General features: G+C 60.2%; 71 protein-coding genes and 2 pseudogenes. 31 read left to right on the top strand and 42 right to left on the bottom strand.

What is annotated here, in order from left to right; all coding sequences use genetic code 11:
- Nucleotides 1–232: hypothetical protein (locus EDF56_RS26260; RefSeq protein ID WP_207905071.1), on the top strand; the 232-nt coding region annotated here is incomplete at its 5' end.
- A gap of 31 nt (nt 233–263) precedes the next feature.
- Entirely contained in the window at nt 264–854 is a 591-nt protein-coding gene (locus tag EDF56_RS26155; RefSeq protein WP_347813005.1) for an MFS transporter, read from the top strand.
- Between the two features lie 64 nt (nt 855–918).
- Here the strand turns inward: EDF56_RS26155 and EDF56_RS24685 are convergent, their stop codons facing one another.
- The 7 genes from EDF56_RS24685 to EDF56_RS24655 all read right to left on the bottom strand — a co-directional run bounded on the left by EDF56_RS24685 (nt 919) and on the right by EDF56_RS24655 (nt 9,520).
- Nucleotides 919–1,878 (bottom strand): fumarylacetoacetate hydrolase family protein, encoded by a 960-nt coding sequence (locus tag EDF56_RS24685; RefSeq protein ID WP_132392641.1) that lies wholly within the window; start codon nt 1,876–1,878, stop codon nt 919–921.
- 4 nt (nt 1,879–1,882) lie between these two features.
- The gene (locus EDF56_RS24680) at nt 1,883–2,674 is read right to left on the bottom strand and encodes a cyclase family protein (protein WP_132392639.1); all 792 of its coding nucleotides are present in this window, start codon (nt 2,672–2,674) and stop codon (nt 1,883–1,885) included.
- Nucleotides 2,671–3,828, bottom strand: a complete 1,158-nt coding sequence (locus EDF56_RS24675; protein ID WP_132392637.1) for an alpha/beta fold hydrolase — start codon at nt 3,826–3,828, stop codon at nt 2,671–2,673. Before EDF56_RS24675 ends, EDF56_RS24680 begins: the two co-directional genes overlap by 4 nt.
- Nucleotides 3,829–3,930: 102 nt before the next feature.
- Complete coding sequence (locus EDF56_RS24670) at nt 3,931–4,833, bottom strand: VOC family protein (RefSeq protein ID WP_132392635.1); 903 nt, start codon at nt 4,831–4,833, stop codon at nt 3,931–3,933.
- A 28-nt stretch (nt 4,834–4,861) separates the two neighbouring features.
- Nucleotides 4,862–5,977 carry an FAD-dependent oxidoreductase gene (locus EDF56_RS24665; RefSeq protein ID WP_132392633.1) on the bottom strand — a complete coding sequence of 372 codons (1,116 nt, stop codon included), beginning with the start codon at nt 5,975–5,977 and terminating at the stop codon, nt 4,862–4,864.
- A 25-nt stretch (nt 5,978–6,002) separates the two neighbouring features.
- Nucleotides 6,003–6,866: an MBL fold metallo-hydrolase gene (locus EDF56_RS24660; protein ID WP_243652841.1), complete on the bottom strand. Its 864-nt coding sequence runs from the start codon at nt 6,864–6,866 to the stop codon at nt 6,003–6,005.
- A gap of 134 nt (nt 6,867–7,000) precedes the next feature.
- The gene (locus EDF56_RS24655) at nt 7,001–9,520 is read right to left on the bottom strand and encodes a TonB-dependent receptor (RefSeq protein ID WP_243652840.1); all 2,520 of its coding nucleotides are present in this window, start codon (nt 9,518–9,520) and stop codon (nt 7,001–7,003) included.
- Here EDF56_RS24655 and EDF56_RS24650 point away from each other — a divergent pair, their 5' ends adjacent.
- Entirely contained in the window at nt 9,521–10,435 is a 915-nt protein-coding gene (locus EDF56_RS24650; RefSeq protein WP_132392629.1) for a LysR family transcriptional regulator, read from the top strand.
- Here the strand turns inward: EDF56_RS24650 and EDF56_RS24645 are convergent.
- The gene (locus EDF56_RS24645) at nt 10,432–11,076 is read right to left on the bottom strand and encodes a TetR/AcrR family transcriptional regulator (RefSeq protein WP_243652839.1); all 645 of its coding nucleotides are present in this window, start codon (nt 11,074–11,076) and stop codon (nt 10,432–10,434) included. The two genes, EDF56_RS24650 and EDF56_RS24645, sit on opposite strands and share 4 nt — an antisense overlap.
- A gap of 200 nt (nt 11,077–11,276) precedes the next feature.
- Between EDF56_RS24645 and EDF56_RS24640 the strand changes: the two genes are divergently transcribed.
- The gene (locus tag EDF56_RS24640; RefSeq protein WP_132392627.1) at nt 11,277–13,580 is read left to right on the top strand and encodes a TonB-dependent receptor; all 2,304 of its coding nucleotides are present in this window, start codon (nt 11,277–11,279) and stop codon (nt 13,578–13,580) included.
- 25 nt (nt 13,581–13,605) lie between these two features.
- Nucleotides 13,606–14,913, top strand: a complete 1,308-nt coding sequence (locus EDF56_RS24635; RefSeq protein WP_132392625.1) for a family 1 glycosylhydrolase — start codon at nt 13,606–13,608, stop codon at nt 14,911–14,913.
- Nucleotides 14,914–15,395: 482 nt separating this feature from the next.
- Here the strand turns inward: EDF56_RS24635 and EDF56_RS24630 are convergent, their stop codons facing one another.
- From EDF56_RS24630 to EDF56_RS24615, 4 genes are read right to left on the bottom strand one after another with little or no spacing between them, the layout of a single operon-like run.
- Nucleotides 15,396–15,899, bottom strand: a complete 504-nt coding sequence (locus EDF56_RS24630; protein ID WP_132392623.1) for a lytic transglycosylase domain-containing protein — start codon at nt 15,897–15,899, stop codon at nt 15,396–15,398.
- Nucleotides 15,889–18,843 (bottom strand): MobF family relaxase, encoded by a 2,955-nt coding sequence (gene mobF / locus EDF56_RS24625; RefSeq protein ID WP_132392621.1) that lies wholly within the window; start codon nt 18,841–18,843, stop codon nt 15,889–15,891. Before mobF ends, EDF56_RS24630 begins: the two co-directional genes overlap by 11 nt.
- On the bottom strand, nt 18,840–20,867 hold the full coding sequence (locus tag EDF56_RS24620; protein ID WP_132392619.1) for a type IV secretion system DNA-binding domain-containing protein: 2,028 nt from the start codon (nt 20,865–20,867) through the stop codon (nt 18,840–18,842). Before EDF56_RS24620 ends, mobF begins: the two co-directional genes overlap by 4 nt.
- A complete protein-coding gene (locus EDF56_RS24615; protein ID WP_132392617.1) occupies nt 20,864–21,166 on the bottom strand; it encodes a hypothetical protein in 303 nt (100 codons plus the stop codon). Before EDF56_RS24615 ends, EDF56_RS24620 begins: the two co-directional genes overlap by 4 nt.
- Nucleotides 21,167–21,536: 370 nt before the next feature.
- Between EDF56_RS24615 and EDF56_RS24610 the strand changes: the two genes are divergently transcribed.
- The 7 genes and pseudogenes from EDF56_RS24610 (at nt 21,537) to EDF56_RS24580 (ending at nt 26,665) form a co-directional block, all read left to right on the top strand.
- Nucleotides 21,537–21,965 carry a HEPN domain-containing protein gene (locus tag EDF56_RS24610; protein WP_243652838.1) on the top strand — a complete coding sequence of 143 codons (429 nt, stop codon included), beginning with the start codon at nt 21,537–21,539 and terminating at the stop codon, nt 21,963–21,965.
- A 45-nt stretch (nt 21,966–22,010) separates the two neighbouring features.
- Nucleotides 22,011–22,286 carry an HU family DNA-binding protein gene (locus tag EDF56_RS24605; RefSeq protein ID WP_132392613.1) on the top strand — a complete coding sequence of 92 codons (276 nt, stop codon included), beginning with the start codon at nt 22,011–22,013 and terminating at the stop codon, nt 22,284–22,286.
- 206 nt (nt 22,287–22,492) lie between these two features.
- On the top strand, nt 22,493–23,917 hold the full coding sequence (locus EDF56_RS24600; RefSeq protein WP_132392611.1) for an IS4 family transposase: 1,425 nt from the start codon (nt 22,493–22,495) through the stop codon (nt 23,915–23,917).
- Between the two features lie 78 nt (nt 23,918–23,995).
- A pseudogene (locus EDF56_RS26545) lies at nt 23,996–24,115 on the top strand (transposase); the annotation flags it as partial.
- Between the two features lie 32 nt (nt 24,116–24,147).
- A complete protein-coding gene (locus tag EDF56_RS24590; RefSeq protein WP_243652843.1) occupies nt 24,148–24,978 on the top strand; it encodes a hypothetical protein in 831 nt (276 codons plus the stop codon).
- Nucleotides 24,979–25,381: 403 nt separating this feature from the next.
- Nucleotides 25,382–26,185 carry an exodeoxyribonuclease III gene (gene xth / locus EDF56_RS24585; protein WP_132392605.1) on the top strand — a complete coding sequence of 268 codons (804 nt, stop codon included), beginning with the start codon at nt 25,382–25,384 and terminating at the stop codon, nt 26,183–26,185.
- A 9-nt stretch (nt 26,186–26,194) separates the two neighbouring features.
- Nucleotides 26,195–26,665 carry a cupin gene (locus EDF56_RS24580; RefSeq protein WP_132392603.1) on the top strand — a complete coding sequence of 157 codons (471 nt, stop codon included), beginning with the start codon at nt 26,195–26,197 and terminating at the stop codon, nt 26,663–26,665.
- 57 nt (nt 26,666–26,722) lie between these two features.
- Here the strand turns inward: EDF56_RS24580 and ligD are convergent, their stop codons facing one another.
- A complete protein-coding gene (gene ligD / locus EDF56_RS24575; RefSeq protein WP_132392601.1) occupies nt 26,723–29,233 on the bottom strand; it encodes a DNA ligase D in 2,511 nt (836 codons plus the stop codon).
- A 65-nt stretch (nt 29,234–29,298) separates the two neighbouring features.
- Nucleotides 29,299–30,228 (bottom strand): GNAT family N-acetyltransferase, encoded by a 930-nt coding sequence (locus EDF56_RS24570; RefSeq protein ID WP_132392599.1) that lies wholly within the window; start codon nt 30,226–30,228, stop codon nt 29,299–29,301.
- 168 nt (nt 30,229–30,396) lie between these two features.
- Between EDF56_RS24570 and EDF56_RS24565 the strand changes: the two genes are divergently transcribed.
- Nucleotides 30,397–30,609, top strand: a complete 213-nt coding sequence (locus EDF56_RS24565) for a KTSC domain-containing protein (RefSeq protein ID WP_132392597.1) — start codon at nt 30,397–30,399, stop codon at nt 30,607–30,609.
- A 268-nt stretch (nt 30,610–30,877) separates the two neighbouring features.
- Here the strand turns inward: EDF56_RS24565 and EDF56_RS24555 are convergent, their stop codons facing one another.
- Nucleotides 30,878–31,783, bottom strand: a complete 906-nt coding sequence (locus tag EDF56_RS24555; RefSeq protein ID WP_132392595.1) for a Ku protein — start codon at nt 31,781–31,783, stop codon at nt 30,878–30,880.
- A gap of 303 nt (nt 31,784–32,086) precedes the next feature.
- Between EDF56_RS24555 and EDF56_RS24550 the strand changes: the two genes are divergently transcribed.
- The 5 genes from EDF56_RS24550 (at nt 32,087) to EDF56_RS24520 (ending at nt 38,466) form a co-directional block, all read left to right on the top strand.
- A complete protein-coding gene (locus EDF56_RS24550; RefSeq protein WP_132392593.1) occupies nt 32,087–32,680 on the top strand; it encodes an SRPBCC family protein in 594 nt (197 codons plus the stop codon).
- Entirely contained in the window at nt 32,680–33,873 is a 1,194-nt protein-coding gene (locus tag EDF56_RS24545) for a zinc-dependent alcohol dehydrogenase (RefSeq protein ID WP_132392591.1), read from the top strand. The genes EDF56_RS24550 and EDF56_RS24545 overlap by 1 nt, the downstream gene beginning before the upstream one ends.
- A 118-nt stretch (nt 33,874–33,991) precedes the next feature.
- The gene (locus EDF56_RS24540) at nt 33,992–34,774 is read left to right on the top strand and encodes an SDR family NAD(P)-dependent oxidoreductase (protein ID WP_132392589.1); all 783 of its coding nucleotides are present in this window, start codon (nt 33,992–33,994) and stop codon (nt 34,772–34,774) included.
- Nucleotides 34,775–35,666: 892 nt separating this feature from the next.
- Nucleotides 35,667–37,277 (top strand): PAS domain S-box protein, encoded by a 1,611-nt coding sequence (locus tag EDF56_RS24530; RefSeq protein WP_207905068.1) that lies wholly within the window; start codon nt 35,667–35,669, stop codon nt 37,275–37,277.
- A gap of 703 nt (nt 37,278–37,980) precedes the next feature.
- The gene (locus EDF56_RS24520; protein ID WP_132392585.1) at nt 37,981–38,466 is read left to right on the top strand and encodes a hypothetical protein; all 486 of its coding nucleotides are present in this window, start codon (nt 37,981–37,983) and stop codon (nt 38,464–38,466) included.
- Here EDF56_RS24520 and EDF56_RS24515 read toward each other — a convergent pair.
- Nucleotides 38,425–41,700 carry an error-prone DNA polymerase gene (locus tag EDF56_RS24515; protein WP_132392583.1) on the bottom strand — a complete coding sequence of 1,092 codons (3,276 nt, stop codon included), beginning with the start codon at nt 41,698–41,700 and terminating at the stop codon, nt 38,425–38,427. The genes EDF56_RS24520 and EDF56_RS24515 overlap by 42 nt on opposite strands.
- Nucleotides 41,701–41,729: 29 nt before the next feature.
- Nucleotides 41,730–42,803, bottom strand: coding sequence for a DNA polymerase IV (dinB, locus tag EDF56_RS24510; RefSeq protein WP_132392581.1), 1,074 nt, complete (start codon nt 42,801–42,803; stop codon nt 41,730–41,732).
- Between the two features lie 301 nt (nt 42,804–43,104).
- Here dinB and pip point away from each other — a divergent pair, with 301 nt between their 5' ends.
- A complete protein-coding gene (gene pip / locus EDF56_RS24505; protein ID WP_132392579.1) occupies nt 43,105–44,061 on the top strand; it encodes a prolyl aminopeptidase in 957 nt (318 codons plus the stop codon).
- A gap of 306 nt (nt 44,062–44,367) precedes the next feature.
- On the top strand, nt 44,368–44,757 hold the full coding sequence (locus tag EDF56_RS24500; RefSeq protein ID WP_132392577.1) for a hypothetical protein: 390 nt from the start codon (nt 44,368–44,370) through the stop codon (nt 44,755–44,757).
- A gap of 207 nt (nt 44,758–44,964) precedes the next feature.
- Here EDF56_RS24500 and EDF56_RS24495 read toward each other — a convergent pair whose 3' ends face one another.
- On the bottom strand, nt 44,965–45,612 hold the full coding sequence (locus EDF56_RS24495) for a HEPN domain-containing protein (RefSeq protein WP_165912373.1): 648 nt from the start codon (nt 45,610–45,612) through the stop codon (nt 44,965–44,967).
- Nucleotides 45,606–45,890 carry a hypothetical protein gene (locus EDF56_RS24490; protein ID WP_132392573.1) on the bottom strand — a complete coding sequence of 95 codons (285 nt, stop codon included), beginning with the start codon at nt 45,888–45,890 and terminating at the stop codon, nt 45,606–45,608. The genes EDF56_RS24495 and EDF56_RS24490 overlap by 7 nt, the downstream gene beginning before the upstream one ends.
- 487 nt (nt 45,891–46,377) lie before the next feature.
- Between EDF56_RS24490 and EDF56_RS24485 the strand changes: the two genes are divergently transcribed.
- The 3 genes from EDF56_RS24485 to EDF56_RS24475 all read left to right on the top strand — a co-directional run bounded on the left by EDF56_RS24485 (nt 46,378) and on the right by EDF56_RS24475 (nt 50,382).
- Nucleotides 46,378–48,693: an arylsulfatase gene (locus EDF56_RS24485; protein ID WP_132392571.1), complete on the top strand. Its 2,316-nt coding sequence runs from the start codon at nt 46,378–46,380 to the stop codon at nt 48,691–48,693.
- Between the two features lie 245 nt (nt 48,694–48,938).
- Entirely contained in the window at nt 48,939–49,250 is a 312-nt protein-coding gene (locus tag EDF56_RS24480) for a hypothetical protein (protein ID WP_132392569.1), read from the top strand.
- A 568-nt stretch (nt 49,251–49,818) separates the two neighbouring features.
- Nucleotides 49,819–50,382, top strand: a complete 564-nt coding sequence (locus EDF56_RS24475; RefSeq protein WP_132392567.1) for a hypothetical protein — start codon at nt 49,819–49,821, stop codon at nt 50,380–50,382.
- A 16-nt stretch (nt 50,383–50,398) separates the two neighbouring features.
- Here the strand turns inward: EDF56_RS24475 and EDF56_RS24470 are convergent, their stop codons facing one another.
- Nucleotides 50,399–51,919 (bottom strand): DNA polymerase Y family protein, encoded by a 1,521-nt coding sequence (locus EDF56_RS24470; protein WP_132392565.1) that lies wholly within the window; start codon nt 51,917–51,919, stop codon nt 50,399–50,401.
- Entirely contained in the window at nt 51,834–52,595 is a 762-nt protein-coding gene (locus tag EDF56_RS24465; RefSeq protein ID WP_132392563.1) for an ImuA family protein, read from the bottom strand. The genes EDF56_RS24470 and EDF56_RS24465 overlap by 86 nt, the downstream gene beginning before the upstream one ends.
- 452 nt (nt 52,596–53,047) lie before the next feature.
- On the opposite strand from EDF56_RS24465, the gene EDF56_RS24460 reads away from it, so the two are divergent.
- A complete protein-coding gene (locus EDF56_RS24460; protein ID WP_347813004.1) occupies nt 53,048–53,728 on the top strand; it encodes an SOS response-associated peptidase family protein in 681 nt (226 codons plus the stop codon).
- 145 nt (nt 53,729–53,873) lie between these two features.
- On the opposite strand, the gene EDF56_RS26150 is transcribed toward EDF56_RS24460, so the two are convergent.
- Nucleotides 53,874–54,083, bottom strand: a complete 210-nt coding sequence (locus EDF56_RS26150; protein ID WP_165912372.1) for a hypothetical protein — start codon at nt 54,081–54,083, stop codon at nt 53,874–53,876.
- A 768-nt stretch (nt 54,084–54,851) separates the two neighbouring features.
- Between EDF56_RS26150 and EDF56_RS24455 the strand changes: the two genes are divergently transcribed.
- The 3 genes from EDF56_RS24455 (at nt 54,852) to EDF56_RS26540 (ending at nt 56,854) form a co-directional block, all read left to right on the top strand.
- Nucleotides 54,852–55,367, top strand: coding sequence for a MucR family transcriptional regulator (locus tag EDF56_RS24455; protein ID WP_132392561.1), 516 nt, complete (start codon nt 54,852–54,854; stop codon nt 55,365–55,367).
- Between the two features lie 297 nt (nt 55,368–55,664).
- Entirely contained in the window at nt 55,665–56,183 is a 519-nt protein-coding gene (locus EDF56_RS24450) for a hypothetical protein (RefSeq protein ID WP_132392559.1), read from the top strand.
- Nucleotides 56,184–56,497: 314 nt separating this feature from the next.
- Nucleotides 56,498–56,854: a hypothetical protein gene (locus EDF56_RS26540; RefSeq protein ID WP_243652837.1), complete on the top strand. Its 357-nt coding sequence runs from the start codon at nt 56,498–56,500 to the stop codon at nt 56,852–56,854.
- Between the two features lie 1,136 nt (nt 56,855–57,990).
- On the opposite strand, the gene EDF56_RS24440 is transcribed toward EDF56_RS26540, so the two are convergent.
- The 4 genes from EDF56_RS24440 to EDF56_RS24425 form a co-directional block, all read right to left on the bottom strand.
- The gene (locus tag EDF56_RS24440) at nt 57,991–58,206 is read right to left on the bottom strand and encodes a hypothetical protein (protein WP_132392555.1); all 216 of its coding nucleotides are present in this window, start codon (nt 58,204–58,206) and stop codon (nt 57,991–57,993) included.
- 1,383 nt (nt 58,207–59,589) lie between these two features.
- Nucleotides 59,590–59,901 (bottom strand): hypothetical protein, encoded by a 312-nt coding sequence (locus EDF56_RS24435; RefSeq protein WP_132392553.1) that lies wholly within the window; start codon nt 59,899–59,901, stop codon nt 59,590–59,592.
- 729 nt (nt 59,902–60,630) lie between these two features.
- Nucleotides 60,631–62,715: a TonB-dependent siderophore receptor gene (locus tag EDF56_RS24430; protein WP_243652836.1), complete on the bottom strand. Its 2,085-nt coding sequence runs from the start codon at nt 62,713–62,715 to the stop codon at nt 60,631–60,633.
- Between the two features lie 443 nt (nt 62,716–63,158).
- Nucleotides 63,159–64,655: an FAD-dependent oxidoreductase gene (locus tag EDF56_RS24425; protein WP_132392549.1), complete on the bottom strand. Its 1,497-nt coding sequence runs from the start codon at nt 64,653–64,655 to the stop codon at nt 63,159–63,161.
- A gap of 98 nt (nt 64,656–64,753) precedes the next feature.
- On the opposite strand from EDF56_RS24425, the gene EDF56_RS24420 reads away from it, so the two are divergent.
- Nucleotides 64,754–65,170: a MarR family transcriptional regulator gene (locus EDF56_RS24420; RefSeq protein ID WP_243652835.1), complete on the top strand. Its 417-nt coding sequence runs from the start codon at nt 64,754–64,756 to the stop codon at nt 65,168–65,170.
- A gap of 399 nt (nt 65,171–65,569) precedes the next feature.
- Here EDF56_RS24420 and EDF56_RS24415 read toward each other — a convergent pair whose 3' ends face one another.
- Both EDF56_RS24415 and EDF56_RS24410 read right to left on the bottom strand, forming a co-directional pair.
- Entirely contained in the window at nt 65,570–65,758 is a 189-nt protein-coding gene (locus EDF56_RS24415; protein WP_132392545.1) for a hypothetical protein, read from the bottom strand.
- A gap of 40 nt (nt 65,759–65,798) precedes the next feature.
- Nucleotides 65,799–66,407, bottom strand: a complete 609-nt coding sequence (locus EDF56_RS24410) for an NAD(P)H-dependent oxidoreductase (protein WP_132392543.1) — start codon at nt 66,405–66,407, stop codon at nt 65,799–65,801.
- Nucleotides 66,408–66,570: 163 nt separating this feature from the next.
- On the opposite strand from EDF56_RS24410, the gene EDF56_RS24405 reads away from it, so the two are divergent.
- Nucleotides 66,571–67,185 (top strand): methyltransferase, encoded by a 615-nt coding sequence (locus tag EDF56_RS24405; RefSeq protein WP_132392541.1) that lies wholly within the window; start codon nt 66,571–66,573, stop codon nt 67,183–67,185.
- Nucleotides 67,186–67,205: 20 nt separating this feature from the next.
- Here EDF56_RS24405 and EDF56_RS24400 read toward each other — a convergent pair whose 3' ends face one another.
- The 8 genes from EDF56_RS24400 to EDF56_RS24370 form a co-directional block, all read right to left on the bottom strand.
- Nucleotides 67,206–68,153: a TIGR03557 family F420-dependent LLM class oxidoreductase gene (locus tag EDF56_RS24400; RefSeq protein WP_132392538.1), complete on the bottom strand. Its 948-nt coding sequence runs from the start codon at nt 68,151–68,153 to the stop codon at nt 67,206–67,208.
- A 137-nt stretch (nt 68,154–68,290) separates the two neighbouring features.
- The gene (locus EDF56_RS26145; protein ID WP_165912369.1) at nt 68,291–68,467 is read right to left on the bottom strand and encodes a hypothetical protein; all 177 of its coding nucleotides are present in this window, start codon (nt 68,465–68,467) and stop codon (nt 68,291–68,293) included.
- Entirely contained in the window at nt 68,464–68,646 is a 183-nt protein-coding gene (locus tag EDF56_RS24395) for a hypothetical protein (RefSeq protein WP_132392536.1), read from the bottom strand. The genes EDF56_RS26145 and EDF56_RS24395 overlap by 4 nt, the downstream gene beginning before the upstream one ends.
- Nucleotides 68,647–68,657: 11 nt before the next feature.
- Nucleotides 68,658–69,161 (bottom strand): hemerythrin domain-containing protein, encoded by a 504-nt coding sequence (locus EDF56_RS24390; protein WP_132392534.1) that lies wholly within the window; start codon nt 69,159–69,161, stop codon nt 68,658–68,660.
- Nucleotides 69,162–69,314: 153 nt separating this feature from the next.
- Nucleotides 69,315–69,806 (bottom strand): cupin, encoded by a 492-nt coding sequence (locus tag EDF56_RS24385; protein WP_207905066.1) that lies wholly within the window; start codon nt 69,804–69,806, stop codon nt 69,315–69,317.
- 84 nt (nt 69,807–69,890) lie between these two features.
- Entirely contained in the window at nt 69,891–70,118 is a 228-nt protein-coding gene (locus EDF56_RS24380) for a hypothetical protein (protein WP_132392530.1), read from the bottom strand.
- A 138-nt stretch (nt 70,119–70,256) separates the two neighbouring features.
- The gene (locus EDF56_RS24375; protein WP_132392528.1) at nt 70,257–70,508 is read right to left on the bottom strand and encodes a hypothetical protein; all 252 of its coding nucleotides are present in this window, start codon (nt 70,506–70,508) and stop codon (nt 70,257–70,259) included.
- Between the two features lie 200 nt (nt 70,509–70,708).
- On the bottom strand, nt 70,709–72,973 hold the full coding sequence (locus EDF56_RS24370; protein WP_132392526.1) for an FdhF/YdeP family oxidoreductase: 2,265 nt from the start codon (nt 72,971–72,973) through the stop codon (nt 70,709–70,711).
- 1,736 nt (nt 72,974–74,709) lie between these two features.
- Here EDF56_RS24370 and EDF56_RS24365 point away from each other — a divergent pair.
- Nucleotides 74,710–75,360 carry a MarC family NAAT transporter gene (locus EDF56_RS24365; RefSeq protein ID WP_165912371.1) on the top strand — a complete coding sequence of 217 codons (651 nt, stop codon included), beginning with the start codon at nt 74,710–74,712 and terminating at the stop codon, nt 75,358–75,360.
- A 1,402-nt stretch (nt 75,361–76,762) separates the two neighbouring features.
- On the opposite strand, the gene EDF56_RS24360 is transcribed toward EDF56_RS24365, so the two are convergent.
- The 6 genes and pseudogenes from EDF56_RS24360 to EDF56_RS24340 form a co-directional block, all read right to left on the bottom strand.
- The gene (locus tag EDF56_RS24360; RefSeq protein WP_207905059.1) at nt 76,763–78,157 is read right to left on the bottom strand and encodes an amidohydrolase family protein; all 1,395 of its coding nucleotides are present in this window, start codon (nt 78,155–78,157) and stop codon (nt 76,763–76,765) included.
- A 60-nt stretch (nt 78,158–78,217) separates the two neighbouring features.
- Complete coding sequence (locus EDF56_RS24355; protein WP_243652834.1) at nt 78,218–78,721, bottom strand: hypothetical protein; 504 nt, start codon at nt 78,719–78,721, stop codon at nt 78,218–78,220.
- Nucleotides 78,722–79,651: 930 nt separating this feature from the next.
- Nucleotides 79,652–79,839: pseudogene (locus EDF56_RS26535) on the bottom strand (IS3 family transposase); the annotation flags it as partial.
- A 916-nt stretch (nt 79,840–80,755) separates the two neighbouring features.
- Nucleotides 80,756–81,124 (bottom strand): hypothetical protein, encoded by a 369-nt coding sequence (locus tag EDF56_RS24350; RefSeq protein WP_132392522.1) that lies wholly within the window; start codon nt 81,122–81,124, stop codon nt 80,756–80,758.
- Nucleotides 81,125–82,166: 1,042 nt separating this feature from the next.
- Entirely contained in the window at nt 82,167–82,622 is a 456-nt protein-coding gene (locus EDF56_RS24345) for an AraC family transcriptional regulator (protein ID WP_243652833.1), read from the bottom strand.
- A 204-nt stretch (nt 82,623–82,826) separates the two neighbouring features.
- Nucleotides 82,827–83,399 carry a sigma-70 family RNA polymerase sigma factor gene (locus tag EDF56_RS24340; RefSeq protein WP_132392520.1) on the bottom strand — a complete coding sequence of 191 codons (573 nt, stop codon included), beginning with the start codon at nt 83,397–83,399 and terminating at the stop codon, nt 82,827–82,829.
- Nucleotides 83,400–84,668: 1,269 nt separating this feature from the next.
- Here EDF56_RS24340 and EDF56_RS24335 point away from each other — a divergent pair.
- Nucleotides 84,669–88,065: MBG domain-containing protein (locus tag EDF56_RS24335; protein WP_165912370.1), on the top strand; the 3,397-nt coding region annotated here is incomplete at its 3' end.

Genomic DNA, 88,065 nt, shown 5'->3' with positions numbered 1-88,065 from the left:
GTTCCCAGCGCGCTTGAACTGTCGGTTGTTCCATACTTGCCTGAACATGCCCGCAGGCTGCGCCATCGACAACCATTTATGGGTTCACGGCCTAAATCACGATGTGGAGGGATACTGGATGAGACGCTGCGGCTGGCACCTTTGCGCCTTTACCGTCTGTTTGGCGCAGGGCGGCGTTTTGCGATGCGGTCGCCGCAACTCGGCAAACACAGTCACCGACGGCGCGGCATGATGCCCCCCTCGTCGCCGTTAGCTCGCTCGTCATTTTCATCTATGGCATGATGGCCTCAATGCTGGGCACGATCGTGCCTACGCTGGGCCTGAGCACATCAGAATTATCCTGGCTGGCGCAGGCCCATGGCGTCGGGCTTGCAACAACTTCGGTGTGGGCTGGCGCGTTCATGGATCGCGGCGGCAAGAAGACTGGCATCGCCTCAGGACTAATCGCAAGCGCGGCGGGGTTAATCCTACTTACCCACCCGGTAGGCCTTGTACCGGCCATGATCGCAATGGCGTTGCTAGGTGTGGGGGGAAGCCTCGTGATCGTGGGAGCCAATGCGCTCGTAAACTATATCAGCACCGACAATAAAGCCTCCGCGCTTAATGTCCTCAAACTGTTCATCGGTCTCGGCGGCATGGCGACACCACTGGTAGCGTGTAATGCGAGGCTTTGCCATCTCGCGCGGAAGCGCTACATTCCGTGTGCCGACTACCATTCAGCAATGACAAACGGGGCCAGCGGAATGACCAAGGGCATTTTATCGGACGGAGTTCATCCCAACCCGGCCGGCTACGCTATCATGGAGCCGAGCGCATGCGCGGCCATCCAGTCTGCCCTCGATCGACGCCGGTAGCAGTTGCCACTTTCCCGCCACCCGCGCCGCCAACTAAGTGTCGCGTCAGCCATGTCAGATCGACCTAACGCACGGCCACTCGCTGATCGATCGTCCCGAAAGGTGCCGCGCCTGTTGAATTTCGCGCCTCCATCCGAATCCTGTCGCCAAAAGCCATGAACGGAGTGCTGGGCTTGCCGTCGCGGATCATCTCGATGGCGCGTATTTCGGAAATGCAGCTCGACCCGACTTCGGCGTAGTTCGCATTGGAAACCGTGCCGGAGCCGATCACCGTGCCCGCCACCAGATCGCGGGTCAGCGCGGCATGGGCGACGAGTTCATGGAACCCGAAGTCCATCGAAGCGCCGCTTGCAGCACCGAAGCGCCGACCGTTCCAATCCACGACAAGGTCCATGCAGACCCGGCCATCGCGCCAACTTGCACCCAAGGCACCGGGCGTGACGGCGAAGGGTGCCATTGAACACGGCGGTTTGGCTTGCACCCATCCAAATCCGGTCTTCATTTCCACGGGCGCAATGGCGCGAAGCGACCAGTCGTTGATCTGGACGACGAGCTTGATGTGCCCCATTGCCTCCTCGGCACTGGTTCCCATTGGCACGTGGTCGACAATCACCCCGAATTCGCCTTCGAAGTCGATGCCGTGGGCAGGATCTGCAAAAGGCACGGGATCAAGCGGGCCGTAGAAACGATCCGAGATGCCCTGGTACATAAGCGGGCGATCCGTATCGATCGGCGGCAGACCGAAAGCGATCTGCATAAGTTCACCGTGGGTGCGGAAAGCCGAACCGTCCAGCCATTGCCACGTGCGCGGCAATGGCGCGCGCAGCCTTGCCGGATCGAGGCGCCCTCCGACCCCTGTCTCCAGCAAAGCCGCAATTCGGCGCAGATCAGCGTCTACGCTGTCCCACCGCTCGATCGCCGATAGGAGATTCCGTTCCGGGGCTGCGAGGTAACGCGATCCGTCTGCGGAAACGACAATCAGCTCTCCGTCGGGCGAACCATTCGCAATCGTGGCCAGGCGCACCCGATCAATCCTCGAAGATCGCAACGGCGCGGGTCCAACCGGCCGAGGCACCCTTGATCTTGTGCGGGAAGCACGAGACCGTGAAACCATGGCCAGGAAGCACTTCTAGGTTGTGCAGCTTTTCGAGGTGGCAATAGCCGATGTCCCGGCCCGCCTTGTGCCCTTCCCAGATCAGCGAGGTATCGCCGGTCTCTTTCACTTTCTGCGCTGTGTAGCTGAACGGCGCATCCCAGCTCCAGGCATCGGTGCCGGTCACGCGCACGCCGCGTTCGGTAAGGTACATTGTCGCCTCGTATCCCATCCCGCAGCCGCGGTTGACATAGTTCGGCTCGCCCAGCGCCTTGCCCGCAGCCGTGTTGACCAGGACGATGTCGAGCGGCTTCAGCTCGTGGCCAATACGCGCAAGTTCTTCCTCCACGTCCTTCGCCGTGACCACGTAGCCGTCCGGGAAATGGCGGAAGTCCAGCTTGACGCCGGGCTGGAAACACCATTCCAACGGCACTTCATCGATAGTGATCGCGCGCTTGGGTTCGCCGTCCTTCGCATCCATGGTGGGATGGTAGTGGTAAGGCGCATCGAGATGCGTGCCGTTGTGGGTCGTCAGTTTGACCCATTCCGCCGCGGCAAACCCCGCGCCGTCCGGCGTGTCCTCGGCCGTGACGCCGGGGAAGAACATGTCGAGTTCGGTGACCGTCTCGGCGTGGGTCTGGTAGGTGATTTCGGGTCTGAGGAACGGCGGGTCACTGACGACCTCGTTGCACAGCGTAATCGAAAGATCGACGAAACGGCGGGTCATGCGGTTTCTCCACCCAGGGTTTCTGCGAACCAATCGCACAGCAAGTCGCGTGCGTAGGCAATATTATCGGCGCCGACGTGTTCCACACCGCCCTCACGGTCGGTGAAGATGACTTTTTCGCGTCGCGGAGAATTGACCAGCTGGTCATAGAGATCGTCGGCATAGCCGACACTGATCTGCCGGTCCTTGGCGCCGTGGGTGACCAGGAACGGCACCTTGATCCTGTCCATATGGCCGTTGAGGTTCATTTCCTCGGACTTGGCAAGAAAATCGTCCTGGTCTTCCGCGCCGAATGCCCAGTGAACGTGTGCCCAGTAGTGCGGCACCGGGTTCTCGCCCTCGCGCGCCATGCGCTTGTCCTGCACTTCGCGCCAATTGTGGTTGGCACCCCAGACAGCGCCGCTGGCAAAACGCTGCTCGTACGCGACCGCGCGCGGGGCAAAATGACCACCAAGCGAGATGCCGGTCATGCCGATCCGCGCCGGATCGACGTCGTCTTGTTGCTCAAGCCAGTCCACGGCCTTCGAGGCCCAGTTTTCCGAATGTGGGTCGACGGGAAGGTTCTGAAGCCGCAGCGCCTCGCCCGAACCGGGCTGGTCGACACACAGGGTGGAAATGCCCCGCCGCGCCAGCTCATGGGGGAGCCGCGTCCAGTGCAGCAGTTCCTTGCAGCTATCGAGGCCATTGCAGAACACGACGACCGGCTTGCGACCCTCTCCGGGCGCGCGGGTGTAGAGTGCCGGCATGGTGCCCTTGTCCAGCGGGATTTCCACGCGTTCGCGATTGAGCGTGCCCAGCGCGGTAGAGCGGTCGAAGGCCTCGCGCGCCTTGTCATAAGTCTCCTGGCGACCCGGGTGACCGTGCCCTTGCATGCGCTCAGCCGTGATCAGGTAGAGCGAGGCGCGCTCGAGCTTGTTGGAGGCTGAGAAATTGCGGCCCTTGGCCTCGTCCTCTGCGGCGAGCCCCAGCAGCTTGTCGCCCATGGCAGCCCACGCCTTCATGAACTGCGGCGTTCCAGCATCGGCGCCGCCTGCTGCGGCATCCTTGATGGGCTGGCACATGTCGATGATCTCGCCAAGCTGCGCGCCGCTCTCCATCGCGATCGCGACCGAGAGGTTCCAGATATAGTTCGGGAAATATTCAAATAGGGCCAAGGGGGGATCCAGTCATCACAGATGAGAAAAGTGTTTCGATCCTGCGAGCCTGGGCCGGCCGAAGCCGGTCCAATCGCTCGACGGTCGGAACGAGGGCGGGCATCATGCTTCGGCGGGATTGAACAGCCGGGCATCGGGAGCGGGATGCGGCATCGTCTGCGGCCCGCCCACGCCAATGCCCCACTGGTCCATGACTTGCGGACCGGGGACGTGCACCTTGTAAACGTGGTTCTCGAAATCGACGTCTTCGAGTTCCGAGGTGTACTCGACCGCGAAACCTGCCGGCGTCGTGAAGTAGCTGAAGGTGTTGTTGCCCGCCGTATGGCGCCCCGGGCCCCAGCGCACATCCGTCCCTCGCAGCTTGAGGCGGTGGAGACCGCGCATCATATCGTCGAGCGACAGCATGTCGTAGGCGACGTGATTGAGGCAAGGCGGCCCCGGCAGGATGGCGACACGGTGATGCGCCTCGTTGCAGCGCAGGAAGCACATGAAGTCACCCAACCAGTCACTGATCTTGAAGCCGAGGACTTCGGTGAAGAATGCCACCAGCGCCTGATGATCGGGCGAGTGCATGACGATATGGCTGATCTTCACCGGCACACCTTCCCAGCGCTCCATCTCCCGCTTGTCCAGTTTGCCGACCTCGGCCGAGATTTCGAAGGGCAGACCATCAGGAGTGAAGAAGCGGAACCCGTAACCGCCGCCAGGCGCATCGAGATCCTTGGGCGCGAAGATCACCTTGCAGCCTGCTGCGATGACCTTTGCGTGCAGGCCGTCGACATCGTCGCGCGTGTCCGCGGCGAACGCGATCACCTCGACATGGTTGGCATCCGACTTGTGGAGACGAACCACGTGGTGTTCGTCGCTTCCCTGGGTCTTGAACCAGGCGAAGCCGTCCTTCTCCTCGACTTCGACGAGGCCCCAATCGTTGCTATAGAAGGCGCGTTCGGCGTCGAATTCCTCGACGCCATATCCGACGTAGCGGATTTCGGTCACTCGGGTCATGGCTGCTATTCCTTGAACGATTTGTATATCAGATCGGCTTGCTGACGACCGCGAACATCTCGGCGGTGGCCGTGTGATTATCGACTGCGGGTCCCTTGCCGATCTGGCCGTGACAGATCGCGAGCGAGGCATCGACGATGTAGCGGCAGCGCTCGTATCGACGGGCCCGGTAAGCCTCGAACGCTTCTTCAGGCGCCTCGCGAGCCGTAAGTTCCTCGGCGAGCACGATGGCATCCTCGATCGCCATGCCGGCGCCCTGCCCCAGATGCGGCGTTGTCGCGTGGACGGCATCACCCAGCAGGACCACGCGTCCCTTGTGCCAGGGGCCATGCACCATCATGGCCTCAAGGGGGCGATACACCACGCCCTCATCCTCGGTAATCTGATCGGCCAGCGCACGTATCTGGGGCGCGGCAGCAGCCAGCTTTTCACGCATGCGGGCCGCCAGGCCTTCGCTGGGATAGCGCGGATTGCCGGGCTCCGGCGTCGTCGCATACATGTACATCAGGTCCGCCGACATCGGCACCAGGCCGACGCCAGTCGGGCCGTTATAGACGTGCAGCGCGTCGAGGCCCTCCGGGCGCGGGAAATTGTAGCGCCAGACCGCTTGCCCGGTGAATTCGGGCTTTTCGGCATCGGGCAGGATCATCGCCCGCGTCTGCGAGTAGATACCGTCGGCGCCGACGACCACATCGTAATGTTCTTCGCCACGATCCGAGAAGCGGACGGTAACGCCCTCGCCATCCTGATCGAGAGTTACGGCGGTCAGCCCCAGGCGGATTTTTGCACCAAGATCGCGGGCGCTGTCGCCGAGAACTTTCTGTAGCGCGCGCCGTCCGATGCCGACGTTCGACGGCTTGCCCTCAACCAGCGCGGGCGTCGGGACACGCGCAACCCGGGTACCATCGGGAACGTAGATCTCTACAGCGTCGAAACCGCTCGCCGCACCGAGAAAAGTATCGATCACGCCAAGCTGATCCATTGCCCGGACGACGTTCGACTGCTGAATGATACCCACGCCGTAGACTGACCAGCTTGGGTCCTTTTCGATCACGGTTACCCCGTGGCCCGCCCGTCGCAGCGCAATCGCAGCCGACAGGCCGCCGATGCCGCCGCCAACGACAAGGATATTCAAGCTGTTCATCACGTCTTCCTCTCAAGCGTGCGGGTCAGAACTCGTCGAGGTCCTGTGCGATCACCGCGGGTCCGTTGTAAGCAGCGCCAATGCGCGCCAAATATCCAAGCTGGTCGCCAGCCGTGGCCATCGGCGCGACCAGATGGGTCACGACCAGTGACTTTACGCCCGCATGTGCGGCCAGTTGTCCCACTTGCTCGGGTGTCAGGTGGTGCCGGGCGAGATGGTCGCCAATTCCCGAAAGTGCATCGCCGGCCGCATTGGGCGTATTGCGCCGCACATTGTCGAGCGTGCGCTGCACATCGATCATTTCGGAGACCAGAAGGTCCGCGCCCTGGGCGAGCTGCTCAACTGCGGGGCTCGGACCAGTATCGCCGGTGTAGGCGATCGTCCGGCCGGGCGCTTCGAACCGAAAAGCCAGTGATTTGAAACGCCGATCGGCATCGCTGCCGACAGCAAAAGAGTAGTGCGTATTTTGCCGAGCGGTAACGGCAATATCGCCAAGTTTGAAACTTGCTCCATCGACCAGTTCGATAACCTCGACGGCATCGGTCGGGTTTGCGACAGGCGCTCCCGGGAGCCCGTATCCGGCCTCAACCGCAGGCCGCATCGAGGCAAGCAAGCCGCTTACCAGTTGTTTGGTACCGGGCGGTCCATAGATTGTGAGCTTGTCATCGACGTTGGTCTGCGAGCGCAGGCCGAGGACACCGGCGAGTCCGGCAGTATGATCGAAATGCAGGTGGCTGAGAAGTATCGCACGAACTTGCTGGAGACGAATGCGCGTACGGGCGAGCCGCTCGACCGTCCCGTCACCGCAATCGACAAGATAGGCATCCTGACCGCGTACCAGCAGATTGGCTGGCTGACTGCGATCGGGAGCGGCGATCGGTCCGCCCATAGTGCCCAGTGTTATCCAGCGTGCTGAAAATGGGGCCGGCGCGCCCCCCGACGCAGCCGGCCCCTGCCTTGCCGCTCCGACTGGAGCGGCAAGGGTTGTGCACGCGAGGGCAAAGGCGACAAGCCCGCTACGCATCAGAACTTTACGCCTGCACGAATGCCGTAAGTACGCGGCGGCGAGGTGACCACGGTGGCAGCCGATGCAGCGTTATAGGTAAGGCCAGCGGTGACAACGCGATTATTTTCGATATTGCGAACAAAGGCGCCAACCGACCACTTGTCGTTCTCTGGCGAGAAGGTGAGATTGGCATTGCTTGCCCAGGTATCGCCCACCTTCTGTTCGGGCAGGAACTGGAAGGCTACGTAGCGGCTGGTCTTGTACTGCGTGTCCACAGCCATCACGAGCTTGTAGTCACCAATGGCTATCGTCTGTTGGGCGCCGAAATTGAGCGTCCACCTAGGCGACTGATAGGCCTGCCGCCCCGAGCAATCGATATCGTATTGGCCTGCAGCCGTTGCGCTGACGGCATAGGGGCACCCGGTCAGCGGAGGGGTCGCACCGATAGGTTCGCGGTAAACGAAATCCTTGAACCTGGCGTCGAGGTACTGGACCTGCGTGCTCAGGAGTGTTGTCGGCGTGGCCAGAAACTGCGCTTCCGCCTCGACACCCTTGTTGGTTGAGCGGCCAGCGTTCTCCGTAAACTGGCCCTGGTTTCCGGCTAAATCAATGCCTGTATGATTGATCTGCTGGTCGCGGTACTGCCAGAGGAAAGCTTCGAGATTGAGTTGGAGGCGGTTGTCGAAGAACCGGTTCTTCATACCCACTGTGTAAGCCGTGATATATTCCGGATCGAATGTCTCATAGCCTACCGACAGCGAAAAGCCGCCCGAACGGTAGCCGGTCTCGACGCTCGCGTAGAGCAGTGAACGCGGTGCAACATCGAACTCCACGCCGGCACGCCAGGTCATTTTCGAAGTATTGAGCTGGGTGTTGACGGGCGTCACCGCACGGATCAGCAAGGCGCCGCTCGTACCTATCGGGGTTGCGCCATTGACCGGAGGCACGATGAAGGGCGGCTGAAGCTCCGTGTAGGAATCGCCAACCGGCAAAAGCGGCGTCGTCGGGCAGCTTGGCACGAAATTGACAATCTGTGTGCATTTGACGAGAAAAACGTCGGCGCGGCCATCAAACTGCTTCTCATCACGCGTCCAGCGCAGGCCGCCGATCAAACGAAGGCGCTCGGTGATGTTCGCGGTCAGACGTCCGAACAAGGCGTACGAACGTGTGTCGGACTTGAATTCCTGGTAGGCATTGAGCGCCTGCTGCGCAAAAGTGTAGTTCCCATCGACATTTTCGTCGAACAGATACGCGCCTAGAATATAGTCGAAAATTGAGATGCGATTGCCCGAGAAGCGAGCCTCGACGCTCGCCTGTGCATCCTTTTCCTGAATGTAGCCGATGAAACCGGGAGCGCCGAACTTGTTATCAAGCTTGGAGTAGCGCCAGGCAGGAAGCACTGTCAGAGTTCCCGCTTCTGTCTTCCAGGTCACTTCGGCATTAGTGCCGTAGAAGCTATTGTTCTGGTAGAAATCGGGGTCGAGAGGTGCGGCCGCACGTCCGGACAGGCCGAGGAAGAGCGTCTGGCGGTACGCCTGCGACGCTGGGTCAAGGAGGCCTATCGAGGCATCAAGGCCCGATGGCACAAACGTGTAGACCCCTTCTGCACGATTGTAGACGTATTGACCTTGGTAGGATGAACCCGCGCCCTTGCCGCCGGTGTGGGAGTAGTCACCACCGACGCGCACAGTCAGATTTGGTGTCAATTCTGCAAGGTATTGCAGGCGGAATGCATCGGTCCTGTCGTCCGAGGTGCCATCTGACAGATAGCCGTCGTGCCTCGTCAGGCTACCCGCGACGCGCAGGGCGCCGTCCTCGCCGATCGGCACATTGATGGCACCCTGGAGGTTCCAGGCATCGTAGTTGCCATAGCTTGCGTTGGCAAAGCCTGAAAATTCGCCAATCCTGGGTCTTGCCGGAATGACGTTGATGGCGCCTCCAGTCGCGTTGCGACCATAGAGGGTGCCTTGCGGTCCCTTCAGCACCTCGATCCGGTCCAGGTCGTAGAACATTCCGGAGGTGGAAGTCGGTCGGCCCAAATACACGCCGTCGTAGCTGAATGCGATAGCGGGATCGCTGTAACCGTTGACCGTAAAATTGCCGACGCCGCGCAGGAAGAACACAGCGTTCGCGCCGCCGTTCTGCTGTACGTTGAGGGCCGGGACAAGCTTGCCGAGGTCGGCGGATCCCGTGATACCGGTTTTCGTCAGTTCATCTCCGCCCACGACGTCGATCGCCAGCCCTGCCCGCTGTGCGCTCTCGACTTTGCGCTGCGCGGTGACGACGATTTCGCTAAGACCCGACTGACCACCCGCATCGGCTGCCTGTGTCGTTTGCGCCTCGGTTGCGTCCTGCGCATAGGCGCTGCCTGCAGACAGTACGATGCCGACAGCGGTTCCCGCGAGTAGACCAAAACGCATGCTTTTCTCTCCCCGTCGCTCTCTTTTGAGCTTGTCGTGGAGACCGAAATGCGAGACAGCGAGGAAGATATCAAATTTATTGTTTTTGTCCGTTATGACAAATGGAATTGATGCCAAATGCGTCTCGACAACTTCGACCTCAATCTTTTGATCGCCTTTGAGCTTCTGCTCGAGGAGCGCAACGTCACGAGAGCCGCGCAGCGCGCCAATCTCACACAATCAGCGATGAGCGCTGCGCTGGCCCGGTTACGGCAAGCCATGAATGATGAATTGCTCGTGGCGCACGGTCGGCGCATGATCGCAACGCCGCACGCTCTCGCGCTGGCCCCCATGGTTTCAGAAGCGGTCCGCAATCTGCGCGTATTAATCTCCGGCGCTACTGCGTTTGACCCTGCAACTTCTGACCGACGCTTTGAGATCGGTGCATCAGATTACATTTCGACTGTCTTGCTCGGGCCATTGCTACCAAAACTGAAACGCGAAGCGCCGGGAGTGGAGTTCAACATCCAACTGCCGACGCGTCACATCAGTGCCATTCTCGAGGATGGCAGGTTGGATTTCCAAATCACGCCTGAACAGTTCCTTAGCCCTGAGCATCCGAGTGAACTTCTGTTCGAGGAGCGTCATGTGGTGGTTGGATGGCGCGAAAACCCGGTTTTTGCGGGCGAAATGACGCCGGAGGCGTTCCATTCGTGCGGCCATGTCGCCGTTAGAATAACTGGCGTCGCGACTTTCGCTGACAAGCACTTTATGACGGTTGACGACCAGCGACGGATCGAGGTGACGGCTCCTTCGTTCTCAATTGTGCCCTGGTTGCTGCCCGGCACGAATCTCCTGGCGCTGATGCACGAACGGCTAGCGCGCGTCTTTGCACCTTTGTTGCCGCTGGAGATCCGCTCGGCTCCCATCGAAGTGCCGCTTATGCGGGAAATGATCCAATATCATGCAGCCCGCTCAACCGATGCCGGAATGCTATGGCTCAAGAACCGCTTGTTCGCAGAAGTGGCGCAAAATCAGATGTACGGGACCTAGGTTCGCGCAAGTGTCGCCGGCAGTTCCTCCATGCTGCCGTCAGGCGCTGCCAACTCGAGCAGGCGGGAAAGCATCTCGACTGCTGCGACATTCTCTTCGCGATAAGGCAGGTGTCTCTGAGCGATCGTCAATCCCCGAACAGACCACACCATCAAGCGCATCACGGTGCGGGCGAGCTTTATCTCTCCGCCAAAAGCGCGTTGCATGACTTCTAGCGCGCGCGCTTCTACTTCCTCCTGCATGGGAACGACGGAGGTCTCTAATTCGGCATCGCTGCGTGCCGCCTGCAGGATCTCCAGCACGGCCAAGCCGGACGGGCGCCCGAGGACTTCCCAGAGGACCTTGGGCCAGTCGCCCAAGCGATTGCCGAGACCGGTGGTTTGCCTGATCCTTTCGTATTCGACCATTTCGCTGTCGAACACATGGCGAACCACATCGGCCATCAAGGCCGCTCGGGTCCCGAAGTGATGGAGCATAGCCCCCCGCGAAACGCCGGCCCGCTCGGAGATCATCGATGTGTTGGCAGCCGCATATCCGACATCGTGAATGACTTCGATCGCCGCCTCAAGCAGAGCAAGCCGAGTTTGAGCGGTCCGCTCCTCCTGCGTCCGGCGAACCTTGAGTTTGCCGGTCATCGCCATTGGTACGTCCAGAACTGACCGATCTCATCGGTGTTCAAAGCAAGCCAAGTCACAAGTCCGTCTCCCGGGCCAAGCGGTAATCAACGACTGGAACGATCGCCAGTCACAAAAAACATTCATGCTTGACCGTTTGTATCTACGATCCGTATCTGCCCGGTCAAGCGCCAGCAATTGGCGCAGTACCATGGGAGGGTATTTCGATGCGAAAGACAGCATTCCTTATTGGCGTCAGCCTCATCGCCACAGCGGCGCCCGCTTTCGCGCAGGATACGGCTCCTGCTCAGGAGGATGGCGGTGTTGCAGAAATCATCGTTAGCGCCCAGCATCGCACCGAACGCCTGCAAGACGTGCCGCTCAGTGTCACGGCTCTGGGTTCGGCTGCCTTGGAGACGCGCCAGATCAATGACCTGAGCCAAGTTGCGATTGCTGCGCCGAGCCTTCAGGTCGGCAGTGACAATACGTTCGCAGTTCGCGGCGTGGGTACCCAGGCCTTTGCCACCACGATCGATTCCTCCGTAGCTACTGCCTTCGACGATGTGAATCTTGGCCGGCCGTTCCTGGCGCAAGGCCTGTTCAATGACGTCGAACGCGTCGAAGTGCTCAACGGCCCCCAAGGTCTGCTCTTCGGCAAGAACGCCTCGGCAGGCCTTCTGAACGTGGTTTCCACGAAGCCCAAGCTCAATCAGTTCGAGAGCATCACCAATCTCGAATTGGACAGCCGTGAAGCTCCTGACGAAAGCGGCTCTGCCTGGTCGATGATTGGTCGTCAGATCATTAATGTTCCAGTCGGCGACAGCGGCGCCCTGCGCATCAATGGCAGCTATTCGTGGGAAGAGCCCGGCACTACGTTTGTCGGACTGCGCAACGTACGTAACGACCTGAACCGCGAGCAGTACGGCGTACGCGCCAAGTATCTGCAGGAAATCTCGCCTTCGCTCGAACTCTACGTGATCGGCGACTACGCCGAATCCCACGGCATTGCGGGCATATATGACCGCACATATCGCTCCGTCGGCGCGGGCAGCGTCAATACCGATGCGCTTGCCATCACTGCCATCACTCCTGGAGATAACAACTTCACCTTTGGCGGAGATGGTGGCTACTGGCGCGACCTGAAGCTGGGCGGGGCGCAGGGAACGCTGACATGGACCGCTCCGAACGGCATCGTTGTCAGCAACATCGCAGCTTGGAAATTCTACAATTTCGACAGCCAACTCGATACGGACTTCACCAATCTCAACGGCGCCAGTCGTAACTGGTCGCACGCGAACTATGACCAGTTCTCCAACGAGCTTCGCGTAGCGCTGCCGGCCGGCAACCGGCTTTCTGGTCAGGCTGGCCTCTACTACTTCCATTCCACGATCGACCAGAAGGGCCAGATCGCGGGAAACAACTATTTGCCCGACTTCCTGTTGCCGGTCTTCCCATTCTGCGTCGGCGGTTCAGCGGCTACCGGCTGCCCATACACGAACAGTTACTTCCTTGGCCGTGACTACATCTACAGCATGAAGACGGACAGTTACGCCGCATTCGGTCAGCTCACCTATGACGTCACCGACGGCCTCAAGGTCTTTGCCGGCGGCCGTGTAACGCGCGACGAAATATCGATCGACCTCGACCAGGTACAGGACGCCTACTTTGTCCCGCTGGCGGTTCCCGGAAGCTTCAATCAGGACTACGGTCACACGAATTTCAGCTGGAAGGTCGGCGGACAGTACAATTTCACGCCGGATGTGATGCTCTACGGGTCATACGGCAGCGGTTACAAGGGCCCGGGCTTCAACGACACAGCCGCGACCACGGACGCAAACCTCATCGTGCGGCCAGAGAAATCCTATACAGGGGAAATTGGTTTCAAGACGAGCTGGTTCGACCGTCACTTGGTCTTCAACATCTCGGCCTTCCACACCAAATTCGACAACTACCAAGTCCAATCGCTCGACACTAATCTGCAGGCATTCGTTGTGCAGAACGCCGCGTCAGTCACGACCAAGGGCATTGAGGCCACCATCAACGCAACCCCAGTGCGCGGTCTGTCGATCAACGCTTCGGGAACGCTGCTCGATTCGAAGTTCGGCAACTTCCCGGGTGCCGAATGCTACCCGGGACAGGGCTGCTCGTCTTTCAACGCCAAGGGCTTGCGCACACCAACCTCGGCAAAGTTCACGTCGTCACTCGAAGCCATGTACGAGTTCCAGACTTCTGGCACTGTGCACCCGTTTATCGATGCGAACTGGTATCATCGCTCGTCGATCAACTACCTGATCAACCGTGCCCCGGGCGCGCAAGTACCGACGCTCGACATGATCGGCGCCAGCGCGGGCCTCAATCTCGACAACGGCATGCGAATCTCGATCTTCTGCAAGAACTGCACGAGCGCCTACAATCCGAATTTCATCGGCCTGGATTCGGGTGATGCGATTGCCGGCGTCGCCACCTATCAGCAGCAGTTCGGCTTTGATTCGGTACGCACCATCGGCGCTAGCCTCCAGTTCAAGTTCTGAAGAGGGAAACCGCGTGATAGATCGCATGACCCGCCGCAACATCCTCAAAACGGCGGGTACCGGTCTGGTACTCGCTGGCGCCTCACCCCTTCTTGGTGGACCGGTTCGAGTGCAGCGCACGCTGCCCCGCGATTTCCTGTGGGGTGCAGCTACCTCAGGTCATCAGGTCGAAGGCGGCAATATCAACAGCGACAGCTGGGTGTCGGAGCATCTGACGCCCAGTTCGTTCTCGGAACCGTCCGGCGACGCCTGCGACAGTTGGAATCGATGGCGCGAGGACATTGCGCTGGTCAAGCGAATGGGTCTGAATACCTATCGCTTCGGGATCGAGTGGTCGCGTATTGAACCTGCCCGGGGCGAATGGTCGCTCGCCAGCCTGGCACATTACCGTGCAATGGTGGATGCTTGCGTAGAGTTGGAGCTGGAGCCGGTCGTCACATTCTCGCACTTCACCGTACCGCGCTGGTTTGCAGGAAACGGTGGTTGGGAGAACGCTGAAAGCGTCGAGCTGTTTGGCCGTTTCTGCGAAAAAGCAGCCCAGGCGCTGGGCACCGGCTACCGCCATGCTTTGACTTTCAACGAACCGAATCTGGCCGCGCAACTCTCCTGGCAACCGGAATTCCGTCAGGCGATGGCTTATTTTGCGATGGGCAATCAGCAGGCTGCCAAGGCGATCGGCTCCGAACACTTTGCTTCCACCCTGACTTCAGACCCCGCCAAGACGCTAGCAAACACCATTGCCGCGCACCACCGCGGGCGCGAGGTCATCAAATCGGTCCATCCGCGCGTCCAACTCGGTCTCAGCCTCGCCGTAGCCGATGAACAGGCAGCACCTGGCGAAAACGCGCTCCAGCGTAAGATCGCCGAAGTGTACCGGCCGTGGTTTGACGCAGTGGACAAGGACGATTTCGTCGGCGTTCAGACGTACGGACGCGCTGTCGTTGGCCCCGATGCTGACCGGGCACCTGCTTCTGGCGCCGAAGTCACGCAGACTGGAATGGAATTCTATCCCGAAGCGCTCGAGGCAACCGTGAAATGGGTAGCCAAGGCGACCGGCCGCCCGATCATTGTGACCGAGAACGGCGTTGCGACCAACGACGACAGCCGCCGCATCGCCTATATTGATCGCGCCTTGGCAGGGCTTGGCCGGGCAATTGACGCGGGTACCGACGTTCGCGGCTACATCCACTGGTCCTTGCTCGATAATTTTGAATGGAACCGGGCCTATACCGCTCAGTTCGGGCTTGTCGCGGTCGACCGAAAGACGTTCGTACGCACGATCAAGCCCAGCGGACCGCATCTGGGCACTTACGCCAAATCAAACAGAATCTGATCACGGCTATTCGACTAGGTACTTTTCGGGGAAGGGTCGCGGCCGAGGAACAGTGCGGCGGTCAGCCTGTGCATCCAAAGCATTCCAGGATCGTCCCGTGCCGGTCGATGCCCGAATTGTTGGAGGCTGATCATCGGTGACGGCAAAGGCGGGGCAATCACCTTGAGCAGGGCCATCGTCGCAAAGATCCCGCCGACCGTAGCCGGGACGGTGCCGATCAGGTCAGATCCAGCTACAAGCAGCGGGACACTCACGAAATGGGGGAGCCGGCCCTTAACAACTGATGCCGGCTGACGAGGGGTAATGCATTGCGACTGCGCGGCTTTGCCACAATGCATCCGGCGTTCCGCCCAATCGCGCTCCTCGCTAGATCGAAAGAAGTGAAAAGGAAAAACGACCGCAATGGCGGCGGCAACGGAACGGCCGCTAATCTCAAGTCGGCACCCGCACGCGGTCAGGCAAAAAGCGGTCAGGACCGGTCATCATTTGCGTCCTTCGTCCCTGGCTTTCAGCTTATCTGCGACTGCTTCGGCATACTTTCGCGCTCTTATTGGAGTCGGACTATGGTACGCGCCAATTGCCGACCAGTAACCGCCGATTCGCGCCAGCTTCGAAAGGAATATCCAGCGCGCGACCTGCACATTGAAACAAGCATCGTGGATCAGCCAGAACCTCACCGTTTCCGGGCTTCGACCGGTCAACACCGAAAGCTTGGGAAGCCACCACGAGTTGATCTGCATCGGCCCCAGATCATGAGAACCATTGGTGTTCGGAACTTCGGCTCCGATCCAACCCGCTTCCTGATCACGAAGACCCCACAGCGTTCGCTCCAACCATTGCCGGCCGGAGGCAGCTTCACGGATGCACCGGCCAATAGTAGCTTCCTGCTCCAGGTTCGTTGCAGGACGAGCTTCAACACCCGACGCGAACAATGCCAAGGGGAGACCAAGCGCCCCGAAGGCGCACTTTCCGCGGTTACCGTTCATTGCTTGCTCCCCTGTCTTGGGTGGAATGCTGTGCCGTCGCCTGGGCTCCGGACTTGGTTCTGCCGGCGACCGCATCTGCGTGGTCGGCAGCCGAGAAAGACTGCAGCCACGCGTGAAGGTAAGCGGCCGCCGATCGCCCTCGCTCGGCCAGGCTTGCCGCCAGCCCTCCCCGTTCGCAGCCGCCAAGCGAGGCACGTTGCGCAGCAATTCGCTCATTTCGCTGCGCCCGCTCGATCCTCTGCTCCCCCCTCATACGATCCCACCGTGCGGAATGTCTCAGCGCCCTGCCCTTCACGCTATCCCGCTCTACGCGGCCCAATCCTTCGAGCGCGGAGGTCTTATCGCCCGATCTGCGTGCAAGCAGGTCGGCTAACTTGTCGCGATGCTGGGTCCAGAGTTTTACGCCGAACCGAGCCCGGGTAATCGCGGTATAGTAGTTTTTTCCATTCACCAGCGGCGAGCCAAGCGGCGCGAGCACATAGGCCCGATCGTAGGTTTTGGACTGCGCCGCGTAGATGGTCTCCGCGTAACCATGATCCCACGTCTTGTGCTCCGCGAGATCGATGGACTGGCACCGATTGTCCGTGTCCCAGCGGATCGTGGCCCGGCTTCCGTTGAGAGCCTCCACGGTTCCCCGCTCGGCGTTCTTGATGCCGAGGTCGTGGCTCACGAGCCGCCACTGAATGCGATCGCCGTGCGACAGCTCCCGGTCTTCCACATTGAACGCGTTGACCTGCTGGGGCTTGCCCAATCGCGGATTCCAGCGAATCGTACGGCCGTGTTCGTCGGCAAGTTCCAGCATTTGCCGGTCAGAATCGTCCGTAACCATTCGGATAACCCGATATTCACCGTCATGGGCGATCCCGAGGCGAGCATCGCTGCGAGAGAATGTGAGGATCTGACCCCGGTTGTAGAACCGGGCATAGCGCTTCTCGGCGTCGGAGAGCCCAGCGGGCGTCAGAACTGACAGCCTCACGTCCTCTGCTCCGATGGCACCTTCAGTCCGCAGCGCCTCGCGCACTTTCGAATTCACGATCAGGCGGGATGCGTTGTCCAGCACGAGTATGTTCGTTGTCGTCCGTGTCTCCGGCTTTAGCCGTGTCCATTCGCGAACCAGGCTCCCTGCAAGTTCCTCGGGCTTCTCCAGTTCCAGCACCTTGTCGAGGTTTGCCAGCGAACCGGCATAGTCACCGGCGCGAGCAAGCGCGACGGCGGCTTTCATCGCCCTGGTCTCCTGACGAACGGACTGCATCAGGTCGACGCGCGACAGCCCCAGCCGCTGCATCAGCCAGAAAGGCTTGCCCTGCTCGATGGCACCTGTCTGACGATTGTCGCCAAGCATGATGAGCCTTGCGCCCGACGGCCGACTGATTTCGAGGAGGCGAATGGCCTGCCGGTTGCCGAGTTGCCCCGCCTCATCGAGAATCAGGACCGAATTCTCATCGAGTCCTCGCCCGCCACGCGCAACAAGGCTGGCAACAGTGCGGCTTTCGATCCCGGCACGCTTGCCGAGTTCGGCGGCCGCCGAAGATGTCGGCGCCAGGGCAATCATCGTGAAGCGCTCGTCGCTGGCCTCGCGCAGTGCTCCCACCAGCATCGACTTGCCAGCTCCGGCAACGCCATGCACGCCAACCAACCGATCGGGGCTCATTCCAAGATGCAGGAGACCCGTCACCTGCGCGGGGGTCAGACCGTGGTTTACGCTCGCCTCACGCAGGCGTGCCTCGTCCGCTAGCGGGGAGGCATCACCAAGGGCCAGAGCCAGATGATCGGACAGAGCCAGCTCAAGGCGCGCCGTCCTGCGTGTCGTCCGCCCACGGGTCAGCACCAGATCGCCGGTGGGTTGGCGCACTTCGAGAAGTTTGCGCCGAGCCTCATGCTCCTCGGCAAGGGGGCGGATATCCGAGAGCCGGACATCTCCCAGATGCGAAGCCAGCCCAGCCCGCAGAAGTTGGCCCAGGTTGTTGACTGCCTCCCTGCCTTCAGAATGGCGAAGCCCAAACAGCATCGCGCGCGCCGAGAGCGCCGGGGCGGGTTGGATCGAGCAACCGCCCCTCAGAATGGCCGTTTCTTTAGCCTCTTCGAGCGGTTCCCGGTGCCGCCCCAGGCGAGCATCCCATTGGACGTGGAGATCCTGAACTGTCGCACGCTCCTTGGGACCTCGGGTTTCGTAGAAGGATTTGCGCCGCGCCGCCTGCCCTTCGAGCCCATGCTCCTTTGCATGGGCATCGATCTGCTCTGCGCGCTGGGACATTTCGCGCATCAGGTCAGTTGGAACCCCGCGGATCTCGAACAGCCCCCGGCGCGGATCGACGTCAACCTCGTAGCCGAGTTCACGAATGCGGTGCGCGAGTTGGTTGCGATAGACCTGCCCAGCGACCATCTGCTCGGCGTACATGGCCCGGGTTTCGAGGCTCACTATCTGCTCGCCATCCCCCCGGTTCGTCATGTTCATAATGACAACATGGGTATGGAGATGAGGGTCGAGCTCACGCGACGCATGCTCCGTGAAACGGGCATAGATCAGTCGTCCGGTAGTTTCGTGGACCACTTCGCGATCGGCCCGGCGGCGCAGTGTCGCGTGCTCCTCAAGATAGCCCAGGGCCTCGGTCACAGCCGCCTCGTGAGCAGCAGAAATCCGCTCGTCACCCATGACCAGTGCCATGATCGAAACCGACTTCGGCGCATTGACCGCGAAGTCCCAGCCGGGATGATGCTCGATCATTCCGTCGGCGCGCCGACGCCCTAGTTGGGTATGGCCTATCTTGCCCGCGAGGAGTTCGCGCAAGACAGACGGATCCACCTTGCCGGTGAGTCCCAGTTCATCTGCTACGAGGCCGCCCCACTGCGAATGCTCGCCCTCCCCCTTCGTGTAGTAGTCGCCGACGGCGTAGTACCGCGCAATGTTGGTCGGGGTGCCCTTGAGGCGCCGCGGATGGATCATGCCGGCCTCGCTGCATCACGTACGCCCGAGCGACGTCCATGTTGATGGAGACGAAAATCCGCAGGCTTGCCGAGAAGGGTAAGCGGCTCAGTAGAGCTTGCCGCCGCCGCGGGCACAACTTCATGGCTGCCCTCCGCCCCCACGCCGGAAGACACAGGTTCCGCTTCCGCATCGAGGGGCAACATTGGTGAGGCGTCCGCTGGCGGTGACGAGCGGCGTTTCGTTGGTCCGCGTTTCTGCGGCGTTTGCGCTTGCTTCGGCTCGGGATCCGATCTCGGGGGCTCCTCCTGAACCGCCAGCCGGACCGGCGGATCGAGTTTCTCCTCAAAAGCGAAGGCGAGGGACGGCACCTTGTGAAAGCTGTCCTCGAACCGCACGACGGGAAGGTCTCGTCCGAACCGCAGGTATCCGACGAGGTTCGGAAGGTTCGTCACTTCGGTATGCATGACCAGCGGTCGCGTGACCTGCATGCGCGAGAGGTTTACGCCATCGCGCATGTCGTTGACGCCGTAGGACATGCCTTCGTTGGCCTCGACCTGCTCGACCTGCCCGAGGTTCTCGCTGACATGCTTGGCGGTCGGAGTGTCGTTGGCCCTCAGCGCAACCCAGGTCGAGCAATATCCGGTGATCGCAGCGGCATCCTGAATGCCGTAAGTCGCCTCAAGCTGAGGGTAGCTCTGATAACCGAGAATACCGCAGCCACCGTACTTTCGCGCGCGGGCGAGGAAGTCCGAGAGCGAGGGGAGCTTGTGAAGCGAGGGCAACTCGTCGATCACGCAATAGAGCCGGCGATTGCGATCGGGAGCGAGGCTCATGATCGCGCTGATGGCGATGTCGAGCCACACCGTGATCAGGGGCCGTAGCGAAGGCAACTGGTCGGCCTTCACAGTGATGAACAGCCAGCTGTCGTCCTTCTCGTTGGCCACCCAATCGCGGATCGAGAGCCCGTCGGCGGTATCGTCGAGGTAGGAGAAGCTGCGCAGCACTGACGCCAGTTCGGCCTGGATACCGGCCGACGTGCGCTCCCCTTCCGTGGAGATGAAAGCTGCCGCGTCGGTGCCAGCGGCGAAGGCGGCAAGGTCCTTGAGCTTGGATCGCAGCAGGGTATCGAGGAGGATCGAAACGAGGGTGCGCTCTTGCCGCGCGAGCTTGCGCATGACCGCTACGAGGGTTCCGCGCGCTGCCTTGGCCCAGAAGGGATCGCCGGACTTATCCGGGATCGTGGACTCGGCGATCTGGTCGTAGTGATAGTCGCGGGGAACATCGACCCAGGGCGACCAACGATCGGATCTCACATCGAGAGGATTGAGCAACACGTCGATCCCCGGTCGGTAGAACTTCTCCACGAAGGTCCCGGCGGTGTCATAGACAATGGCGCGCCTCCCCGCCGTGCGGATCCCCGCCAGCATCTTGACGATGATGTTTGTTTTCCCGGTTCCAGGCGCTCCGCAGATGAGGATGTGCTCCGGCTCGAAGGCATCGGGCACCCTGACACCGCCGATCTCGAAGCTGCCGCGCGCCTGCGCCCAGAGCGCCCGGCGGACCTGCCTGACGGTGCCGAACCGAGCTCCGCGCAGGAACTGGTTGGAACCCAGCCCCCTCCCTGTCCGGGTGAAGTAGATCCACGCCCAAAGGAGCATGCAGAGGGCGAAGACACCTGAGATGGCTGCTCCATGGAGGAGATAGCCTTCGAATGCCCGTAATGTGGCCTTTGCGACCTCGGCATCCATGAGGCGTGCCGGTGTCGTCCAGTAGGAAGCCCCGCTCTCAGTATGGAACAGGATCGGTGTAGCGTTACCTGGGACTGTGTCTCCCATCAGGAGGGCTTGCCCGATCTTGGCGAGTACGAAACGCTCGTAGTCCGTGGATCGCTCGAGGGCATACCAGACAGTGCCACCAATCCAGAGGACGAGCCCAGCAAGGCAGGTCTGGTAGAAGACTTGTGTCGTCATTCGCACGTTGTGGACGGTGGCCTGCCCGCCCCGGGTCCAGGACCCGAGAGTATCGTGACGGAAGATGCTCACGAGCGGTCCTGCTCGGGATCGAGCAGCCCCCTTTCGCGCAGGAGCCGCCGCGCCTCGCCAAGTCCCTCTTCGAGCAGCCCGGGCGCGCGAGCGCCGACCGACTTGGCAAGGATCGCGAGAGTCTGGATCGCGGTCGCGTGAAGTTCGTCGAAGCGGGAATGATAGCCGGTGGGGTCGCTACCCTCGAAACGCTCGAGGACATCACGGATATAGCCCGAGGGCGTAGTGCCGAGAGTTGCGGCCTGATCGAGCACGCGCTCGAACAAATCGTCGGAGAGACGGATGGTAATCCTTGCCATGCGCAGATCCATGCTGCGCCGGCACGTGGTGAAGCCTCACATTGGTAGCAAGAAATCGCGCAATTCTCAAGGTTTTGACGTGTCCGACGGTGGTGACGTTCGGTGCCCAAGCGGATCAAGCACTTGCCGCACGATGGCTGACGCGTTGTCCGACACACCCGACATTGTGTGACCCGCCGGCGGACCAGACGAGACAGTTCAACTACCCGAAAATGCAGGCGATTCGCGCCGCAGCACCCGTGCGTACGGTGGTCTAGCACACGGCCGCTACTTCTTTCTCGATGTCGAGCAAGACGGTATTGCAATTTACCAAGCCGATGAAAGCGAACTGGCGACACCCAAACCGAAGACGCCTCAAGCAGCACTGAGAATGGCCGAAGAATACTTCGAGGAATTCTTCCCTGCCGCCATACGGCGGTTCAAAGGGGCAAAATTTCATATAGCAGAAGGCCATTTGAGAGAAGCCGCATTTGACCTTCATCAAACCGCCGAGGGACTCTACCAGTGTACTTTGCTCGTTTGTACACTTTATACGCCGCGCGCCCATAATTTGAATTTTCTCCGGAGATTGGCCGAGAAAATCTCACGATCTTTGGTCGATGCGTGGCCGCGCGAGACAAGGGCAGAACGCGCCCGCTTCGAGAAACTGAAGGATGCCTATGTCAAGGGGCGTTATTCCAAGCACTACAGCATCTCGATGGAAGACCTTGAATGGCTCGCCGCTCACATGGAGGATTTGGGTCAGGCTGTGCACAAAGTCTGCCAGGAGAAGATAGCGGAACTCCGCGCGAAGCTATAACGCCACTGGTACAGAACGCTTCTATAACCGCAGGAGATCTCCGCAATGAACAACGCCGACCTCGCCGATAAGCTCGCCACCGAAACGGGCATCACTAAGGCCGACGCCCGCAAGGTGCTCGATGCGGTCTTCGCCGCAATCGCCGATGCCGCCCACCATGGCGACGAAATCTCGCTCAACGGCTTCGGCAAGTTCAAGGTAAAGGACAGCCCTGCCCGCGAAGGCCGTAACCCGTCGACCGGCGAGACGATCCAGATCGCTGCCTCGAAGAAGCTCACCTTCGCTCCGGCCAAGGCAATCAAGGATAAGCTGAACGGCTAATCCAACGGCGGTGTTGCATCTGGTATGCAACACCGCCTTGCTGCCGAGGCAGGGATGCTTGAGGGCGATGTCTCCGGTATCCATCCGGCGTGCCTTTCAATTACCCACAAGTGGTCGCACGCGTGATTCCCGTGAGCGCATTACGGTTGAAGCCCCTGACTCGGCTGTGATTCCTGCTCAGGCACGGAACCTGCGGGGTGCGTGCCATGGCGAACGACGGAGATGAAGGTGAGACCTGGATCGACGGAGAAATAGACAACACCAGGTTCGGTGATGCTCGGCTTGGTAATCGGCTGCGCAAACTGATGTGCTGCTTGGACAGCGCAACAGGTCAGCCGCTGCCGTTGGCGTGCGAAGACTGGGCAAACACCAAAGCGGCGTACCGCTTCTTGTCGAACAGCTCGGTCACCGAAGAGCACGTTCTGGCTGGCCATTTCCAAGCGACAGCGCGTCGTGCAGCCATCTGCGATGGCACCCTGCTGGTGCTGCAGGACACCACAGAATTCGTCTACCAGCGATCAGCACCAGACAGCATCGGCTACACCAAGCATGTGAACAGCGGGCGCGACAAGGAAGGCCGCTGGCGCCAGCACATGCTGTGCGGCGTGATGATGCATGCCAGTCTGGCCATCACGCTTGAAGGGCTTCCCCTCGGCTTGACAGCTGCCCGCTTCTGGAGCCGTGCACAATTCAAAGGGCTGCTGGCGCTCAAACGCAAGGTCAACCAGACCCGCGTGCCGATCGAGACAAAAGAAAGCATTCGCTGGCTCGAGAATATGCGCGGCTCGACGGCATTGCTCGGAGGGGATCCCGCCCGCATCGTTCACGTCGGCGATCGCGAGAACGACATCTATGAATTCTACTGCGCGACGCAGGAGCTCGGGGCCCACTTTGTCGTCCGCACTTGCGTTGATCGTCTGGCCGGCGACGGCAAGCACACCGTGTCGGCCGAGATGGCCGAGGTCGCTGTCGAGGGACATCACCAGTTCGAGATCGCCGACGGTAGCCGCGTGAAACTGGCCCTGAAGTACAAGCGCATCGGCGTTCTGCCGCCCATTGGCAAAGCGCGGCGCTACCCACCACTCAGCTTGACCGTGATCCACGCCGTGGAAGTCGACCCTCCCGAAGGGCGCAAACCGATCGACTGGAAGCTGCTCACCGATCTTCCTGTCGGAACGGCCGCGGAGGCGATCGAGAAAATGGCCTGGTACTCGATGAGATGGAAGATCGAGCTGTTCTTCAAGATCCTCAAGTCAGGCTTCAACGCCGAGAAACTCAAGCTGCGCGCAGCCGAGCGACTGGTCAACCTGATAGCCATATTCTGCATTCTGGGCTGGCGAATCTTCTGGCTCACGATGCTGAACAGAGCGCACCCCAATGATGATCCCGGGTCCGCACTGACAGCCACCGAAATCGAGATCATTGACCGAATTGCCGCCCGCGCCGGGAGAATGACTGCAACCGCGCCGCCGATTTCATCGTACCTGACTGAGATCGCGCGCTTGGGCGGCTATCTCGGTCGACGACACGATCCGCCGCCCGGCAACATGATCATGTGGCGAGGTTGGACCAGACTCATGGCCATCCAACTTGGGGTCGAGCTCGCCGCCGAACCACTTGTGGGTAATTGAAAGCCGGCGTGCCCCGCCTTGCCTGGTCCTGAGAAAGGCTCTTAAGGACGCTCTTGAGAGTGCACTCAGGAGCGGTGGATGTGGCAGATTACAGTGATGTCAGGACCCGAGCGTCATCGGCGATGGACTGACGAGGAACGGCTGCGGATTTTGGCAGAGGCGGGGGCACCGGGCGCGTGCGTTGCCGATGTCGCGCGGCGGCATGATATTTCGACGGCACGGATCTACACTTGGCGCAACAAGCTTCTTCCTCAAATCACAGGGCCGGAGTTTGCGGAGGCGATAGTGAAACTGGCAGGTCCGAGAGTAACCCGAACCGCCTCATCAAATTTTTGCAGGCTGAGCGTGTTGGTATTTGGCGGGATCCCAGTCTAAACGTGGCGAGATTGAGAGGCAAAAGCGATATTCTCATGCCGGAACATGTTTGCAACAACCTCTTCGTCTTCCAGGCACTCGATCACATAACGCAAACCGTCTGCGTTGAATGGCGTGTCCAGATCGATGACCAAGACCAGCTCAGGTCGATCCTGGCCCCTAAAAGCGAAGACGATCCCGCTCTGGAATACCGCTACGATGGACTTTCGCGGACCGACATTTGCCGGATCGGAAATCTTTGTCTGCCTCCCATTGTGCCGGATTCCATCTTCACCGCGGTTTGCGGACCAATCCCTGCCTTCGATGAAATACCATATTTGATACACACAACCTTTGAGCTTCCGCTCATGCTGGAGGGACGCAAGCCCCTGGCCGTGTTTGGCGATGGCTATCCGTCCGAGTGGTTTGATGAATTCCTTGCCCCATTTGAGCCATTTGTTGCTTCGGGCATCTCGTTCGCCGGATCATTGACACCCCAATGCCCCACCTCAAGCGGCATCGACCGGACTTGGAAGGGATGCGAGACGTGTTCTTCGCAATTCCAAGTGAGGAATGGCGGATTGACGCATACATCGACAAAATCAAAAATCGGACATCCGATTGGGATGATGATCTTGAACGACTTCAAGGCTCGCTGCTTGGCTACGAAGATTGGCAAAATGATTGGTGGATCGAGCAGCGTGTAAAACGTCGAAACGCCGCGACCTGACAGCGGCCTTCACCTGATGGCTGCGCCGCTCCCGGTTTGGACACCGAAGGTATCGGCGGCGTTGGAGCCCGTCCGAGCGGCAACCATGGCGGCCGCGCAGCGAAGGATTTACCGCTCGACACCAGAACCGGTGTTCAGGCGGGAAGCACTCGCGGCGAGCCCAGCCCATAGGGAAACTTTGAACAAATCAGTGGGTGACTGGGGAGTCTTTGCACAGAAAGGACGGCAAGTGCGCCGATCGCTGCGCCTGCCAGCCGGGCGGAAATGAAAAAGATCAATCAAGCCCCGCCTTCTCGATCGCCGACGCTGCCGAACCTGGAACACGGACTGGCCTAACCACCTTTCAGATGTGCAGCCGCAGCCCAGGAGCGACCAGACCTATGAAAATCGCAACCTACAACGTCAACGGCGTCAACGGGCGGCTACCCGTGCTTTTACGTTGGCTAGAACTTGCCGAACCGGACATCGTTTGTCTGCAGGAACTGAAGGCGCCGCAGGACAGGTTCCCAGATGCTGCTCTTGCGGCAGCGGGCTATAGGGCCATCTGGCATGGACAGAGCCGCTGGAACGGCGTCGCGATCCTCAGCAAGATCGGTGATATACACGAGACCCGCCGCGGGCTTGCTGGCGATCCCGAAGATACGCAGAGCCGCTACATCGAAGCGGCTATCAACGGAGCGCTCATCGCCAGCCTTTATCTTCCTAATGGCAATCCGAAGCCGAGCGCCAAATTCGAATTCAAACTGAAATGGTTTGAGCGGTTGCACAGTCGTCTTGCCGAGCTTGTTGCGCTGGACGCTCCGGTGATTGTTGCGGGAGACTTCAATGTCATGCCGACGGATCTCGATGTTTACGCGCCTGAGCGTTGGCGCGACGATGCTCTCTTCGCACCGGAAGTGAGAGCGGCTTACGCCGTTTTGCTACAGCAGGGATGGACCGACGCGCTCCGGCATTTTCATCCGCAAGAGGCCATCTACACGTTCTGGAAATACTGGCGCGGCGCCTTCGAGCGCGACGCGGGCCTCAGGATCGATCACGTCTTGCTGAACCCGGCGGCAGCCAAGCTTCTCATAGCGGCGGAGGTGGACCGGCGAGCACGCGGCTGGGAAAAGACCAGTGATCATGCGCCGGTATGGATCGAGCTGAGCAATAAGCCGGTGCGCGAGGCCCGGCACAAAGCCTAAGCGCACCCCATGACTCCAGAGAAATTCCTCCTGGTTGTAAATGGCTGGATGCCCAACAATCAACGTCTATCGGTACTGATCTATCGAAGTGTGGAAAGCGGCAATCGAGCACAAATCGCCGAAGCCTTCGAGAAACGCTTCGCAGAGCATGGTTGGCCGCCGAAATGGCGGGAAACCATTTTTGACTATCATCACTATCACTCGACCGCCCATGAGGGGTTGGGCGCCGCGAGCGGCCGCGCCTCCGTGGTCTGGGACGGGCCAGGCCCAATGATCGTGAGCATAGTAGCGGGCGACGCATTCGTATTGCCGGTCGGCACCGGCCATTGCCTGATCGAGAGCAGCGAAGATTTCCTGGTAGTGGGCGCCTACCCGCAGGGACAGGATTGGGACATTTGCCAGGACCCGCCATCGAAGGAGGCGCTCGGAGGCATCCAGAAGATGCTCGCAGCTGAGCAAGATCCCGTTACTGGCGAATGATTCGCGAAGTGGCACGAACAGCAATCGTCCGGCTTCAGGTTTTGTAGGTCCCGATTTTTACAGGTCGGGTAAGACCTGGTCGGCGCGCCCCCAGTGGGCGAGATTTTTCGACCCGGCCCGTCTCACCATCTCGGCGCCGTCGCCGATATGCCAGCGCGAAGGACTGTCGATGTCGCGCAGTTCCTCCCAGGTCACCGGCACGGCGATCGGCGCAAATTCGCGGCTGCGGGCGCTATAGGGCATGACCGCTGTCGCGCCGCGCTGGTTACGCAAGTAATCGACAAAGATCCGCCCCGCACGCTTGGCTTTTGCAAGAGCGGCCGTGAAGCGTTGGGGCTCTGCTTGGGAAAGCGCCAGGGCAAAGCGGTGGGCAAAGTCTTTCACCTCTGGCCATTCGGCCGACGGAGTGAGGGGAGCGATGACATGGACGCCCTTTCCGCCCGTGACCATCGGAAAGGTGGTCAGCCCCATCTGGGCAAGCATGTCCCGGACATGGAATGCGGCTGAAACGACGTTCTTGAAATCCAGCCCCTCATCGGGATCGAGATCGAATACGAGTCTATCGGCTTTCTCGATATCCTCGATCCGCGCGCCCCAGCCGTGGAACTCGATCGTACCCATCTGAACACAGGTGAGAAGGCCGGCCGGCGTATCGACAAACAGGTATGCCTCTTCGTGCCCTTCCTTCTCGCGGATACCGATCTGCTTGACCTGGCTGCCGAAACTCCCGGTATCATGTTTCTGGAAAAAGCACTTCTTGGCTCGGCCTTGCGGACAGCGGACCAGGCTTATTGGCCGGCTCCCCGCCCAAGGCAGCATAATTGGCGCAACGGTCTCATAATAATCCGCGAGCTGGCCTTTGGTGAGCTTCCCCTCCGGGAAAATCACACGTTCGCGGTTGCTGATCCGCACGGCGTCTGCGACGGGAGCGATTGCGGCGGCCACCGGCGCCTCGGTCTCGAGCACGATCGCTTCGGGCTTCTTGTCTTCGCGCAGGCCGAGATAGCTCGGATGGCGAAGGACGCCTTCATCGGTAAACTCGATATAGGCGATTTCGGCAACCAGCTTCGGCTCGATCCAGTGAGCGGAACGAACGGCGGCGCGCGGCGCTTCGACCGTTGGCTCCTTGCGCTCGAGGGATGCCATGATCTCCATCAATCGGTCGATCTCATCTACGGTGAAGCCGGTACCGACCTTGCCAGCGTATCGCAATTTGCCATTTTCATTGACCCCGAGCAGAAGCGAGCGAAATCCGCGCTTCTTGTCGGACGGCGTCCAACCCACGATCACGAACTCCTGACGGCGAATGCACTTGGTCTTGACCCAGCTGCCGCTACGCGAGCCGCTGTAGCGCGCGTCGATGCGCTTCGAGATGACTCCTTCGAGCCCTGCGCTGCAGAAGCTGGCAAGAAGCTTCTCGCCCTTACCGACGATATGATCCGAATAACGAAGTCGGCCCCCGCCCTTGCCGATTAGCGCAGCAAGCCTCTCCTTGCGTTCAATGAGCGGGAGACCGGTCAGATCCTCCCCATCGAGTTCGAGAAGATCGAACGCGAAATAGTCGATGGCATCGGGATTTGCCTTGAGCGCCGTTTGCAGGGCCTGAAAGCTGGTACGGCCATCGGGAAGGGTGACGACCGCCTCGCCGTCTATGAGCGCGCTGCGGGCTCCAAGCTTCTGCGCCTCGGCAATGAGCGCTGCGAAACGGTCCGACCAGTCCAGGCCCGATCGGGTGTAGGCCCGCCCTTCACTTCCGCCGACGGCGAGAAGCGTGCGGTATCCGTCATACTTGAGTTCATGGAGCCAGCGATCGCCGGGTGGAACACAGTCGACCAAGGCGGCGAGTTGCACGGGTTGGAAGGGCGGGGGCGAGCTCGCTTTCCTGCCTCGGCCCGGCCCGGCACTATCCTGATTGGGAGCCGTAACGGGTTTCCCGTTTCTCGCCTTACGCTTCGGGACCGCTTTGCCCGCAGCTATCTCCTCCATGGTGCGGCCGGTATCGATGCTTGTGAGGTTGGCGCCGGTCAGCTCATCCGACCCGCCTGCAAATTCATCGTGCACCTTGCGCAATATCCAGTTTTCTCCCTTCTCCTTGCCGCGCGGCTTGAGGCGGAAGAGGATCCATTCGCCCTGCATGCGGCGACCATGGAGGACGAAATGGAGGTGGCCTTCGGTCAGGGTCTTGCGGGGATCCTTACCTGGAATCGTTTCCCACGTGCCATTGTCCCACAGCATCACCGTGCCGCCGCCGTACTCACCTTTGGGGATCGTGCCTTCGAAGCGCGCGTAATCGAGCGGATGGTCCTCGGTGCGGACTGCGAGACGCTTGTCGTCGGGATTGGTGCTTGGCCCCCGGGTAACGGCCCAACTTACCAGCACGCCATCCAGCTCGAGCCGGAAGTCAAAATGAAGGCGCGATGCCGCATGTTTTTGAACGACAAAACCGTTGCCGGGGGCGGAGCCAGTTGCACCGGAAGGCTCTGCGGTACGCGAAAAATCACGTTTCTCGCGATATTTTCCGAGACGCTCCTCTGCCTGCGTATGCTTTGTCTTGAGGGCTCGTGCCATGTCGCCTCCAATCGATATGCCACGTAATCGATGCGGAGACGAACTCGTTCCCTCGCCGCCCTTCTCTATTCGCCGAGGTCGCGGATGAAACGATAGCTTGTTTGTTCAAAGCCGAGAGAGCGGAAAAAATTGTGACTGTTATTGATCATGATATCGCTCAGCGCCTCGACCTGCATGCATCCAACCTCCGCCAACGCCTTCTCCGCTGCGGCCAGCATGGCCGTTGCGATGCCCCGCCGCCGATGCGCTTTATCGACGACAAGCACGATCAGACGCCCCAGGGCACCGCGATGGACAGAAGGAATGATCGACCACTCACAGCAACCGACCACCCTGCCAAGCTCGGCCACGATCAACCCCGCCTTTGCCTTTCGAACCTCGGCAAGATTTCTTGCAACCTCGCTCGGCTCAATGGCGATGCCGGAGAGCTGATCGAGCAGCGCCGCCAGTTCCATGCTGTCGTTGGGATTGGCTAGGCGGATACGCAGCACCGGATTGGGAGCAGCTTCGGGCTTTGTTCTCGATTCACGGGGGCGCCGGGATGCTAGCTTTTTCGCCCGTTCGGATTGGGGAACGAGCCTAAGAGCCGGTTTTGGGCGGGTTCCACCTGCTAAGTCCCTTTCGCCAAGCGAAGGATTATCAGCACCAGACGCCGTTCGGCGGCGCGGGCGCTGCCCAGAGTGCCGCCGAAAAGCCGTATCTTCATCGTCGGGCTCGGACGCTGATGGCTTTTTCGGCGGTCGTGGGCGCTGCGGCGCCGCGTCGGCGGATTGCTTCCATGTGCCAAGCTCGCTTGCACGCAGAAAGTCCTCAATATCCTGCGCGCAGGCAGTTAGCCCGTTTTCGCCGACACCAAGAAGGGCCTTTCCACTTTTATCAGTCAGCCCATACTTACCGTAGTCACCGACGCCGGGCTTGCGCCGCCGGGAGCGCAGCAGCTTGAGACCTCGATGCTGGGCCATCTGGCGCAGTTGATCGTCGGTTGCCAGCGTCATTTAGTGGAAATCCGGGGCGACTGACCCGAAGTCGGATTTTCGCCGGCTATCGAACTCAGCATTGGCCTCCTTCCCGAAGATGCAGTCAGATCGAGTCTGTGCCGGGAACGAGCCGCTGCCCCGTGCGCTCGGTAGGATATGCGCACGCACTGCTTCGCTCAGTCCTCGATGATCGATCACATCGCCTACGATGACGAGGCCCGGACCCTTAGGGTCTGGTTTTACCAGACCGGCGACTATCTCTACTATGACGTGCCCGCGTTCCTCTTTGAGGGGTTCTGCAGAGCGCCTTCGGCAGGGACGTTCTTCAACGCCCATATCAAGGACCATTTCCGACACCTGCGAAATCCCGGGCGCCGGCGCTTTGGGCCAAATGGCTGAGCGATCAGGCTTCACCGAGAGCACGATAAACCGACAACAGGTGCCGCGATGCCACCGCGCGGGCGCGCGGCGAGCGGATGGTCTCCTCATTTGTCTCGTGCAGCATGGCGAGCATGTCGAGCACCTCCTGTCTCGGCATGCCTGTCTCGCGAAGATGCGTTCCGATCAGTGCCAGAAGGTTGGCCCAAAGCGTTATCGCCCCTTCGGCGAAAGCGGCATCATCGTCCCCAGGCCCTGGGGCGGGATGGTCCAGGCTTTTCCTCACGGCTCAGGCCCGCTTGCGCGTCGATGGCTTCGCAGCCGATTTGGTGGCGGGCTGCTTGGCGGCGGCCTTTGCAGTTTTCTTGGCGGCGGGCTTCTTGGCAGTCGTTTTGGGCGCCGCCCTGCTGGCGCTGCCGAGCGAGTTCTTGAGCGCCGCCATCAGATCGACGACGTTCGAGCCCCGCGGATCCTTGCCGCTGTCGTCGGAATCGATGTTGAGGGTCTTGCCCTTCTTCTTTCGCTCGATGAGCTCCTTGAGGGCATCGGCATAGCGATCGTGAAATTCGGCCGCGTCGAATTTGCCGGTCTTCTTGTCGATCAGCGTGGTAGCCAGGTCGAGCAACTCCTCGTCGGGATCCGTATCGCCGATGTCGCGAAAATAGCTCGTCGCCTTGTTGACCTCGTCGGCGTAGCGCAGCGTCTCCATCACCATCCCGCGCCCGCAGGCCTTGATGCTGACGACGTACTCCCGGCCGCGCATGGCGAGTTGCCCCAGTCCTATCTTGCGCGTGCGTCGCAGCGCCTCGCGAAGGACGATGAAGGCCTCTTCCGCCAGATCGTCGGCGGGCACGACGTAATAAGGCTTCTCGAAATAGATCATGTCGACATCATGCGCATCGACGAACTGGGTCAGCTCGAGCGTCTTTTTGCTCTCGAGCTTGACGCCCTCGATCTCCTTCTCGTCGAGCAGGACATACTCTCCCTTGGCGTACTCGAAACCTTTGACGATGTCCTCGACGTCCACGGGACCGATGCCAGGCACGACCTTTTCATATTTGATACGCTGGCCCGAGGGCTCGTGGATTTGATTGAAGGCGATCGTAGCGCCGCTTCTGGTGGCGGAATATATCTCAACAGGGATCGAAACGAGCGCCAGGCGGATCTGGCCTTTCCAGTACGGACGTGCAGCCATCTGTCCTCTCCTTCGGGCAGACTCCTTTAATTCGTGGACAGCGGTGTCGTTCCGGAGCTTTCCAAAGCGGGATCACCGCATGTGCCTCCTTCCTCAGCGATCGACAGATATCCTTGATGCCTCAGCAAACGTGCACCCCGGCGCTTGCGTGGGCGGGCCTGGCGCATAACCTGAGTTGACCTCCGTTTATTCGGGCGACTCCCTGCCCCGCTTTATCGCAAAACGGGCAGGAGGCGGCGACTGCCGCGGCGTCAATGGCGTTCCCCTCTTGAAGCCGATTTCCAGACAAGTGGGAGTGATTGAATGGCTGACGTGCGCGATCGCACGGGGCACGATGATGCCCCATTGTCCACCGCCAAAGACGGCGAAAGGGCGCAGATAGTCGCCAGCGAGCTCGATGGGGCCAAGGGCGACACTCTTTCCGGCAAGACCGTTACGATCAATCGCCCGCGAGACGAACTGTTTGCCGTTTGGCGAGACTTCTCTAACCTCCCGAAATTTCTCGACAATGTGATTTCTGTCGAACAGCTAAGCGACGGCCGATCGCATTGGACGGTTCGGGGACCGGGCGAACGCACTGTCGAATGGACTTCCGTCGTTACCCAGGAGACGCCCGGCGAACTCATCGCATGGACGACAGAGGAAGGCGCTGACGTTCCCAACAGCGGACGTATCGAGTTCCGCGATGCGCCCGGAGGGCGAGGAACCTGGGTGACAGCAACAGTCCTTTACGATCCGCCTGCCAGCGTCGTCGGCAAAATTGTCGCAAAGATGTTCCAACGTGAGCCCGCCATCCAAGCGCGGCGCGACCTGCGGCGTTTCAAACAATTCATGGAAACCGGCGAGGTCGCAACTGCGGCGCGCACCCGCAAGCAGCTCGACGAGGAGAACGCCTGATGCGCGCATTGACCTGGCACGGGAAGCACGACGTTCGCGTCGACACCGTCGACGACCCCGATATTCTCAACCCACGCGATGCCATCCTAAAGATCACCTCCACGGCGATCTGCGGTTCGGACCTTCATCTCTACGATGGCTACATTCCTACGATGCAGGCGGGTGACATCCTCGGCCACGAATTCATGGGCGAGGTGGTTGAGATCGGCAGGGATTCCACGCTCCAGAAGGGGCAGCGCGTGGTCGTCCCCTTCACCATTGCCTGTGGGTCTTGCTTCCATTGCTCGAAGCATCAGTATTCCGCCTGTGACAATGGCCTGCCCGCCGACAACCAGGACATCGCCCAGACACTCTACGGACAGCCGATGTCCGGCCTGTTCGGCTATAGCCACATGACCGGAGGCTATGCCGGCGGCCAGGCCGAATATGTTCGCGTCCCGTTTTCCGACGTAGGGCCGATCGTGATCCCGGATGGGATCGAAGACGACAAAGTCCTCTTCCTTTCCGACATTTTGCCCACCGGATGGCAGGCAGCTGAGAACGCCGAGATCGAGCCGGGCGACACGGTGGCGGTCTGGGGATGCGGCCCGGTTGGGCTGTTTTCCGTCCAGTCGGCGTTTCTGATGGGTGCCGAACGGGTCATTGCCATCGATCACTTTCCGCACCGGCTCGAACTCGCCCGGAAGTTCGGAGCCGAAACCATCAACTTCGAAGAGACCAAGACCTACGAGGCTCTGATGGAGATGACCGGCGGCATCGGACCCGATGCCTGCATCGATGCGGTTGGGCTTGAGGCGCACGGTTTCTTCGCCGACAATGTCTGGGATCAGATCAAGGCATCCACGTTCCTGGGAACCGACCGCACGCATTCAATCCGGCAGGCCATCCTGGCGTGCCGCAAGGGAGGCCGGGTGTCGATGCCTGCGGTTTACGGCGGGTTCGTCGACAAGTTCCCGCTTGGTGCATTCATGGAGAAGGGCCTGACGCTCAAGACCGGCCAGACCCATGTCCAGCACTACCTGCCCGGACTGCTGAATGCGATCATGGAAGAGAAGATCGATACGACCTTCCTCATCAGCCACCGCCTGTCCCTCGAGCAGGCACCCGATGGCTACAAGATGTTTCATGACAAGCAGAACGAGGTGACCAAGGTTGTGCTGAAGCCGGGCCTCGACCTCGCCCGTGTGCCTTGAGGAACTGGAGGGCAACGGTCCTCACCTGAGGTTGCGGTACTAACTGCCGGTCCGAGTTGGCTTCCGGCTCACGCCGGCCATTCGGTGGCCTTTGCAATCTTCTCTGCAGGAGAAAGCCATGACGAATAAATTAGCTGTGATCACCGGCGCGTCGAGCGGCATCGGACTTGAACTTGCCAAGCTTGCGGCGAAGGATGGCTATGATTTGTTATTAGCCGCCGACACTCCGTTTGGCGATGTCAAGGCGGAGTTGGAGGCGCTCGGCGTCTCGGTCGAAACTCTGGAGGCCGATCTCTCAACTCTCGAAGGCGTCGACGGTCTGCTCGTGCGTGCCACCGGCCGGCGGATCGACTTGCTCTGCGCCAATGCCGGCCACGGCCTAGGGCATGCGTTCCTCGAACAGGATGTCTCCGAATGGCGGCATGTTCTCGACACTAACGTGACCGGTACGCTTTATCTCCTGCAAAGCGTTCTGAAGTCGATGGCTGCCAGAAACGACGGCAAGGTGCTTGCGACAGGGTCGATCGCGGGCTTCATTCCAGGCAGCTTCAACGCCGTTTACAACGGCACCAAGGCGTTCGTGGATAATTTCACCGAAGCACTTCGGAACGAACTGAAGGATTTCGACGGCGTGACCCTGACCACCCTCATGCCAGGCGTCACCGATACGAAATTCTTCGACCGCGCCGGGCTCGGCAAGGATACGGATGTCGGGGCGGACGACAGCAAGGCCGATCCTGCGAAAGTCGCCAAGGATGGCTGGGACGCACTGCAGGCTGGCAAGAGCACGGTAGTTTCGGGCTGGTACAACAAGCTGCAGGTAGCGGCAGCAGGCGTGGTCCCTCAGTCCATGCTCGCCGAACAGCACCGCAAGATGGCAGAGCCAGGCAGTGCGCATTAGTCTCGTTACAAAAGCGGTCATAGCCAACGAGCTCTAACGCCCTTTCTTCTTTCAAATCCCCGCGCGATCCCGCGAGCCAAGGGGCGCCGAATTCGGGAGTCCGCTTGGGACGCGCTTAACCAGCAGATAAAAAAGAGATATCCCATAACAGATACCTTCACCGATGCGTTGCCCTGCTAAGGGCCGACCACAGAAAAGTCGAAGCATCTTGAATCCTTCAACCTCGGTCGCCCAGCGGCTGAGAAATGCGATAAGCACTGGTGCAGTTTTGAGCGGATGCCGTAAACGTAAGAAGTTCCTAAATTTTTCCTGCCGCCGTCTCCAAGAAGCGAAACCTACCGAGCTTCAGAAACTGGGGGCGCCATCCCAAAACACCGGTCCGGACGCACATTTTCCGGCTTTGCCTCGCCGGTTGTGTTCAATCCACCCGCTACTCTGCTCTTGTTTTCGCGCCCTCTTCCGCAGCGTGTGCCACAGAGCGCTCGAACATCCTTTTTAAGGTCAACCCCACAGCGAAGGTTACGGCGGCTATCACGACCGCCTTTGCCGCGGCTTCATCAAGCGTACGGACGAACCGCTTTTCCTTCTCGCGACCGCGCGCAGTTCGGACAGCCTCTTCAGTCGATTGATCATGCTCCTGTGCTCCGTCTTCTACCCACCCGCACAAGTAAGCACGCGATCCGAACCTCGGTTCAAGAGCCGCACACGTCGTTCGATTTTCGCTGACAGCCCAGTCTCTCTTTTGCGGGTTCCTCACGCGTAAATGCGTCGGCACGCCCAATATACCGGAGGCCGCCGTGCCTGAAGGAATGGCCTAGCAGGGACGCTTGCTTGCTATCGTCACTTCGCTAAAGTCGGAACAATCGATGCGGCATTGCGATCGGGCCCGTTTGTGGAAAAAATTATTCGTCAGCATGAGCCGATGACACGAGGGTCGCCAAGTGATGATGACCAACACCCCGTGTCGGCCGAGGTCCAGCGCCTGAGGCTGTTCAGCCGCATCGCTCAGACGGTCGCAGGAGATTTTGATCTGGAGGATCTGGTCCAAAGCGTCACCGACGCAGCCACTCAGGCGTCCGGCGGCAAGTTCGGGGCGTTCTTCTACAATCAGATTGACGACCAGGGCGAGATATACAGCCTGTACACGCTTTCCGGCGTTTCACGGTCCCACTTTGCCGGCTTTCCAATGCCGCGCAATACGGCGGTCTTTGCCCCGACGTTTGGTGGCACAGAAGTGGTACGGTCGGAAGACATTCGTGCAGACCCGCGGTTTGGCCACAATAGCCCGTACTTCGGCATGCCAAAGGGGCATTTGCCCGTGGTCAGTTACCTCGCTGTCCCCGTGATTTCTAGGAAGGGCGCCGTCCACGGTGGTCTTTTTATAGCGCATGACCAGCCGGCCGTGTTTGACGAAGAAGCCGAAGAAGTCGTGCAGGCAATTGCCGCCCACGCCGCAATTGCCATCGACAACGCTGCACTCATTGCCGACGCAAGAAAAGAAGCTGAGCTTCGCGAGGTTGCCCAGCACGCCAGCGCAAAACTCGCCGCGATCGTGGAAAGTTCAGAAGACGCGATCGTGAGCAAATCGCTCGACGGCACGATAATGAGCTGGAACGAAAGTGCCCAGCGCCTCTTCGGGTACACCGCTGACGAGGTAATTGGGCGACCGATCACTTTGCTCATCCCCGAGGATCGACTTCACGAAGAGGACGAGATCCTCGCGCGTATTCGCGCCGGCGAACGAATCGAACATTTCGAGACCGTGCGCAGACGAAAGGATGGCTCGCCACTCGATGTTTCTCTTTCGGTTTCGCCGATCCGCGATGAAACAGGCAATGTAATTGGCGCGTCGAAGATAGCCAGGGACATCGGGGAACGCGTCGAAGCTCAGTCGCGACAGCGGCTGCTGATGCGGGAGATGGACCACCGCATCAAGAACCTGTTCGCGCTGGTCGGCGGCCTCGTTGCCATGAGTGCCCGTGGTGCAGAGTCTGTTGACCAATTGGCCCTTGCCCTGCGCGAGCGCCTCGCCGCCTTGGCACAGGCGCACAGCTTGACAATGCCTCTTGAGACGGATGAATCTAGCCCATCAAGGGCCAGCCTAGCCGATCTGCTGCGCGCCATTTTAGCCCCCTATCGTTCTTCGCAAGCCATTGATGTGGTGAAGACGGGCGAAGAAGTCATGGTTGAAGGCCAGATGCTGAATTCCTTGGCCCTTCTCTTCCATGAGTACGCAACCAACGCCGCAAAGTACGGCGCGCTGTCCACATCGTCGGGCATGCTCAAGATCGACGTTCAAAGGTACGGCAACGCTGTCCATGTGGCCTGGGTCGAACAAGGCGGTCCGCCTATCCGGGAGGCGCCTGCGCGATCCGGGTTCGGTAACAAACTCGAGGCAGCTAGCCTCATGAGCCTTGGCGCAACGGTTTCAAAATCGTGGTATGCGGATGGTCTCTCTCTGGTCCTGACGATTCCAGTGCCCCCGCCGGAATTGTCGGCGTAGCAGCCCATTAACGTGTGAGGCCGCTACGCCTTTCATCAGGCGATGCCGGTGCCGCCGGCAACGCAGTAGGCTTCGCCGGTAATGTTGCAGCCTTCCTGCGAGGCGAGGAGCACATAGACCGGCGCGATTTCAACGGGCTGTCCAGGGCGGCCGAACTAGCTTTGCTCGCCAAACTTGGCGACCTTTTCCTGAGGCTGGCCACCGCTCGCCTGAAGCACGGTCCGGATTGGCCCCGGGGCCACCACATTGGCACGGATGCCCTTCTCGATCAGTTGCGCCCAAGGCTTTGGTATAGGCAATGATGCCGGCCTTGGTCATAGCGTAATCCATCAGGATATCTGAAGGCTCGTAGGCCTGCACCTGGCGGCAGGTGCGTAACGGCGGCCTGCGCGATGCAGTGAAGCGCGTAAAGGTTGGTCTTGAGGGTCTTGTCGAAATCTTCAAAGCTGACCGCCCCGAGGTCCTTTCGAAAGCCAAGATCGAGAGCTCGATCGACGTAAGGTAGTGCATGGATCAAGATGGGTTAAGGTTCGTTATGCGACCGTAACTTAAGGAAAGGCCCCACTATTCTTTTACCGAGAGGCGCACCAGAATTTCTGCCCGCGATGACGCGGGTTTTCTCAACCTTCAAGATTACGGGGCACCCGGTGAAGGTTGAGAAAACCCGCGTTGAGCGGCGCCGACGGTTCGATCGACAGTTAGTATGTGCCAAACCTCGCTTCTCCCGCGCTATTCGATCGCCTTCTCGATCCGGAGGCAGGCGGCTTCTTCAGCACCACGCCCGAAAAAATTCACCGTCTCCAAGGTTTATCGGCCCGCGAGCAATATCCTGGGGACTGGGTTCGCGACCAACTCAGGCAAAGCCAGCTTTGTCGAATCCCTCAACAGCGGAACGGCAGGCCGTCTTCCCTGGTGGGAACTAGCGCGTCGCATTGAAGGTGAGGAAGGGGAAGTTCAATTCGAAATCGAGTTGCGGTTCCGGTCCCGGGCAGGACACGTCTTGCCTTACGTGCAGAAGATCGGTCGGCGCGGCGTCTTCCATGTCGGCGTCGTCCTCGGGCTCTTCCTACATAGCGACGGCATTCATATCGAGCGCTCGGATGGACCCAAGAGTCCATTGGGGACGGCCAGAATGCATCATGCCTGCTCACTTGAAATTTCGCCCCTTCCCGAACGTGTCGATGTGTAGATCAGGAACGAGGATATTGCGAGGCTCCGGATGCCTGGATGCCGGATCGCGCGGATCAGGCCCACCTCCATTCTTGGCTCCGTCGCCGCGTCCGAAGGGAAGTGGGAAAGCCTCGTAGGCAGCGTCGCGCTCGCGTCCCACGGCCGACAGCAGCGGCGTCAGATCGATGAGCTTCCTGGCGATCACATGTATGACCTCGCCTTCCCGCTGCACCACGCCCTCGACGCCCAGCATTCGTGCGCCCATGACGATCCGCCGATTTTCCTCGAACATGCGTGGCCAGACGATGAGATTGGCGATGCCTGTCTCGTCCTCGATAGTGATGAAGAGTACGCCCTTGGCAGAGCCTGGCCGCTGGCGCACCAGCACCAGGCCGGCGAGCGAGACGCGGCGACCGTCGCGAATGGCCTCTAGCGAACGGCAGGGTGCGATCTTCCTGGCTTCCAGCTGTTCTCGCAGAAACGCGACCGGATGGCGGCGCAGCGTCAGGCCGACGTGCCCGTAGTCCTCAACCACCTCCCTGCCCTCGGTCATGGCGCGCAGCAGAACGGGCTGTTCGACGATCTCGTGGATGAAGCCATCGGCACGCGCTTCCGTGGCCGCAAATAGCGGCAACTGCTCATCGCGCAGCGCCTTGATCGCCCATAGTGCCTCGCGGCGGGCTAGGCGAAGCGAGGGCCGAAACGCGTCGGCCTCCGCGAGCTTGCCGAGGGCGGCCACCTGAACATCGGCTCGGCGCCAGAGCTCCTCGACGCTCATGTAAGGCTGATCCGCTCGCGCCGCGACGATCCTTGCCGCATCGGCCTCCGCAAGCCCGCGCACCATGCGCATGCCAAGACGGACGGCGAAACGGTCATCCTCACCGCTACGCGCCGTAGGTTCGAGCGTGCAATCCCAGCGCGACGCATTGACGCAGACCGGCCGGACCTCAACGCCATGCGCCCGCGCATCCGCCACGATCTGGGCCGGCGCATAGAAGCCCATAGGCTGGGCATTGAGCAGGCTCGCGCAGAAGACATCGGGGTGCCAGCACTTGAGCCAACAGGATGCATAGGCAATCAGCGCGAAGCTGGCGGCATGGCTCTCCGGAAAGCCGTAGCTGCCGAAGCCCTCGAGCTGCCCGAAGGTCTTCTCGGCAAACTCGGCCGTGTATCCGCGCTCGGTCATGCCGGCGACCAGCTTTTCCTTGAACTTCGAGACGCCGCCGGTGAACTTGAACGTCGCCATGGCGCGGCGCAGCTGGTCCGCCTCGTTGGGCGTGAAGCCCGCGCACTCGATGGCAACCCGCATCGCCTGCTCCTGGAACAGCGGCACCCCGAGCGTCTTGCCGAGCACCTTTTCCAGCTCCGGCTTGGGATAGTGGATCGGCTCCTTGCCCGCGCGCCGCCGAAGATAGGGATGGACCATGTCGCCCTGGATTGGTCCCGGCCGGACGATGGCGACCTCGATGACCAGATCGTAGAACGTGCGCGGCTTGATATGCGGCAGCATCGCCATCTGCGCGCGGCTCTCGATCTGGAAGGCGCCCAGCGTATCGGCCGCGCGGATCATCGCATAAGTGCGCGGGTCTTCGGGCGGGACCGACGCCAGGTCCATCTCGATACCCTTGTGCTCGCGGAGGAAATTGAAGCCGCGCTTCATGGCGGTCAGCATGCCGAGGGCAAGGCAATCGACCTTCATGAACTTGAGGATGTCGATATCGTCCTTGTCCCACTCGATGACCTGGCGGTCCGCCATGGCGGCCGGCTCGATCGGCACGAGTTCGTCGAGCCGGTCGTGGGTGAGCACGAAGCCGCCCGGATGCTGCGACAGGTGCCGGGGCGTTCCGATAAGCTCACGCGCAAGGTCGATGGCGAGGCGCAGCCGCCGGTCCTCGAGATTGAGATTGAGCTCTTTGACATGGCGGTCCTCGACGCCGTCTTCGCTCCAGCCCCACATCTGGCCGGAGAGCGACTTGATGAGATCCTCGGAGAGCCCGAGCGCCTTGCCGACATCGCGGATGGCGCCCTTGGCACGGTAGCGGATGACCGTCGAACAGAGAGCGGCGTGATTGCGTCCGTAGGTCTCGAAGACCCATTGCATGACGATCTCGCGCCGTTCGTGCTCGAAGTCGACGTCGATATCGGGCGGTTCCTTGCGCTCCTGGCTGATGAAGCGCTCGAACAGCAGGTCCGAATACACGGGATCGATCGAGGTGATGCCGAGCACATAGCAGACCGCGCTGTTGGCCGCCGACCCTCTGCCCTGGCAGAGGATTTCGCGGCTACGCGCGAATCGAACGATCGAATTGACGGTCAGAAAGTACGGAGCATAGCCAAGCTCGCCTATCAGCGAGAGTTCGTGCCGCAGCAGCCTCGCCACCTCGTCCGGGAGGCCTTCGGGATAGCGTTGCTCGGCTGCTTCCCAGGTGAGTTTTTCGAGGACCTGCTGCGAGGTCAGCCCAAGGATTGAGGCTTCGTCGGGATACTGGTAGCGCAGTTCGTCGAGCGAGAAGCGGCAGCGCTCGGCGATCTCGATGGTCCGTTCGAGCGCCGTTTCGTAGCGGCCATGGAGCCGGTACATTTCGGCGGGCGGCATGAGGAAACGGTCGGCATTGGTTTCGCGGCGGGCACCGAGTTCGTCGATCGTGCAGCGATGGCGGATGCAAGTCATCACGTCCTGCAGCACGCGGCGGTGGGGATGATGATAAAGTACGTCGCCGGTGACGACGGTCTTCACCTGATGCTGCGCGGCCAGGTTGGACAGCGCATGCAGCCGCATCTGGTCGCCGGGCCGGCGGTGCAGCGTCAGTGCCAGATAGCAACGGCCTGAAAAGATCCGCTCGAAGCGGGTGATGACAGCCGAGGCGTCCTCGACTTCGCCGGGCAAGAGGACGGCGAGTAGGCCTTCCGCATAATCGGCCACATCGTCCCAACCGATGAGGCACTTGCCTTTCCCGCCGCGCTGTTTGCCGCGACTGAGGAGACGGCAGAGATGGGCATAGCCTGTCCGGTCCATCGGATAGACGAGCAGCGATTGTCCTTCGATAAGCTCGAGACGGCAGCCGACGATCAGGCGGACACCCGTCGATCGCGCCGCATCGTAGGCGCGAACAATTCCGGCAAGGCTGTTGCGGTCGGTGATCGCCAGCGCCTCGAGACCGTGCGCTTCGGCGGCGGCAAATAGCTCCTCGCAGCTCGATGCCCCGCGCAGGAACGAGAAATGCGAGGTGCACTGGAGTTCGGCATAGCGCATGGCGTCACCGGCCCGTTCGGGCCAAATTCTCAGGCAAACAGGGGCAGCGCGGTTTCGGCATCCTGCTGCTCGAACCCGGACACCGTCACGCCGACCAGGCGCACGCCCTTCTCGGTCGGCAGCACGAGACGAACGAGCGTAAGGGCTGCATCGCGAAGCTGCGCGTGGCTACGGACAACGCTGGGGTGCGTCCGGCTCCGCGTGATCTGCTGGAAATCGGCGTACTTGATCTTCACTGTCACGGTACGGCCGAACGACTGCGCCGTCTCGCACCAGGTCCACACATCGTCGGCCTGCCCCAGTACGCCTGCCTCGATCTCGGCGTCCGCCATAAGATCGCGATCGAAGGTGGTTTCCGATCCCGATGACTTGCGTTCGCGGTCGGGATTGACGGGGCGCTCATCGATGCCGCGCGCGATGTGGTAGTACCAGTCGGCCGAGCTGCCGAAATGCTCCTGCAGGAAGCCGAGCGTCTTGGCGCGCAGATCGGCGCCGGTCTCGATGCCAAGCGCCTCCATCTTGCGGGCGGTGACGGGGCCGACGCCGTAGAAGCGTTTGACCGGCAAGCTCTCGACCCAGGCTGCCCCCATGTCGGGAGTGACGGCGAACTGGCCGTTGGGCTTCTTCTGGTCGGAGGCGAGTTTCGCCAGGAACTTGTTGTAGGAAATGCCCGCCGAAGCCGTCAGGCCGGTTTCTTCGAGGATCCGGCTACGGATTTCCTTAGCGGTCAGCCAGGCGGTCGCGATGCCGCGCCGATTTGCAGTCACATCGAGATAGGCCTCATCGAGCGAGAGGGGCTGAATGAGATCGGTATAGTCCTCGAAGATCGCATGAATCTGCCGCGAGACCGCCTTGTAGACATCGAAACGCGGCGGCACGAAAATGAGGTGCGGACAGCGGCGAAGCGCCGTGACCGACGGCAGCGCCGAGCGTACGCCGAAGGTCCGGGCCTCGTAGCTTGCCGCCGCCACCACGCCTCGCGCCGCAGGATAGCCCACGGCAACCGGCTTACCTCTGAGCGCAGGATCATCGCGCTGTTCCACCGACGCGAAGAAGGCGTCCATGTCGACGTGGATGATCTTCCTGAGTGCGGAATCGGTCATGCGGGCAGCATAGCCGATACAGAACATAATGGGAACATATGTGCAGGGCGAGACTGCAAATGCAGCAGAGAGGGCGAATGGCAGCGCAACCGCCAGCTCTTCAGGTATGCCCGCCTGCCCCACAACCCCCACAACGGACATGGTTTGTGGGGGGCGGAAAACGACGCGGCGCCGCCGCCACGCGCTGGCCGGGTCCAAGATACCGCGAACCAGACCGTCTTCACCGGCCGGCGATGGTCCGAGGCCGTTCCCCCTGGAGTTGGCGCTTCCCTTACTCCACCAAATCACGCAGGAAGAGACCATGCTTCGCACTCCCTACCCGCCGATCGAACCCTATGAGACCGGCATGCTCGACACCGGCGACGGCCATTCCATCTATTATGAGCGCTGCGGCACGCCCGGCGCCAAGCCGGCGGTGTTTCTTCACGGCGGGCCCGGCGGCGGCATTTCGCCGGCGCATCGCTGTCTGTTCGATCCCACGCTCTACGACGTCCTGCTGTTCGACCAGCGCGGTTGCGGCAGGTCATTGCCGCATGCCGAACTGGACGCGAACACGACCTGGCACCTTGTCGCCGACATCGAGCGCCTACGCGAGCTTGCCGGCGCCGAAGAGTGGCTGGTCTTCGGCGGCTCGTGGGGCTCCACGCTTGCGCTCGCTTATGCGCAGACCCATCCGGAGCGCGTCAGCGAAATGGTCCTGCGCGGGATCTACATGTGCTCGAAGGCGGAGCTCGACTGGTTCTACCAGTTCGGCGTCTCGCAGATGTTCCCGGACAAGTACGAACGTCTCATTGCCCCGATCCCCGAGGCCGAGCGCGGTGATATCCTGAAAGCCTACCACCGCCGCCTGACGAGCGGCACGGCCGAGGAGCGCATTGCCGCCGCTCGGGCCTGGAGCCTGTTCGAGGGCGAGGTGATCACCCTGCTGCCCGATCCTGCCATGAGCGCCCAGCACGACGAGGATCATTTCGCGCTGGCGTTCGCAAGGCTGGAGACCCACTATTTCGTCCACGATTGTTGGCTCGAGCCGGGTCAACTGCTGCGCGATGCTACCAAACTGCGCGAGATCCCGGGCACGATCGTTCATGGCCGCTACGACATGCCCTGCCCCGCACACTACGCCTGGGCGCTTCACAAGGCGTGGCCCGAGGCGGATTTCCACCTGATCGAAGGGGCGGGCCACGCTTATTCGGAACCCGGCATTCTCGATCAATTGATCCGTGCGACTGATCGCTATGCAGGCAAGGACGCTGTCTAAAGCGAGCGGACAAATTCCGGCCTGAACGACCGGCTGCTATCGGCAGAGTCGGACGCCTTTAGTAACGTCGGCAACCGACAGGAACGTCCCATGAGCTTTCAGTGGCTGTCGACCCTTTGTGGCCGCTCGGTCGTCAAATTCGGATGCTTAAGTGCAGACGGTCTGCTTCCCCACTCCTCGGTCCCAAGCTGATCGAGAGTGTACCGGCAGCTTTCTACATCGGACATTAGAGATTTAGCCGATTTGCAGTGCATCGACATTGTGACCATGAGGGCTACGTCATATTCGTAAACGGACTTCCTTTTGATGGAATTTCTTTTTGAAATCCTTTTCCAATTCATCAGTGAGATCTTGCTCCAGCTTATCATCAACGTTTGCTGCGAATTGGGCCTGCGTGGTTTGGCACGGGTTCACCGATGGTTGCCTTCACCACCGATCGCGGCCGCGTGGATCACGCTGAGCGGTGTCGCCGCAGGTGGGATCAGCTTGCTGATCTTACCGCATTCGGCAATCCATGAGCCTGCCCTCCGGCTAGTCAACCTCGCCGTGACGCCGGTTCTTGCGGGCGGGATGATGATGATACTTGGCCGTTTTCGGGCGAAGAGAGGTCAGGAGCTCGTCCGCCTGGACCGCTTTGGCTATGCTTTTCTGTTCGCCTTCATGATGGCGCTAACGCGCTATAACTGGGCCGTATAACGCGTGCTCACAAAATTTTCGGGAAGGAGAATGTCGCGGGTGGAGCGGAAAATAGGCGCTTCGCCCGGCTTCGCCTTCCGACCCTAGCTGGTCGCTCAGCCACCAATTTCTCGTTCCCAAGTGCGGACCGGCGGCTTTTTCAATCCTGACGCTGCGACTGGCCGAAAGCGGTTGAGGCTTGAGATCCCGAAAAAGCGAAACGGCCCCTCAACCCGATCGTTGGAGTCCGCCAATACCCAGTTCGAACTTCGCGCCTGATTCACGGAGCACATTTACCAGCTCAAGCGATGCGCGGTGGGCTGCCAGTGCCTCGTCGCATATACAAGGTTCCTCACCATAGCGAATACCCGGTTTGCACTGAATCGCGGCGACTTGGGCGTCGGCGTTAAAGGCCAGGCCGGTATCGGCGAGCGTCTTGCACAGGGCAGCAAGCCCATGGGTAAAACCGTATCTAGCGCCCTCGCGATCGATCGCGGCCTTGAGTACCTTTTCGGCGGCCTGAAGCGAAGCCCATTTCGATTCTCCATAGCGGCCGCCACGCGCCATCAGACCGTTGACCGCGGCCTCGACATCGCCACGAGCGATGAACATCAAATTATGGCCCGTGCTCTCAAGCGTAAACGTGGCAGGCACGGCGATCTCGAACGCGCGCCCAATTGTGTTGAGCGCGGCATCGGACAGCCGCCCGGCCTTAGCTGCGGTCATCCCGTCAACAAGCTGGGTGATATTGCAGGTTGCGGTGCCACTCCCGATCCCCGGGTTAGGCAACCACTGGCGCGTCAGAACGAAATTCACGCTGCCGAAGACACGAGGAACGCGCAGGACATAGAGATCTCCATCGAGCAGGATCACCATCCGACCCGGGCATGATCCTCTTTCAGCCGATCGCCGTAGTTGTCCTTGTACCATTGATTGATCGCTTCGCTCAGTGCCGCATTCTCGCGCAATTCCGGCGGCATACGCATGGTGTCGCCACCGAGCGGCATGCTGAGATTATACGTCATCGAAACCTCGCGCACCGCAAGCATCGGTCGCGTCGGGATATCGACGCCTTCATTGGTAAGCTTGAAGTCAATCTGCGCCATCATAGCTTCGAACTGCGGCCCATGCTCAGGCGGCCGTTGAAACGTCATACTCATCTCCTCGCATATTTTCGGGCGCTGGCGAAACGCACCGTCAAAATGATCGGCAGCGTTTAGCACGATGGGGATTGGAGATAACGACGCTGTTGGCGCGGTCCCGCCAAAACCGACCCTTGCCAGTCACTCAGCCGCCGATTTTCACTCCCAAGGTGCGGCCCGTCAGCTTTTCCGTTCTGGCTACCCAAGACTGGCCGTAAGGAGACCGGCGGCTTTAAAGTTTTGATTTGTGAGAAGTTGCCGTTCCGCTGCAGCGACGCAACTGCCGAGCCGCTGACTGGCTGTTCTGCCCGCCTTTCGATTGAGTGCTTCGGAAGCGTTGGCAACGCGAAGCGATTTTTGACCCGGCAGGATCGTTTCAGCACTCCACCACTCGCTCAGCATCGGCGATTGTCGGTATCGGGGTTTTTCCTGATACCGGCAAAAGGCGCCGCACCGCACAACTGACTGCTTCCAACAGGAATCTGAGCGGAGTCTGGCGATGCCGGAGTTGGATCCGAAAGCTTCTTTTAGTGCAATGTCGGCGCCGCAGCGTACTCCGAACGTCCTGCCGCGACCCGATCACCGCTTCATTGGAGCAGTAGGGCGGACGGTCTCAGACTCCGACCCTGCCTCGATCCCCCAGCCCGTTACCGCACCCGCAGGCGCGCCCAACATTGTCGTCATCCTGCTGGATGATGTCGGCTTCGGGCAATTCGGAACGTTCGGCGGCGGCATCCCAACGCCAGCGCTCGACAGGCTCGCTGCAGAGGGACTGCGCTACAACCGCTTCCACACGACGGCCATTTGTTCACCGACACGAGCCGCTCTGCTTACCGGCCGCAACCATCACGTCGCTGCGGCTGGAGGGATCGCCGAGTCAGCGACCGGCTATGATGGTTACACCGCGATCATCCCGAAACGCACCGGCATGGTGGCCGAGGTGTTGCGTCAAAACGGTTACTCGACCGCTTGGCTGGGGAAGAACCACAACACGCCGCCGTGGGACATCAACCCGCGCGGTCCGTTCGACAACTGGCCGACTGGGTGGGGCTTCGACTATTTCTACGGCTTCCACGGCGGTCAGACTAGCCAGTGGGACCCGATGCTGTACGAGAACCACAGCCTCGTGCAGCGCTCGCCCGATCCCGACTATCATCTGACGACCGATCTGGTGGACCATACCATCCGGTGGATTGATAATGTGCAGGCGGTGCCCGGACGCCCGTATTTCGCCTATCTGGCGACGGGGGCGACGCATGCACCTCATCACGCGCCCAGTGAGTGGATCGACCGCTTCAAGGGCAGGTTCGATGGCGGTTGGGATTTATATCGCGAAGAGACTTTCGCGCGCCAGAAGGAACTCGGCGTGATCCCGGCGGATGCGCAGCTCACGCCGCGCCCCAACGAGATACCGGCATGGGATTCGCTCGAGCCCGACCAGCGGCGGCTGGCGGCGCGTATGGCGGAGGCATTTGCCGGCTTCACGGCACATACCGACCATGAAATAGGTCGATTCCTCGATGCGTTACGTGAACGGCCCGACTGGGACAACACGCTCGTATTCTATGTGGTGGGCGACAATGGTTCGAGCGCCGAGGGCGGGCTGAGCGGTACGGTTGATGAGGTGACTTACTACAACGGCTTCGAGTTGCCGTGGCAAACGTCGCTGGAACATATCGACGACATTGGCGGCCCCAAGCTCCACAATCATTTTCCGGTCGGCTGGGCTTGGGCGATGAACACGCCATTCCAATGGACCAAGCAGGTGGCCTCGCACTTCGGCGGAACGCGTAACCCGATGGTGGTCTCATGGCCATCGCGGATCACGGATACGGGGGGACTCCGCACGCAATTTCATCATGTCGTCGACATTGTGCCGACGATCTACGAGGTCGCCGGGATCACGCCCCCGGAAATGCTCAACGGCGTTCAGCAGGATCCAATCGAAGGCGTCAGCATCTGTTACACGTTCGACGGGCGTGAAGCGCCTGAGCGCCGCCGGACCCAATATTTTGAAATCTATGCCAACCGCGCGATCTATCATGATGGCTGGTGCGCCGCTTCTCTCGCCAATGTCCCGTGGATTGCGCAAAAGTCGGCGCTCGATCTCGATACTGTACCGTGGGAACTGTACCACATCGACGAGGACTTCTCGGAAGCGAACGACCTCGCCACGGTGCATCCTGACAAGCTGCGCCAGTTGCAGGAACTGTGGTGGGCGGAAGCAGCGCGCAATCATGTCCTTCCAGTCGACACGCGACCGCTTGCCGCACGGATCAAGCCCGAGGAAGTGCCTAACCCCAGCAAAGGCCGCAGGTCGTTCACCTACCGGGCAGGTGTGGGCGGAATCATGGAAGGTGCCGCACCGAGCCTAACGAACATCTCGTTCGATCTAACTGCGCAGGTGGACATACCCGAGACCGGAGCCGAAGGCATGCTCTTTACAATTGGCGGCTACACGGCGGGAATCGGCTGGTACGTTCAAGGTGACCGACTGGTCTTTAGCTACAACTTCTTCCTCGAACGTACGCGGATCGTTTCAGGCCGCCCGCTGAAGCCCGGCCAACAGACGGTAAGAGCCAAGTTCGTCTATGACGGCGACGGCGTCGGAAAAGGTGCGACGGTCGCGCTGTTCGACGGTGAGGAGAAGATCGGTGAAGGAAGGCTGGAGCGAACAGTCCCCGTCGCCTTCTCATCGTTTGACGGTCTTGATGTGGGTTTGGATCGAGGGGCCCCGGTGGACTTCAGCTACAAGCCTCCTTTCACGTTCACCGGCAAGCTAGACCACGTACGGATCGACCTGGGCGAGGGATGAACGGCAGCTATAGGCCGAAGTCTAGGGCGCACCGAATGTCTTAATTCGGGCGGCTGCCGTCAGTCCAGTTCACCCGCAAGCGAACGGCAGCATTTCGCTATTTTAATCTGGAAGGTGCCGTTCCGGACACGCCAACAAAGCGGACATAAGCCTGAGGCAGATTAAGCGCCCGCTTCACCGACATTGCGTAAATTCCGCAAGGCTGGCATTTCAGGCATCGGACTGATTTACTGGAAGCCTGACTGGTGAGTATCTACACGGCTGTTCGAGATTGGGTTGATCGTTGTTGGGAGGAAGGTAATTATCGTGCCTTGGCCCTGCCGACAACGTTACTCCTTTTAACGGCTATACTGATTGGGAATAATCTCGCGATTAAGTTGGCGTGGATTCTCTTTACCATTTGGACGCTATTCGCCATATTTCGGGTATGGCGATACATGAGTGCAGCCATCAAAGGAGGTCTTACCATCGGTGAAAACGGAAGACTCATCTTTACTAAAGAATATTTGAAATCTAAAAATACAGCAGTCACCAAGAAGCGAAAACGCGATGGCTGACGGCGCACCATAGCCACCTATCCTATCTGAGGCCTCTGTTGTCCGCTTCCCCCAACATTTCTGCCATTCAGGGGGCTCCGGAAATCCCCGATAGCTGCCCGTCGTTCAGGCAAACGTTTGTCCATGCGGCGTAGCGACACAGACCGGCCGCTTTCGGGATCGTCAAAGTGGCTGCCGAATGACTGAATTCGGGCGGTTGCTGCCGATGGATTTTTAGCAAGCTGAACGTTGGGAGTGTCTGGTTTCTTGTGTCGGGCACTCAGAACCAGAAAGTCGCGAAGGTCCCATGGCAAGCCGCAGACCAGGGCTCGCGCAGCAGCGGAGTGAGCGTCGGCTTACCTTGGCCGGCCGCTCCAAAGGCGACTGTCGGCTAGGTCCCATTCCCGGCGATCTTCCCCTAGCAAAACCGACCCATTCTTGCCGTTCAGCCGCGGGTATCCCGTCGCCATGCTGCTGTCTTGATCCTGCCAGTCCCGGTGCGGAGTGCCAACCGTAAGCTACGGCTGGGGAACCTGCGCGGGTAGGAACTATCGGTATTGCGGCGCGCTCCTTCACCGGGAGTGCAACGATGCCGGCCAGACTGAAAGTATTCCGGGCGCCCGCAGGCTTCTACTATGCCTACGTGGCGGCCCCCAGCCAGAAGGCCGCGCTTGCCGCCTGGGGCGCGGACAGCAATCTGTTTGCGCAAGGCATGGCCGAAAAGGTCGACGATCCCGCATTCACCAAAGCGCCGCTTGCCCATCCCGGCATAGTCATCAAGGCCCCGCGCGGAAGTCAGCAGGAACACCTTGCCGCGCTTGCCCAAACCGCGCCCAAAAGTGAAGATCGGACCAAGAAAGGCAAGCCCCCCAGCGAAGAGTCCGGCCAGACCTTGGGCAAACGCCCCGATCGTCCACCTGCGCCTAGGCCGAGCAGAGCCGCGCTGGACGAGACGGAAGCCGACCTTGAGCAATACGACCGGGCGCTGGCCGCGGAACTGGCGGAGCTCGAAGCCCAGCGCAAGCGGATCGCCGACCAGATCGAAAAGCGGCGCGAAGCTGCGGCCAAGGCCCGCGGCAAGCTGTCTTCCCGCCTGGAGAAGGTGCGCGGCGCCCATGAGGCAGCCATGGAGCGCTGGCGAAAGGACGCATGACCCGATCGGACCCACATCAACCGAACAGACCATGCAGGAACCAGTCCTGCCGGCCTGTCGCCGCGTCCACGCCGTCGCCCTGGCGGAAGAGCCAATAGCGCGCGCCGGTCTCGTCCTCGACAAGGAAATAGTCGCGCACGCTCAGCCATTCTGCCTCGCTCAAATGCCATTCGCCGTAGATGCGCTCGGGGCCATCGGCCCGCACCACCCGGCGCCGCATTCCGCGCCACACGAAATGGACTGGCGGGTGATCGGGCAGAAGTGCCATCGTCTCGATCAACTCTGGGCGCGGGAAGAGCCTGGCCGGACGCGGCCAGCGCTCGGGCCAGCGCAGCAATGTCGGATCGGCCATGGGCGCGATGCGCGCAGCCGACCGCTCGGGAATATGGCTTTCGCGAGCAGCGATCCTGTAGAGCCGCTCCTCGCCGAGGCGGCTCGCCAGAATGTCGACGAGCGCCGACACTTCGGGCACCGGCCGTTCACCAAGGCTCGACATGGCGCGAAGACCAAGCGGTTCGATGACGGGGGCGCAGAGCACCATGCGCTCGATCCCGAAGCCTGGATCGACGGTCTCGATCCTGTCGCACAGCAGCCTGCCGATCTGCTTCCTGTCACGGCTGGCGCGCGCAAGGCCGGCACGGATAGCCTCGACCGCATTGTCGATGCGATGGAAGCGCAGATCGAGGCGCCGCGCACCGAGCCCCACCTCCTCCAGATCGCGGCACAAGTCATCGACCAGCTTGTGCGTGTAGCGCGCCATCGTCTCGGGCGCGGCGATGGGTTCGGCAAAACGCCGCTCGACCTCGATCCGGCTGGGCGCCTCGACGGGCTCGAAGGGTTCGGCGAGCCTGCCATAGGCCTGATCGAGCCGCCTGCCGGGCTCCGAGCCAAAGCGCAGGGCAAGCGAGGCACGCGGCATCGCCTCGAGTTCACCGATAGTCTCGATGCCGAGCACGCGCAGTTTTTCCGTGGTGTCGGCGGCCAGACGAAGGCTGCCGAGCGGCAGCGCCGAGATCGCGGCTGCGAGCCCGGACGGATCGACGATGCGCAAGGCCTCGCCCCCGAAACGCGCAAGGGCATGGGCGGCGCCGTAAGTCGGCGCGCAGATAGCGCGCGCGGCCGTCTCGACATCGGCGAGCCGCTGCAGGATATCCGCAAGGAGGCCTGCCGTACCGCCGTACGGGTGGGCAGCGCCTGAAATGTCGAGCATCAATCCGTCGGGGGGATCGAGCGCAACGATCGGCGAATAGCGGCGCTGGGACCACACAGCGAGCTTCTCCAGCGCCTCGGCGTCAGCGGCCGGATCGGCATCGAGCAGCATGAGATCCGGAGCCAGTGCTTGGGCCTGCGTCACGGCCATTCCCGTGTAGAGGCCGAGCGGCTGCGCGGCGCTGCTGACCGCGGTCAACACGCGGCGCCGTCCATCCATGCCGGTCAGAACCAGCGGCGTCTCAGGAGGCGGCGCGTGCGGGCCAAGCCTGCGCCGCAGCCGGTCGATCGGCCAGGTCGGCAGGAAGAGCGAGACGACCTGTCGCATCGCAGGATTCCACAAGGAAGTCGGCGCACTCTCCAGCCCGGCACCGGATAAGCTCGACGAACCAGCGCGGCCGGGCGAGGCCCGGAACCGGCAAGGGCTTCGAAGGGACAGCCGTCACGCGCCAACGCGTTGCCGCCGCAGTAGGCTGACCGAAGTCCGCGGCATCCTCACGTCGCCGCCAGCGGCGCAGCGCAATGCCGATCGTGCCGCTGCTTTCTGCCGCGAGCAGCAAGCGCCGCGAGGCTGTCATGGAAAGGCGCGGGACTTCGGCGACAACGCCGGCGAGGCCGCCATGCCGAAGGCTCTCTTCGAAACAGGCCAGAACAGAGGTCTGATCGCGTGCCTCGACGTAGATGACGCGGTCGGGGTCGAGCCCGGCCTGCGCGATAGCCGGCGCGAAGAGATCGGGCTGGGTCATGCACCAAAGGACTGTCCCGCCCGTACGACCCATGATCCCCGCTGCAAAAAGCGCGGCGGCGGCGCCATCGGTGACACCCTGCGCCCCGCCCGCCACTTCGTGAAGCGATCCGAGCGCCAGGCCGCCGCCGGGCAGGCGCTCGTCAATCGCCGAGAGGCCGAAAGGCAGGACGCCGAGTTGGCGCCGCTCACCGCCCTCGATCTCGGCGATCCGGGCACGCAGTTGTGGCAGATGAGCACGCGCCCCTCGCTCTGTCATGAAGGGCCTCCTTGGGCTCCGGGAAATTGGAAGTTCCCTATTTGTTCTTGTGCGACAGCGAGTCAACGGGCATCTTCGATCGGGATTGATCGCTCACTCGCCAAGCGGCGGAAGAGTCTTGGAAATGTGCCGTGCCGTTCGCTTTGGGAAAGCGGGCACCGGCCGCCTTTTCGGCGGCGAGATCAGGTCATGGAGCAGGTCCCGGGCTGCAACGCACGCCGAATCGGAAATAGCGGACCTCACCGGCTCGCCTCTACAGGCCCCCGGTATCCGCCCGCTCACGATCGGCCTTGTCGTTTCCGCATGTGCCGGTGCCCTGTTCGAAATGGAAGCGGCTGGTGCCGGCGAGTTTGCGCCGCGCCGCGGCGCGGCAAACAGGATGAGGATTTCCATTCGGATGGCCGCGCGGCACCCAGTCGCATTCGCGGGCGCAAGCGTTTGCATGGCTGCCGGTGCAGTCATATCTTGCAGCAGGAGGAGAATGTCCCATCTGTAACCTCTACCGCCTGACCAGTCCCGCAAGCGCGATCGCAGCATTGTTCGGCGCTGAGACCGTTGATGGCGCGAACCTTGCCGATGTCGTCGCCCCGACGGATCCCGGGCTTGTCGTTGCCGAGGGACAGCTTGGCACGATGACCTGGGGTTTTCCGCGCACCGACGAGAGCAAGGTTACCGGCAAGAAACTGAAGCCCCATGCCGTCTACAATGCGCGCAGCGAAAAACTGGGCTCCAGGTTCTGGCGCGCGAGCTTCGAGCGTCGCAGATGCCTGATACCCGTGAGCGCGTGGGCGGAGGCCGCAGGCGAAGAAGGCCGGATGACCCGAACCTGGTTCTCGCTTCCGAGTGCAGAGACATTCGCGTTCGCGGGGATCTGGCGGAACTCGCCTGAGTGGGGCAAGGTTTTCACTATGCTCATGGTTCCGGGCCATCCGCAGATGGCCGGCCTCAATGACCGGATGCCAATCATTCTTGCCCCGGAAGACTGGGAGGTGTGGACCGGCAGTTCTGCGGCGGCGGCCTATTCGCTGTGCCGAACCTGGGAGGACAGGCTGGAGGTCGAAAGCACCGACGAACCCTGGTCCCGCAGGACCCGCGCTCACGCGGCCGCGCAGCAGTTGTCCTTGCCGCTCTGAGGAATGGCGACAACAGGAAATCCGTGCCGCGGAAGCGGCCCGCTACCGCGCCCAGTCCGCTGCGACCTCTAACAACCTGAACATTTCTTGCGAACCGTCAGGGTGAATTCAGCGGAGCCGTTGCCATATGGCTGATAAGCCCAGCTCACCTCAGGTGATAGAGCGATAACCACAACGCCGGCAAGGCAGCCCACAGGATTACGCTCGCCGCCTTATAGAATGGCGGTTTGCGCAAATCGGCGCGTCCAGACCTTCGGCCGTTGCCGATCTCCCAATTGAGGTCCGGCACCCGTGCCAACATGATCGCAAGCGTTACCAGCGCGACCCCGGCGTTTGAAAACCACCACACCGCCATGATAAGCGCGGCCGCGAAGAGTACGCCCGCGCAATTGATGATCCGCTGATCCTTGAGATCCCGCTAGATATGGGGCGCCAGTGTTGCATCGCTCTCGCCGGCCCTCTGCGATAGCCAATCGCTATTTTCCAGCCCGCGCAGCACAAACCCGACCAATGGCGTGGTTACGATCAATAGGACACCCCACGCAGCGAGGGTACCGATGATCTCGACAAGAATTTCATCCCCCATGACAACCCCTGTATGGAAAGTCGCTCACGGAATGCTGTGGTGCCGGAATCCTGGACTGACAAGTTAAATTTAGACAGCTGCGCCAGAGAAATCCTTTTGCATGCCCAGTAATAAAGTCCCTACGTGATCTATATGACGCTTTCTCGTTCTATATTCATCCTCGTGCGCCCCAAGGGGCTCTCTTTCCAAATTTCCCTCCGCTGGCCCGGTGGTCTCCGCTGCCGGGCCTTTTTGTGCCGGGATCGGGAATGAGACTTTGTCCGAAACGAGGGGTGGGCGAGACTCCCGGAAAGCTGGCCCCCGAATTCTACCCGAATTTATCCATGCGCCCTGGAACGTCGCAGAATTGCCCAGGCAGAAAATCAGGGCTGAAATAACAAGGTTAGGACCTGCAAACCCTTCCTGCACGGACGAGACATACGCTTCGAAGAATATTTCGCAGAAAAAATTGGTTTCGCATCTTGCCAGCCACTTGCGGAATGGGTGATGCCAAGCCGTCAATCAAATGAAACAACAATTCGGGTAACGGAACAAGAAATGACCGATGAAGCGATCCTCGCTCTCGCCGCGGATATTGTCACCGCACACGCGACCAACAACACTCTGCCGGCAGAGCAGCTGCCCCGATTGATCGAGGCAGTCTACGGCTCTTTAGCCCCTCTCGGCAAGGCTCCGGAGCCGGTTGAAGCCCGGACTCCGGCGGTCTCGATCCGAGCCTCGGTGAAGCCTGACGGCATCACGTGCCTCGAATGCGGAGTCAAGCTCCAGACCATGAAACGGCACCTCGACAATGAACACCAACTCGCCCCCGAGGAGTACAAGCGCCGCTGGAGCCTTCCCGCCGAATACCCACTGATTGCCCCGGCATATGCCGAGCGCCGCAAGCAGATCGCGCTTTCCTTGGGCCTTGGCCGCAAACCAGGCATAAAGGCGAAGCCGGAGGCTGCTGCTTGCCGGGACGAGGTAGAACTTACCGCCGCCGGACTGCCGGAAGGTGCCAGATTGGCACCCCGAGCCCGCAAGAAGCTCGGCATTGCCGCCGGCGACGAATAGTCCGCTCACAATGGGGCGCGAATGCGCAGAGGCTTCGCCCCCTTGAAGGCAGATCTCAGACACAGGGCTAGGCATAGAAGAAATTCGGCCGGCCGTCTCACCGCCGCGGCCGTGCTTTGGGCGAATGGTGCGACCTTGATCCTGCTGCCCCGCGCGCCGTGCCTGCCGCGAGCCACGGCACGCGGAACGTGCGCAAGCCGGAACCATCGCTATTGTGACGCGCTCCTTGACCGGGAGTGCAGCAATGCCAGCTAAATTGAAGTATTCCGGACGCCAGCGGGATTCCTCGATGCCTACGTGGCAGCACCCAGCCAGAAGGCTGCCCTTGCAGCCTGGGGCGCGGACAGCAATCTGTTTTTGCAAGGCATGGCCGAAAAGGTCGACGATCCTGCGTTTATGAACGCGCCGCTTGCCGATCCCGGCAAAGTCATCAAGGTTCCGCGCGGCAGCCCGCAGGAGCACCTTTTGGCGCTTACCCAAACAGCTGCTCCCAAGGCGAACGCCGGATCAAAGAAGCCACCGGGAGCATCCAGCCCGAGAACCTCCGGCCGGCCTTCCGCAATACACCGCAAACGCCCAACTCCCCCGCGGCCGAGCCGCGCCGCCCTCGATGCGTTCGAAGCCGAGCTTGAGAGACACGACCAAGCGCTCGCCGAGGAACTGGCTGAGCTCGAGGCCGAGCGCAAGCGGATCGCTGACGAGATTGCCGAGCGGCGCGAAACTGCGGGCAAGGCGCGGGCCAGGCTTTCGTCCCGCCTCGAGAAGGCGCGCAGCACCCATGAAGCGGCCATGGAACGCTGGCGTAAGGATGCATGATCCCACTGCCCGCATCACCCGGACAGGCCATGCAGGAACCAGTCCTGCTCGCCGGTCGCGGCATCCCCGCCGGACCTTGGCGGGAGAGCCAATAACGCGCGCCTGGTTTTGTAGTCGACCAAGGAAATAGTCGTATACACTCCGCCGCCTCCTGCCAACTGCGGTCGCAGGGCCCGCCATACGCTCGGCCTTCATGCCGGCTTGGCGGTGACACAAGCCCAGGCACTTTAGCCGAAACTGGTGACTCCAATACTCCCCGAATCTTTCAAAATGTGAATGCTCTTTCAAGGAAACCGGTGTCCTGTGCCGCAAACATGGAAAAAAATGTAAAACTCGGCGGAGTGGCGTTTGCATGCAACGCTTCAACGCAAACCGCATCAGCGCAAACCCCTCCCGAAAGTATTGAGGCAAACGCGTTACGAATACGCGGCAAATTCCTGGGTAGAGGTTGGAGCAAGTTAATGAAGATCTACACGCTGAGCTTTTCAGATGACGGAGACGGCGTTGCCCGGCGCCTTGAATTCAGGGCTGAGGACTTGACGAGTGCGCTCATCATTGCGCACCGCGAGGCGGCCCGCCGAGGCGCTGAACTCTGGGAAGGCACCAAAAAGCTCTGCACCATCCGCAAGCCCATCGAAGCATCGCCAACTTTCAATCAATACGCATTTTGATCACGGCGATTGCCAGCCGTTTCGCAAAGGGAACCGCAGGGATGAGTGGGGCCTTCACAGAGGTGCGGATACTGGCGCGCAGGGTCTTTGCCATCCGTGCGGCCCGTCAGCGAGCCAGCACCTAAGGGCATCTTGTCGTCTGGCGTTTCCCGAAGCAGGGCCATCGCTGGTCCGGCCCTATGAACGGGAATGGGGCGGCGGCGGTGTTCTTGATTATGGCGTGAACCGCCCTCCATATTGCCAGGCGCTGAGCATCTCGGCGGAGGACCGGACATGCGGTCTCAAAAGCGCGTACGTCCGCCGTGCCGCCACGCCAGATCGAAGGCTGTCACAACTAAGTACGGGAACAACTCCTCCTGGCGAGATGTTAAGTCGGTACTGTCCCACAGGCAGTCCGGTGCCGCCTTCCCCCTTCCCGGCCGCATCGAATTGAGGCCGTTCCTTTCGGGGAACGGCCTCTTCCCGTTTGGCCGCCATCTGCTCCTTACGCGGCGCCCACCCGCGAGCACCTGATCATCGCCGGGCGTTCGCCGGCATGCGCGCGGCGGTATGGCCTGCCGCTGCGCCCGTATCGCGAATAAGGGAAACCGGTCCGCGGACGTGGAGCGCGGCGAATGTTCGATCCCGGAGCGGAGATGAGTTGACCACGCTCGGTTTTCGTCCGCCGTATGCCAAACGCGATTCTGGGCGGCGATAAATTGCGGCCGTCTGTAGAATGTGATGGGCAGGCAAAATCCGTGGCAAGTTTATTGCGGATGGTAAGCGAATTGGTTCGGGCGGAAAAGACCTGCACCTCTCTCAAGAGGCTCTGGGTGCGCTCGGCCGCGTCTTCCGCGTCCCTATACTCAATCATCCCTTCGAGCGAAAAGAGTGGTTCGAGGGGAAAAGACGGCAAATTTGACTCGCACCGTGGGTTGGGCGGCACCGCTCCGATCTACTAATTGCAATTTCGCTTCGGCCGGCCACGCTGCGCCAAGAGCGCGACCGGTTGCTTGCGGCGCACTCGCAAATTGCGCTTAGACTGACAGGTAAAGACCCTCGCGCGGACCCAGCTGTCAGGCACGGTCATTTGCACCGTCACCGCCCAAGCCTCCGGACGATTGGGCAGTCAAGAACCCATCCCTGCCACGCAGAGTTCAGACTCTCGTGAAAATCTCGTCAGAGTCAAAAGTGGTGAACGTGCCGTCCGAATTTTCTGATGCGTCATAGCCAGTGTCGGTGAAAAACTCTGTATCTGGAACCTTTTGGCCTGGGTCGCTGAGAGGGCGCAACTCGGTATATCGTTGCCATTCCACAATGGTGCGCCGCTGTCCGCTTGGAGCAATGACGTCGAACCTATCTTTTTCTATCATGGTCTTCCTGCGTGAAGGTGACGTCGAGCGTCGTCGGCTATACACCTCATGATAGGAGGCGCTCTCGCAACCAACCGTGATGCGGGTCACTCTTCGGGAAAGTGTGAGCAGCTTGCTCGTTGGTCACCCAACTTTCCAGGGACAACTTCGAGGCCAGCTGGTTCGGCAACCATGGATTTGGCGCGCCGCGGGCAATCGAAGCAGTCCGGTATTTCGAACTGAATTATCTGCGTCTCACCACAACGACCACGTAGCACGGTCATCGTTCAAGCCTCGCGCGATCCGGCGCCGCGAAGGCAGCGGCGACAATCGCACCTGCCGCAATCTTTCAGATCTTGAATACCCACCATAGGGGGCTCACTCCCTTGGTGGTGTACCGGTGCGCACGATTTCCCGTCGGTCCGCGTACGTTGGAACGTTTCGGCTTTCATTTCCTTAGTTATCGTCTCGTCGTCGTGCGTAAGCGGCAATTGTGTTCTGCTCCCGCCAGTGCCGGTTCTCCTCTTTCACCTTTAGTCAGGCGAGGCTTCCGATTCGCGGATAAGGGGGATCGCGCCCCTCGTGGTGCCTTCGCCGCAAACGGCCGAGTTGCCCGGCACCTCGTGCACAGCTTGCCCTGCATTGCGGCCCAGCCACCGGCCCGAACCTGCGCGGACGTCGGGCTCGCGGCGCCACGGCAGCGGCCCTCCAATTCGGATGCGCTGATGCTCGCGCTAGCCTTAGCTTGCTCGCCCAGGCTGTCTCCACTCAACCTGGCGGCCCCCGCCTCGAATTTCCTGCTTCCCAGATTTGGCGCCCGACTTCCTGAACGGGCGACGCCTCGTCTGCGATCTTCAGCCCTCTGCGGCGCCGCTCCCTTCCGCCGCCCGCCAATTGACCTCTCCCTTATCTACGCACGCGCTCTTGCCGGAACGACGATGTTAAAGGGAGTGAGGCAAGCGCGCCATTGATGGCGCAGGCCAACGCCCGTCCTCGGGGCGGGCACGTCCGCGCACGTCAAACCATCGCGCCAAGCTCGTCCCGGAAGCGACAAGTATCGCTGCTGCTCTGCAATTTTTCCTCACCGCGTCGGCCATCGCGATCATTGGGCGCCCGCGTCTCCGCTCGCCCGCGCTTCTTGCCTCAAGCTTGGCCTTTGTAAGAGGCCGAACTTCGCGTGTCTGGCACCTTCTTGCCGGCAGCATTCGGCCCGTTCGTCGAAGGCCCTGGTCAGCAGGCTTTGGTTGGAAAATCCGCCATGGGGGCGATTTGTGCGAAAGGGAGATCGCTGGTTCACATGAGCCACGCCGCACTTGCGATGCACTGGCCGAATAATCTACACAAGTTCTGGCATAATCGAGCCAGGTCGAGCATAATATGAAGCGTTTATCTTCGTATCTGCTCTCATTCAAAACTATCCCATTTCGCGCGATGGTCGTCAGGAATTACTTCAAAAATTGCGCAATGTTTGGCGCCCCGTATTTTTGGGATTTCGACGACACCCACCACCGTTAAATATGTGCACAATTTCGAGGGAATAGATGTGGCACTGCGTGCGGCAATATAATTACTTGGAACCTTTGAGGCATCGATCTTTTGTTCGCTCAAAAGAACGGCAAAATCAGTCGCGAGCAAAACGACGAGCGTAGTGGCGATCGCGAGACTAATGTAGATCGTGACGCGTCCGCCTTTGATTCCGCGTATTTTGGCGGTCATGAGCACCCCTCTCAAAGATTACGAGCCAGTTAGCCAACCTTCCCTTATTAAGCAATTAAATCAATCCCTCGCCAAGCCACGCAGAGAGACCTAGCGCGTTGGTATCGATTTGTTCCGCGGCTTCAGCGACCAAATCTATCGCGTACTCGCCATCTGATTGCCGGCCCAAGCGTGACGATCAGGAGAACCGCGATGGTACGGCCCAATTGATCAAACAGGCTTAACCTGACATCTTCGACGACAGAAAAGTCAAACCGGCCAGAATCGGTTGCGGGACTGCGGCGATCTCGCTGTGTTGCGCTACTCGAATCCTGGTAACAGTCCGCGTCACACGTTGCTCCCTGCAATACCGATGCCCCCGATCGGGAGGAGCCATAATCACGGCTCAAACGTCCGCCCGCTTAGGAAACCTGGGCTCGGGGCCGATGAGCACGGCTTTCTCGTGACAAGCATGGAAAGCGATTGGACCGAGGCCGTCCCACCTGCCACCATAACCCAATTCCGCAAGATCATTTCGTTCAATGAGAGGCACGTCTTTTGGGGCACTCAACGATCGAAACGTGAGGGATCGAGCCCGCCCTCCTCTCGTTCTTGAAGCGCTCGGCATCAACGTGCGATCAAGATCGGTTCCGGGACGGCACAACATCGGTTGTGGGACAGCGCGCAAAAGCTCCTCAACTTTGCGCGCCGAGGAGGCCAAGCGCCAGATCAAGTCGGCGCCCGGGATATTCAGTAATCTAAGCGTATCGTGCCAATAACGCTGCGGGGAGCGGCGTAGAATGCCTGACCCCATGCCAGCGAGTTCAGATACTTCGCGTTGGTAAGATTACGCACATTCACGCTGGCCTGGACGTGATCGACCAGCTTGATGCCTGCCAGGACGTCCACGACTGCATAGCCCTTTTGGGAAATTGGCAGACCTGCACTGTCGTCGGTGCCGCTGATCGCACTCTGGTAGCGGAACTGTGCACCCAACTTGAGATCGCGCCATTCGGGCACTTCATACGTCGCTGCCAATTTGATACTGTCGCGCGGGATCTGGTTCTGCGTCCGCAAACCCTGATCGTCTTCGATCTTGAGGTGCGTAAAGCCGCCGCTCAGCAGCCAATGATCCATCACACGCCCGGAAACCTCGACCTCAAAGCCCTTGGAGGTCGTGTCCAGCGGTTCATAATAGTCAAGCCCCAGTGGGCCATCTTCTCCATCGAATGTGCCGAGATAACTGGCGAGGCCCCGCTGCTTGGCCTTGAAGACGGCGGCCGTCGCGGAGAGCCGGTTGTCCAGCCAGCTGCCCTTGAGGCCGGCTTCCAGAGAAGTGCCCTTGGCAGGATCCAGACGCCGGTTGTCGATATCTACCTGGCTTTGCGGCGCGTAGATGTCGGTATAGCTCGCATAAAGCGTCAGATTGCTGGTAAGGTCGAACAGCAGCCCGGCATAGGGGCTGACCTTGTGATCGTCCCGCGCGAGGTCGGATCCGTAGGAATCGCCGGTTGTCTTCAGCCACACGGCGGAGGCGCCCGCCACGCCTTTCAATCGGTCCATGAAATTGAGATGGATCGCGCCATATACCCGCGTCAGCCGATTGCGTTCTTGCCCCTGAAGGACGATTTCCGGAAAATCCGGTTCCGGCGGGACGAAGGAACTGAGTTGGCGGATGTCGCCGTAATCGATCTCGGCATCAGAATAGCTTTCGTACTCGCTGCTCCGCAGCCAGCCATTCGACATGCCAAAGGCGAGTTGATGACTGCGACCGAACAGTTCGACGCTGCCGGATGCGTAGCCATCGATCAAGTATTGCTGGTTATGGCTGGGATAAATGCCGGCGCTTCCGACGATGCCCAGCCCGGTGTCCGGATCGGGCGTACCTGACGCATAGAGTCGCTTCGCCCTGGAATCGGTGTTGTTGTACGTGAAGACCCCGCGCACCGACCAGTCGCCGCCAAACCGATAGGTCAGTTCACCGAAAGCGCTCTCACTCAGAACATTGGCATAAGTCCAAGGCGCCGATGTGCTGGCAGAACGTGGATAGGCGATACGCGTGCCATCGCTGTAGATAAGCGGCAGGGCGCCCCACAGGATCCCATCGGCCTTGTTTTCCTGGCGCGTATAGCCGACCGTGGCGGTAAGATCCGGCGTGATATCCAGCGCGACGAAACCGCCCACAACGGTGCGATTGACCTTGTTGAAATCGAGATAGGAATTGCGTTCCTCGTGCGCGCCAATGACGCGGGCCCGCAGCGTGCCACTGGCGTTAAGCGGGCCGGAGACATCGCCTTCAAGCCGCCACATTTCGAAAGATCCGGCATAAGCTGAGACGTTTGCCTGAAAAGTCGTCGTCGGACGCTTGCGCAAATAGTTCACGGTGGCGGACGGATTGCCAACACCGGTCATGATCGCGTTCGCGCCACGTACGATTTCCACGCGTTCATAGAGGATCGTGTCGAGATCGCCATCTACCGCGCCCAACAAAGGAAGGCCGATGCCGTCTACCTGGAAATTGGTGATGTCGAAGCCCCGAGAGGTGTACTCGGTGCGATCGGTCTCATTGCGCTGGACCGTGACACCAACGGTCTGTTCGAGCAGGTCGTTGACATTCGTCAGGGCGAAGTCGTCGATCCGCTGTCGATCGACAACCGTTACCGATTGCGGGGTTTCGCGGAGCGAAAGATCGAGGCCGGTGGCCGAGGCACTTTCATTCAGATTTACCTGGTTGGTTCGCGCGCCGGTGACGATGATATCCCTTCGCGCCTGCGCCTGATCATCGCCGTTGGCGGGCTCTGCAGCGTAAGCGGGGACGACAGCCAAAGCGGGCATGGCGGCAGTTAAAAGCATTCGAGCAAACACGTTCTTCCCCCCAAGCGGCGGGAGCGCTGATAAAGTGACCGCTAATGCGAATCAAGAACAATATGGCGCCTCACGACACCCGTGTCTCTGTCACCTATGGACAGGCCTTACTTAAGCATTCCGGCTTGCCCGGGCGCGGGATAGCGTGGTCCCAATATGCCCATCTTAGGAAGCCCCGGCCGCTGATCTGCGACCTCCGCCACCGGGCGGTCCCGCTCGACGATCGCTGTTCATTCGTCCTGGCAAAACCGTGGGGACCAGGCATAGTCATGGCCGCCGGGCAAACCCTTCCGTAATTGAGGAAAAATACATCTTGCACGATATTGGCAGCGGGAAGGAGTTCACCCCGACAGCGGCAGCCGCCGGCGGGCGATCAGGCGATGGTTTTGGTCATCTCCAGAACTGATAAAGGATCATTGCGAGAGACCCACTTTGGCGAGATAGTCCTCAATATCGCTGATGCGCGCGCTGGCTGCGATGAGGCCGATGTAACCGTCGGGCCTGACGAGGACGCAATCTCCAGTCTTTACGCCGTAGAACCTTTGAAATTGACCGCCATTGTCTCGCAGTTCGCACCCAGGTCCTATCCCGTGAATTCTCAATCCCTGCCGCGCGGAGACCTCCGGCACTACGGAACCATATCGAAGCAAAGTCCAGTGCGGTCCTGCAAAAAGGTCGAAAAGACGTCGGCCTTGGCCCGCGGCGCCCGTGAGTTCGGCATCAGGCGCGCGGTCTCCAGCTTTCGGCGTTAACCCGCTATCGCAGTCTGCTGCTGCAAGCGATCCTCCGGCGTAACTCAGATCAAGCTGATGGACCTCGCGGCCCCTTCGCATCACGCCCTGCTGCATCTGCGTAAGAAGGCCGGTCGACAGGCCGAGGATTCCCGCCGCAATGGGACGCCGCTCCTCCTCGTAGCTGTCGAGCAGACTAACGGGTGCGCCGTTCAGCACAGCAGCAAGTTTCCAGCCAAGATTATAGGCGTCCTGAACGCTGGTGTTCAGTCCTTGCCCTCCCGTGGGCGGGTGGGTGTGGGCTGCATCGCCAACCAGGAAAATCCTTTCGACCCGATATCGGTCGGCAAGCCGCGCATTCATGGAGTAGACGGATGCCCAGCCGACAATCCCGATCCTGACGTCGCTACGCCCCGTCCGATCCGCTATCATGACGTCGAGATCCGCCGCGCTTACGCCCACAGGGCCTTCCAGCGGCACGGGGGCCTGGATCTGGAAGAGGTTGGTGCCGGCGAGCGGACAGATGGCGATCTGACGCTCCATGTCCCCCTCCCCGAAGCGGTGCCACACATCTGTCGATAGACCTTCAAGCGTCACATCCGCTACCAGCGCTCGCACGCCCAGAGTCTTTCCCGGGAAACCAACGCCAAGAACGGACCGCACGAAACTGCGTCCGCCATCCGCGCCGACCAAATAACGGGCGCGGATGACCCGTTCCTGTGCCGTGGTCGTCAGGCGGGCAGTGACATCGTCCGCCCCCTGTTCAAGGCCGGTCAGTTCGCAGCCATATTCGACCTGGTGACCGAATTCGGCCAAGCGATCACGCAGCACCTGTTCGGTGACGAACTGGGGGATCATCAGAGGCTGGTTGAAAGGCTCGGCGGGATTGGGATCGGATACCTCCATCAAAACAGAATCCGCAAAGCTGCCGTCCGATAGATACTCGCGCTGAGGCGGATAGGTGCCGCCCAGTGCGAACAGGCGATCGATGATGCCCAGATCCTCGAATACCTCTTGCGAGCGGGGTTGGATTCCCTTGCCACGCGACCCGGCGAACGGAGCTGGAAGTTTCTCGATGATGCGGAAAGCCACGCCGCGCCGGGCGAGGTCGATAGCCAGCGTTAACCCTGATGCTCCCGCTCCGCAGATCAACACGTCGACGTCGGCTGGCTGTTCCATGTCACACTCCTATGTGTATAACGCACCTATCTTGCGGAGGTGGGCCAGTGTCAACGATAAAAGTGCAAAATACACATATTAGGGAGTTACTGCCGCAGTTGCACCGTGCGCTGATCGACATCGTAGGCGTCATGAACGAGCCGGAGCGAGATGCGGAGATGCTCCGAGCCGCCGGCCTTTCGCTGGAGCGAGCTCTTTTTCCCCTGCTCGTCTCGATTGAGCGGCTGGGACCGGTCGGTGTAGTCGAGATTGCGGGCCGCGTGGGACGGGATTACACCACCGTGAGCCGCCAAGTGGCACGCCTGGAAGAGTTGGGTCTGGTCAAGCGCCGGGCCAGCGCCGCTGACAAACGGGTGAAAGAGGCGCAGATCACGCCGCGCGGCAAGGTGGCGACTGACGCCATCGATGCGGCCCGCGAGAAAATGGCAGAGCAACTTTTTCGCGATTGGGCCCAGCAAGACTTTGAAGAGCTCGTCAGGCTTGTGTGCATGCTCGCGGACGGCATGAGCCGTTGATATAGCTGCTCTCCTTTTCGGCTATGCTGAATTGCGGCTTGTCGAAGGGGTTCGACGCGAAATCAGCGGAGAGCCTTTTTGCTTGGTTTACTCCCCGGAAAATTGACCTCTGGCTCCCATTCGAAGCGGACTTGGTCAGCCTCAGGGGACGGCGAAATGGCGACAACCGGTTAGTACCTCTCCATTGACTGCAATACCTTCGCCCACCAGCGGCGCGAGATTGGAAATTATTAAGATCTCGATCGGCTGCTGGCGCAATTTTCCCACGACGTCGTTTTCAGCTTACCGTCCCGCGCAGGATCAGCATCTCCCCCCTCCCCCGAGCTTGCACAGTTTCGCCCGCCAATTCGGTTTGGCTTCCGATTGGGAACTGGGTATTTCAGGGGCCAGTCGGCGTGTTCAGTCCTTTTTCCCGATTGGTTTGGCCGAGCGTGATTTACGTATCCGACGAAGCGCCTCAGTCTGTTCCTTCTCGCCCTCCACGACAAGATCGGGACGCGGCGCAAGTTCGCCTGCAAGTCGCTTCGCATAGCCCTTAATGATGGCAGAGACCCCTTCGCCGAGGTCATGTTCATTTTGATCGGCCATATTTTCGGTTCCTTCCCTGGAGCTCCCAGCTTGAGTGGATTTAACCTTCATAAGGCGCCGCCTTCAGAAGGGTGGCCAGATGCGCAGCATTGCCCGCCACCATATTGGCGGTCCTGGCGACCATTTCAGGCGTTTCATCAAGATCCTTGAAGTCTGTCGAGCCCATGGCCTCGCCCACCCAATAGCACGCCGCGACGGCAGGAATTGTCCATCCGACATCGTTGAGCGCCTGGAAGAGTTGGGCAGAGCAGAAATGCGCGCCGTCCTCGTTGCCGACGATCGCGGCAATGGCAACCTTGCCGTAGCTGGGCATGCGCCCCGCCTCGTCGGTCTCTTCAAGGAAAGCGTCCATGCGTTCAAGAACGCGTTTGGCTACGCTTCCGATCTGTCCCATCCAGATCGGTCCCCCAAAAATGAGGATATCATGTGCGAGTATCTTCTCGCGAAGCGCCGGCCATTCGTCGCCCGCGCCCTCGTTGGAAGTAACTCCGGGCAATATGTTGAGCGCTGCAATGCGAACGGTCTCGGTAACAGACACCCCTCTTTTAGCGAGCGCCTGCTTTAAAACTGCAATCATGGCATCACTGGAGGAAGCTTCAGCCGGGTCCGACTTGAGCGTGCAATTGATCGCCAGGGCTTTGAGCACCATCGATGACCTCCGTGGTTGTCAGCGCCACCGATGTGGCTGCCTCTTAAAAATGAACGTCCGGCTCGTCGATCGGTTCGCAACAATCGATCGAGGGCTGAAACTCCCGGAGGAACACCGGGCGCTACTCGGCGGTTGAATTTCGGCCCCCACCAAAGGAATGCCGATGTCGATCAGCCGATTCCAGGTACGTAAACGTGCCGCGCGGATTGCCGTGGAAGAATTTCTTCGTGCCCCCGCCAAAGTCGGATCCGCCTTTCCGGCAACCTCGCGCATGGTTGCCACCGTGCTGGCGCCCTTGAAGTGGTCCGAGATCGACCTCTTGGTAGAGTACGGTCCTGGAACCGGGCACTTCACATCGGCGGCGCTGGCGCGCATGCGGCCGGATGCAAGATTGATCGGAATAGAACCGGGCACGAAATTCGTCGACCATTTGCGGACGTCGATAAGCGACCGCCGTTTGCGAGTAGTTCAGGGTTCGGCTGAGAATGTCGCCCATATCCTGAGCGATCAGGGCGCCCGCGCCGCAGACTGTATTGTCTCGGGCCTTCCCTTTTCAACGCTCGACGCTTACCTCGCCGAGGAGATCATGAATGCGAGCGCGTCTGTACTTGGCACTCACGGCATGTTTGCGGCCTACCAGATGAGAAATCGATTGAAACCTCTGCTCAAGCGCTACTTCTCCTCGCTCCACAGCGGCTACGAATGGTGGAATGTTCCGCCCTGCCATCTCTACTGGGCAACCAATCCTCGCGGGGTCGTCAGCCGGGGCAAATCCTGACTGCGTGAACCGCCGACCAGTCATTCTGCGACAAGATGGGGACGAAGGCGTTCCTCGAAGAAGCGGATAAAGCCGGACTGATCCGGTCCTATGCCGGTTAAGACGATGTGATCGAAGCCGGCGTCCAGCGCTTTCCCGATCGCTTCGAGATGCTGGGCCGGATCCGGCCCAGCGGGAATCTTGTCAGCTAGATCCTCCGGCCGCACGAACTTTGTTGCGGCCTCGAAACCTTCAACCGTGGGGATCTCGCTGTTGACTGACCAGTCAAACGCGGAAAAGCGAAACCGTTCATGCGCGGTTCTTCGCCCTTCATCCTCGCTCGGCGCATAGGCAAGAGCAACTTCGACGTATCGGGGGCCGCGCGAGAAGCCTTGAGCGATTTGTGGATCGGGGTCGGTCGTCATAATCCCATCCGCCTTGGAAGCGGCAAGTTGAATCGATGCCGAGCCGCTGACTCCCAGAATGATGGGAAGAGGTTTACTGGGAAGATCGAAAACCTGCGCGTGATCAACAGTGAAGTAAGCGCCCTGGAAATTGTGAGGACCTCCTGTCCATAACAGGCGGAAGATATCGATGGCCTCTTCCAGCATGGCATGGCGTTCGGGAATCGATGGCCAATGCTCTCCGGTTACGTGTTCGTTGAGGCGCTCGCCCGCCCCGATCGCCAGCGAGAAACGGTTGTCGCTCATGACCCCAATTGTCGCGGCGGCCTGCGCAACGATCGCGGGGTGGTAGCGCAGGATGGGACACGTCAATCCGGTCGTGATCCCGATACCAGAGGTTGCATGTGCAATTGCCCCCAGCACGCTCCAGGCGAAGGAGGCGTGGCCTTGGTCGAAGAGCCACGGGTGGTAGTGATCGGAAATCGAGACGAAATCGAATCCCGCGCTCTCGGCGGCGAGCGCATTGTCTACGAGCGCCTTGGGGCCATGCTCCTCGCTCATGAGCTTATATCCGAAACGCGCCATCTACCGCCTCCATTTTGTGCCTGTTGCAACGCCCGAATGCGCGGGACCTCCAGATTGCAGGGGTCCCGAATTGTGCCTATCGCGCTTTCGTGCGCTTGAGCCGCTGGCGAAGCCACGCACGGCGTACTTTGTTCCCTTCAGTTGAGCCCATTCTGCTCCTTCACGCCGGTCCGCTCTTCCTGGGTCTCCTTTTCAGCATGCCAGATATTGCGGCCAACGAAGACCACCACGAAAACGGCAGCGATGACCGCCACGACGAAGATGCCGGCACGCCCCAACCTTCGCGAACTCGGCTTGTCGGAATCGTTCATCATGTCGCGAAACTCTTTGTCAGCGCGAGGTAGTCTGCGGGCGTCGCGGTATCGGCGTGGGGCCGATCACCGAATTTTTCAGAGTCTAACTCGCCCTCCTCTAGCCGGAGAGGATTGACCTCTTCGGAGCGGACACCGCCAAGCGCGCCGCGCTTGGCTTCGGTAGCTTCCGTACTGGACATGAGTGCCTCCATCAGGCGGTAACCAAGGTGGTCGGTTTCGCGGCCGGCAATCCAGGCGAGGTCGCGGCTGCCAGCAATTCTTTCTTGCGCGCCAGCATCTGGTCGCGCAGAGCCACAAGGTCGACGCCGGTCTTGCGGCACTGGGCAAACATTCCCTCCGAAGGCATCTCCTCCTCGTGGACATGATGCTTGATCTCTTCGGAAAGAACCTTGACCTTCGCCGCGAAAAAATCATCCTCGGGCGATCCTGCCTCGATGTCATTGATTAGGATCTTGGCGCCATCGTGCTCAACATAGGCTTCGTCGAGAGTATCATCGTCGATCTTGCCCCGAAAACTCGGATAAAATATTTCCTCTTCGATAACTGTGTGAATTTTCAGTTCGGTACAGATCTGATGCGAAAGTGATTTCCTTTGCGAGGATGACTTCGCGTTTTCAAACTTCTCGAACAGACCTTCGACTTTTCTGTGATCGGCTTTCAGAAGTGCGATTGCGTCAGTAAATATTTCTGTCATGGAATCCTCCGTCTCGAGGTCGTGACAATTAAGTGCACCGCCAGCCAACTCGTTCCCGATTTACTTGCACGCTTGCGCCAAGAAAGCCTCAGCGATCTTGAACCCTCCTGATTATGCGACGAAGCGATCCATTGTGCCGTGGTCGGTGCCGGGTTAGCGCGCTTCTTCAGCCATGGGTTCCCCGCTCACGGGATTCTGCGGAGCGGCTGGCATCGACCTGATGCGCTCAAGGGCAGCCGGCGTTGGCGCTCCCCGGCAAATGTCCCAATTCTGTCCTTTCGGATAAGCGCCCACCGCCAGAAAATCCTCGCTCGCCTGGATCCGGCAGTGCCCGGTACCCACCGGCAGCAGCAACGCATCGCCGGCTTCCACCTCAATAGAATTCGCGCCGGGCCCGCCGAGGACCAGCGTCGCGCGGCCGCTGGCAATGCCCAGCGTCTCATGGGCGGTTGAATGGTAGTGATGGTACTCAAAGATCGTATCACGCCACTTCGGCGGCCAGCCGTGCTGTGCGAACCGCTTCTCGAACGCGCGCGCCGTTGTCTCGCAGCTGCCGCTCTCAACCGCGCGATATACCAGAACGGGCAGGCGCTGGTTGTTTGGCACCCAATCATTTGCCGCGAACAGTAGTTTTACCGGGTACAAATGGTTCCTCCCAAATTCGCGCACCTTACGCAGACCAGCCCACGAGGCTGACTCGCACCCCTCACCATTGCCTTTCCTTGCGCATCATGCCCGCGTGGAATACCCGAAGGCGCACGGTGTCAGACTGGCGGTCGCCTCTGGAGGCTTGCGGATGATGCATATTTTCCTTGGGCCGTCCCAGAGCTCGGCGCTGCGGCGGGCCGCTTCCCGGTGCGCAATGACCAGGGCCGAGGGCAGATCGTGCGCCTTAAATTCAAGCCGCTTGGCGAGGCATTCGCCATCTTCGGAAAACCGTAGTGTGTATACCTTCATCTCCATCCTCCGTCACGCGGACACATCGCGGCGTTCGTCAAAGCACGCTCCTGTTCATTTCAGTTTCCAGCTCGCCCGAGATGTGGACGCTGGTCCGTAAGCTGAAGGGTCATGCATCGCCGGTCTGAAGTGCGGTGATCACGATATCTGTTTCGGGGGAAAACCTTCTGTGCTTTTGCGCGCGTTAAGCGAAGTCCCCACCTGCCAGACGTCATCCCCTGTCCGCCTGATTACGCAAAGTTTGCGCGATCCCTCCCACAGTTCGGCTCGGCGATCAGGAGGTTCGGTCTCGGCAAATTGAAGTGCAGCGCCAGGATCGCCGCCTTCGAACTGAATATCCTTGGCGGGGCCGTGCCGGTCTTTGGCAAACTTGAGCGTGTATACCGTCATAGCGCTCTCCAGCTGCGAGCGACTGCTCGCTCGCTTCACTACGATCCGCCATTTTTGAACTCTCACTCGAAACGGTCCAGTTGGTGTGCGACGGAACGAAGAGCCGCAGTGATGAACCGAGGGCCGCGTTCGTGACGATTGGTCAATTTCGCACGCAAGAGCGGGCGTTTAAGCCGCCGACTCGGACTGGAAATTACCATTCATTCTGCTTCGATCCGGACCGGTATCCCTTTCGCTGCTGGGGTCTTGGAAAGAACGTCATGATGGTTAAGCGGAACGAGCGGATTGAGCTCCGGAAAATATCCGGCAAGGCAGCCGCGCGGGAGATCGTACGGGGTTACGGACAACTGCGTGACCTCCCGGCGGAAATTCTCATCGCAATCGGTGACCAGTGTAATCCGCTGCCCATCGCCCAGCCCTGCCGACCGCATGTCCTCAGGGTTCATCAGCACAATCATGCGGCTGCCCTTCAGCCCGCGAAGACGGTCGGAATGGCCGTAGATCGTGGTATTGAACTGGTCGTTGGAGCGCAGGGTCAGCAGCGTATATCTGCCGGGGCGGTCCTCGAGACCGTTCGCATTCAGTACGGTAGGTACGGTGAATTCGGCCTTGCCGCTCTCGGTTTTCCAGATCCGATCGTGGGCCGGATTTCCCCGATAGAAACCGCCGGCCTCGTTCATCCTGGCGTTCATCTCGCGGAACTGGTCGGGATAGGTGCGCTCGATAAGACTGCGCACTTTTGCGTAGTCGCGGGTCCACTCATCCCAGCGCCAAAGCGGGTGGGCGGATAAAGTCGCTTTCGCGATCCCGGCGACGATTGCAAGTTCGGACTTCAGATGGGGGCTGGCAGGTTGGCGCCTTCCCATCGAAGCATAGATGTGACTGAAACTGTCCTCGATCGTCACGGTCTGGGCGCCGGTCTCCTGAAGATCCTCTTCGGCGCGCGCCAGGCAAGGCAGCAGATAGGCCTCCTTGCCGGGGAGGAGATGCGTGCGGTTGAGCCGCGTGGCGACATGCGCGGTCAGTTCGAGCTTGCGCCAGGCAGGGTGTATGCGTGACTGGTCGGGCACGGCACGTGCAAGATTGCCGCCAAGAGCCACGAAGCCCCTTGCGCGGCCGCCGAGCAGCGCCTCGAGAAATTCTACTGTCGTGTGTCCTTTTTCAAGCGGGGGCTCGAATCCGAAGATTTCCCGCAGCTTGTCCATGGGGACCAGTTCCGGCTTTTCCGAGATGCCCACAGTGCGCTGGCCCTGGACGTTCGAATGACCACGGATCGGTTGGCAGCCAGCTCCCTTTCGGCCGATATTTCCCCGCAGCAAGAGAAGGTTGACCAGCATGCCGATCGCCTGCGAGCCATGAACTTGCTGTGTCAGGCCCATGCCGTAAATGCCGATGACCCGTTCCGCTTCCGCATAAACGTCTCCGGCCTGTTCGAGCTCTGCGCGCGTCACGCCGGCATGCTGCTCGATCTTGCTCCAGCTCGTCGCGAGGACACTGGCGCGAAACTCTTCCAAGCCATGGCAGTGCGCCGCCAGGAACGACGCATCCAGGATGTCGCCTCTTTCTTGATCGAGCTGCAGCACCCGCTTGCACACGCCCATGAGCGCAGCGATATCGCCGCCAGGTCGGACCTGGAGGTATTGGTGAGCGATCCTGGTCGACTTCCCGACCGTCATTTGCCAGGGATTCTGCGGATCAGCGAACTCGATCAAGCCCCGCTCGCGCAGGGGATTGAAAGCTATGATCTTGCAGCCCCGCTCGACGGCATCCTTGAGAGGATGGAGAATACGGGGGCTGTTGGTACCTGGGTTCTGGCCGAGGTAGAAGATTGCATCGCAGTGGGCGAGGTCTTCGAACGTGCATGTCCCGACCGGCGAGCCGATCACCTTTTTCAGTCCCACCGAGGTCGTCTCGTGGCACATGTTGGAACTGTCAGGTAGATTGTTGTGCCCGTACATCCGGGCAAATAGGGCATAGAGATAGGACGGCTCAAGCGCCGCTTTGCCGGAGGCGTAGAACGTGACGGATTTCGGATCGAGGTGTCTCAGGTTCTCGCCGATGGCCGCGAAGGCCTCGTCCCAGCCGACCGGCACATAACGATCGGACGAAGCATCATATCGCAGCGGTTCAGTAAGCCGCCCTGCCCGTTCCAATTCGTGGTCATCCCAGCTGGAAAGCTCGGACACGGTATGCCGGGCGAAGAACTCCGGTGTGCAACGTTCGGAAGTAAGATCCCAGATCGTGGCTTTCGCGCCGTTCTCGCAAAACTCCGCGACATGAGGATTGGGAGGTTTCGCCCATGCGCATGAGCTGCACATATAGCCGCCCGGCTTATTTTGCTCTGCAAGCGTCTGGACGGCCGACGGCATTGCCTTGCTGGCAGCCTCGACATGCGCGATGCCGCTGAGCGAACCCCAGCCGCCAGTGGCGTGGTCGTAGCGGCGAGGTTTTGCGAGATCGTCCATCTTCACGGCTTCCGGGCTGACGGTTCGTGTAGCGGGCATTGGTTCACAGATGCCCGAAAGCTCGCCGAGTGATTGTACACATCGCGCCGACCGCGGCTTACATGATCCAAGGGGGGCTGAGCAGCGAGAGCGGTCCAGACGGAAAAACGCGTCCCCGCGCCTTCAAAATGGACATTGCCTTCCTCCTGCCTGTCCGGGCCGCTTCCGCCTCGTCCTGTTCCGCGTTTACGGGAATACGGCATTAACCGGCCAAATGGCATGGTTTCGCTCCTCAACGAGGGCTGCGGCGCTTATTCACAGCGGGCAGTCGCCGAATTTGACAGGTGGATACGCTCGACTGCGCCGCCTACAGTGAAACGCGCGAAGCCGACTTCATTTCCCCATTTGCGGACGGGCTTTTTAGCCCGAATTCTGCCCGGTGAAATGATCAAGCTAGGTAACAGTCGTCTGCGGCGAGCCTTCCCGTGATCCTTCTGCATACGAGGGGCGTATCGACGGGTGTGGCTTTCCCGTTGCTAATCTTCGGGACCAGCCTCGACAGTCAAGCATCCTGGCCAGTTTTTAGGCACCACCGCGCCGATCCTCGATTTTGCGCACCCGCGAAAATTGGTTTGCGTCCACGGCCGCATCACTTCGGACTAAGCGCGAACCCACGCACATTCCCATTCTGGTGTAGCTTGGGGTAAGCCGCTCGATTTCGGGGTGTGTCTTGTCGCGGATAGGAGGGTAAGTAATTCTCGGAACCGTCATGACACATAACCTCTGCCTACTTTCACATCTGCAAAACGGGTTCGAGGCATTGCTCGTTCCCGGCGGCGCAAGCAAAAAGTCTGGATCCTCAGATGTCGCTGTTGTTCGAGTTCAATACCTCTGCGAAATTGCGAAGCGGGCCAGAGTGTTCGGCGCTGCGGTAGTAACTGCAAGGCAGTCGCTTTGAGGCTGGTCGGCGAACCGAGCATTGCTGGTCCAATCTGCTGACCCGTTGACTTCCAGTGCCGCACTGCACAACGTGGGACTGCAATCGACTTTTCTGACGCCGGTACCAAAATGGTCGAAAGATGCCCGCTTCCAACTACCTTATAATTAAGGCATAATTGCCTAGCCGATTCTCGACGCTACCTATTTTGATGTAGAGGGTTCGAAATGCAGACAGGAAACGCTCCTATCCCATTAGGCTCGACGGATAACCCTCTTCTCAACCTATTTGAAGAATTAACCCGAGCCGCGGGGTTACCTCACCTTCAGGCGCACGCATTCGAAGCTGGTGAAACTTTGGTGGAACTGAAAACGGTCCTAAATCAGTTAAACACGAGGTATAGGCAGTATGGCTTTGATTTAAGCGCTGAAATTGACTCATACCTCGAGGAAATCTCCAATATCGAACGGTACTGGGAGAATTGTCGTCCAAGCTAGAGGAACGGGCGAAACTGAAAATGGCTTCTTATGCCCAGTCTCTGCAGAAAGACCTCTCCGCAACGCGCAGCCATTTGCGTACGCCAGATTGGGGAGGTTAACCAGAACATAAATATCACCCCGGCTCGCGTCGGCGCCGGTGATTGCGGGTCTGTACGAAGCTCGTTTCTTTTTCTACAGTATTTGCACTGCAGCATGCCTGCGCTCCCCGTGTCAGCGAAGCGCAGGTCGCCTGTGAGAATTCTTCTGTGATAGCAGGGAGAAATCATGGTTTGGTATGTTCGGAAGAAGAGGGCGATTTGCTCTCAATGGAGACCGCGTCAGTGACCGGCCGCTTCCTTGAGACGGTTTTCCTGTCGATCGCCGCGCTGCTTCCTATCATGAACCCATTTAGCACGGCACCTTTGTTTGTTTCGCTGACCGCAGGCTTCAGCGACCAAAAGCGCAAACGCCAGGCCCTATTGGGGTGCTCATACGCATTTGGCATATTGCTCGTATTTTTGCTTATGGGGTCCGCGATCATCGATTTCTTCAGCATATCAGTTGCTGGAATCCGTGTCGCCGGCGGGCTGATCGTGTCGACCATAGGTCTTCGAATGTTGTTCGCAACTTCAGAGGCTGCGCCTGAGGCATCAGGCGTCGAGGCCAAGACCAGCAATATTGCCTTCACGCCCATCGCGATGCCGAGTTTGGCCGGACCAGGATCGATCTCCGTCGTACTCAGTGCTGCGGGGCGAATCGAGGAAATGGATCCGCGGAAATGGCCAGAAATTTACGCCGCGATCATTATTGCGATGGGGGTGACTCTTGGCATTACGTATCTGATACTGCGCGGCGCAAGCTTGATGGTAAAATTCTTGGGTCATGACGGCCTCGACGCAATGACGCGGATCTTCGGGTTCCTGCTCGTCTGCATCGGCGTGCAGTTCCTGCTCACAGGCGTCGCCTACTTTTTCGGAATACACATCCGGTAATTGCGCAACCGTCAAAAATTTGTACGGCTTTCACGATTTACTTGTAAAATGACATGACCATGAACATGATTATAACTGGCACGGGCAAATGAGGCGAGGAAAGGCGTGAGAACTCAGGCTCGCCGCCCTAACGGTCCGACCATGATCAGGTGAGCAACCGAGACGTATCCGCCACCGCAGCAATCAGACATGCGTGGACTTAAACTGTGGCGGCTGGCCGACTGCAGTGAATTATCCAGTTTGCCTAAAAACCTGGTCCGCCAGTGGACCGCGACTTGAGTGCAACGCTCATCCTTCCGCAAATCGAAAAAATCGGAACTTTCGGACGTCATCCGTGTTGGACTTTGGGACCGCGAGGTCTGGTCTCGGCAGAGAATGCCGCTCCGATGCCGAGCATACCTAAGAGGGGGCCGCTAATCACTCCGGCGGCCCCTTCGCCGTGTCGGTTTGCCAATTGAGGAAGAGCCCTGATGGCTGCGTTCCTCGTCAGACGCCTCGAACCACGGTGATTGAAGTTCACCCCGTCCAGCCAGCACGACGCTCGCATGAAAGGTCGTAGTATGCGGCCCGAATTGATGTCCGCATCTTCGGTAGACGGAATAAAATTTCTCCCCAATCCAATTTCTTCGGAAAACGGCAACGAATCGTTATATTCATGATTATTTATAACATTTGCCTTGATAATTCCGCTTCTATATGGAACGATATACAGATTACACAACTAATACGTCTCGCGACAGGTGTAGTATTCTATTATGATGACGGGATAATTCTTTGGCAATAAATAATGCGGAAGGGTTAACACTCCGACGATCTCTTTTTTTTGGATCTAGAGAAAATTGACCAAAATCCATGCTCATTCAGTTCGACCGAAAAAAGATAGGAGTTGTTTCGAAGTACATCGACCTCGCCGCAGCCAAGACGATGGACCAAGCCCAGCACAACACCTGCATCCCCCGAAATGATTTCGGCGCCTAGGTCGACCGGATTTACCGGGACAACTGTGTATCGAGGCATCAAGGCCCTCCTTGCGCGGAACGCAAACGCCAGACTGCGTCGACCTCAGTCGTGAGTCACCCGGTCGGTACGGCAGCGGACCAGAAGATACTCCATTTGGGTAATTCGGCCAATCGTTTTGGAGAAGTTGAGCTCAGGAACCCCCCGGTTACTTCTCGATGAAGCCCAAATTGTGGAAAGCAATCCGCCGTCCCCAAGCGTTTTAACTGACATTCCATCAGGTTTGAGGAAAGGGGCGCCTAACCATTCCTTGTAGAACCGCGACAAAGCGGCTGCAGGTTTGCATTTTAGGAAATCGGGTTAGCACTTTCCATTGGTGGTTCGAGCGACACGCAAGGTGAGGGTCCGATCGGTTCCACGTATTCGGCCCAGCGAAGATGGCTGATTAGAACAACGGATCGTCTACATAGGCCCGCGCCGGTTCCTCTTGCGTGCGCGGAGGAGGCGGTGCGAGCGTAACGCTGTTGGCATCCCAGTCGTTGCGGTAGACGCGCCCGCCTTTCATCACGAAGGCAAGGCTGCGAAGCGTGTGGAAGTTCTCCAGCGGATTTCCGTCGACAGCGACTATATCGGCAAACTTGCCGACGGTCAGGGAACCGATTTGATTTTCCATCCCCAGCATCCGGGCTGGCTGGATAGTCGCGGCCTGAAGTGCTTGGAGCGGGGTCATTCCTGCCTCTAGGTAATACTCAGCTTCACGGATAGTGGCGGTGGTCCCGTCATTGGGCTCGAAAGGAAACTGATCGCTTCCGACAGCGATATTCACATGTTCCTGAATGGCCATCTGCAGAGCCTTCCAGTGCTCCTTGCCCACTTCCCGGACGCGTTCCATGTACCAATCTGGCGAGCCGATACGCTTGAAGAATTCGAAAGTGGCGGGTTGACTGACGATCATAGTCGGCACCAGCCACACGCCGCGGTCGTGCATCAGCTTGAGCACGGGCCGGTCGAGAAAATAGCCGTGTTCTATGCATTTCACGCCCAGGTCCACGGCCTCGCGCGTCGCATTGGGGGAACCGGAATGGGCCGTGACTTTCACACCGCTGCGGCTGGCAATTTCGACTGCGGCCTGGATCTCGTCTGGCGTCATCAATCCCTGGGCCACACCGCCGCCCGGCGTGCCGATGCCTCCGGTGATTGCGATCTTTATCCACTGGGCTCCTGCGCGAATTTCACGGCGAGTGGCCATGCGGATCTGGTCGGGACCATCGTTGGTCGGTTCCAGGCCCGTGCCATGCCCGCCGGTGATCGTGACGATCTCACCCGAGGAGATGATTCTCGGCCCCTGCTGGGTCCCCCGGTTAATTGCCTGAGCGAGCGCGAGATCCGCGTGGTGTAGATCCCCCGTGAGGCGTATCGTCGTCACCCCGCTTAGTAGCGAGCGATATGCATTGTCAGCCATGCGCAGGGCGAGTTGGGCGTCATTTTCGCCAGCAAGTTCCGCCATCTGCATGCCGGGCAGAATTAGGCCGAGATGGACATGCATGTTCATCAATCCGGGAATGAGCCATTTTCCCGGCAAATCCACTCTTTTGGCGCCGCCCGGGATCGCCACTCTATCGGCCGGGCCGATCGCGGCGATCCGGCCGTCCTGCACCAGAACGACCGCATTAGGCACCGCTTCGCCGGAGACGACATCGACATAGCCGGCAGCGACGATCGCGGTCTGACCGCCTCCGCCCGGTTGCAGCGCGTCCTGCGCACCGGCCGCGTGCGGCGCGCCGAGCCCAATCGCCGCGGCCATCAGTGTTCCCAGCCACAAGGGCAAGCGTCGGCTCATGCAATTTCTCCTGCAGCGAACAGAGAGGGGAAAAGGGATCCGGCCGCTGGACCCACAGCGTTACTGCTTCCAGCAATCAGGGTCCGACGCCGGATCGATCTCGGCTCGCACCAGGACAACTTTGCTGATGAGGCCGTTCTTCAGATCCGCATGCCCGGCAGCAAGCATGCACGAGACTTTGCCCCCCGCTCGGCTGCGGATGATGTGATATGTGTAAATCCGATCGCCAGCCTCGAAGCTGTCGCGAAAGGGCATTACGATTTCGACAGCGTCGGTCGCAGCCTGGATCATCTGGAAGCGCTTGGCCCAGCCCGCTGGGGAACGCATCACTTCCCCGCCATTGATGATTAAAGGTGCGTCCGCCGTGAAGTAACGCGCGAATGCAGCCTCGGTAAAACCGCCAGGTGTTTTCATCGCCTGGTTCCACCAAGTGAACATCTCCGATAGCCTGTCCGGAGCGGACGTGGAGGACGTCTGCTGCGCGCACACCGTTACTGGCACCGTCAGCGACGCTGCTCCCGCCACCAGGCAAAGCCCGCTCAATGCGCGAAGAGAAAAACTCACGGTAAATCTCCCCCTGTATAGGAAGGACGCCTCCTCCCGATGCGTAAACCGATTAATATTATGCATCAATAGAAATCTTATTATCCCTATATGACTTAGCCCGCGATACGATTGCGACGTGCACATTCCGATCTCAATATTGAGAGAGCGATTATATGCAATTTATTCTCTCGGAATTCTCGGAAGTCCATACCGACAGCGGGGTCGCAAAATGCGCGGAGGGCGTCGTAACACGGGCCGTGATCCCATATGCAACCACCCCTTAGATCCGCAGGCGATGGGTCACTCGGCCGCGCGGAAACATTTGTGAAGGGGCTCTCGCGGCTGTCGTCCTGAGTCGAGATCCCCGCAACTACCGAAGGGTGCCGGCCGCTGCGTAGCGCAGCGCATCTTGCCACAATGGACGCTGCGCGAGAGGAGGGTATCAGCGCGGAATAGATCAGGGACAGTCCTTCGCTAACCGGTTATGGAGCCAAAGCCGTCCGCAACGGCATCGTCCAATCCATGCGCGAGATGTTGAAGAAGCTCCGCCAGTCGTTCACGGGGGTCACGGGCCGAGATGCCCCAGCACGCATGGCTCCGGGTCGATAGCGGGCTCAAACTCCATTTGTGCGATCAGCAAAAGCCCATGGCAGCGTGATTCGAACGGAAACGCCAATGGCCTGCTCAGTCAGTACTTCCCGATAGGCAACGAACTCAGCCGGACCTCGATAGGCTGAGATCCAGTTGCTCGCGCCACGAACACCCGGCCGCGAATGACGCTCGGATGGAAGACGCCTGCAGAAGTCTCCAACCAGTTCCTTACCCTGCAGTATCGACCAGGTGTGCGACGACCGGCTGCCCCCCCTGCGATCCGCGGTCGCCGTGATGGACCACACCGCCCCGGCGAACGCGGCCGTCGGTCGGTGATAGCCTCCTCCGGCGCATCGCCACGAAGCTGGCGTGCGCTGTACTGCTGACGTGCCACCCACAACGTAAACGGACATACATGTCGATCACGAAGGCGTCGTAGACGACCCCGCCCCATTCGCGACATACGTAAAAGGAAACCAGAGCAGGTTCGGCACAGGAGCATGGAACTGGCGATTGACCTGATCGAGCGTGCTCGGTGCCGCCTTTGCCTGCAACCTGGCAAGCACCCGGCTTGCCAGGGATTACCCAGGTCAAGATCTCGCATCGGCCGCTCCACGGTACAGCGAACCTTGGAATACCCGATCTTCTCAGCAACGATGTGACCGCAGCCCAGCGGGCGGGATAATCACCTTCATGATCCACAGCCATCCGGATTGCCCGCTCGCAAACCTCGGGCGAACCTTCGTCGTAGACCCCTTCTCTCGGGAGCTAGGGCCTCCGGCGATCTCGGTGCGGTTCAGAAGCGGGACCTATAGTCGTTACAAAAATTCGGAATTCAAGCAATTTGAAGAGACCGGGCTATTCCTACTTCAGGGCCGCTCGCGCGCTGGAAGCGCTGCAACTTGTTCAGGCGTCAGCACGGTAATGGACCGAACTGGACAGCGCTGCTGTCCCCGGCCAGCGGATCCGCGAGTAACTATCGTGGTGCCAAGGCCCGAGCCGGCACAAATCGTCGACCCCCCGGTTGTCACCAAACCCAATCGATTGTTCCAGTTCATTCCCGGACAGCTGCCAAGCAGATCGAGACGATAGATATCCCGTCCGGCTCGAATGTTGACGGTAGTGGAATCTACCACCCGAAAATTACGCACGTCGTTCGCCCAAAAGCATTGCCGTGGTTGCCGAGGCGCGGAAGCATTCCCGCTGTCGGTGCCGGCGCACGCCGAGAGCGTCGAAAGGGTAATCACCGCTGCGGTCAGAAATAAAGCTTTGGGCATCGCCACGCTCCTTTCAGATCTGTGTTGTGTCGCTCTCTGGAAAACTTGGGAAAAGGTAATCCGCAGGGGATCTGCAACATTATTCCCGCCACGTAGAGATCGCTCAATGCGCGGCTGGCCGTTGGGCTGCAGCGGAAGGACGAGGTAGAGGCGGCCACGCGAATGGCCGTCTCTACCAGTTTGCTCATCGTTGAAGTTGTAGATTGTGTGGGTTGAAGCGCTGCACTTCAAATACGTTCGCGGAGCGCCTGAAAACGACGGCGCCGCGTGAGAAATCAACGGCGACCACCGTCAACGCCTGACCAGGCTTCCTGGCACCGGCCGCGTAATAGTTATTCAATAATATGGTTCCGACGACACCTGTCACAGTATTGCCCCGGACAGCTCGTTTCTCAACGTCTGCCCGCGTGGGCGCGTCCAGTTGAGCAAGGACTGCGCGGTCCAATGAAGACGGCGTGGCCGGCTGCGCCATCGCGGCGGGCGCTAGCGTTGCAAGACTTAATGCCATAGGGCAGATCATAGCAATCTTTAGATCATTAAGTGTCATCTGCATGCTCCTATCCTTGCGCCTCGAAAGGTCTTTATAGATCTCTATCCTACTGTTGTTGTCCGAGTTACGCGCGTGTTCTGGGAAGTGCCGGAAAGCCATGTCCTGTCACGAACACGAAAATAGCGAGGCTCGCCGATTTTGCGCGATTGCCACGTCCTCGCCAGAATCCAAATGAAGGGTGAGTTCAATGCCCGAAACGCGAGATGAGCCTGGACGGCGCTTCCCATTGTCCGGCTCACTAGAACTCCTGCCACACCATCGGCAAAATCCCGGCAGGTATAGTTTCGCGAAGTCATCGGCCGTTGCACGCAAGCAACCCTAAGGACCGCTTGCTCGGTTCAGATCGGACTCGCGGGGGCGGCGCAACCAACTGTATCATGCTGCCTCCATTTTCGCAGGAGCCGCACCAGCGGCGAATGATTCAAGAGTACACGCGGGCCGGACCCAGTATTACCTATTTCTATCAACGAGTCATTTTTTATCTTTCTCGCCTTTTCCCGACTGCGCTCAACCCGTCCTAGGGCTTGCGCACTGCATAGTGCTTTTCCCGTTTCAGTCTGTTTGCTCCGCCGTCGGGTTGCCTGCGCCTGCCTCAACCTGGCGGCATCAGGCATCCCGATTACCTCATTCGCATGCGTACTCTACTGGCCCGCCGCTCATTCCTCATTCGCGAGCCCTGCCGAACCATTCATTTCATCTCGGCCGCTTCCCACGAACAGAGACACCCGCCAACCAACCCAAACCTTAGCCAATCAGCGAGAGCGCCCTTGCCGAATGACGACGTTCGCAGGGCACGCAAGGAAGCATCGTGCCCCGCCGATGGCGCTTGGCGACGCATTTCGCCCGGCGAGTACAACAGGGAAAGAGGGCGATTGCGGCGAGCGTTTGCCGACGCCGAGCCGTCTCTTCCGCAACACCGCAATTTTTCCTGCCGCATCGCCCACTGCGAACACTGCAACCTACAAGAACTGTCGATTGCCCGCGCTATCGCTGTTCATCCGCCCGGCCGACGCATGCCTTAAGCAAGGCCGCAGCAGTAAGGTCCTCAGAGGCCGCGCGTTCGCGTGTGCCGCCAACGCGCCGGGGTCAAACCGATGCGTTTGACGAAAGCCCTTGTCAGGTGGCTTTGATCGGAAAACCCGCAATCGAGAGCGATCTGGGCCAGGGGGAGATCGCTGGTCCGCATCAGCCAAGCCGCACGTGCGATGCGCTGGTCGATAAACCAGGCGTAGGGCGAAGCACCGACAGTATCGGCAAATGCCTTGATGAAATGGCTTGGCGAGAGCCGGCAGACGCCGGCGACCTCGGCGATGGCCACCGGATGGGCGAGCCGCGAGCGAAGCAGGTTCATCGCGGCCTTGACCTGCCAGGACGCCAGTTTTCTTCGGCGGGGGCCAGGATCTGCATCCACTCTCAGGTCCTCATCGACCGCAGCCGCAATCGAACGTGTCCGCGCCGCGCCGCTCGCGCCGCCGCATTGGTCCGCCTTCACGCGTTCCATGTCGCCACCTGCGACCTCCCGTGGGTTGCGAGGACCCGGGCCGCTTCCCTGCATGGGTTGGGCCCGAACCGCTCCGGCCACCACCGATCGTTCGCGGCAAAGCGCGAGAACGAAGGAGGAAGCCCTGTAATTCCCGCCTCAAGACACGCGGGCCATGGCAATTGCGCCCCTGCAAAAGAAAAAAATGACGGGATCGCCGCCCAGCTAAGGAGACTGCGCTGCGCGGGCCCGCAGGAAGGCGGCGGTCCGCTCCAGTTCCTTTTGAACCGTGCGCCTGTGAATACCCCGGGATCTGGCGATTTCGTCGAGCGATAGACCGTGCATCCACTTGTCGAGGAAGACGAGGCGCCGCCGCTCCGGCAGTTCGTCGAGGGCCGCCACAGTACTCGCAAGATCTGCACGTGCCGCAGCAATTCTTTCCGGGTCGGGCTCCTCGTCGGCGATTGCATCGAGCCAGGTCTTGTCGACGGGCACAAAACGGGCGACGGCGCGGCGTCTGTTTCGTCCCAGATTGAGCGCCATCCGGCGCAAGTACGCATAAGGGTTTCGTACCGGACCGATCTCCGGTTCGGACGCCAGTTTCAAAGAGGCGTCCTGAAGCGCGTCGAGCGCGGCATCGCGCGATCCCAGCGGTCCTTCCAGACTCGCCAGCAATTCCTTGTAAATGGCAACAAAAGCGCGCTGGAGAGCCTCAGCTTGGGTGTCCTCGCCGTGTGTCGGCGCACCAGCAAAGTCCGATCGGGTCGCAGATCCTGGATCGAGCCTATCGCGGGTCATTGGACATCAAGCTCATAGACGCTCTGCCCCTGCTGGTCCGCAGAGCTGCCACACCGCCCAGTGAATGCTTCGAAGGAGAGGTAAAACCGGAATTCCTAGCCGTCTCCCCTGCCCGCTATCGTTCAGAATAGTGCCGAAACGAGGGACGCCTGTACACCACATCCGAGTTAAAAAATTGTCACAATTACGCTAAATTGCGGACAATGGCGCGCCTAACGACTACCGGAAGCCTTCTCCAGCTCCAAGAATCCTTGATAAACACCAATAATACCCTTGGTCATTTGATGGCTTTCTTGTCGGATTTCAATTGATCTGCATCACCTGCAAATCAAAGAGACGAGCTTGACTCCCGATTGGTCATCATTCGGTTATCTCCTCGTCCGCGGCCGTCGTGGCAAGGGACTAAAATGCCAATTCGACCATACAAAAGTATAAGAGATGAAGTCCTTGGGACTTTCCCCTCTTTCTTTGTCCGCTAGCTACAAATACGCGCCCATCGTTCCACCACCAAAAAAATGGCCCGACAATCGAGTTGGAAAACTGATCGCCGGGCCAGTTAGAAAGGCGAATCTCGCGTGAGGCCCGCCCCTTGGGTCGCACGAGAAATATGGTGACTACTTTGTGGCATAACTGTGACAAATATCACACGTGCTCTCATCCGAATGCATTTTCTTCAACTTCACCACGATATGAAGACGCCGCGTCTCCGCCGGTCCCTTTCTCAGCAGCGGGAATTTCACAACCCTCGGCTAACGCCGTAGACAATTAGGGAGCACGAACTATCTGCGATTCCATGCTGCATGGCACCAACCGTACTCACGGCGTCCCCGAGCGTTTTACGAAGAAGTTTCCAGATCGCTGCCGTTGAATCCATCAGATTTAACTGCAATATGCCTGACCGCTTCCGAGCCCACTAGGTGAAAATCATTTCTCCGAGGATACGTAACGGTTTTCTAAACCTCGGAACTTCGATTCTTCGTCGCATACCGTAGTTTAACCTCCTGTTATCTTGAGGCAGGTCAGGGTTTTCACCGATTTCTATCGGTGGCTCAAGCACCTAACGTACGACAATGCTCCAATGCTCGGAAACGACTCGGATTCTCGTCCGGCCCTTGTACGGCCGAAAACGAACGAGGGTGTACAACGATGGTCACGATCCGCTTGCCCCAAGCGCTTTTCCTGGGGTGTTCGGTTTTCGCAGGATGCTTCAGCCTCGCTGCCCACGCCGCATCAGCAGGACCCGCAGGGGCCGTCTACGATTCGTCCACCATGGCCGTCAGCCGCAGCGGCACGGTGACGACCGTTACCCAATCGGCCCCGCGCGGCGTGGTGGACTGGGCGAGTTTCGATGTCGCCAGGCAGGAATCGGTCGTCTTCGCGCAGCCTGACGCGCAGTCGGCCACGCTCAACCGCGTCCATTCCGCCACCGCGAGTGCGATCGACGGCGCCATCAGCGCCAATGGCCGCGTCATCATCCAGAACGGCAACGGCGTGGTGTTCGGCAGCAATGCCCGCATCGATGTCGGTTCGCTGGTCGCCACTACGCTCAATGTCGACGAACGGAGCTTTCTCGATAGCGGGCGGCTGGTGCTGAACGGTTCCGGCGATTCCTCCGCGCAAGTGCGCAACTCGGGCCGGATAAAAGTCGCGGATGGGGGTTTCGTTGCGCTGCTGGGCGGGAGCGTCGCCAATGACGGGCTGATTCAGGCCCGCCTCGGCTCGGTCACGCTGGGTGCGGGATCGGCGGCGACCATCGACTTTACCGGCGACGGGATGGTGCAGGTGGCGATCACCGATCCGGTGACTCATAAGGCCACGGAGGCCGGTGCGCTCGTGGCCAACAGTGGGATCATTTCGGCGGACGGCGGCAACGTGGTGCTCAGCGCCCGGACCGCGCGGGACGTGATGGCGCTTGCGATCAATCTCGACGGCGTGGTGGAAGCGCGGAGCATTGGGACAAGCGCCGGGAAAGTGTCCCTGCTGGCGGACGGCGGACAAGTGCAACTGGGCGCTGCCAGCCGCATCGATGCGAGCGGCATTGGCGGCGCAAGCGGCGGCCAAGTGGCGATCACCGGGACATCGGTAAACCTTGCCGGTGGCGCGCGCATCGACGCTCATGGTGAGGGAGCCGGCGGGACGATCCTGGTCGGCGGCGACTATCGCGGGCAGGGAACGTTGGCCCATGCGCATGACGTAACGGTCGCTTCCGGGGCATTGCTCGATGCGTCCGGTGTCGGGGGCGGCGGAAAGGTCGTCGTCTGGTCGGATGGGGCGACTCATTTCGATGGTCAGGTGCTGGCTGGGGCCACGGGCAAGAATGCCGCCGGCGGCCTTGTCGAAACCTCCAGTTCGGGCCTGCTCGACATCGGCGCCAATGCCTCGGTCTCGACTTATAGCGCGCTCGGCAGGACGGGCGCATGGCTGCTCGATCCAACCAGCCTTGCCATCGTTGCCAGCGGCGGCTCCGCCTCCACACCGGACGAGGCGAATGGCGCGGTCGGGCTTTCCTCGATCAATGCCTCCACGGTCGTTTCCGCGCTGGCGTCGAACAGCGTGCAGTTGGTCGCTGACAACCTTATCACCGTCGATGCGCCGATTGTCGCGACCACTCTGGCCGGATCGCCCAACGGGCTGGAACTGATTACCACCGGGCCTGACAGCGAGATCCACGTCAACGCGCCCATCCTGTTGCAGAACGGCAATCTGGCCTTGCGTGCCGAAGGCAATATCCTGCTGGGCACCGTGGGATCGACCGAGACGGACTTTACCCGGCGGGCCATCATCGCCACCGGTAGCGGCACGCTGTGGATGCAGACCCGCTCGACCGGCAGCATCATCCAGGCCGACAACAGCGCGATCCTGGCCGAGAATATCGGCGCGATCGGCGGCACGGTAAGTCTGGGCAGTTGGGACAATTTCACGCTGAACCTGGCCGGTTCGGCGCGGAGCGGCACGTTCCTGTTCCGCGAGACCAATGCCTCCAACACCAGCCCGGTCGGCATCGTGGTCGATCCCTTCACGCTCCAGACCCTGAGCGGCGTGGAGCAGACCACCACCGATCTGTTGCAAACGCAGGAGTTCACTTCGACGACCGCCCCAACTGGGCCGGTGGACGAGGTGCTAAATCTGGCGCTTACTGGGGCGCAGGCCGGGCAGACGTTCGACACGCTGGTCTTCTCCGCCTTGCCCTATCAACCCCTGCCGGGGAACAGCAACCAGCCCGATCCGTCGCTCACCGATTCTTCCGACTACGGTGTGCGCTCGCTGACTTATTCGATCGGCGGCAGCGCCTACACGGTTGCGCCCGAAACGACTGCCGCCAACCGCCCGGCCGGCTTCGCACTCGCGGCGGCAGGCGGTTCGGTGGTGACCTGGACCAACCCCGTCTACACCACGGCCGCATGGGGCGTTGAGGGCTTTTCCGGCGTTGGCGGGACGGATCCCGAGGAAATCGGCTATCACCCCCAGCAGAGCATTTCCGAAAACCTGATCGCCTCGCTCGGCGGGGCTACCAGCAGCGTGACGGCCGCGCTCCGCTTGTTCTTCGCGCCCGATTTCGGTGTCCAGTTCGCCGAAGCCGCGCAAGTCCAGTTCTATCGCACGACGACTACGCCCGGCACGGTGCAGATCCGGCAGGCCTCGCTCAGCGGCACCCCCAACCCGGTTTCGCGCGAATATGGCGATGCCAATCCGGCGTTCTCCTTCCAGGGGAGCGGCCCAACCTTCCTCGGCGTCGATCAATACGTCGCCAGCCAGATCAGCGGCTATGAGCTGCCGCTCCCCACAATCTCCACCAGCGCGACACCGACGTCCCCGGTGGGCGCCTATCCACTGGTGGTGACACCGCCGCCGACATCCGGGTTCGTCTATGACCGCTACACGTACGATTTCAGCAACGGCACGCTGACCGTCATCCCCGCGCCGCTGTCGATTGTCTCGGACAATTTCCTGAAGACCTATGGAGACGCCGATCCCGAACTGACTTTCGGCGTCACCGGCCTCAAGAACGGGGAGAGCGCCGCCACAGTGCTCAGCGGGGCGCAGGGGCGGACGGCGGGCGAAAACGTGGGCCACTACCCTACCAATATCGGCTCGCTGGCAGCCAACACCAACTACACCATCGTCTCTTACACGCCCGGTAATCTGGAGATCGTACCCCGTCCGCTGACCCTGCTCGCCGATAGCGACAGCCGGGTCTATGGCGACACCAATCCCGGTTGGATTGCTGCCGGCCAGAACAGCCACTTCACGCTCACCGGATTCGTCAACAACGATCAGACCAGGACAAACCTGAGTTCGGTGGATTTCGCCACGACGGCCAACGTGCTCTCATCTGTGGGCGCCTATGCGATCACGCCGTCCAACGGCGTGCTGACCGGCGCGGCGGCGGGCAACTACATCCTCACCTATGCCGATGGTTCGCTGTTGATCGATCCGGCGCAGTTGACGGTTGCGGCCAACAACCAGAGCCGCCTCTTCGGCGAAGCCAACCCTACGCTCACCGCGACGACGACCGGCTGGAAGAACGGCGATCAGGTGTCCAACACGATGGTCGCCTCGCTCTCCACACCGGCCACCGAACTGTCCAATGTCGGGACTTATGCCATCACGGTGGACAGCGCCGCGATCAGCGGTCCCGCCGCCGGCAACTACGTCATCGTCCGGC

Origin of the sequence: Novosphingobium sp. PhB165 (genome assembly GCF_004341845.1) — a bacterium.
Taxonomy (GTDB): Bacteria; Pseudomonadota; Alphaproteobacteria; order Sphingomonadales; family Sphingomonadaceae; genus Novosphingobium.
Note: the sequence above shows the minus strand (reverse complement) of the source record. Positions and strands in the feature narration are given on the sequence as shown.

Coding starts and splice junctions, on each gene's coding strand:
- EDF56_RS24680 (WP_132392639.1), bottom strand. CDS start 2,674: ATGACCCGCCGTTTCGTCGATCTTTCGATTACGCTGTGCAACGAGGTC.
- EDF56_RS24670 (WP_132392635.1), bottom strand. CDS start 4,833: ATGACCCGAGTGACCGAAATCCGCTACGTCGGATATGGCGTCGAGGAA.
- EDF56_RS24665 (WP_132392633.1), bottom strand. CDS start 5,977: ATGAACAGCTTGAATATCCTTGTCGTTGGCGGCGGCATCGGCGGCCTG.
- EDF56_RS24660 (WP_243652841.1), bottom strand. CDS start 6,866: ATGGGCGGACCGATCGCCGCTCCCGATCGCAGTCAGCCAGCCAATCTG.
- EDF56_RS24650 (WP_132392629.1), top strand. CDS start 9,521: ATGCGTCTCGACAACTTCGACCTCAATCTTTTGATCGCCTTTGAGCTT.
- EDF56_RS24645 (WP_243652839.1), bottom strand. CDS start 11,076: ATGGCGATGACCGGCAAACTCAAGGTTCGCCGGACGCAGGAGGAGCGG.
- EDF56_RS24640 (WP_132392627.1), top strand. CDS start 11,277: ATGCGAAAGACAGCATTCCTTATTGGCGTCAGCCTCATCGCCACAGCG.
- EDF56_RS24635 (WP_132392625.1), top strand. CDS start 13,606: ATGACCCGCCGCAACATCCTCAAAACGGCGGGTACCGGTCTGGTACTC.
- EDF56_RS24630 (WP_132392623.1), bottom strand. CDS start 15,899: ATGAACGGTAACCGCGGAAAGTGCGCCTTCGGGGCGCTTGGTCTCCCC.
- mobF (WP_132392621.1), bottom strand. CDS start 18,843: ATGATCCATCCGCGGCGCCTCAAGGGCACCCCGACCAACATTGCGCGG.
- EDF56_RS24615 (WP_132392617.1), bottom strand. CDS start 21,166: ATGGCAAGGATTACCATCCGTCTCTCCGACGATTTGTTCGAGCGCGTG.
- EDF56_RS24610 (WP_243652838.1), top strand. CDS start 21,537: ATGGCCGAAGAATACTTCGAGGAATTCTTCCCTGCCGCCATACGGCGG.
- EDF56_RS24605 (WP_132392613.1), top strand. CDS start 22,011: ATGAACAACGCCGACCTCGCCGATAAGCTCGCCACCGAAACGGGCATC.
- EDF56_RS24600 (WP_132392611.1), top strand. CDS start 22,493: ATGGCGAACGACGGAGATGAAGGTGAGACCTGGATCGACGGAGAAATA.
- xth (WP_132392605.1), top strand. CDS start 25,382: ATGAAAATCGCAACCTACAACGTCAACGGCGTCAACGGGCGGCTACCC.
- EDF56_RS24580 (WP_132392603.1), top strand. CDS start 26,195: ATGACTCCAGAGAAATTCCTCCTGGTTGTAAATGGCTGGATGCCCAAC.
- ligD (WP_132392601.1), bottom strand. CDS start 29,233: ATGGCACGAGCCCTCAAGACAAAGCATACGCAGGCAGAGGAGCGTCTC.
- EDF56_RS24570 (WP_132392599.1), bottom strand. CDS start 30,228: ATGACGCTGGCAACCGACGATCAACTGCGCCAGATGGCCCAGCATCGA.
- EDF56_RS24565 (WP_132392597.1), top strand. CDS start 30,397: ATGATCGATCACATCGCCTACGATGACGAGGCCCGGACCCTTAGGGTC.
- EDF56_RS24555 (WP_132392595.1), bottom strand. CDS start 31,783: ATGGCTGCACGTCCGTACTGGAAAGGCCAGATCCGCCTGGCGCTCGTT.
- EDF56_RS24550 (WP_132392593.1), top strand. CDS start 32,087: ATGGCTGACGTGCGCGATCGCACGGGGCACGATGATGCCCCATTGTCC.
- EDF56_RS24545 (WP_132392591.1), top strand. CDS start 32,680: ATGCGCGCATTGACCTGGCACGGGAAGCACGACGTTCGCGTCGACACC.
- EDF56_RS24540 (WP_132392589.1), top strand. CDS start 33,992: ATGACGAATAAATTAGCTGTGATCACCGGCGCGTCGAGCGGCATCGGA.
- EDF56_RS24520 (WP_132392585.1), top strand. CDS start 37,981: ATGTGCCAAACCTCGCTTCTCCCGCGCTATTCGATCGCCTTCTCGATC.
- EDF56_RS24515 (WP_132392583.1), bottom strand. CDS start 41,700: ATGCGCTATGCCGAACTCCAGTGCACCTCGCATTTCTCGTTCCTGCGC.
- dinB (WP_132392581.1), bottom strand. CDS start 42,803: ATGACCGATTCCGCACTCAGGAAGATCATCCACGTCGACATGGACGCC.
- pip (WP_132392579.1), top strand. CDS start 43,105: ATGCTTCGCACTCCCTACCCGCCGATCGAACCCTATGAGACCGGCATG.
- EDF56_RS24500 (WP_132392577.1), top strand. CDS start 44,368: ATGGAATTTCTTTTTGAAATCCTTTTCCAATTCATCAGTGAGATCTTG.
- EDF56_RS24495 (WP_165912373.1), bottom strand. CDS start 45,612: ATGGTGATCCTGCTCGATGGAGATCTCTATGTCCTGCGCGTTCCTCGT.
- EDF56_RS24490 (WP_132392573.1), bottom strand. CDS start 45,890: ATGACGTTTCAACGGCCGCCTGAGCATGGGCCGCAGTTCGAAGCTATG.
- EDF56_RS24485 (WP_132392571.1), top strand. CDS start 46,378: ATGCCGGAGTTGGATCCGAAAGCTTCTTTTAGTGCAATGTCGGCGCCG.
- EDF56_RS24475 (WP_132392567.1), top strand. CDS start 49,819: ATGCCGGCCAGACTGAAAGTATTCCGGGCGCCCGCAGGCTTCTACTAT.
- EDF56_RS24470 (WP_132392565.1), bottom strand. CDS start 51,919: ATGCGACAGGTCGTCTCGCTCTTCCTGCCGACCTGGCCGATCGACCGG.
- EDF56_RS24465 (WP_132392563.1), bottom strand. CDS start 52,595: ATGACAGAGCGAGGGGCGCGTGCTCATCTGCCACAACTGCGTGCCCGG.
- EDF56_RS26150 (WP_165912372.1), bottom strand. CDS start 54,083: ATGGCGGTGTGGTGGTTTTCAAACGCCGGGGTCGCGCTGGTAACGCTT.
- EDF56_RS24455 (WP_132392561.1), top strand. CDS start 54,852: ATGACCGATGAAGCGATCCTCGCTCTCGCCGCGGATATTGTCACCGCA.
- EDF56_RS26540 (WP_243652837.1), top strand. CDS start 56,498: ATGGAAAAAAATGTAAAACTCGGCGGAGTGGCGTTTGCATGCAACGCT.
- EDF56_RS24440 (WP_132392555.1), bottom strand. CDS start 58,206: ATGATAGAAAAAGATAGGTTCGACGTCATTGCTCCAAGCGGACAGCGG.
- EDF56_RS24435 (WP_132392553.1), bottom strand. CDS start 59,901: ATGACCGCCAAAATACGCGGAATCAAAGGCGGACGCGTCACGATCTAC.
- EDF56_RS24430 (WP_243652836.1), bottom strand. CDS start 62,715: ATGCCCGCTTTGGCTGTCGTCCCCGCTTACGCTGCAGAGCCCGCCAAC.
- EDF56_RS24425 (WP_132392549.1), bottom strand. CDS start 64,655: ATGGAACAGCCAGCCGACGTCGACGTGTTGATCTGCGGAGCGGGAGCA.
- EDF56_RS24415 (WP_132392545.1), bottom strand. CDS start 65,758: ATGGCCGATCAAAATGAACATGACCTCGGCGAAGGGGTCTCTGCCATC.
- EDF56_RS24410 (WP_132392543.1), bottom strand. CDS start 66,407: ATGGTGCTCAAAGCCCTGGCGATCAATTGCACGCTCAAGTCGGACCCG.
- EDF56_RS24405 (WP_132392541.1), top strand. CDS start 66,571: ATGTCGATCAGCCGATTCCAGGTACGTAAACGTGCCGCGCGGATTGCC.
- EDF56_RS24400 (WP_132392538.1), bottom strand. CDS start 68,153: ATGGCGCGTTTCGGATATAAGCTCATGAGCGAGGAGCATGGCCCCAAG.
- EDF56_RS26145 (WP_165912369.1), bottom strand. CDS start 68,467: ATGATGAACGATTCCGACAAGCCGAGTTCGCGAAGGTTGGGGCGTGCC.
- EDF56_RS24395 (WP_132392536.1), bottom strand. CDS start 68,646: ATGTCCAGTACGGAAGCTACCGAAGCCAAGCGCGGCGCGCTTGGCGGT.
- EDF56_RS24390 (WP_132392534.1), bottom strand. CDS start 69,161: ATGACAGAAATATTTACTGACGCAATCGCACTTCTGAAAGCCGATCAC.
- EDF56_RS24380 (WP_132392530.1), bottom strand. CDS start 70,118: ATGAAGGTATACACACTACGGTTTTCCGAAGATGGCGAATGCCTCGCC.
- EDF56_RS24375 (WP_132392528.1), bottom strand. CDS start 70,508: ATGACGGTATACACGCTCAAGTTTGCCAAAGACCGGCACGGCCCCGCC.
- EDF56_RS24370 (WP_132392526.1), bottom strand. CDS start 72,973: ATGGACGATCTCGCAAAACCTCGCCGCTACGACCACGCCACTGGCGGC.
- EDF56_RS24360 (WP_207905059.1), bottom strand. CDS start 78,157: ATGAGCCGACGCTTGCCCTTGTGGCTGGGAACACTGATGGCCGCGGCG.
- EDF56_RS24350 (WP_132392522.1), bottom strand. CDS start 81,124: ATGCAGATGACACTTAATGATCTAAAGATTGCTATGATCTGCCCTATG.
- EDF56_RS24345 (WP_243652833.1), bottom strand. CDS start 82,622: ATGGAACGCGTGAAGGCGGACCAATGCGGCGGCGCGAGCGGCGCGGCG.
- EDF56_RS24340 (WP_132392520.1), bottom strand. CDS start 83,399: ATGACCCGCGATAGGCTCGATCCAGGATCTGCGACCCGATCGGACTTT.